The sequence below is a fragment of the Enterobacter sp. PP-008-ECC_S150 genome (assembly GCF_045257065.1).
GTDB classification, from domain to species: Bacteria; Pseudomonadota; Gammaproteobacteria; order Enterobacterales; family Enterobacteriaceae; genus Enterobacter; species Enterobacter chengduensis.
In genome coordinates this window covers 345,859-431,039 of record NZ_JBJHHG010000001.1, presented here as the reverse complement: position 1 = coordinate 431,039, position 85,181 = coordinate 345,859, and the positions used below count along the sequence as shown (strand labels likewise).

Sequence of the window (85,181 nt, the reverse complement as noted above, 5' to 3'; positions counted from 1 at the left end):
TGGTGGGCGATGACGGGCTCGAACCGCCGACCCCCTCCGTGTAAAGGAGATGCTCTACCAACTGAGCTAATCGCCCAATCTCAATACTTATCTACACTGCGAGTCTACCGAAGTAGATGGTGGGTGATGACGGGCTCGAACCGCCGACCCCCTCCGTGTAAAGGAGATGCTCTACCAACTGAGCTAATCACCCCCGCTGTGTGGAGTCGCATTATAGGGAGAGTTGAAAATGAGTCAACGCATTTTCTAAAGTTTTTATTCGTTCGTCGTAAAATTAAACAAAACGATCGCGAAACGGGCTATGGAGCATGATTTCTAAACAAAAATCGCAAACTCGGCCATGATAAAGGGATCGACATTGAGGAATCCCCCCACAGTGATAGAATATTGCCCATCGTTTTTTCCCCAGGATTTGCCGATTGCCGGCATCTTTATAACGTAAGGCCATTTCATGAAAATCAAAACTCGCTTCGCGCCGAGCCCGACAGGCTATCTGCACGTCGGTGGTGCACGTACCGCTCTCTATTCCTGGCTTTTCGCACGCCACAACAAAGGTGAGTTCGTGCTGCGTATTGAAGACACCGATCTCGAGCGCTCCACCCCGGAAGCAATTGAAGCCATTATGGATGGGATGAACTGGCTGAATCTGGAATGGGATGAAGGCCCTTACTTCCAGACCAAACGCTTTGACCGCTATAACGCCGTCATTGATGAAATGCTGGTGGCGGGCAAGGCGTATAAATGCTACTGCTCGAAAGAGCGTCTGGACGCGCTGCGTGAAGCGCAGATGGCGAACGGTGAAAAACCGCGTTATGACGGCCGCTGCCGCCACGACCACAGCGAGCATGCAGCTGATGAGCCTTGCGTAGTGCGTTTTGCTAACCCGCAAGAGGGCTCGGTGATCTTTGACGACCAGATCCGCGGCCCAATTGAATTCAGCAACCAGGAGCTGGACGATCTGATCATCCGCCGCACCGACGGTTCCCCAACCTACAACTTCTGCGTGGTCGTTGACGACTGGGATATGGAAATTACCCACGTTGTTCGTGGTGAGGACCATATCAACAACACGCCGCGTCAGATTAACATCCTGAAGGCGCTGAACGCCCCTGTGCCTGTTTATGCCCACGTCTCCATGATCAACGGTGATGACGGGAAAAAACTCTCTAAGCGTCACGGTGCGGTAAGCGTGATGCAGTACCGCGACGACGGCTATCTGCCGGAAGCGCTGCTGAACTATCTGGTGCGTCTGGGCTGGGCCCACGGTGACCAGGAGATCTTCAGCCGCGAAGAGATGATCGAACTGTTCTCTCTGAGTTCTGTTAGTAAATCCGCGAGCGCATTTAATACCGACAAGCTGCTGTGGCTGAACCATCACTACATCAATACCATGCCGCCAGAATATGTGGCGACGTATCTGCAGTGGCACATTGAGCAGGCAAATATTGATACCCGCACGGGCCCAGAGCTGGCGGACCTGGTGAAACTGCTCGGCGAGCGCTGCAAAACGCTGAAAGAGATTGCCGAAAGCTGCCGCTACTTCTATGAAGAGTTTGACGCGTTCGACGCGGACGCCGCGAAGAAACACCTCCGCCCGGTTGCGCGTCAGCCGCTGGAAGTGGTGCGTGACAAGCTGGCCGCCCTTACCGAGTGGACCGCTGAGAATGTGCATCACGCCATTCAGGCGACGGCAGACGAACTGGAAGTCGGCATGGGTAAAGTCGGTATGCCGCTGCGCGTAGCGGTAACCGGTGCGGGACAGTCTCCGGCGCTGGATGTAACGGTTCACGCGATCGGCAAATCACGCAGCGTGGCGCGCATCAACAAGGCGCTGGACTTTATCGCTGAACGTGAAAGTCAGCAGTAATCACGTCTCAGATAAAGCAAACGGCAGGGTAACCTGCCGTTTTTTTATGCCTCTTCTTCCGCGATACCCAGACGCACAAGAAAACCGTGGATGCCTTCGCGTTTCAATAAGGTGTCCAGCCGCTTCTGCTCTGACGGAGTCATACTCTCCAGCGTCTCGATAATACCCGGAGACAGATTTGAAGAGGGGTTATTGTAGGATGACGTGGCCTCTGCGAGATGATAAACCGCCTGACGGTTGCGAACCGCCGGGAGGCTCATAATATGTTCCTTTACCCGCGCATCGACATGAATCAGCCGTGCACGACCACCTTTCACGCCGTTGAGTCCTTCTGTTTTCCACCCCTGCTGGCGTATCCAGCGATTAACCGTTTGTCTGGCAACGCCCAAACTCTCCGCCAGCTCTTCCGTGGTCATTTTGCTCCGTAATTTTTTCATATCAGTTCTGATCGCGAATCCCTAAACGTTGCAACAATCCGGTAATCCCTTCCCGCATTAACAGCGATGTCATCTGCTTCTGTTCTTCCGGCGTCATTTCATTGGCCAGCGTCAGGAGCAGGGCGTGAAGCGACCCGTCATGGCTGGTGCCTTCCGGCAGTTCGGACGTTTCGCTTGCGCGACGTGCGCTGCGAATAAAATCACGAACTTTTTCATTCACATGTACCAGGCGCGCTTTCCCGCCCTGGACGCCTGGTTTTGGTGACGTAATCCAACCCTCTTTGCGTACCCATTTATTGATGGTCTGTCGGCTATAGCCAGTGAGGAGGGCTAACTCTTCCGGCGTCATTCGTTCCTTGATCATGCAATTTCCTGAATATCAGTGGGGTTAATTAACGGCTCATTTTATAGCACCGTTTTACGTGAAAACGTGACAGGCTTAACTCCTGACTGCGAGCAGGCTCGCAAAGTGTTTCATTTGCATGATTTTTCGGCGATCGAACGGCGGTCGTTGATTTTGCCGTTGACACTCCGCAGCGGAATTCATATTATGCCGCCCGTCAACATGACAGCTTTACGATGGGGCTATAGCTCAGCTGGGAGAGCGCTTGCATGGCATGCAAGAGGTCAGCGGTTCGATCCCGCTTAGCTCCACCAAACTCTGAACCCAACAGAGTGCGGTCAGTAAAGTCACATGTGGGGCTATAGCTCAGCTGGGAGAGCGCTTGCATGGCATGCAAGAGGTCAGCGGTTCGATCCCGCTTAGCTCCACCAAAATTGTAAACCCTCGTCGAATGACGGGGGTTTTTTTTATCTGTATGTTACGCCTGCCACCGTATTTTGTTATCAAAAAGAAGGTATTCCCATACCTCACCTCAATCGACGTCAATAAACCAGTCTATAAATAGACTTGAACTTGATTCGTGCAATTAATAAACCTATTATCCATCCGGTCAATGATTCGAGCGGATAATATACCCATCAACTTAATGAATAGAAAAACGTACGATAATGTAAAGATATTTATAATTGCCCTGGCTCTTTGCCTGATTGCGGTACCTGTCTCCCGTTATCTTTCTCCCCGCGCAATTGTGAATGGTCACGACGTTTATTTAGCATGGTTACCTCTCAGCGTTATGCTGGCGATAATTCTGCTATTTGGGCGCCGGGCAATTCTTCCCATTGTGTTAGGTTTTACTATCACTAATTTATTTTATGTTAATTTAGCACCGCTACAATATTCAGTTTTACTGTTTTGTCAGACCTTTGCGCTGTTCGCGGCGTGCGGCCTGCTGCGCCTCATGCTGGGCAAGCGCTGGCGCTACAGCATCCCTAATAGGCACATCGGGCTACGGATATTCTGGCTCGGTTTTATCGTGCCGTTAGGTATTAAGCTGTCGATGTATTTGGCAGGCTATTTCTTTGATTTTCCGGTGACTATTTCAACCTTTTTCGGCGAAGGTACGGTAATTTATAACGTTGTGGATATACAAAGCCTGATATGTGCGGCGTTGATTTTTACCATGATGTTCTATTACCCATTAAGAATGATAATTAATCCTCGCTATGCCATCACCTTCTGGCGGCGGAGCGTGGCGCCCATTTTTACCCATAAAAATTCATTGTATATATCTGTTTGGCTGATGCTTTTAGGCTTCATTCTTGCCATTTTATGTGGGCCTTTTGAATCCCCCGTGATTGCGGGCTATTTAATGCCGCTGATTTTTATTCTTTTTACCCTGGCGATAAGCCGACTGACCTATGCGCTTATCTCTCTGCTTTGGGCAGTTTCTGCGCTTCTGCTGTTGACCTACAACTATAACTTCCTGAATGGGGTGGAATCGGGCCATTCGCTCTCCTTTATTCTCTCCGTGCTGATCTCTTTTGCCATCTGCCTGCTTTACATGTCGCGGATTTACCAGCGCAGCGAGTGGCTGAAGCGGGGCTGGCAGGGCAGGGCGCTGACCGATCCGCTGACCGGTTTGCCCAATATTCGTGCGCTGGAGGAGCATCTTGAGGTACATCCGGATGCCAAAGTCTGCATTCTGCGTATGGACAACCTGGAATTTTTGAGCCGCCACTATGGGATCCTGATGCGGGTCCATTGCAAACGAACGATCGCCTCGTCGCTTCAGCCACTTTTGCAGAAAGATGAGACGCTCTTCCAGCTACCGGGAAGCGAGCTGGTGCTGGTACTACTGGGCCCGGGCATCGCCGAACGCCTCCAGCACATGGTTGATCGGCTGAACAGCCGTAAGATTTTCTGGAACAACACCGGGCTGGACATTGAATTTGGTGCGTCCTGGGGAATGGTCGAAAACGGCGAAAAGCTGCACCACACGCTGGGGCAGCTGAGCTGGCTGGCAGAGCAGGCCTGCGGAGAGCACAACGTTCTCGCACTTACCAATAGCCTTGAGGCGGCATCAGGACAAACGACAGAGCGCGTCCTGATGCTGGCGCGGATTAAGCATGCCCTGGAGGCGGATCAATTCCATTTATACGCACAGCCCATCCAGAAGGCGGACGGGAGCGGGTATTACGAAATTCTGACGCGTATGGAGAGCGAGGGGGAGATCATTACTCCTGACCGCTTTATTCCGCTGATAGCGCAGTTTAACCTCAGCCACCGGTTTGATATGTGCGTTATGGAAAAATTACTGGTGTGGCTGCGCGAACACCCCGCAACGCAGGCCGGCGTTCGTTTCTCTGTCAATCTTATGCCGCTCACGCTGATGCAAAAAGAGGTGGGGACCGAGATTTGCGCGCTGTTTGAACGCTACGGCGTGGCGCCTCAGGCCGTCGTGATTGAGATTACCGAGGAGCAGGCCTTCTCAAATTCAGGCTGCAGCATCCACAATATTCAGCAGCTGCGGGATTATGGTTTCCGGATTGCTATTGATGATTTTGGTACTGGCTACGCTAACTATGAGCGCCTCAGACGCCTGCAGGCAGACATCATTAAGATTGACGGCTGCTTCGTGAAAGACATCTGTACCGATGATATGGATGCGATGATCGTGCAGTCCATGTGTAATCTGGCGAAGACGAAATCGCTGTGCGTCGTCGCGGAATACGTAGAAACACCGGCCCAGCGGGAGATGCTGCTCCGCTTCGGCGTGGATTACCTGCAGGGCTATCTGATAGGCAAACCCCAACCGCTGGAAGAATTACGGGCATAAAAAAACCGGGAGCAGGCTCCCGGTTTTTGTTTAACGCTAAACGTTACAGAACCAGTGCCGCGATGGAAGCAGACAGGACGCTTACCAGCGTAGAGCCGTAAACCAGCTTCAGGCCGAAGCGAGAAACCACGTTACCCTGCTCTTCGTTCAGGCCTTTAATCGCCCCCGCGATAATCCCGATGGACGAGAAGTTCGCAAAGGAGACCAGGAACACGGACAGAATGCCTTCCGCGCGCGGAGAAAGGGTGCTGGCAATTTTCTGCAGATCCATCATCGCAACGAATTCGTTAGAAACCAGTTTGGTTGCCATAATACTGCCCACCTGAAGCGCTTCGTGAGCCGGCACGCCCATCACCCATGCAACCGGGTAGAAGATGTAGCCCAGAATGCCCTGGAAGGAGATACCCAGCACCGCGGCGAACAGGGCGTTCAGCGCAGAAATCAGCGCAATGAAGCCGATCAGCATGGCGGCAACAATAACCGCTACCTTGAAACCGGCCAGAATGTATTCACCCAGCATTTCAAAGAAGCTCTGGCCTTCGTGCAGGTTTGACATCTGGATGTTCTCTTCGCTGGCGTCAACGCGGTACGGGTTGATCAGCGACAGCACGATAAAGGTGCTGAACATGTTCAGAACCAGCGCGGCAACCACATACTTCGGCTCCAGCATGGTCATATACGCGCCCACGATAGACATGGAAACGGTAGACATCGCGGTTGCCGCCATGGTGTACATGCGGTTACGGGACATTTTGCCGAGAATATCTTTATACGCGATGAAGTTCTCAGACTGACCGAGGATCAGGGAACTGACGGCGTTGAAAGATTCCAGCTTACCCATGCCGTTCACTTTCGATAACAGGAAACCAATTCCACGAATAACGAACGGCAGAACGCGGATGTGCTGCAGAATACCGATCAGCGCGGAGATGAAGACGATAGGGCACAGAACCTTCAGGAAGAAGAACGCCAGGCCTTCGTCGTTCATTTTACCGAAGACAAAGTTGGTCCCTTCGTTGGCGAATCCGAGCAGTTTTTCGAACATTTCGGAGAAGCCTTTCACGAAGCCGAGGCCTACGTTGGAGTTCAGGAAGAACCACGCAAGTAAAACTTCAATGACCAGCAGCTGGACAACATAACGGATACGAATTTTTTTGCGGTCTGTGCTGACCAGCAATGCAAGTGCAGTAACGACAACAAGTGCCAGGACAAAATGAAGGACGCGGTCCATATTTGCTCCAAATATGAGGCAGGTTTAATTTTCGTGCACATTCTATGTAACAAGCGAAAAGAAAACGAGATCGAGGACACACTATAGTTACATCCTGTGACGAGTCTCAAAAATAGTGATCCACAATACATTTTTGTTATGTTAGGTAAATGAGTGAAAAGTTAAGTTTGTGTGCTAATCTTCACAAAAGCGCGCGCGATTTCAGTTTCTGTTAGATCGCCCCACTTACCCGCCCGTCTATCGTTCAAAGCTATCAGAGAAATCACTGCAAACATCATAAATGATCTTGATAATCATTCTCATTTTGATAGCATTAAACATAGCAAAGGCTATATTTCAGAGGCAGAAATGACAAACAGTCGCGTAGAGGGTAGCAGTGGCAGAGCCGCGCGCAAGTTGCGGTTCGCATTAATGGGACCTGCGTTCATCGCTGCCATTGGCTATATCGATCCCGGTAACTTTGCGACCAATATTCAGGCCGGGGCCAGCTTCGGCTATAAGCTGCTGTGGGTGGTCGTCTGGGCGAACCTGATGGCGATGCTGATTCAGATGCTTTCTGCGAAGCTGGGGATTGCCACGGGTAAAAACCTGGCGGAGCAAATTCGCGACCATTATCCGCGTCCGGCCGTCTGGCTCTACTGGGTTCAGGCGGAAATCATCGCCATGGCCACCGATCTCGCTGAGTTTATCGGCGCCGCGATCGGATTTAAGCTGATTCTGGGCGTGTCGCTGCTGCAGGGGGCGGTACTGACCGGGATTGCTACGTTCCTTATCCTGATGCTGCAGCGTCGGGGTCAAAAGCCGCTGGAGAAGGTCATCGGCGGCCTGCTGCTGTTTGTCGCGGCGGCCTATATCGTCGAGCTGGTTTTCTCCCAGCCGAACCTGGCGCAGCTCGGTAAAGGAATGGTGATCCCAAGCCTGCCAACCTCTGAAGCGGTGTTCCTGGCCGCCGGGGTGCTGGGGGCGACCATCATGCCGCATGTGATTTACCTCCACTCCTCTCTCACTCAGCATCTCCACGGCGGGACGCGTAAAGAGCGTTACTCCGCCACCAAGTGGGATGTGGCGATCGCCATGACCATCGCGGGATTTGTGAATCTGGCGATGATGGCGACGGCAGCTGCGGCTTTCCACTTTAACGGGCATACCGGTATTGCCGATCTCGACCAGGCGTATCTCACGCTGGAGCCGCTGCTGAGCCATGCGGCAGCCACGATATTTGGCCTCAGCCTGGTGGCTGCCGGTCTCTCTTCTACGGTGGTGGGGACGCTGGCAGGCCAGGTGGTGATGCAGGGATTTGTCCGGTTCCATATTCCGCTGTGGGTGCGTCGCTCTGTCACCATGCTGCCGTCAATTGTTGTGATTCTGATGGGGCTCGACCCAACGCGAATTCTGGTGATGAGCCAGGTGCTGCTGAGTTTTGGCATCGCGCTGGCGCTGGTGCCGCTGCTGATCTTTACCAGCAATAAAAGCCTGATGGGCGAGCTGGTGAACTCAACCCTGGTGAAACGGGCCGGGTGGGCCATCGTGGTGGTGGTCGTGGCGCTGAACCTGTGGCTGCTGATTGGCACCGCGTTGGGGCTTTAAAAGAAAAAGGAGCCGTGAGGCTCCTTTTTTCTGTTAGTCATCATGACCGTGGTGGCCATGTCCGTGACCTCTGCCGCGACCCCAGCCGCCTCGGCGGTCGTCACGGTCGTTCCAGCCTTCACGGTAGCCGCGCTCGTACGCTTTGTCTTTGTACCATCCACGGTGTCTGCCGTTATCATGCTTCCACCAGCGATCGCCGCGCCACTCGTAGTGACGATGCCAGTAGTCACGGTCGCGCCAGTAGCCGCCGTCCCAGTATCTGCCGTAGTCGTCACGATCGCCAATTTGTAATTTTACTGATGGCAACAGGGTGATTTCGCCCGCAGTGGCGATCAGCGGGGCTGATGAAGCCAGTAATACCGCTGCAAGAATCAGTGACCTGAACATACTCTTTCTCCTTCACGATCGGGGCCTTTGTGGGGCCTGTTAACGCAATATTACGAGTTGGTAAAGGCTCGTATCATCGCCTCAACTCCGAATTCCTGAATGAGAGCACTTTTTGCTAAAAGTGTTTTATTTTGAGCTGCCCAGAATCTCTTCTATACGGTCCAGTTCTTCCGCAGAGAAATGGCGGTTTTCCAGCATGCCCACGGCGTCATCAATCTGTGCCGCTTTACTTGCCCCAATCAGCACCGACGTCACGTTCTCATGGCGTAATACCCAGGCCAGCGCCATCTGCGACAGCTTCTGGCCGCGCGCTTCCGCCATGGCGTTCAGCTTTCTTACCTTCTCCAGCTTTTCTTCGGTGATCTGGTCAGGGTTAAGGAATTGACTGCCGCTTGCCGCGCGGGAGTCTGCGGGAATGCCGTTCAGATAGCGGTTGGTCAGTTGCCCGCCGGCCAGCGGCGAGAAGGGAATGCAGCCAACCCCTTTTTCCTGCAACACCTCCAGCAGCCCCGCTTCCGGCGCACGTTCAAAGAGGGAGTACTTCGGCTGGTGGATAAGGCAGGGCGTACCGAGGTCGTTAAGGATATCAATCGCCTGGCGGGCCAGAACAGCCGGGTAGTTGGATAACCCGACGTACAGCGCTTTCCCCTGGCGCACCACATGGTCAAGCGCTTTCATGGTTTCCAGCAGCGGCGTATGCGGGTCTGGACGGTGATGATAAAAGATATCCACATACTCCAGCCCCATACGCTTCAGGCTTTGATCGAGGCTTGCCAGCAGATATTTGCGTGACCCCCAGTCGCCGTACGGGCCCTCCCACATGGTATAACCCGCTTTGGTCGAGACGATCAGCTCATCGCGCCAGGGCAGGAAATCCTCCTGCAAAATACGGCCAAAATTACGTTCGGCGGATCCCGGAGGCGGGCCATAGTTGTTGGCAAGGTCGAAATGCGTAATCCCCAGATCGAACGCGCGCTGTAAAAGTTGACGGCTGTTTTCGATAAGCGTGGTGTCGCCAAAATTATGCCACAGCCCAAGCGAGATGGCAGGTAACCTGAGCCCGCTTTGCCCGCAGCGGCGATACTCCATTGTCGTGTAACGATTTTTGTCCGGCTGGTAACCCATTCTCATGACCTCTGGCGCTGAAGAAAAATTCGGTGTATGCGTTTACATTAGCGTGAAAAAAAGCAGCATAGCGCAGCCTTTTTTGTAAAGCATTCTTTCCATGCCCTTCTTGTCGCCAATTCTGGACAGCCATCACGCTTATTTAATACTCAAGGTGAGGTCAAACATTAGAAGGATACCTGTTCATGCGTACCCCATACTGCGTCGCCGATTACCTGCTGGACCGCCTAAGAGATTGTGGAACCGATCATCTTTTTGGCGTGCCGGGCGACTATAACCTGCAGTTTCTCGACCATGTGATAGACAGCCCGGATATCTGTTGGGTGGGCTGTGCCAACGAGTTAAATGCTTCTTATGCCGCGGACGGATATGCCCGATGCAAGGGCTTCGCCGCGCTGCTGACGACATTTGGCGTAGGAGAGTTAAGCGCGATGAACGGCATTGCGGGCAGCTATGCCGAGCACGTTCCGGTACTGCATATTGTGGGCGCGCCGGGTACGGCGGCACAGCAACGAGGGGAGCTGCTGCACCATACGCTGGGAGACGGTGAGTTTCGTCATTTCTACCATATGAGCGAGCCGGTCACCGTTGCACAGGCGATCCTGACCGAGCAAAACGCCTGCTATGAGATTGACCGGGTATTAACAACTATGCTCCGGGAGCGTCGCCCCGGCTATCTGATGCTCCCCGCCGACGTGGCGAAAAAGGCCGCCACCCCGCCTGTAAACGCTCTCACGCTCAGGCACGCCCATGCCGACACCGCCTGCCTGAAGGCGTTCCGGGATGCCGCAGAGGGCAAGCTGGCCATGAGTAAGCGAACTGCGCTGCTGGCCGATTTCCTTGTCCTTCGCCATGGCCTTAAGCATGCCCTACAGAAATGGGTCAAGGAGGTGCCGATGGCGCACGCCACCATGCTGATGGGCAAAGGCATATTTGACGAACGTCACGCCGGTTTTTACGGCACCTACAGCGGTTCGGCGAGCGCCAGCGCGGTAAAAGAGGCGATTGAAGGGGCAGATACGGTCTTATGCATCGGCACGCGATTTACCGATACCCTGACGGCAGGTTTCACCCATAAGCTCACCCCGGCGCAAACGTTAGAGGTCCAGCCTCATGCCTCACGCGTTGGTGACGTCTGGTTTACCGGCATCCCCATGCTTCAGGCGATTGAAACGCTGGTGGAGCTGTCTAAACAGCACGTGCACGGTACGCCGTTGCCGTCCCCTCAGGGTGCGATGGCCTATCCGCAGCCGGATGGCTCGCTGACGCAGGAGAATTTCTGGAAAACGCTGCAGACGTTTATCCGCCCGGGGGACATTATTCTTGCGGATCAGGGCACCTCGGCCTTCGGCGCGATCGACCTGCGTCTTCCGGCTGACGTGAATTTTATCGTCCAGCCCCTGTGGGGATCGATCGGCTACACGCTGGCGGCGGCGTTTGGCGCGCAAACCGCCTGCCCGAACCGGCGCGTGATTGTTTTGACGGGGGATGGCGCGGCGCAGCTCACCATCCAGGAGCTTGGCTCGATGCTGCGGGATAAACAGCGCCCCATCATTCTGGTCCTTAACAACGAAGGGTACACGGTGGAAAGGGCGATCCACGGGCCGGAGCAGCGGTATAACGACATCGCGCTGTGGAACTGGACGCAAATCCCGCAGGCTCTTAGCCTTGATCCTCAGGCCCAGTGCTGGCGGGTCAGTGAAGCGGAGCAGCTGGCGGACGTGCTTGAAAAAGTGGCGCACCACGAGCGGCTTTCGCTGATCGAGGTCATGCTGCCGAAATCCGACATCCCGCCGCTGCTGGGCGCGCTCACCAAAGCGCTGGAAGCGCGCAATAACGCCTGATTATTTGTCGTTTCGCCAGGCCATCATCATCGGTTTGCCCGCCAGCAGGAGCCAGGCGGGCAACATCACGATGCAAAGTAACGGGATGAGGGTGGTATCCGGAACCACTACGGCGGCCATAAACAGGCTGAGCCACGCGTCGCGCGTGACCACCAGTACCAGCCCGAGAATCGAGCAGGAGACGGTAATTGCCGCCGGAACCGCATCGACATGCTCGTGCAGCATCAGGCCCAGCGCCACGCCGACAAACACCGCCGGGAAGATGCGCCCACCGCGGAACCCGCAGGCTGCCGCCACCACCAGCGCGGCCAGCTTAATTACGGCAAACAGCAGATAGTCAGAGACGCTGAACACCTGGCTGAAGGCCAGCTGCTGCATCTCGTCCAGACCTTTGAACAGCGTCACCGTCCCGCCGATCGCTCCTAAAATGCCGAGGGTCAAACCGCCGACCCCCAAAATCAGCACCGGGTGCCTGAGTTTATGCACCAGCCGGTGCAGGCGTGGAAGGCACCATACCGCCACCATTCCCAGCGCGATGGCGATGGCGACCACGACGGCGCCGCTGAATATATCCGCAATCTGCATCTGGCCGTAGTGGGGGAGCGAGAGTGAAAAATGAGGATGAAAAAACAGGCTGGTCGTCAACGCCCCAGCGGCTGCGGCCATCAGCGGCGCAAAGAGTTTATCCCACAGCGGGACGTCATTATTGCTGCTGAGCGTCTGAGAGAAGATCAGTGCCGCCGCAACGGGCGTGCCGAAAAGCGCCCCGATGGTGCCTGCGGAGGCTAGAATGGTCCAGTCCAGCGCGCTGACCCGCGGCAAAATGCGCGAACCGAGGAAAACCGCCAGGCCAATATTCACCGCCATAATCGGATGCTCGGGCCCCAGACTAACGCCGCCGGCCAGGCCCAGAATCAACGCGATGATAAGCCCTGGCAGTGCCGAGGGGGCAACCGGGGCGCCAATCAGCGGTTCCTGTGCCGGATCGGGGCCAGCATGGCCGGGACTGAAACGGATCGCCAGGCCCACCGCAATCCCGGTCAGCGTCAGCATCATAACAATCCAGGCAGGCGAGTCAGCGGTGGCGCCCAGTCTGGCCGGTAGCGCTGTCCATAACAGGCTTTGTAGCACCGACGCGACTTTCATCACGACGATAAGCGCCAGGCTTGAGGCCACGCCAATGATGAGCGCCGGAATCGCCAGCAACAGCATGGTTCTGGCTCGCGGGTGGAGCATGATGATTTCCTTGTACAAAACGGTATTACGTTACTTTGCACATTAAGCTTTATGGCAATAGTGCAAAAGGTGCTGAAACGGTAAAGTTATTCTGTGACGAAGATCGATAATCCATGGGCATTCACCTTCCGGTCGTTGTTGTTATCACGCCTTGAATTTACAGTGTCCCAAAGATTTATTCTGACTTTAGCGGAGCAGTAGAAGAATGACAAAGTATGCTTTGGTAGGCGATGTGGGCGGCACGAACGCGCGCCTCGCACTATGCGATGTAAATAGCGGTGAAATTTCCCGGGCGAAAACCTACTCCGGGCTGGATTATCCGAGCCTTGAGGCCGTTGTCCGCGTCTATCTGGACGAGCATCAGGTCAGCGTCGAAGATGGCTGCATCGCCATTGCCTGCCCGATAACCGGCGACTGGGTCGCCATGACCAACCATACCTGGGCATTCTCCATCGCCGAGATGAAAAAAAACCTCGGCTTTGCGCATCTCGAAATCATCAACGACTTCACCGCGGTGTCCATGGCGATCCCGATGCTGAAGCCGGAGCATCTGATCCAGTTTGGCGGCGGTGAGCCGGTCGAGGGCAAGCCGATTGCGGTTTACGGGGCCGGCACCGGTCTGGGCGTTTCGCATCTGGTGCATGTCGCGCAGCGCTGGGTGAGCCTGCCGGGCGAGGGCGGCCACGTTGACTTTGCGCCAAACAGCGAAGAAGAGGGCATTATCCTCGAAGAGTTACGCGCTGAGATCGGCCACGTCTCCGCCGAGCGCGTCCTTTCTGGTCCGGGGCTGGTGAACCTGTACCGGGCGATTGTGAAATCAGACGGTCGTCTGCCGGAAAATCTGCAGCCGAAAGACGTCACCGAACGTGCGCTGGCGGACAGCTGCATTGACTGCCGTCGTGCCCTGTCGCTGTTCTGCGTGATCATGGGACGCTTCGGCGGCAACCTGGCGCTGACGCTGGGCACCTTCGGCGGGGTCTATATTGCGGGCGGGATCGTGCCGCGCTTCCTCGACTTCTTTAAAGCCTCGGGCTTCCGCGGCGGGTTTGAAGATAAAGGGCGTTTCAGAAGCTACGTGCAGGACATCCCGGTGTATCTGATCGTGCATGACAACCCTGGCCTGCTGGGCTCGGGCGCCCATCTGCGCCAGGTTCTCGGTCAAATCCTCTGACGCCTGGCCCTCTCCCGCGGGAGAGGGCTTTTGCTTTACAGGTGCATCAGCTGACGGAACTCTTTCACTTTGCTGCGGCTCACCGGCACCTGAAAATCCAGATCCTTCAGACGCAAAATATAGGTGTTGTTAAACCACGGTTCGATCTCGCGGATCTTATTTAAATTCACGCAGAACGAGCGGTGGCAGCGGAAAAAGTGTGCCGTCGGCAGCTTGCTGCAAAACTCGGTGATGTTCATCGCCATCACGTAAGATTCCCGCCGCGTATAGACAAACGTCATCTTTTCATGGGCTTCGGCATAGTAGATATCATTAACCGGCGTCACGATGATGCGCTCATCCTTGACCAGATTAATGGTGTCGTTTTCCCGTACCGTTGGGCTGGCGCTGGCAGGGGCATTCTGCTGCTGCCATGCGGCCTCCAGCTTTTGCAGCATGCTGACAATCCGCGATTCCTGGTAAGGCTTAAGGATATAGTCAAACGCCTCCAGCTCGAAGGCCTCAACGGCGTGCTCTTTCCAGGCGGTAACGAAAACAATAAACGGCTTGTGGGCGAACTGATTGATGTTTTGCGCCAGCAGTACGCCATCCAGCGACGGGATATTAATATCCAGGAAAATGGCGTCGACCCGGTTATGCTGCAAAAACTTCAGCACGTCCAGACCGTCATCAAAGGTGCCCACAATCTCCATCTGGCTGTGGGTGTTGATAAGCCAGGTGAGCTCCTGCTGGGCCAGGAATTCATCTTCTACGATGATAACTTTCATGGGCTACTCCACCTGGGGCAACAGTGATGTTGGCGAATGAACGGGAGAGCGCTCGTTCGGGACATAAAAAGCAATTTCGGTGCCCGGTTCAAGACGCTGAATATGCAGTCCGTCGCCGTAAAGCAGCTTGACCCGATGATGCACGTTCAGCAGGCCGATTTTATTTCCCGGCATCTCGTTAGACTCCACGCGTTCAATGACGTTGGGATCAATTCCGTGGCCGGTATCGCGCACGGCAATACGCACGCGGTTGCCGCTTTCGGTAACGCTGATGGTGACAACGCCTTTGCCTTTACAGGGCTGAATACCATGAACAATCGCGTTTTCGACCAGCGGCTGAATGAGCAGGCTTGGGATCACGCAGTTAACCTCTTCATCAATATCGTAAATGACCGTGAGCTTGTCGCCAAAGCGCGCCTGCTCAATGGCGATGTAGTCCTTGATCTGATACAGCTCTTTTTTGATGTCGATCTGCTCGTCATCCTTCAGCTCGATGTTGTAGCGCAGATAGCGCGACAGGTTAAAAATGAGCTGGCGCGCGGTGTCCGGATTCAGCCGGATGGACGAGGAGATGGCGTTCAGGGCGTTAAACAGGAAATGGGGATTGATTTTGCTCTGCAGCGCGCGCAGCTCTGCCTTATTTGCCATCTCACGCAGCTGTTCTGCACGGGAAACCTCAAGCTGGGTGGAGATGATCTGCGACAGGCCAATCGCCATCTCCTGCAGGGAGGAGGTGATCTGATGCGCGTGACAGTAATAAATTTTCAGCGTGCCCGTCACGACGCCTTTCTCCCACAGCGGGATCACCAGCATGGAGTGGATTTCCGGCGTTCGGTGGGCTTCATCATTGTTCTTAATGATGATTTTACCGTAATTAATCGCCTGTCGGGTGGTCGGGCTAATGGTGTCATCGTTGTCGCGATAGTTGTGCTCGCCAACGCCAACGTAGGCCAGTACGCGATCGATATTGGTGATGGCGACGGCGTCTGCGTGGATGTCGTGGCGAATGATCTCGCAAACCTGACGCAGCGATTCCGCGTTAACGTGGCGAAAAAGCGGCAGCGTTTTGTTGGCGATGTCCAGCGCCAGCTTGGCCTGACGGGCGGCGCTGGCCTCTTTTTCCCCTTCAACGCTCTGCACCAGCAGCACGATAAAACCGATGCACACGCTGCCCAGGATCATCGGAATACCGATTTTCGAGACGATATCCAGCCCCAGGGCGGTGGTCGGCGCCCAGACGACGACCAGGATCATGGTCAGCGTTTCGCACGCCATGCCTGCGACGATCCCGGCGCGCCAGCGCTGTTTTTTCGGGATTTTGCGGCCGATCCAGCCGGAAAGCACACCGGCGATAATGCTGGTGATAAAGCACGGCACCGCCGTGACGCCACCGATATCAATAAGGTAGCGGTGCGTCCCGGCAATCAGGCCGGTGATAACGCCGACCCATGGGCCAAACAAAATCCCGCCGGACATGACGGCGATAATGCGCACGTTAACCAGCGAACCCTCTACCGGCACGCCGGACCAGGTGCTGAACAGGGCGAACAGCGAGAAGATGGCGGTAACGGCCAGCAGCTCCTTTGGGGAGTGGGCTGATTTGTGCAACAACTCGCGAAACAGGCGAATGCGAATAAGGAAGAACAGGCAAATCAGCATTAATGCCGCACGGTCAAAAACCGCCAGCAGCATAGTGAATATTTCGTGCACGAGGAAACCTGGGAAAACGGGAAAGAACCATGATAAAAAACCTGGCGCGTGATGACCAGCTATCCGTCAGGTTTATGAAATGAGGAAAAACCATAATTGTCAAAGGGGATTATCTGGCGACGACTGATGCGTCCCGATTTTTTCCTCGCGGCGCATCGTCAGGTAACTGGGTTGATATCACCTTGTTAAATAACGGATATCAGAACACCGCTCCCGAAACAGGGGCTTCCGCTTTTCCGGGCGGCAGGTTTCCGGTTTTCAGACGAGCGCTTTTTTTTCACTTCCCTCTCGACAGCATGATTTTTTTCAGGTTATTTTCTAAACATGCCACATCGGTGGCAGCGTCGCTCGGACGGTCCGGGCGCTAACGTTAATCTGAGGAATCTATGGCTGAATTCAGTCCTGAACGCCGTTTTACGCGTATCGATCGTCTCCCCCCTTACGTTTTTAATATCACTGCTGAACTGAAGATGGCTGCGCGTCGGCGCGGCGAAGACATTATCGATTTCAGCATGGGTAACCCAGACGGCCCCACGCCACCGCATATCGTTGAGAAGCTCTGTACGGTTGCCCAGCGCCCGGATACGCACGGCTACTCCACCTCTCGCGGTATTCCCAGGTTACGTCGCGCGATCTCGCGCTGGTATCAGGATCGCTATCAGGTAGATATCGATCCTGAAAGTGAAGCGATTGTCACCATCGGCTCGAAAGAGGGGCTGGCACACCTGATGCTCGCCACGCTGGATCATGGCGATACGGTGCTGGTGCCTAATCCAAGCTACCCGATCCACATCTACGGTGCGGTGATTGCCGGGGCGCAGGTCCGCTCCGTGCCGCTGGTGGAAGGCGTCGATTTCTTTAACGAGCTGGAACGTGCGATTCGCGAAAGCTATCCGAAACCCAAGATGATGATCCTCGGTTTCCCGTCGAACCCAACGGCGCAGTGCGTGGAGCTCGACTTCTTCGAGAAGGTCGTCGCCCTGGCCAAGCGTTATGACGTGCTGGTGGTTCACGATTTAGCCTATGCTGACATCGTCTACGACGGCTGGAAAGCCCCGTCCATTATGCAGGTCCCGGGCGCGCGTGACGTGGCGGTCGAGTTCTTTACCCTGTCGAAAAGCTACAACATGGCGGGCTGGCGTATTGGCTTTATGGTGGGTAACAAAACGCTGGTGAGTGCACTGGCGCGCATTAAGAGTTATCACGACTACGGTACCTTCACGCCGCTGCAGGTCGCGGCTATCGCTGCCCTGGAAGGCGATCAGCAGTGCGTTCACGAAATTGCCGCGCAGTATAAGCGTCGCCGCGACGTGCTGGTAAAAGGGCTGCATGAGGCGGGCTGGATGGTGGAAATGCCGAAAGCGTCCATGTACGTCTGGGCGAAAATTCCGGAGCCGTACGCGGCGATGGGATCGCTGGAGTTTGCCAAGAAGCTGTTGCAGGATGCGAAGGTATGCGTATCGCCGGGCATTGGCTTTGGTGATTATGGCGACACCCATGTGCGGTTTGCCCTGATTGAAAACAGCGACCGTATTCGTCAGGCGGTCAGGGGCATCAAGAGTATGTTCCGCGCCGACGGGCTCCTCTCCTCGAAAAGCGTGGCTGACAATCCCGCGTCGTCATGACATAAAAAAAGGAGCCATCGGCTCCTTTTTTTGACTGCATGTTCTTCACTAGATCATCAGGGCAAAGGTTCCGGCCCAGACTAAAACAATCACCGAAATGCCCATAAAGAAATATTTCACGTTTCATCGCTCCGCGTATCTTGTGGTACGCATTTAAAAACAGAGTCCACCTGATTATAGAGAACTGGAATCCGGTCAAAACGGAAATGAGAATTTTCCCGTTACGCCTTTAACACCAGCTCAGAATTCTGTGCTTTCCTGTTGCCAGACGGCGCTAATGTACGCCTAAAAATGAGGGGTGACAAGAGGGATTTTTTTAAATAATTTCCGTCACTTACGAGTGTCGTGGAACGGCGACAGTTTAATTTCGCATCGCAATAAATTCACTTTGGGCGACGCAATGAAAGCGAGTTTCTCAATGGCTTGTCAGGTGATTGAAAAGGTTAGTTTCTTAGCGAAACTAACCTTTATGAAGAGCTTACATATAGAGCGAGGCTTCGCCAAGAGGGCGGGTTTTGAATCGACGATGCATCCACAGATACTGCTCTGGCGCACGCATGATTTCCGTTTCGATGACCTTATTGATAAACGCCGCGGCTTCGCATTCGTTTTCCGGGTAGTTAGCCATCTCAGGGGAGATGTGCAGACGATAGCCTGATTTATCTGCTTTTCTCACCATCGTCACGGTCAGCATAGAGGCACCCGACAGACGTGAAATGACGAAGGTACCGTTCGTCGTCGCCACGTCTTTCACCGCAAAGAATGGCGCAAAGCTGCTGCCTTTACGTCCATAATCCTGATCGGGAGCAAACCAGACGGCCTCTCCTTTCTTGAGAGCACCGACCATACCGCGCAGGTTATTACGGCTGATCATCGCCTTATTAGAACGCATGCGGCCACGGGTCTGCACCCACTCCATGAGCGCGCTGTTGTGCGGTCTGTAGGTTGCCATCATTGGCTGGCAAAGCCCCATCACGCGGCCGCCCAGCTCCAGCGACATAAAGTGAACGCCGACAACCATCACGCCGCGTTTTTGCATCTGCGCGCGTTTAAGGTTATCCAGCCCTTCCACGTCAAACCACTTGCGGACACGCTCATCTGGCCAGAACCAGGCCATGCCGGTTTCAAGCAGCGCCATGCCGATAGACTTGAAGTTTTCAGCGATGAGTTTTTCGCGCTCTTCGGCATTGTACTGTGGAAAACACAGCTCGATATTTTTACGCGCGATGGATTCGCGACGTTTCAGGAAAACGCGGGAAACGCTGCCCAGTTTCGACCCCAGCAATCGCAGGACAGGGTACGGAAGTTGAACCAGCAGCCAGAGAACGCCAAGACCAAACCATGTAAACCAGTAACGTGGGTGTAAGAACGCACGTTGAAATTGGGATTGAGACAAGATAGTGAAACCTATGTGAAGCCTGTAAAGGTAGCGCAGAGTTTGCGATACGACGTGCCGATAAGACCGTTCTTCAAGGTGATGGTTGCAGGCTTTACCGAACTTTACGGCGTTGCCTGTCCACTGCTGATTTGGGTGGGCGGCGTAATGTAGCACCGTTATACGATATGTGCTATTGCTCGTTTTTGATTAAAAAAGCGGCGACTCTGGAGGTGTTTGATTTAACGGATTTTATCATCACTGGCTGTCAGTGCCTTCTCTCTGCATGGGCAGGGGAGGCAGGCCATCTTTTAATCAAGGCGTGAATAGGAAAAAGCAGGGTGTTAATTCCGAACTTATTCTCCACATTAAGAATGTTATTTATCGATTCTGAATTCGCGGATAGGAAAATTCCGTGTGAACATTCTTATGTTTTATTTTCGCCATCAATGGTTCGGCTTGTTATCATTATTTGCAGGTATCTTCTTTTCCTCATTCTGTAATGTTAAATCACAGTCCATTTATGATTTTTGGTTCCATTGTCTTGATGCAAATCAATATAAGATAATTTTTTCTGGGTCTAACTGCCTTTGATCATTTTTTCGATATAAATACTCGGTTTGCATACCAAAAGCAGTGTCTTTTCCTAAGGTGGCAGGGTAATTTGCCATAATCTTTTAGTGGAAAATTCTTAAGAAATTTCTTATCTCGGATAAAAGATCTGCGTATTTGATTTTATGTCGATCATTATTCTAATATTGCGCATGAAGAACGATACCGTGAAGTTGCCGTAGCAAATCAATGAGGGATGAAGAGATGGCTGACAGTTTTCAGAATGAAGTGCCCAAGGCACGTATTAACCTCAAGCTTGACCTGCATACGGGCGGGGCAAGCAAGAAAATGGAATTACCGCTGAAATTACTGGTTGCGGGTGATTTCAGCAATGGGCAGGACTCTGCGACAATATCTGAGCGCGAAAAGATTAGCATCACCAAAAATAATTTTGATAGCGTTCTTTCCGAATATTCCCCAAAAGTTAATCTGACTGTTAAAAATACGCTGTCTGACGATGGTGGTGAGGACAACATTCAGCTCACTTTCCAGAGCATGAAAGATTTCACGCCAGAGCAGGTAGCTGCCCAGATACCGCAGCTGAAAGCGATGCTGGCGATGCGCAACTTGCTTCGCGATCTTAAGGCTAACCTGTTGGATAACCAGACTTTCCGAAAAGAGCTGGAAAAAATCGTTCTGGACCAGTCGCTTAGTGCTGAACTGCGAAATGAGCTCTCAGCACTGGCACCAAAAAAACCTTAATCATCAGGCTGTTTTAACGGATTCATCAAGGAATGCTCATGTCTGTACAAAATAATATTACTGGCGGTGAAAGCGTGGTGCTGGAACGTCCCGCTGCGGGTGGGGTTTACGCCTCTCTTTTTGAGAAAATTAATCTGAGCCCTGTCTCCGAGCTGAGCGCGCTGGACATCTGGCAAGATGCTCAGGCGATGTCAGATGCGACCGCCGATGAGCGTCTGACTGCCGGTATGCAGGTCTTTCTGGAATGCCTGACCAAAGCCGGCTCAAAGGTCGAAAAACTGGATAAAAGCCTGATAGACCACCACATCGCTGAGCTCGATTACCAGATCAGCCGCCAGCTGGACGCGGTTATGCACCATGAAGAGTTTCAGGCGGTTGAAAGCCTGTGGCGCGGGGTGAAGTCGCTGGTTGATAAAACAGATTTTCGTCAGAACGTGAAAATTGAGCTGCTGAGTATGTCTAAAGAAGACCTGCGCCAGGACTTTGAAGACAGCCCGGAAATCGTCCAGAGCGGTCTGTATAAACACACCTACATTGATGAATATGACACCCCAGGCGGCGAGCCGATTGCGGCACTGATTTCCGCTTACGAGTTCGATGCTTCAGCGCAGGATGTCGCGCTGCTGCGCAACATCTCTAAAGTGTCTGCGGCTGCACACATGCCGTTTATTGGCTCGGCGGGTCCGAAATTCTTCCTGAAAGAATCTATGGAAGACGTTGCTGCGATTAAAGATATTGGTAACTATTTTGACCGCGCCGAGTACATCAAGTGGAAATCGTTCCGCGATACGGACGACGCTCGCTACATTGGTCTGGTGATGCCGCGCGTGCTGGGACGTTTACCGTATGGCCCGGATACCGTTCCGGTTCGCAGCTTCAACTATGTCGAAGAAGTCAAAGGCCCGGATCACGACAAATATCTGTGGACCAATGCATCGTTTGCTTTCGCCTCCAACATGGTGCGCAGCTTTATCAATAATGGCTGGTGCGTACAAATCCGTGGGCCGCAGGCCGGCGGTGCGGTGCAGGATCTGCCTATCCATCTGTATGACCTGGGGACCGGCAATCAGGTAAAAATCCCGAGCGAGGTGATGATCCCTGAAACGCGTGAATTCGAATTCGCAAATCTGGGCTTCATACCGTTGTCCTACTACAAAAACCGCGACTACGCCTGCTTCTTCTCGGCCAACTCCACTCAGAAACCGGCGCTCTATGACACCGCGGATGCAACGGCTAACAGCCGCATCAACGCGCGTCTGCCGTACATCTTCCTGCTGTCGCGTATCGCCCATTACCTGAAGCTGATTCAGCGCGAAAACATCGGTACTACCAAGGATCGCCGACTGCTTGAACTGGAGCTAAATACCTGGGTCCGCAGCCTGGTCACCGAAATGACCGATCCGGGAGACGAACTGCAGGCGTCTCACCCACTGCGTGATGCGAAAGTGGTCGTTGAAGATATTGAAGACAACCCGGGCTTCTTCCGCGTGAAGCTGTACGCGATCCCGCACTTCCAGGTTGAAGGCATGGACGTCAACCTGTCGCTGGTTTCCCAGATGCCGAAAGCGAAATCGTAAAACAGGCAGGAAGCTGATGAAAACGGAACAACCGTTATGGGGCAGGGGCATTATGGTCTCTCCCCAGCATTTTCAGCAACAGGTCGCGTATGCGGCCTGGTCTGCCGAATGTATTGCCCGGCTGGGGCTCTCCTGTCCCTGGGGAGTCATTGATGCTGTCTTTGAACCGGACGCCCTCAAGCTTGGACGTATTCAGGCGCGTCATCTGCACGTTCGTTTTCAGGACGGTACGCTGATTGACACTGACAACGCTGATTTGCTGCCACCGGTCCTGTCGCTTGAAAGCGAATCGCAGGCGGTGACGGTAGTGCTGGCACTCCCGCTGCTGCGGGCGAACGGCGGTAACTGCCTGAAGCCCGATGAAGTCGCTGAGCGTCCGGTGCGATATCGTCAGCACTGGCGAGATGTACGCAATACTTTTGGGGAGGATACCCGTCAGATTGCCGTGATGCATCCTGAACTGACGCTGCGTTTTGACTATCAGAACAACAGTGATTATCTGACGTGTCCGGTCGCCCGACTGCAGCAAGATTCGCAGGGTTCATGGCAAATAGATGAGACATTCCTCCCTCCTCTGCTGGCTATCCAGGGCAGCCGTTGGCTGGTTACCCAGTTGGAACAGCTGATGACCCAGTTGCGAACCCGCCTTTCCCGGCTTATGGCAATGCGTCGTGAAAGCAATGAACGCATGGCTGACTTCGCCGTGGCTGATGTGTCACTTTTTTGGCTGCTTAACGCGCTGAACAGTGCCGAGCCCGTGCTTGGCCAGTTCCAGCGTAACCTGCAAAGCCCGCCGGAACGCCTGTATCCGGAACTTTCTCGCCTGGCCGGAAGCCTGCTGACCTTCTCTCTGGAGCATCAGGTGAGTGCCATACCGGCCTGGCATCATGAGCAACTCAATGCGGTATTTCCGCCGATGTTTGATTTGCTTGGCGATCTGCTTGAAGCCAGCCTGCCGTCCCGCGTGGTTGCGCTGTCACTCGACTATGACCCACGGCTGCACTTCTGGCAGGCGCGTCTGCATGACCCCCGTCTGCGTGAAGGGGCCGATTACTACCTTTCCGTGCGTTCACCCATACCTGTTGCCCAACTGCAGGAACAGTTTCCACGCCAGTGTAAGGTGGGCAGTCCCGACCATGTGCGGGGGATCGTCAACTCGTCCCGTGTGGGCGTGCCGTTAATGCCGCTGCGCCATGTTCCTGCTGCCATTCCACTGCGCCTGGAAAATCAGTATTTCAGTCTCGATCTCTCTCATCCATTGGCGACAGAAATGCTCCAGAGCGGAACATGCATGTTTTACGTCCCGGGCATGCTTGGCGAGCCTGAACTTGAACTCTTTGCGGTACTGAGAACATGAATGAACGTAAACATGGCACTGCCGTGCCGGTGGATATTGATGCTTTACTGCAGGATACCTGGCTTCAGGTTATTAGCCTTCGTCATGGCCCGCAGTTTCAGGAAGGAGAAGGTCGGGTCCTGTGGGAGCGCTGTATCGCTGATGTGGAGCGCGTTCAGCGTGAGCTGAAAGCCAGTGAACTGGATGAGGCCAGCTGTGAACATATCCTCACTGCACAATGCGCCTTGCTTGATGAAGCGGTCAAAGGTCGCGGTGTGGAGGATGACGCCTGTGTGCAGTGGTACGACATACCGCTGCAAGGGCATTTTCTCGGCACGATGGATGCCGGTGACACGCTGTGCGATCGGATGCGCGATGTGCTGCGTGAGCCAGCACCAGACATTGCCGTCCTGACCTGCTTCCAGCGAGTGATGATGCTGGGTTTTATGGGGAACTTCCGCTCGCTAAACGATCCGGAGCGTCAGAAGCTCGTCACGGCGCTGAGTGAACGGGTCACTCCGTTCAGCTTTCCGCCGTCTCAGTCTGTGTTGGCCGAAAGCCGTGCCGGACGGGGAATGGGCGGGTGGCTGGAATCATGGCCCGTACGCATTGGGCTAAGCGTGATTATTCTTGCCGCGCTCTGGTGGGGGCTGGATCGCTGGCTCGATCAGATGGTGCAGAACCTGTTGCCGGGAGTCGTAAAATGAGTCTTGCACAACAGCGCGGGATTGCGCTGTGGGCTGCCCTGTTAAGTGCGGTGGTCTGCTTAGGGTTTCTGCCGGTATCCCGACTGGTTTCGGCGTTCGTGCTGCTGGCGATGCTCGGGCTTATCGTCGCGTTCTGGTATGTCGCCAGTCGTCGTGCGGAGCATGACATCTTCTTACATCTGGACGACCTTCCCGATGCAACTTACCGTCAACCCGTGGTGCTGGTTTGTGGCGATCTGGCGCTAACCTGGCCTCAGCCGTCACCGGTACTCACCGTCACGCAAGGGTGTTGGATCCGCGTTGAGGATCATCAGGATCTCGATCAGGTAGTCCGGCAGATCCTGTGGCTGCGACCTGACTGGGGCCGTCAGCTGTCGGTGATGGTCAGTGTTTGCCCGCAGAAGCATGTTGATAGCGAGGGGCTTACCAGCCGTCTGCTGGCCCTGCGCTGGCAGATCGGCCAACTGCGTAAGGAGACAGGTCATTCTGTGCCTTTGATTCTGAATGGTCAGGTTGGCAGCGCAATGGCGAATGACATGCTCTGGCAGGCGGCTATACCAGGCGAAGGGATGAGGGTCTGGCGTGAATCGAACGCACCTTGTTCGATCTCCGCGTGGGTGACCACCGGCGGTGCGCCTGTGATGCAGCAGCAGGTGCTGATGAATAGCTTGATGAACTGGTTCCATCACCACGTCCAGTCGGTATTTATGGATGAGGATCCTGATATGCCCGCCATTGCACCCGCAACGGTGTTATGGGGAATGGGGCCGATTCTTGCCGGGAGCCTGGCGTCATCGGCCTGGACGGCGTGGTTGTCGCGTCATACCGCCATTCAGCAGGTGACCGGCTGGCATCCAGTGGGCACGGACAGTACGGTGATTTCACCCTTCCCGGATTTTATCCTGCCGCAGCTACCGGAGGGATGCGGGCTCACGCCCCGAGCCCGCACCTGGCGCTGTGCCCTTGGCCTTTTCACCGTCGCGGCTATCGCCGCACTGCTCAGCAGCGGCTGGAACAATCGCCAACTCCTTCATCGCGTGAGCTTCGATATTGCCCGTTACGACAGCATTGCCATGGATAACTACGGCCCGAAGTCTGGCGCTGTTGCGGTCCTCCGCGAAGATGCGGCACTGCTGGATGACCTGGCGCGTAATGGCGTACCGGCCCGTCTGGGCCTGGGGCTTTATCAGGGAGAACGCCTGCGGATGCCGGTACTGGAAGCGATCCGCTCCTATGTGCCGGAGCCTCCAAAACCGCAGCTGAAACCCAAGCCGGCACCGAAAATTGTACGCCTCGACAGCATGTCGCTGTTCGATTCCGGCAAGTTCTTGCTGAAAGCCGGTTCTACCAAAATGCTGGTCAACTCCCTGGTGGGGGTTAAGGCCAAGCCGGGCTGGCTGATTGTCATGTCTGGTCACACCGATAACACCGGCAATCCGCAATTAAACCAGACGCTGTCTCTGAAACGTGCCGAAGCGGTACGCAACTGGATGCGAGATACCGGCGACGTGCCGGAAAGCTGTTTTGCGGTACAGGGCTATGGCGAGAGCCGTCCTGTCGCAACCAATGACACACCGGAAGGGCGAGCGCTCAACCGACGTGTCGAAATCAGTCTGGTACCGCAGGCGAACGCCTGTCAGATACCCGGCAAACACCCGGCGCCATCGCAGGATGATGGCGCATCACAATTAAATGGAGAGTAATTCCATGGCAATTCCTGTTTATCTTTGGCTGAAGGACGACGGCGGTGCGGACATTAAAGGGTCTGTAGACGTTCAGGACCGTGAAGGCAGCATCGAAGTGGTGGCTCAGGAGCATAACCTGTACATCCCGACCGATAACAACACCGGCAAGCTGACCGGCACCCGTATCCACACGCCGTTCCTGTTTACCAAGGAGATCGATTCCTCCAGCCCTTACCTGTACAAGGCGGTGACCACCGGTCAGACCCTGAAATCCGCTGAATTCAAGTGGTACAAAATCAACGACGCGGGTCAGGAAGTGGAGTACTTCAACACCAAACTGGAAAACGTGAAGGTCGTGAAGGTGAATCCTGAAATGTATGACATCAAGGATCCTTCTAAAGAGAAGCACAACCACCTCGAGCGCGTTGAACTGCGTTACGAAAAAATCACCTGGACCTACAAAGACGGCAACATCATTCATTCCGATTCCTGGAACGAACGCGCCACGGCGTAATCCTCATGCGGGCAGGTTTTTCCTGTCCGCAGTTTTTTGCTGAGTGCCTGAGATGCGGGTACTCAGCAAAGAAAAAAACAATCTGCCTGCCTGACCTTATGCGCTTTGGTGAACAGCGAGGGGCGGTAGCGTGCCCAGGAACCGACAAAGAGAGAATCTCATGGAAAATCCAGCCATCCTGTTACGTCGTCTGAACCCTTACTGTGCCCGAGCGATGGAAGGCGCAGCTTCGCTCTGTCAGACCCGTGCCCATGCCGAAATTCTGCCTGAGCACTGGCTGCTGAAGCTCTTGGAGCAGGGGGAAGGTGACCTGACGGTGCTGGCGCGTCGCTATGAATGGGATATGGATGGCATCTGGCAGGATTTGCTGGCCTGGCTGGATAAACAGCCGCGCTCGGTGCGCCAACGGCCCCAGCTCTCTGAGGACATCCAGACTCTGATGCAGCAGGCCTGGCTACTTGCCTCACTCAATGGCGAAGAGCACATTCGCAGCGTCCACCTGCTGATGGCCCTGGTGGAGAAGCCAAAACTGGCACGTTGTGATGGCCTTTGGCCGCTGTTAACGCTTGGTCAGAGCCAGCTTGAGCGCTTGCGGCCTTTGCTCGATGCACAGTCAGATGAACGTCCGGAAGTGCAGCAGGAAGCGGAACTGGCGCAAAGCCATGGTGGAGAAGTGGAGTTCGTTGGGCGTCCTGTGGGTACAGAAGTAAAAGAGGGTGAACTCAGCCCTGCGCTGCAGAACGCGCTGGATAAATTCACCCTTGATGTCACCGCCAAAGCGAAGGAAGGGAAGATCGATCCTGTGTTTGGCCGTGACACCGAAATCCGCCAGATGGTGGATATCCTCTCTCGTCGCCGCAAAAATAACCCGATTCTGGTCGGCGAGCCGGGTGTCGGCAAAACGGCACTGGTTGAGGGGCTGGCGCTGCGTATTGCCGAGGGCAACGTTCCTGAATCCCTCAAATCGGTGATCCTGCGCACCCTTGACCTCGGCCTGCTGCAGGCCGGTGCGGGCGTGAAAGGCGAGTTCGAACAGCGGCTGAAAAACGTCATTGATGCGGTGCAGCAGTCGCCTGTGCCGATTCTGCTGTTTATTGATGAAGCGCATACCATCATTGGCGCGGGCAACCAGGCGGGTGGAGCCGATGCAGCCAACCTGCTGAAACCGGCCCTCGCCCGGGGCGAACTGCGTACCATTGCGGCCACCACCTGGTCTGAATATAAACAGTATTTCGAACGTGATGCGGCGCTGGAGCGCCGTTTCCAGATGGTGAAGGTTGACGAGCCTGACGACGATACCGCCTGCCTGATGCTGCGTGGCCTGAAATCCCGCTACGCGGAGCACCACAATGTGCATATTACCGACGATGCGGTGCGCGCTGCCGTTACGCTTTCCCGTCGCTATCTGACGGGCCGCCAGTTGCCGGACAAGGCGGTTGACCTGCTCGACACCGCCGCAGCGCGCGTGCGCATGAGCCTCGACACCGTGCCGGAACAGCTGACCTGCATTCGCTCGCAGATTACCTCTCTTGAAATGGAAAAGCAGGCGCTGCTGGAAGATATTGCTGTCGGCAATCAGAACCATGGTCAACGCCTGACCGTCATTGAGCAGGAAGAGAACGATCTTATTGTTGCTCTCGACGAGCTTGAAACGCAGTACGGGCTGGAACTGAAACTCACCGAACAACTGCTGGAAAGCCGTCAGGACATCTCCCGTCAGAGCGAGACGCACGCGCTGCAGCAGGAACTGAACGGCATGCAGCACAGCAATCCGCTGCTCTCCGTGGATGTGGATGTACGCACCGTTGCCAACGTGATTGCGGACTGGACAGGCGTGCCGCTGTCATCGCTGATGAAAGATGAGCAGACCGAACTGCTGACCCTTGAAGATGAAATCCGTAAACGCGTGGTCGGGCAGGATGTGGCGCTCAAGGCCATCGCCCAGCGTCTGCGTGCAGCCAAAACAGGACTGACGTCAGAGAACGGACCGCAGGGCGTGTTCCTTCTGGTTGGCCCCAGCGGTGTGGGCAAAACCGAAACCGCGCTGGCGCTGGCGGACGTGATGTACGGTGGCGAAAAGTCGCTGATCACCATCAACCTCTCCGAGTACCAGGAGCCGCATACCGTTTCGCAGCTGAAAGGCTCTCCGCCGGGCTACGTGGGTTACGGCCAGGGCGGCATCCTCACTGAAGCGGTGCGCAAGCGTCCGTACAGCGTAGTACTGCTTGATGAAGTAGAAAAGGCGCACCGCGACGTGATGAACCTGTTCTATCAGGTATTTGACCGCGGATTCATGCGCGATGGCGAAGGGCGTGAAATCGACTTCCGCAATACCGTGATCCTGATGACCTCCAATCTCGGCAGCGATCGTCTGATGCAGCTGCTGGACGAACAGCCAGAATCTACCGAAGCAGACCTGCACGAACTGCTGCGCCCGATCTTACGGGATCACTTCCAGCCTGCGCTGCTTGCCCGCTTCCAGACCGTGATTTACCGCCCGCTGGCCGAAGCGGCCATGCGTACCATCGTGGAAATGAAACTCTCACAGGTCAGCAAGCGGTTGCATCGACACTACGGCCTGAGCACACATATTGATGAAAGCCTTTATAACGCGCTGACTTCAGCCTGCCTGCTGCCGGATACCGGTGCGCGTAACGTCGATAGCCTGCTTAATCAACAAATTCTGCCGGTGCTCAGTCAGCAACTGTTGACCCATATGGCCGCAAAACAGAAACCACAATCATTACGCTTTAGCTGGGGTGAGGAAGAGGGGATCGGGCTGGAATTTGATGTGAAACAGGGAGTGAACGCATGAGTAATAATCCTCCGTTAAGATTCAGCCATAACCACCATCTGCTGGCGGTAAAAGGCTGTGCGTCGGAACTTGACGTACTGGCCTTTGAGGGCGATGAGGCCTTAAGTAAACCGTTCAGCTACCGCATTGAGTTCACCAGCGGTGACCACGCCATCAGCAAAGAGATGATGCTGATGAAGCCCGGCTCGCTGACGCTGCAGGCTCCGGTTGACCAGGGGTACGGCATCAAAGTACAGCAGGCCGTGCGCACCCTTCAGGGCGTAGTGACCGGCTTTGAACGCCTCAGCACCTCCGCAGATGAAACCCATTATGCCCTGACGCTCCGGCCACGCCTGGCGCTGCTCGACCGTTCGCACCAGAACGCCATTTACCAGGACATGTCGGTTCCGCAAATTGTGGAAAAAATCCTGCGCGAGCGTCACAACATGCGCGGCCAGGATTTTCTGTTCTCGCTGTCAAAAGAGTACCCGCGCCGGGAGCAGGTGATGCAGTACGGCGAGGACGACCTGCACTTTATCACCCGCCTGCTGGGAGAGGTCGGTATCTGGTTCCGCTTCACCACCGACACGCGCCTCAACATTGACGTGGTGGAGTTTTACGACAGCCGGCAGGGGTACGAGAAAGGCCTGACGCTGCCGTCGGTACCGCCATCGGGCCAGCATTCAAAAGGCGTGGATTCGGTCTGGGGAATGGAATGCCATCACAACGTGGTGCAGAAGCAGGTCAGCACCCGGGACTACAACTACCGTCAGGCCACGCAGGACATGAACACCCGGGTGGATGCGACCCGCGGGGATGTCACCACGTACGGGGACGCCTATCACTGGGCGGATAACTACCTGACCCCGGGCAGCGCGCAAGACCGCAACCCGGCCCCGGAGTCCGGGGCGTTTTATGCCCGCCTTCGTCACGAACGCTACCTGAATGGCCAGACCCGGGCGCAGGGTATCACCAGCTGCCCGACGCTCTCTCCGGGTCAGGTGCTGAAAGTGACCGGCGGATACGAAGTGGCCGACGCGTTTGCGCAGGGCGTGGTCATCACGGCGATGCACAGCCATGCGTGCCGTGATGAAGACTTTGGCGTCAACTTCGGCGGCATCCCGGACAGCACCGATTTTGGTTTCCGCCCGGAGCCTGGCTCGCGCCCGGTGATGGCGGGCACCCTGCCGGCCCGCGTCACCAGTACCACCGAAAATGACACCTACGGGCATATCGATAAGGACGGCCGCTACCGCGTCAATATGCTGTTTGACCGTGACAGCTGGGAGAACGGGTTCGAGAGCCTGTGGGTGCGCCAGTCCCGCCCGTACGCAGGCGACACCTACGGCCTGCATCTGCCGCTGCTGGCGGGCACCGAAGTGGCGATTGGCTTTGAGGACGGTAACCCGGACCGGCCGTACATTGCCGGCGTGCTGCACGACTCGGCCCACGGCGACCACGTCACCATCCGCAACTACAAACGCAACGTGCTGCGCACCCCGGCGAACAACAAAATCCGCCTCGACGACGAGCGCGGCAAAGAGCACATCAAGGTCAGCACGGAGTACGGCGGCAAGAGCCAGCTGAACCTCGGCCACCTGGTCGACGGCGAGAAACAGCAGCGCGGCGAAGGCTTTGAGCTCAGGACGGACAGCTGGGGCGCCATCCGGGCGCAGAAAGGGATATTTATCAGCGCTGACGGGCAGGCCAGGGCGCAGGGTCAGGTACTGGAGATGCAGGCAGCGATGAGCCAGCTGGAGCAGGCGCGGTCACTGGCTGAAGCGTTACGCAGCGCGGCAGAAGCGGCGAGGGCTGAACTGGCAGATGTGCAGACGCAGAAGGCGCTGCTGTCAGAGGCGCTGACGGATTTAAGGAAAGCGGCGTTGCTGGTCTCGGCGCCGGAAGGGATAGCGCAGGTGACAGGAAAAAGCCTGCAGCAGTCGGCGGGAGAGAACATCATCAGCACCAGCGGCGGGCACACGGATTTCAGCGCACTGAAAAGATTCACCGTGGCGGCCGGGGAGCGGGTAAGTCTGTATGCGCAAAAGCTGGGCATCAAAATGTTTGCCGGGAAAGGGAAGGTGGAGATCCAGGCGCAGGGGAATGAGATGACGCTGGATGCGCTGAAGGATATCCGCATCAGCAGCAGTGAGGGAAAACTCATCATCAGCGCGAAGCAGGAGATAGTGCTGACGAGCGGCGGGGCATATATCCGGATAGCGGACGGAACGGTGGAGTGTGCGGCGCCGGACAAAATCATCGGGCGCGGGGCGGTGTGGCAGAAGTTTGGCGGACAGAGTTTTAGTCAGGCGGTCCAGAAGTGGGAGAGCAGCGACTTTGAAATGGGGCCGGAAGTGCTGTGGCCTTATTCTGAGACACCCGTAGCGGGTCAGAAAATCAGCCTGACGCACAGTGATGGTACCGTGCAGGAGTTAATGACTTCTGCGGACGGCCGTGGGGAGAAGCAAAACTTGGTGGATCCTGCATCAGTGCAGATAAACCTGAAGGATGAGGACTAACAGATGATTGAAGCCACTGAAAGCAATTGTGTTCTGCTGGGATACGACAAGTTTGGTCATCCCCTCTACAAGGCCATTGCCACGCCGAAAGACAAGGAGCAATGGCTCAAACTTTATAAGATGCCGGACAGAGTCATCCCGGTTGTGTTTTTACCGGGGGTGATGGGGAGCAATTTGATGAACCCAGATGATGGTAAACCCGTCTGGACCGTCAACGGTAATGCAAGCATGTTACCTTGGATTGGAAGGGGGCCAGCGAAAAGAAAAAAATTACTGGATCCCACCAAAACCGTGGTTGATCCCAGCGGGAAAATCGAGACCGAAAGTCCGGAAGAGCGGCTGTTATTTTCATCGCGCAAAGAGAGAGGCTGGGGAGAAGTGGGGGCGATGAGCTATGGCACTTTTCTCCCCTGGCTCCAGGAAGCGCTGAACGATAACCAGACAATGTTAAAAAACAAGACCAGCAAAAATGGCAGCCTCACTATGCGTGAGAGGCTGATGGATAAACCATTGGGGGCCGAAATTGGCGAGAGTAACCTGACCTCTGACGAAGTGGCGCTGAGCTATCAGTACCTCTTTCCGGTCCATGCGGTGGGCTATAACTGGCTGCAGTCGAATGTGGATTCAGCTAAAATATTGGCCAAGCGTATTGAAAAGATTATTGGCGATTACAAAGCCAGCGGACGCAAATGCGAAAAGGTGATCCTGGTAACCCATTCAATGGGGGGGCTGGTTGCCCGTTACTATTCGGAATTGTTGGATGGAGATTTCGGACAGAAAAATATCCTGGGTATTGTACACGGGGTGATGCCGGACCGCGGTGCCCCGATGGCCTATAAGCGGATGAAAGCGGGTGAGGCAGTGCCGGTTGGTTTAGTGATTGGCAGCAGTGGCGCTGAAATGACCCCTGTACTGGCGCAATCGCCGGGTCCTCTACAGCTCCTGCCAGGCTATGGATATGGTATGGGATGGTTTCATATTGAGGGCCTTAAGCAGCCTTTGCCCCAGACAAATCCGTATACGGAAATCTACACTCGAAGGTCGGTGTGGTGGGGGTTATGCGAGGAACGCTTTATTAATCCAGAGAATAAAGATATGGATAAAATTCAATTGGAGAAGGACTGGCAATCATATGTGGATAATATTGATAATAAAGTTAGAAAGTTTATAGAAGGACTTAATGGGCGCTACCATGAACATACCTATGCCTTTTATGGAAATGATGGGAAGAATTACCCCACTTATGCAGAACTACACTGGAAGGACGTAAGTGTAAAACATACCCCGGAAGCCTACCGTTCGCTGGTCAGCGAACAGGGGGAAATATTCTACCCGGCGGACAAGTTTAACCAGACCATTCGCTATGCAACGCTGGAAACACCGGACCAGGGGTATGTTAGCCGTAAATATGAATTATTACCTCCTGTGGAAGACGGTGACGGCACTGTACCGGTCAGAGCGGCAGTGATTAATTCTCCGAAGTTAAAGGCCCAGCTCGGTGTGGGCGTTGACCACGAGGGAGCGTACAAACCTGACAACACCATGGATGCGCGCTGGTTTACTCTTCGCTCAATTATAAAAATGGCACAGCAGGTAAAAAATACAGGGCTTGCTTACCATGAATAAGATAAAACAAAAAGCAATGATCCTGGTCGCTTTCATCGTAGCGGGATATGGGTTGTATCAGTATTTTCGCCCTTACAATCCATCACCGCAGACACTGACGTTATCACAGCAGGTAACCATGAACAAGATAAACGCTGAAATGAAACCTTATTGCGTCGGGCGCTATGTACTCGACTTACCATCATCCTTTACGGCTTATAATGACGCTGCACCGCTGGATGACAATAGCTGGGCGGCGGTGATTTCAAGGCCTGAGGATATTTATAAAACCTACCTGGCGACAAAGAAAATGTACCATCCAGCTTTTGTGCAGTTAATCGCATTACGTGAAAAGGCGCTACAAAACAGTAAAACCATAGATGCCCAGGATATGCCGTTTTTAAAAAAAGTCTGGCCGTTACCCACTGGTATGGATGGTGTGATTTTTGAACGGAATGAAAACGAGAGTGTTGCGGACGCAATGCGCATACTGGAAGGCTATTTATATACTAATAGCGTAGTTATTAAATTTCAGAAGCAAACCATTAATGATTCGAGCTCTATATATAATGAGCAACGAAGAGGGCGCCCAGCCAGAAACTATGTCGCAAATGATATCAGCCAGATGCAGTCGCTGATGGCGAGAATTAGCGGCAGGGATAATGACGTTATTCCAACAAAACCAGGTTCCTGTATCACCCATGCGTTTATTGCCACCGACCCGACGGCAAGGGAACAGGAGGATATTAACATAGGGCTCATTAGTGCTACTTTCAACAATATACGCGTTGCGCTTTCCACTGATAATTTTACGCGTGAAGAAAACACGGTGCTGGACAGAATGGGAGAAATAACAAGCAATATTTCCCGTTCACGGGGAGGCATAGAAAGAAAAGGGGCCTTTAGTGTTAACGGACTGCAGGCCCAGGAGTTTCTGGCAACGGGCTTGCAGGAAGACAACGATGAATCACGATATAATTTTGAAATGTATATTAATGAAATGACGGCCAGTTATAAGACTCCGGGTTTTATACTCACTCTTGATAATCAACGCATGCCGCCAACCTCCTACAGCAAGGAGGAAATTATTGCCTTCTGGGACACGATCAGCCGTAGCGTACGCGTGCGTCCCGGCGCGTTTTGACCAGCCGGAAAGGATCACGGATAAATAACAGGGAGGCTATACAATGGATAAAATAAAACGGAAAGTCATTATTTTTGTTGTTTTGTTCGCACTGGGATTCGGGTTATATCAGTATTTTCGCCCTTACAATCCATCACCGCAGACACTGACGTCATTAAAGCAGGTAGCCATGAACAAGATAAACGCTGAAATGAAACCTTACTGCGTCGGGCGCTATGTACTCGACTTACCATCGTCCTTCACGGCTTATAATGACTCTGCGCCGCTGGATAAAAATATCTGGGCTGCGGTGATTTCAAGACCCGAGGATACGTATAAAACCTACCTGGCGACAAAGAAAATGTACCATCCGGGTTTTAAGCAGTTAATCGCATTACGCGAAAAGGCTCTGCGAGAAACTAAAACTATTGACACTCAGCATATGCCTTTTTTAAAAAAAGTCTGGTCGTTGCCGGACGGTATGGATGGTGTGATTTTTGAACGGAATGATAATGGGGGTACTGCAGATTTTATTCGAACACTGGAAGGCTATTTATATACTAATGGCGTAGTTATTAAATTTCAGAAGCAAACCATTAATGATTCGAGCTCTATATATAATGAGCAACGAAGAGGTCGCCCAGCCAGAAACTATGTCGCAAATGATATCAGCCAGATGCAGTCGCTGATGGCGAGAATTAGTGGCAGGGATAATGACGTCATTCCGACGAAACCAGGTTCCTGTATCACCCATGCATTTATTGCCACCGACCCGACGGCAAGGGAACAGGAGGATATTAACATAGGGCTCATTAGTGCTACTTTCATCAATATACGCGTTGCGCTTTCCACTGATAATTTTACGCGTGAAGAAAACACGGTGCTGGACAGAATGGGAGAAATAACAAGCAATATTTCCCGTTCACGGGGAGGCATAGAAAGAAAAGGGGCCTTTAGTGTTAACGGACTGCAGGCCCAGGAGTTTCTGGCAACGGGCTTGCAGGAAGACAACGATGAATCACGATATAATTTTGAAATGTATATTAATGAAATGACGGCCAGTTATAAGACTCCGGGTTTTATACTCACTCTTGATAATCAACGCATGCCGCCAACCTCCTACAGCAAGGAGGAAATTATTGCCTTCTGGGACACGATCAGCCGTAGCGTACGCGTGCGTCCCGGCGCGTTTTGAGTATATATTTTCACACGGCGAAAATTAAAATTTTATCGATAATAATTAAGTGGGGCGCTGTATTGGTCGCAAGCCATTATATTGTCGTAAATTAATTTTTAAAAAGAGGATGATATGCCTGGAATTGTTTGCCTGGGTGATGATACCACCCATGGTGGAAAGGTTATTACCGCGTCGTCGACAATGTTTATCAATGGTATTCAGGTTGCCTTGGTCGGTGATTTGGTTTCATGTCCAGAACACGGAGTTAATCCGATAAAAGAAGGTGATCCCGGAGCGTCAGAAAATGGGGTGAACGTTGTTGTTAATAACTGCGCCTGTGCCTGTGGATGCAGAGTCATTAGTTCTCACATCGAAAATACTATTGAGTCTTAATATTATGTGGCCTATCCCCAAAGTACCCGAAAAAAGTACAATTGCCAGCTTGTCATACAAGCGATGGGGGATTGTTCTTATTTCTATTTTAATGGTTTGTTCTGTTTTTGGTTTTTCTTTGTGGGGAACGGAGGCATATACTAAAATAGTGTTTTTCCTGCTGCTTCCGGCATTTTTCATATGGTTATGTATTTTTGGCGCAGCGCTAAACCATTATGAGCAGTCAAGGAGCGCTCTTTCTGCCTGGAAAGAGGAAACTGATAGAACTAAGGCTTTATGGCAGCACTGGAGCCGACAGCAGTTGTCAGTGGTTGGTAATGTTATCCTTACTCCTGAGGTAAACGGGGCCGCGAGTTTTCTTGGACCTCTGTCTGATATTCCAGCATATCCAGATAAAGTCAGGCCGTTGTCACATTCCTGGGGCTCCCTTCGTGTTTTGTCTGATATGATCGACAAACAGCTTGAGCAACAGTATCCTGGTTATCGGAAATTTTTGCATACTATTTATGTATTGCAACCCTCTGATTGGGACAAAAAGAACGTATGTCAGACTATTCTGTCTCAATGGGATCTGCTTCCTGAAGTAAATTGTTCCGTTGAGTGTATTGGAAAATTCCACGATAACATTAATTTTGATGGTTTGATATTAGTTCTTAGTTTCCAATGCTGGTTGGCAGGTGTATCGAAACAATCCAGCGAAATGGTCTCTGCCCAGCTTTTATCATCCTCAACTTTTTCCAGACAACATGCTGTACCGGTACTTGCCGGATTAGGCCGTGTTATGCCAGTGGATAATGAGAATATTGAAAAAGATTTAGATATGCTTTTTGAATACAATCGAATTGACAAGCGTGATTTACGCCATGTCTGGCTTTCTGGTATTCCTGCTGATATTAATTCAAAACTGATTCAGTATGCCGATCGATGTGAGTGGAAACTTCCAGAGAAACATCCTTTTAATTTTATTGATTTTTCTTTTGGTCCCCCTGGTGAAATGGTATTCCCTGTTTCACTCGCATTGTTGGTTGACGCGGCTCAAAAAACTGAAGCTAACCAATTATTAATTATTCAGGCATCACCTCAGTCCAGACTGCTTTGTTTGATTACTCGGAAACTTTACTTATGACCCAGGAAAAGGAATTACAGTCAGCACGTTATGGATTTTGGGGCTATCTTGTTTTAATTGTTGGCCTTGCGGGTATAACTGCGTTTTTACTATTTATTAATCAAGATGCCTTGCTTAAATATGGACTGACATATCACCAAATTTGGTCGGTGTGGGGTGGTGTATTTGGTTTTTTATTCTTAGGCACTATTTGCTCTCCTTTTTATTGGCGTTGGAAGCAAAGAAAAAAACAACTCATTTATTTACCACCGGAACCCTCAAGTGCTGAAACTAAAACAACTCCTGATGTGAGCACAACCATCAGAGATTATACAGATTTAAAACAGCATCTTAATCTTCGATATGGCGTCCTTTGGCGACGCAAAGTCCACCTGCTGCTCGTCACTGGCAATGAAGCCGCTATAGAGCAATTGGTACCTGGCCTGCAGGAAAGCCAGTGGCTTGAAGGCAACCGCACCGTGCTGATTTACGGCGGGAACCTGGCATTAGAGCCTGGCCGGGAGAAATTTAGCGCGCTGCGTAAACTGCGTCGCGGTCGTCCTCTGGACGGAATAATTCGCGTCGTACCGCAGTCGCTTAATCTCACCCCTCAGATTAGCGACAACGATTTACGTGGGCTGGAAAAAATTAGCGAATTGCTCCGTTATTCCGCGCCGGTCTGGCTGTGGCAGCTGTGTGACAGCAAATGGTCGCAGGCAAAACGTATTGAACAGGCGGTAGGAGCCAGTTTCCCGCTGCGTGCCAAAGCTGACGATATTACCCGTCAGCTTGAGCTGATGCTGCCTGCATTGCGGATACAGGGTGTAAGTCAGGTCGCTGAGAACAACGGCCACGATTTCCTTCTGCGTCTTGGCCAGGACCTCAAAGACGGCGGTATCGTCCGCTGGACTCAACAACTGGTGCCATGGTTGGCTGCCTCCCAGCAGCGTGTTCCGCTGCGTGGTCTGATGTTCAGCCTGCCGGACAGTTCCCCTGTTCATACTACTGAGGGTACAGCCGACCTTGAGAAATATATCCCCGAATCACAACGTCATGCCCTTGCCCTGCCCGTAACCTGGCAGGGCATTGTGGATGACTGCATCCGTGTGCGTGGTCGCCGTGTCGGTATGGCCTGGGAGCAGACCCTGGCCTGGACACTGATGACCATTATTGGTGTTTGGGGAGCGGGTACACTGCTGTCGTTCACGTTCAACCGCATGCAGATAGTCTCTGTTGCCGAGCAGGCGCATGCGCTGGTAGAGCATCCTTCCGTCTCGGATTACCAGCTCACGGCTCTGCATACCCTGCGTAACGACGCAGGCCGCCTTTTGCACAATGTTCAGGAGGGGAGTCCGTGGTATCAGCGCTTTGGCCTTGACCATAACCAGCAGCTGCTCGACGCGTTGCTACCCTGGTACGGCGTGGCGAACAACCGCCTGATCCGCGACCCGGCAAATACCGCCCTGGCGCAGAAGCTCACGGCGCTGGTAGGCTCAGCGCCCGGCAGCGACCAGCGGGCACAGCTGGCGAAGCCGGGCTATGACCAGCTGAAAGCCTGGCTGATGATGGCGCGTCCGGATAAAGCCGACGGCGCGTATTACGCCCAGACGATGAAAAGCGTGCAGCCGACGCGAATGGGCATTTCAACCGGCCTGTGGCAAAGCCTGTCGCCGGATTTGTGGGCGTTTTACATCACCGAACTGCCAAAGCAGCCGCAGTGGAAAATCACGCCGGATGCGCAGCTGGTCAGCCAGAGCCGCCAGGTGCTGCTTCAGCAGATTGGCCGCCGCAATGCAGAAAGTACGCTGTATGAGAACATGCTCAAATCCGTGCGTCGTAACTTTGCCGATATCTCTCTGGAAGACATGACCAGCGGTACCGATGCGCGGCGACTGTTTACCACCGAGGAGGTGGTGCCGGGCATGTTCTCTCGTCAGGCATGGGAAGGTGGCATTCAGCAGGCCATTGAGAAGGCGGCCAGTTCACGTCGGGATGAAATTGACTGGGTACTCAGTGATTCACACAGGGCAGTATCAGCCGACCTGTCGCCGGAAGCGCTCAAAGCCCGTCTGACAGAGCGGTACTTTACCGACTTTGCAGGCAGCTGGCTGAGTTTCCTCAACAGTCTGCGGCTGAACCCGGCAAACAATATTGCCGATGTAACCGACCAGTTGACCCTGATGAGTGATGTCCGCCAGTCTCCGATGATTGCCCTGATGAATACCCTCGCCTGGCAGGGACAGACCGGCCAGCAGAGCGAAGGCCTGTCGGATTCCATCCTCAAATCGGCTAAAGACCTGGTAGGCGGAAAAGATAAACCTGCGATTGATCAGTCTGCGTCTGGCCCGCAGGGGCCGCTGGATGAAACCTTTGGCCCGCTGCTTCAGCTTCTGGGTAAAAACAAAGGCAGCAACGTGATGTCGGCTGACAACTCGCTGAGCCTGCAGACCTATTTGACGCGCATCACCCGCGTACGCCTGCGTCTGCAGCAGGTTGCAAGCGCCTCGGATCCGCAGGAGATGATGCAAACCCTGGCGCAGACCGTGTTCCAGGGCAAAAGCGTTGACCTGACTGACACTCAGCAATACGGCAGCCTGATTTCGGCAAGCCTTGGTGAAGAGTGGAGCGGATTTGGCAGCACGATGTTTGTACAGCCGCTGACTCAGGCCTGGGAGACAGTGCTTCAGCCGTCTGCCGCAAGCCTGAATGATAAATGGAGCCGTTCAGTCGTGGCGAACTGGCACACGGCATTTGACGGACGCTTCCCGTTTGCGGCGAGTAAAAGTGATGCTTCCTTGCCGATGCTGGCCGAGTTTATACGTAAGGACAGCGGGCGTATTGAACGCTTTCTGAACACGGAACTTAGCGGTGTGTTGCACAAAGAAGGCAGCCAGTGGGTGCCGGATAAGGTTAACAGTCAGGGATTAAACTTTAACCCGGCGTTCCTGCGGGCCATTAACCAGCTGACTCAGCTGTCGGACATTCTGTTTACCGATGGCAGTCAGGGCATCAGCTTCGAGCTGCAGGCGCGTCCTGTGCCGCAGGTGGTGGAGACACAGCTAACCATTGATGGACAAAAGCTGCACTACTTCAACCAGATGGCCGACTGGCAGTCCTTCCGCTGGCCGGGCGAGACCTACAAGCCGGGAACCATGGTGACCTGGACCACGGTTAACGCGGGGGCGCGCCTGTTCGGGGACTACAGCGGAACATGGGGCTTTATTCGCTGGCTGGATCAGGGGCAGCGCCAGCAGCTCGACCGCAGTCAGTGGATGATGAATTTCACCGCCCCGGATGGTCGCACCCTGCAATGGGTGCTGCGCTCACAACTTGGAAAAGGCCCGCTGGCGCTTTTGGAGCTGCGTGGTTTCACGCTGCCGGATCGCATATTCAGTGTTGACAGCGCGGCCACGGCTCAGGCGCTGATGGCTAACACCGCAGACAATGACATGGACGAAAGCCAATAATGGACACTCTGCAGAATCTGATTGCCGCCTGCCAGGCGGACGAAACCCAGCTGCGAAAGCAGGCTCAGGCACGCACGGAAAGCTGGCATCCCTGGCTTGCTCCATTAAATGAGACCAGCCCAACAGGAGAAGATCCCGGGTATGACGATGATTTCCAGCGTATAAGAGAGGAAGTGAATAAACTCTCCGGCATCGATACCGAACTGATTTGTACGCTTGCTGAAAAACTGCTGACGACGACCGCCAAAGATATCCGCATTGCCACCTATTACTGCTGGGCGCGATTGCATCAGGACGGAGAAACAGGCTTTGCCGAAGGGCTCGAGCTGGTGGCGGGATTGCTGCAGCGCTTCGGAACGCAACTTCATCCGCAGCGGGAGCGAAGCCGCAGGCCCGCGCTTGAGTGGCTTGCCGGTTCCCGTCTGCTTGACAGCCTGTCGCTTTGGCCAGAAGTGGCCCGCGACGCTGCCCTCCGCACGGCTGGCGCGCTGCTGCTCATTCATGACGCTCTGCAAACGGAGCCGGAAGCGTCACGACCCGAGCTGAATGCCCTGTACAGCGCGCTGGAATCCCGCCTGATAAAGGCGGGAGGCGTGGATGCCGTGGTGCCTCAGAATGCCGGTAATAATGCCCTGCGCCAGGCTTCGCACACGACGGAGTTTGACACTCCAACCATGAGCCGCATCACCTCCGGTCAGGATTTGCTGGCGCAGGCTCGCACTTTGGCCGGGTATCTGCGTGAGCAACCCGATGGCTGGCTTGCCGCTCACCGGCTGATGAAGAGCCTCAGGCATGACACGCTGAGCGCTATTCCGGCACCGGATGCCGCAGGGAAAACGCGTATCGAACCGCCGCGCGCTGACCAACGGGCGATGCTGAAACGCCTGTACCTCCAGCAGAGCTGGCTGGAGATACTTGAGCATGCCGACAGCACTTTCTCGCGTGGCGCCAATCACCTCTGGCTGGATCTGCAGTGGTATATCCATCAGGCGCTGGTGAAGCTGGGGCAGGATGTGCTGGCCGATATCATTACCGCCGACCTGAAAGGGCTGCTGAGCCGTCTTACAGGGCTTGAAACGCTGGCCTTTAATGACGGAACGCCGTTTGCGGATGAAGTGACGCTGAACTGGATAAACCAGAGCGTGCTGGACGATATGTCCGGCTGGCGCGATGAGCCGGCCAGCGCCGCCAGCGGGGAAATTAACGATATCCTCGCCCTCGAGCCGGAAGCGCTTGAGAAAGCGGACGCTGACGGTCTGGACGCTACGCTCCACTGGCTGCAGACCCGCCCGGGCACCGACTCCGCAAAAGACAAATGGCTGCTGCGCCTGCTGATGGCACGCATTGCCGAGCAGAAGGGCAAGAATGAACTGGCCCTGCATCTGCTGGGCGAGCTCGACAGTGCCGCACAGTCAATCACCCTCACGCAGTGGACACCGGCACTGCTGTTTGAGGTGAAATCACGTCGCCTCAGACTGCTGCGCATGAAAGCCACCCGCAGTGAAACCGATAAATCGCGGCTTCAGCCCGAGATGGATTTGCTTTTGTCCGGTCTGATTGCGCTCGATCCGGCAAGCAGCGCGGTGCTTTGTGGGTAACACGCTGGCTCACCTTTAAAACAAAATTATTCAGGTTTTTATGGACGATTTAACCCTGCGTTATTATGACGCCGAAATGCGCTACCTGCTGGAAGCCGGCGAAGAGTTTGCCCGCGCTCATCCCGAGCAGGCAGCAATGCTCAATCTCGATAAAGCGGGCGCGCGGGATCCGTACGTAGAGCGCCTGTTTGAAGGCTTTGCCTTCATGATGGGACGGCTGCGGGAAAAGCTTGATGACGATCTGCCTGAACTGACCGAAGGGCTGGTCAGCCTGCTATGGCCGCATTATCTGCGTACTATTCCGTCGATGTCAGTGGTGGAATTCACAGCTGACTGGCGCGAAATGAAAGAGCCGATGCGTATTGTCAAAGGCTTCGAGGTCAATTCGCGGCCCATCGGTGAGAAGGGTACGCGCTGCCGCTACACGACCACCAAAGAGATTACCCTTCAGCCGTTGTCGCTAGAGCACGCCCGCCTGTCGACCGATCCTGACGGGCGTTCGGTTATCAGCCTGCGCTTTAGCTGCAGCCCTCTTGCCGACTGGAGCCGTGTCGATCTTAGCCAGATCCCACTCTATTTCAACGCCGACGCCCCCCTTGCCTGCGCCATGCATGAAGCATTTACCATGAATGTTGCTCGCCTCTGGCTGCGGATGCCGGGCGATATGGACAGGAGACCGCTCGACGGGTATTTCACCGCGCTGGGATTTGGCGATGACGACGACCTGTGGCCGAAGGGCAGCAGCAGCTTTAGCGGCTATCAGCTGCTGCTGGAGTACTTCACGTTCCGCGAGAAGTTCATGTTCACCGGCCTGCGTGGTCTGGAAGGCGTGGTTTTTCCGGCTGAACTCCCCTGGTTTGAAATCGACGTGGTGCTGGCTGAACGCTGGGAGCATGACTTCAGCTTTACCGAAAAGCATCTTTGCCTGAATTGCGTGCCGGTGATTAACCTGTTTCCGCTGGAATCTGACCCGCTGACGCTCGACTCATTGCAGACCGAATACCTGCTGCGGCCGATGCGCGTGCAGGACGGTCATACTGAGATTTACGCAGTCGATTCAGTGATGTCCTCAAGCCAGCATACTTACGTGCCGTTTTCGAGCTTCCGCCACAAAGGCGGGATGATGCGCCATGAAGCGCCGGAATATTACTACCATACCCGCGTGCGCCGCGGCCCGTCGGGTCTGCACAATACCTGGCTTATTCTTGGCGGCGAAGCGTTTGATAACCACACGGTACCGGCAGACGAGAGCCTGTCCCTGACGCTCACCGGCACCAACGGTCAGCTGCCGCGCCGCGCGCTGCAAAGCACCGTGCTCGATACGGTGATGAAAACCACATCGACCAGCATCGCCGTGCGAAACCTGTGCGCGCCAACGCTGCCCTGTTATCCCCCGGCACAGGACCGTTTTCACTGGCGCGTGCTGAGCCACCTTGGCAGCGGGTTCCTGTCTATGATGGACAACGCCGACGTGCTGCGCGGCACCCTGGCACTTTACGAATGGACCGACAGCGAGATGAATCGCCGTCGCCTGGAGGCGATCGTGGAGGTGAAGCACAGCGAGATCGAGCGCTTCGAACAGGGTTATCTTGTTCGCGGCGTGCAGATTGAAGTCACGCTCGATAGTCACGGCTTTGCCGGGCGCGGCGACATCTGTCTGTTTGGCGAGATGCTGAGCCGTTTCTTTGCGCTCTACACCGATATCTATTTGTTTAACCGCCTGATTATTATTCTGCAACCGACCGGAGAACGCCTGGAATGGGAAGAGAAGCACAACCGGCGCATTCCCGGCTGACCCCGCGGCTGGAAGCCGAACTTCATCGCATCAACTTTTACCGTTTATGCCAGCTGCTGGAGAAGCGTAATCCGCACAAGCCGCTGATGGGGTCGACCAGCCATCCGGCAGACGATCCGGTACGCTTTGCACCGCATCCGGGGATGGGGTTCCCGGCCAGCGAACTGAAAGCGGTTGAATACGACGAGGATGAGAACGGCAAGCCGCCGGTTATTCGCACCACGTTTATGGGTATGTACGGCGTCGATTCGCCGTTACCAACGGCGTATCTGGATGACATTACGCAGCGACGGGAAGGGCATGAGGCGCTGCAGGGTTTTCTGGATATCTTCAGCCACCGCATCCTGACGCAGTTTTACCGCATCTGGCGTAAATACTCCTATCCCGCCACGTTTGAAGCGGGCGGCACCGACAGCATTTCACAGTCGCTGCTGGGCCTGGTGGGGCTCGGGATACCGGGTACGGCAAATCATATTGCCACGCCAGTATCCCGCTTTCTGGCGCTGCTGGGTGTTTTGCAGCAGCCGGGTAAAACCCAGGAAGGGATGCAGGCACTGGTGAGCCTGCTTGCCCCGGATACCCGCGTAAAGGTTAGCCCGTACTGCCTTCGACCGGTGGAGATCCGTCAGCCACTGGGTTTTTACGGTGATGACGATTTCTTGCTTGATGGCAATACGCCTCTGGGGGATGAAGCAATGGATGCCGGCAGCCAGCTGCTGGTCGCCCTCACGACGGATAACGAACAGGAAGCGCAGGGCTGGAAACCGGATGGTCTGCTGTATCAGGATTTTTTAGTGATGCTGCGGGTATATCTGGGATGGCGGTTTAAGGCCAGAATCACCCTGACTACCTCCGTTCGGCTGCTGACCGTTCCTCCATTGGGCGAAAATCCTTTCTGGCTGGGAATGAACGGCGTGCTGGGAGCAGAAGGTGACAGCCTTCCTGATGACGTCCCTGAGACATTTACCACAGAGCTGGGTGACTACCGTGGGCTGGAGCCCGCCAAACCACAACAAGGAAACCGACGTGTTACGTACAAGTTTAACTAAGACCACGCGCTGGCTGTTGCCTCTGATGGCACTGACTCTGACGGGCTGCGGAGTGACGCAAAGCGTCACCGATGGCACCCGGTCAGCGTTTAATGCCCTGTTTTATAAAAAAATTAAAGTACTGCATCTGGACTTCACCGCACGTGAGTCGCTGAACACCGATTCCCGGGAAAATCATTCGCTTTCTGAACCTGTAGTGATCCGGGTTTACCAGCTCAAAGACCGCAAAACCTTTGATAAGACGGTCTATCAGCAACTGCTTCAGGATGATGCCACCCTCCTGAAAGACGACCTGCTGGCGAGCCGTGATGTCGTGGTGAAGCCGGGCGGTGATGCAAATCTTGATATGCCCCTGGAGGAAGCGGCGCAGTTTGTTGCCGTGGTGGGGCTGTTTCGCCATCCGGATATGACCAACAATACCTGGAAGCAGGTAATCAACCGCAGCGAACTGGATCCGGATAAACCCCGCATTCTGGAGGCTGGCGATAACCACCTGACGCTGCAACCGCTTAAGGATGACTAATGCCACAGGGACATAACACGCCGTCGCTGTATGAAATTCTCACCGGCAATTTTACCGGAGGCCTTAATCTCAACCAGGTCAGCGAGGAGAACCAGGTCATTCTCTCGGTACTGGATAACATGCAGCGCGTTCTCAACTGTCGCGCCGGCACGCTGGCGCATCTGCCCGACTACGGACTGCCCGATATGACCAAAATCCTCCAGGGGATGCCGGGAACGGCCCATGAGCTGATGGGCACCCTGTCTGCCGTCCTGCTCAAATATGAGCCCCGCCTGAAAAGCATAGATGTGATTCTGCTGGAGCAGAACGTCCCCGGCGAGCTGCGCTATGCCATTGATGCCGAGCTCAAAGGGATCGGCCTCGTCCGCTACGGCACCGAGTTTATACCTGAGGGGAGGGTTCTCCTGCGGCATCTTAAGCAACAGCAGTATCTTGATACGACAACCCGTCTGTAAGGCCAGAGAACAGCATGTCAGCAAAATCACAGTTCCTCAAAAAACTCGAGGCCAGGCAGCCGGTTCCGGTTTCGTTTACCCGTAAAACTCAGGCCGATATCGCAGAATTCCGCCAGCGAATGGCGCAGCTTCAGGAGCAAATGGACGCATGGCTGACAGGTACCGGACTGAATATGGAGCCGTTTTCCGTCTCCGTCACGGACCTGCTGGTGGAGGGCGGGGCTTTTGACATTCCCGGTGTCGCCCTGCATTACGACGACCTGTCCATCACGTTTACGCCAGCATTTTTGTACGGGCAGGGCGTAACCGGATGTGTGGAAGCGATCTTCCATAATGAAGGGACCATGACGTCACTGGGGCGTTTATTTATGCGGTCAGGGACGACGAGCGGCTGGACCTTTACGCCGCCGGGGGCATTGCCCCGCTCCGGGCAGGCGTTTGATGAGAGCACGTTTTTCAGTCTGATCCTGGCGCTTCTTCCCTAGCTGCGGGTATTGCAGTCTCCGCTCTCTCTGAATATGCACCAAGCTAAGCCGCATAACCGACAATCTTAATCCGTTCTTTATACGCCAAATGGACAGCTGGCCATGAATAACATCACCCCGCGAAAAATCAAAACCGGCGGCGACCCGCGCACGCTGCCGGACTATGCCGCTCTGCGCGATGAACTGAGTAAGCTGACACACCCGGCTCGCCCTGATGTGAACTGGCAGTACGTCGAAAAACGCTGTCTCTCACTGTTTGAGCAGAACGGCGTGGAGCTACAGACGCTCTCCTGGTATACGCTGGCTCGAACGCAGCTGGCCGGGCTGCCCGGGCTCAATGAAGGGCTGGCGATACTGGAGGCGCTGATAGGCCATCAGTGGGGGACGCTGTGGCCGCAGCCGGTTCATGCCCGCATGGAAATCCTCAGCAGTCTGAGCCAGCGTCTGCAGCAACGGATGCGCTCGCTTCCGCTCCAGTACAGCGATCTTAGCCAGCTCTACCTGGCTGAGCAGCGCCTCACCGCGCTGGGGGAGGTGCTGCAGCGCCTTGAGTTAAAGCATCTGAGCCAGCTCGATACGTTGCGTACCCAGGTGCACAACAGCGCAGTCCGGCTGGAAAACAGCGATGGAGCAACAGCCCCAGCCAGCAGTCCGGTAGAGGAAAATATCGCCCTCAACGAAGCCGTAAAGTGGGTGTACGTCGCGCAGCCGGAACCCCGGGCGAATGTTGGGGTTCAGACGGCAATACCCGTTCAGGTCAATAGATGGACATTCTTCGTCGCCGGGATGTGTACCATGCTGGTGCTAAGCGCATCTGCACTGTGGGGCTGGCAGTATTTTCACCGTCCTGACCCGCTGCAGGCTCAGCTTGTAGCGTCCCTGTCACCCCTGCCAGCACCGCTGTCACCTGAACAGCTTAAAACGTTGCGGCAGCGCTCACCGCTACCGCAAACGGCGCTCGCGCAAACGCAGCAGCAGCTTGCCCTGTTGGACAAGCTGCCTCCTGACTGGAGCATTACCTACAGCCGAAAACTCACCGAGCAGGCGGAGATGCTGTGGCCGGAGCAGGCTAAGCCACTTGTAAAGCATTGGCAGCAACAGCGGAATGCCGCGGCACTACCCGCGGAACAACTGAACGGCTGGCATCAGGGAATGGCAACGCTGGAGACGCTGAGTAACCGCCTGAACGGCCTGGATGAACAGAAGGGGAAATACATGACCGTCAGCGAACTGAAGTCAGTCGTTTTTGCTGCCATGCAGTCATTCAACAAATCAGTACCGGCTGAAGAACAGCTTCGACGGCTGTCGCAGTCTCCCGCAGGAGATGCGCTTCCTGAAGCTAACAAGACTCAACTTGAACTGCATTTCAAACAGCTGGTAACGCGCTACGCCCAAATAAAACAGGAGGCTTCTGCTCAATGAGTTGTAGAGGCGAATTGGGGTAAAAAGAGAGGGAGGTCAAAGTGTCCCCTGCAGGAATCGAACCTGCAACTAGCCCTTAGGAGGGGCTCGTTATATCCATTTAACTAAGGGGACGAGGCGGCACGAGTATAGCGTTATTTGCACTTTGCGTTAAGCGCATCGCCGCCTGACTGCTCAAAGAGTCACCGTTCAGCCCGTTTTTTTGCTGATTTATCCTCATTTTGCTGCGCCTTAAGCTCAGCTTTGCGCTTGTTCGACATGTCGTTACGGATTTGGGCATGGCTTAACAGCGCGAAGATAAACGTCCCGCCGCAGATGTTTCCCGCCAGCGTCGGAAGGGCGAACGGCCAGAAAAAATCGCTCCAGTGAAGCGTACCGTTGAAGACCAGATAGAGGATTTCAACGGTACCGACCACAATATGGGTGGTGTCCGCCAGGGCAATCAGCCAGGTCATCAATATGATCACCACAATTTTGGCGCTCCCCGCCGAGGGAAACATCCAGACCATCGTGGCAATAATCCAGCCGGAGATGATGGCATTCGAGAACATCTCGACCGGCGTGTTTTTCATCACATCCATGCCAATTTTCACAAAGGCATCCCGGGTGGGTTCATCAAAGATCGGCATATATTCAAACGCCCATGCCGCGATGCCGGTGCCGATAATATTCCCCAGCAGGACTACGCTCCATAGCCGCATCAATAAGCCGAAATTGCCGAGGGTAGGGTTTTGCATCACCGGCAGGACGGCGGTCACCGTATTTTCGGTAAACAGCTGCTGGCGGGCCATGATGACAATAATAAAGCCGAAGGTATAGCCGAGGTTCTCCAGTAAAAATCCTCCGGGAACGCCTTCAAGCTGGACATGAAATATCCCTTTTGCCAGCAGAGATGCGCCCATTGATAGCCCCGCTGCGATGGCAGACCAGAAGAGGGCCATGGCATCGCGCTCCATCTCTTTTTCGCCATCCTGGCGTATATGCTCGTGGATGGCCATCGCGCGGGAGGGGAGGCGATCTTCATCAATTTCTATCTTCTCGCCGCGCGCTTTCTCCTCGCTTTCAATTTCAAGTTCCTCATTGCTCTCGCCAATTTTTTCTTCGCCTACGTCTTTCATATCTGCTCCCGGAGGTTGATCTTTCTGTTAAGCGTAGCGGCTTTTATCAGGATGCCTGTGGGGATGCTCTTAAATTGGCGGCAATGACAACAAAGGCGATACATCTCTTTCAAAGTCATTATAAAATTGGCAGCGAAACGAATTCCAAAAGCCAGGCTATGCTGAGATCAGAGTCACGGTGGTTACTGCCCGTAATTGTGCTCATAGACATCGGTAAACGTGCTGTTACAATCGCCTGCACGTTTACAGACGGAGCGCCAACGGCTCCGTTACGGATGGCAATCAACGATAGCCATACTGAACAGGGAGATATTTATGAAACTTCGGCTGTCGGCGCTTGCGCTTGGCGCAACGATGCTTGTGGGCTGCGCCAGCTCCGGTGAGCAAACGGGACGCTCCGATCCTTTCGAAGGATTTAACCGCTCCATGTATAACTTCAACTTCAACGTGCTGGACCCGTATGTGGTTCGTCCGGTGGCAGTTGCATGGCGCGATTATGTTCCACAACCCGCGCGTAACGGGTTAAGTAACTTTACCAGCAACCTCGAAGAGCCTGCGGTAATGGTGAACTACTTCCTGCAGGGTAACCCGTACCAGGGGATGGTGCACTTTACCCGCTTCTTCCTGAACTCCATTCTGGGGATGGGCGGCTTTATTGACGTCGCAGGCATGGCGAACCCGAAACTGCAGCGTGAACAGCCGCACCGGTTCGGCAGCACGATGGGGCATTACGGCGTTGGGTATGGTCCCTACATGCAGCTTCCGTTCTACGGCAGTTTCACCCTCCGTGATGACGGTGGCGATATGGTGGATACGCTGTATCCGGTTCTGTCGTGGCTGACCTGGCCGCTGTCGGTGGGTAAATGGACGGTGGAAGGGATTGAAACCCGCGCACAGCTGCTCGACTCTGATGGCCTGCTGCGCCAGTCTTCTGACCCGTACATTATGGTGCGTGAAGCGTACTTCCAGAATCATGACTTTATTGCCAACGGCGGTAAGCTGAAGCCGGAAGAGAATCCAAACGCGAAGGCGATCGAAAACGATCTCAAAGATATCGATTCACAGTAAATAAAAAAGGTGAGCAATGCTCACCTTTTTTGATTCAGGCGCGATTAGAACGCGTAGTTGAAGTTCATGCCGTACAGCCAGGCTTTACCTTCGGAAGAGAACTCATACGGGCCTTCCTTGAAGTTAACTTTTTGACCGTGCATATAAGAGATGCCCGCATCAACAGAGGCGTCTTTGTTGAATGCATAAGTTGCACCCGCGCTCAGCCAGAAGCGGTCCTGATCCGGAATCGAGATAGAGCGCTTGTCTGCGGGTACCGGGCTATCATCGAAGGCAATACCGGTACGGAACGTCCAGTTGTCATCCATATAGTAGGTGGTCCCCAGCGCGATGCGGTAAGCATCACGGAAGCTCTCATCTTTATAGAAGAGCGTGTCGCCGTTGCTGTTGGTCGCCTTAAGTTCCTGGAACTGGCTCCAGCTGGTGTAGGTCAGGCTATAGTGGATAGCCCACTGCGGCGCCACTTTGTTATAACCAGACAGTTCCCACATTTCTGGTAAGTGCAGGCTCAGAGAACCACCGGTGGTGCTGCCGTTGGTACCCATCGGCAGACCGAAGTTGCCGAGGATCTGGTTATAGGCAGAAGGCAGGCTGCTCTTGTAATCACCATCAAAGTCGATTTTTACTTCGGAACGGTAGGTAAAGCCGTAACGGTTGTTTTTATCGAGTTCATAAAGGATACCGGCGTTCCAGCCAAAGCCCCACTCATCGCCCTTCAGATAAGCGATCTGAGTGTCTGCCGGGATACCCGCAACTTGACGCGCCAGAGCTGGCGGCAGCGCACCTGAGCCAGCAACAACTTTGCCCAGATCGCCCGCGTAGCGTTCGATCTTCGCTTTTGCATACACAGCGTCAAAGCCAACGCCGAAGCTCCAGTGATTATCCAGACGGTAAGCACCGCTCAGGTTCAGGTTCAGGGTTTCAAGGTCGGTTTTGCCGCCAAACGCCCCAGCTGCATAGTCGTTATTGAACTCGGTTGCTAAACCGTAGTTAGAGGTCACGGATGCACCCCAGCCGAACTGTTCGTTGATCGGCGCCACGAAGTGCAGGTTTGGAACCCATGCCGTTGGGGCAATGTTATCCGATTTCAGATCGGCACCTGTCGGAGAACGGCCCGAGATATCAACGCCTGGATCGACAAAAATAGCACCGGCAGAGAAAGTCGGACGATCGAACATCATGATTAATGCTGGGTTACGACTCGCGTTGCCCGCATCATCCGCAATAGCGCCTTCCCCGGAATACGCACGGCCAAGGCCAGAGGAAGAAAATTCGTTTAACTGAAAGCCCGCTGACCAGGCGGAAGTGGAGACGAGTGCCACTGCGACTGCCAGCGCAGTCTTGTTGAACAGGGTTTTCTGGCTCATGACCATAACCTCATTGAGTTATTTTTATTCAATAATTGTTACATACCGTAACAGGAGCGCGAAGTGTAGGGTCTGAGGTATGACAGACAAATCAGACCAGTGGCCAGAGTATAGGTCTGACCAGCCTGAATGTTGCAAGTTTGTTTATTAATATTTTCAAACATGTTTCTTGAAACGAGATCTGGTTGGCAAAATTGTGACCAGCACGATTCATCCAAAAGGGTGGTTTTTGTTTTAGATCATTTTTTAGTGTGATATTGGTCACTTATCCGATTTTGCGCCATTAACGGCTGGAGAGAGCCTGCCCCGGGGCGTAAAATAGCAGCATCGTGTTTATCTCGCGCGTCGCGCGAATACAGAGGAAATTGAGCTATGAGTAAATGCAGTGCTGATGAAACCCCGGTTTGCTGCTGTATGGATGTTGGCACCATCATGGACAACACCGATTGCACCGCCTCTTACAGCCGTGTATTCAGCAACCGTGCCGAAGCGGAAGAGACCCTGACCGCGCTGAGCAAGCGTGCGCGTGATGTTGAATCCGATCCGTGCGAAATCAAGTCTACCTTTACCGAAGTGGAAGGCGGCGTGAAGCTGGACATCGATTTTGTCTTCGCCTGCGAAGCCGAAACGCTGATTTTCCAGCTGGGTCTGCGTTAATCCTTTTTGCCCGGCGGCTACGATCGTGTAGGCCGGGTAAGGCAACGCCGCCACCCGGCACAAATGCCTCTGCCTTGCAGGGGCATTTTCTTTTTCTTCTCTGTGTTTTAGCTCGCACTTTTTCGTTTCCCTGATTGGCTGAATGTAAAAAAATGGTTAAGACTATTATCAGGTCAGACCACTTTATGTTTGCATAAATTTTTTACAGGGGAGTGTTATGAGTCAGGCATTACCGCTTATTACCCGTCAGGGCGACCGCATTGCCATCGTCAGTGGATTGCGCACGCCCTTTGCGCGTCAGGCAACGGCGTTTCATGGCATACCGGCCGTCGACCTGGGGAAAATGGTAGTGGGGGAGATGCTGGCTCGCAGCGAAATTCCGCCGGAGGTCATCGAACAGCTGGTGTTCGGCCAGGTCGTACAGATGCCCGAAGCCCCCAATATTGCGCGAGAAATCGTCCTCGGAACCGGGATGAACGTGCATACCGACGCCTACAGCGTCAGCCGCGCCTGCGCAACCAGTTTCCAGGCCGTGGCTAACGTCGCCGAAAGCCTGATGGCGGGCACGATTCGCGCCGGGATTGCGGGTGGGGCAGACTCCTCTTCGGTGCTGCCGATTGGAGTGAGTAAAAAGCTGGCGCGCCTCCTGGTGGATGCCAACAAAGCACGTACGACGGGTCAGAAACTTAAACTCTTCTCGCGGTTACGCCTGCGCGACCTCATGCCCGTACCGCCTGCCGTCGCGGAATATTCCACCGGCCTGCGCATGGGCGATACCGCCGAACAGATGGCGAAAACCTACGGCATCACGCGTGAACAGCAGGACGCCCTGGCGCATCGTTCACATCAGCTGGCGGCAAAAGCCTGGTCGGAAGGCAAGCTGACCGACGAGGTCATGACCGCCTACATTCCGCCCTATCGCGAACCGCTCGCGGAGGACAACAATATTCGCGGCACCTCAACCCTGGCGGATTACGCCAAACTGCGCCCGGCGTTTGACCGCAAGCACGGTACGGTGACGGCGGCGAACAGTACGCCGCTGACGGACGGGGCCGCCGCCGTGATCCTGATGACCGAATCCCGCGCGAAGGAGCTGGGCATCACTCCCCTGGGCTATTTACGCAGCTATGCCTTCACCGCGATTGACGTCTGGCAGGACATGCTGTTAGGGCCAGCCTGGTCCACGCCGCTGGCGCTGGAGCGCGCGGGGCTGACGCTGGCCGATTTAACCCTGATTGATATGCACGAAGCGTTTGCCGCGCAGACCCTGGCAAACGTCCAGCTGCTTGCAAGCGAGCGTTTCGCGCGCGATGTGCTGGGCCGCGCCCATGCCACGGGCGAAGTGGATCAGAGTAAATTTAACGTGCTGGGCGGGTCTATCGCCTACGGACATCCGTTTGCCGCCACGGGCGCGCGCATGATCACGCAAACATTACATGAACTCCGTCGCCGCGGCGGCGGGTTTGGCCTTGTTACCGCCTGTGCGGCGGGTGGCCTCGGCGCAGCAATGGTTCTGGAGGCTGAATAATGGATATGCCCTCTGCATTTAATCTGACGGTTCGCCTCGACAACGTGGCTGTTATCACGATTGATGTGCCTGATGAAAAGATGAATACCCTGAAGGCCGAGTTTGGCGTTCAGGTGCGCGCGATGCTAAAGCAGATCCGCGATAACAAAGACATTCGTGGTCTGGTGTTTATTTCCGCCAAGCCGGACAACTTTATCGCCGGGGCCGATATCAATATGATCGCCCGGGCGCAAAGCGCGCTCGAGGCTGAAGAGCTGGCGCGTCAGGGACAGCAGGTGATGGCGGAGATCAACGGCCTGCCGATCCCGGTCATCGCGGCGATCCACGGTGCCTGCCTGGGCGGCGGGCTTGAGCTGGCGCTGGCCTGCCACAGTCGAATTTGTACTGACGATGCGAAAACCATTCTCGGCCTGCCGGAGGTGCAGCTGGGCCTGCTGCCAGGCTCCGGCGGAACGCAGCGGCTGCCGCGCCTGGTGGGCGTCAGCACCGCGCTGGAGATGATCTTAACCGGTAAACAGCTGCGCGCCCGTCAGGCGCTGAAAGCCGGTCTGGTCGATGACGTCGTGCCGCAGTCCATTTTGCTGGAAGCCGCCGTTGAGCTTGCGCTGAAAGGGCGTCAGGCGAAACGTCCTCTGCCGGTTCGCGAGCGCGTGCTGGCCGGCCCGCTGGGGAGAGCGTTCCTGTTCAACATGGTGGGCAAAAAGACCGAACAAAAAACCAAAGGCAACTACCCGGCGGCAAAGCGCATCCTGGAGGTCATTGAGACCGGGTTGGCCCAGGGAAGCAGCAGCGGCTATGCCGCGGAGGCCAAAGCCTTTGGCGAACTGGCGATGACGCCGCAGTCCCGGGCGCTGCGCAGCATCTTCTTCGCCAGCACGGACGTGAAAAAAGATCCTGGCAGCGAGGCAGAACCCGCACCGCTGCGCGCCATTGGCGTACTCGGTGGGGGGCTCATGGGCGGCGGTATCGCGTTTGTTACCGCCAGCAAAGGCAAACTGCCTGTACGCATCAAAGACATTAATCCTAAGGGAATCAATCACGCGCTGCAGTACAGCTGGCAGAACCTTGATCAAAAGGTTAAGCGCCGCCATATCAAGGCAAGCGAGCGTGATAAAACCCTGGCGATGATCTCCGGTACGACGGATTACAGCGGTTTTGCGCACCGCGACCTGGTGATTGAAGCCGTATTTGAAGATCTGGCGCTTAAGCAGCAGATGGTGGCAGACGTTGAGCAACATTGCGCCCCGCACACCATTTTTGCCTCCAATACCTCGTCATTACCGATTGGCGATATCGCGGCAAACGCCGCGCGTCCGGAGCAGGTGATTGGACTGCACTTCTTTAGCCCGGTCGAAAAAATGCCGCTGGTGGAGGTTATTCCCCACGCGACCACCAGCCCGCAAACCATCGCCACGGTGGTCAAGCTTGCGAAGAAGCAGGGCAAAACGCCGATCGTGGTCGCAGATAAAGCCGGCTTCTACGTTAACCGCATTCTGGCTCCCTATATTAATGAAGCCATGCGGCTGCTGACGGAAGGCGAGAAGATTGAGCACGTCGACGAGGCGCTGGTGAAGTTTGGTTTCCCCGTTGGCCCAATCCAACTTTTGGATGAGGTGGGAATAGACACCGGCACTAAAATTATACCTGTACTGGAGGCGGCTTATGGCGATCGTTTTAGCCCGCCTGCAAACATTGTTTCTGCAATTTTGAAGGACGATCGCAAAGGCAGAAAAAATGAACGCGGTTTCTATCTTTACGGCGCGAAAGGGCGTAAAAGCAAGAAACAGGTCGACCCTTCGGTTTATGGGCTTATTTCGACCAGCGGTCAGGGAAAACTGTCCGCCGTTCAGTGTGCTGAGCGCTGCGTGATGATGATGCTCAATGAAGCGGCGCGCTGCTTTGGTGAAAAGGTCATCGGGAGCGCGCGCGACGGCGACATCGGCGCGGTATTTGGCATTGGTTTTCCGCCGTTCCTTGGCGGCCCGTTCCGGTACATGGATACCCTCGGCGCGGGTGAAGTGGTTGCGATCCTGCAGCGTCTGGCGTCGCAATATGGTCCACGTTTTACACCGTGTGATGAATTATTGCAGATGGCGGAACGGGGCCAGACATTTTGGCCCGCAAGGGAAACTGTCCTCGTAAGCTGAGGTCAAAGAAGGGTAAATCCTGACGTGAATGGACCTGTTCTGGCGATTTTGTAAACAGAGATTGACTATACTTACGCCATTGAGGTAAAAAACAGCGTTTCATTCACCGAATGGATCAGGCACAATGCCCGGCCATCGGGTTTTCTACCTCATAGCATTTATCGCGGGTAGTTAACGCCGGTGATTCTGGTTAACAAAAGCGGTGCAATATGCAAGTTTTTATCATGCGTCACGGCGACGCGGCACTCGATGCCGCCAGTGACTCAGTACGTCCTTTGACCGTCTGTGGCTGCGACGAATCGCGTCTGATGGCGACCTGGCTTAATGGTCAAAAAGTGGACATCGAACGCGTTCTGGTGAGCCCGTTCCTGCGGGCAGAACAGACGCTGGACGTGGTAGGGGAGTGTATGAACCTGCCATCCAGCGTGGACGTTCTCCCTGAACTCACTCCCTGTGGCGATGTCGGCCTTGTCAGCGCTTACCTTCAGGCGCTGTGCAATGAAGGTGTCGCCTCCGCGCTGGTCATTTCCCACCTGCCACTGGTTGGCTATCTGGTATCTGAGCTGTGCCCGGGCGAGACCCCGCCGATGTTCACGACATCCGCCATTGCCAATGTTTCGCTCGACGAAACGGGTAAAGGTGTCTTCAACTGGCAAATGAGTCCGTGCAACCTGAAGATGGCTAAAGCAATCTGACGTGACGTGCGATAGGGCGGGAGGCAATCTGCTTCCCGCCATTCTGTCAGGGCAACTCTGGCGGCTGCCACTCTTCCACTTCAATCAACACCAGCAATGCGGCATCTCCGCCGTACTCTTTGGGTGCCTGATGAAACGCCATCACGTGGGGGTGCTGAGCCAGCCACAGCGGCGTCTGCTGCTTGAGGATATGTTTACCGTGGCCGTGCATCACGCAGGCGCAAAAAACATGCTCGCGGCGACAGGCGGCGATCAATGCCCCCAGCTCCTGTTTGGCCTGCATCTGCGTCAAACCGTGCAGATCGAGAAACAGCTCCGGCGAATAATCCCCGCGGCGTAATTTTTTCAGCTCAAAATGGCTGACGTCTTCGCGCACGTACTTCACCGCACCCTGCGTGTTGAGCAGCGGCTGAAATTCATCTGAAAAATAGTGGCTGTTATCCGCCTGCTCCTGCAGCAGCCGTTTGACCGGTACTTCAGTGATTTTTTTGCGCTGTGGGCGATGGACAATCGTGTCCTGCGCGATTTTACGCGTCCCGGTCATGAGCTGTCGGAAGAGTGCCTGATCCTCCTCGCTGAGCGATGTTTTCTTTTTCATTCGTCATTCTCATCTCGTATTTCCGATAGTGTACCCGACTAAACGCATTTTTTAACCTCAAGCGAGACGCGTCATTGCTGATTTATCGCCGTCTTCATGGCAAACTAGCCGCCGAAAATTATGCGAGCATGCCCTGGAGGAAAGAGTGGATAAAATATTTGTCGATGAAGCAGTAAACGAGCTGCATACCATACAGGACATGTTGCGCTGGTCGGTTAGCCGCTTCAGCGCCGCCAATATCTGGTACGGCCACGGTACCGACAACCCGTGGGATGAGGCGGTGCAGCTGGTGCTGCCGTCCCTCTATCTGCCGCTGGATATTCCGGAAGATATGCGCACCGCGCGCCTGACCTCCAGCGAAAAACACCGCATCGTTGAGCGCGTGATCCGCCGCGTCAACGAGCGTATCCCGGTCGCCTATCTGACCAACAAAGCCTGGTTCTGCGGCCACGAGTTTTATGTTGACGAACGCGTGCTGGTGCCGCGTTCGCCGATTGGTGAGCTGATCAACAACCGTTTTGAAGGACTGATTGGCCATCAGCCGCAGCACATTCTGGATATGTGCACCGGCAGCGGCTGTATCGCCATCGCCTGCGCCTACGCCTTCCCGGAAGCGGAAGTGGACGCCGTCGATATCTCCACCGACGCGCTGGCGGTCACCGAGCACAACATTGAAGAGCATGGCCTGATCCATCACGTCACGCCCATTCGCTCTGACCTGTTCCGCGACCTGCCGACGCTGCAGTACGATCTGATCGTCACCAACCCGCCGTACGTTGATGCGGAAGACATGTCGGATCTGCCGAACGAATACCGCCACGAGCCGGAGCTGGGTCTGGCATCCGGATCTGACGGCCTGAAGCTGACTCGCCGCATTCTGGCCTGCGCGCCGGATTATCTGACCGACGACGGCGTTCTGATTTGTGAAGTGGGCAACAGCATGGTACATCTGATAGAGCAGTACCCGGATGTGCCGTTCACCTGGCTTGAGTTCGACAACGGCGGTGACGGCGTCTTTATGCTGACCAAAGCGCAGCTGCTCGACGCGCGCGAACACTTCAGCATCTATAAAGATTAATCCAGCGGGCTTCGGCCCGTTTCACAACGCTCAAACACAAACAACAACATCGGAGCCGTGATGGCAGGAAACAGTATTGGACAGTTATTCCGCGTGACCACCTTTGGCGAGTCGCACGGGCTGGCGCTGGGCTGTATCGTTGATGGCGTACCGCCAGGCATCGAACTGACCGAAGCCGATTTACAGCACGACCTCGACCGTCGTCGCCCGGGCACCTCTCGCTACACCACGCAGCGTCGCGAGCCGGACCAGGTCAAAATTCTCTCCGGCGTCTTTGAAGGCCGCACCACCGGAACCAGCATTGGTCTGCTGATCGAAAACACCGATCAGCGCTCCCAGGACTACGGCGCTATCAAAGACGTCTTCCGTCCGGGCCACGCCGACTACACCTACGAACAAAAGTACGGCTTCCGCGACTATCGCGGCGGCGGACGTTCTTCCGCGCGTGAAACCGCGATGCGCGTGGCGGCTGGCGCTATTGCTAAGAAATACCTGCAGCAGAAATTTGGCATCGTCATTCGCGGCTGTCTGACCCAGATGGGCGACATTCCGCTGGCGATCAAAGACTGGGATCAGGTTGAGCAAAACCCGTTCTTCTGCGCCGATGCCGACAAGCTTGAGGCGCTGGACGAACTGATGCGCGGCCTGAAAAAAGAGGGCGACTCCATTGGGGCGAAAGTCACCGTGGTGGCGGACGGCGTCCCGGCTGGCTGGGGCGAGCCGGTGTTTGACCGTCTCGACGCCGACATTGCCCACGCGCTGATGAGCATCAACGCGGTGAAGGGCGTAGAGATTGGCGACGGCTTTGACGTAGTTGGGCTTCGCGGCAGCCAGAACCGAGACGAAATCACGAAGACGGGCTTCCAGAGCAACCACGCGGGCGGCATTCTGGGCGGGATCAGCAGCGGGCAGCAGATTATTGCCAACATCGCGCTGAAACCAACTTCAAGCATTACCGTGCCGGGCCACACGATTAACCGCGATGGCGAAGAAGTTGAGATGATCACCAAAGGACGTCACGATCCGTGCGTGGGGATCCGCGCGGTGCCGATCGCAGAAGCGATGCTGGCGATCGTGCTGATGGATCACTTCCTGCGCCAGCGCGCGCAGAATGCGGACGTGACGACCACCATTCCACGCTGGTAAACATGAAAAAAACCGCAATTGCTCTGCTGGCGCTGCTCGCCAGTGGAGCCAGTCTGGCCGCGACGCCATGGCAAAAAATCACCCACCCGGTCGCGGGAAGCGCGCAGTCTATCGGCGCCTTTTCGAACGGCTGTATCGTCGGCGCGCAGGAACTTCCGCTGCAGTCGGATACCTATCAGGTGATGCGTACCGACCAGCGCCGCTACTTCGGCCACCCTGATCTGGTGTTGTTCATCCAGCGACTGGGAAATCAGGTGCACAACCTGGGGCTGGGGACGATGCTGATTGGCGACATGGGTATGCCTGCCGGCGGGCGCTTCAACGGCGGGCACGCCAGCCACCAGACCGGGCTGGACGTCGATATCTTCCTGCAGCTGCCGAAGACGCGCTGGACCTCCGCCCAACTGCTCAAGCCGCAGGCGCTGGATCTGGTGGCGAGTGACGGCAAGCGCGTGGTGCCGTCCCTGTGGACGCGGGACATATCCAGCATGATCAAGCTGGCGGCAGAAGATAACGACGTCACGCGGATTTTCGTCAACCCGGCCATCAAGCAGCAGCTCTGCCTGGATGCCGGAACCGACCGCGACTGGCTGCGCAAGGTGCGCCCGTGGTTCCAGCATCGCGCGCATATGCACGTTCGCCTGCGCTGCCCGGCGAACAGCCTGGAGTGTGAAGATCAGCCGCTCCCGCCGCCAGGCGATGGCTGCGGAGCGGAACTGCAAAGCTGGTTTGAACCGGCAAAACCTGGAACCTCTAAGCCTGAGAAGAAGACACCGCCTCCGCTGCCGCCTTCCTGCCAGGCGCTACTGGATGAGCATGTACTTTAATGGATAATTTCGTCGATCTGTTTATGGTGTCACCGCTGCTGCTGGCGGTGCTGTTCTTTGTGGCGATGCTGGCCGGTTTTATTGATGCCCTTGCGGGCGGCGGCGGGTTATTAACCGTCCCCGCGCTGCTGGCGGCGGGCATGAGCCCGGCGCAGGCGCTGGCCACCAACAAGCTGCAGGCCTGCGGCGGCTCGCTCTCGGCGTCGCTCTATTTTATCCGCCGTAAGGTGGTGAGCCTGGCCGACCAGAAGCTGAACATCCTGATGACCTTTATCGGCTCCACGTCGGGCGCGCTGCTGGTCCAGCACGTGCAGTCCGATATTTTGCGCCAGATACTGCCGGTTCTGGTCATCTGCATCGGGCTTTACTTCCTGCTGATGCCAAAGCTCGGTGAGGAAGACCGGCAGCGTCGCCTGCACGGCCTGCCGTTTGCCCTGATTGCCGGGGGCTGCGTCGGTTTTTACGACGGTTTCTTCGGGCCGGGGGCCGGTTCATTTTACGCGCTGGCGTTTGTGACGCTGGCCGGGTTTAACCTTGCCAAATCCACCGCCCATGCCAAAGTGCTTAACGCGACCTCGAACCTCGGCGGCCTGCTGCTGTTTATCATTGGCGGCAAGGTCATCTGGGCAACCGGGTTTGTGATGATGGCGGGGCAGTTTCTGGGGGCGCGCGCGGGCTCGCGCCTGGTATTAAGCAAAGGACAAAAACTGATTCGACCGATGATCGTTATCGTCTCGGCCGTAATGAGCGCCAAACTTCTTTATGACAGCCATGGACAGGAGATCCTCACCTGGTTGGGGATGCACTAATGAACAGTACGCATAAATACGAACAGCTGATTGAGATTTTCGACGGCTGTTTTGCTGATGATTTTAATACCCGTCTGATTAAAGGCGACGACGAACCGATCTATCTTCCTGCTGATGCAGAGGTTCCGTATAACCGCATCGTCTTTGCCCACGGCTTTTACGCGAGCGGTTTGCACGAAATTTCTCACTGGTGCATCGCCGGAAAAGCGCGGCGCGAGCTGGTGGACTTTGGCTACTGGTACTGCCCGGACGGGCGTGATGCCGCAACGCAAGGGCAGTTTGAAGATGTGGAAGTGAAGCCGCAGGCGCTGGAATGGCTGTTCTGCGTCGCGGCGGGTTTCCCGTTCAACGTGAGCTGCGACAATCTCGAAGGCGACTTCGAGCCAGACCGTATCGTCTTCCAGCGCCGCGTGCATGCGCAGGTGATGGAATATCTTGAGAAGGGCATCCCGGAACGTCCGGCGCGCCTGATCGAGGCCTTACAGAATTATTACCACACGCCGGAAATCACGGCGGAATGCTTCCCGTGGCCGGAAGATCTTTAACAGAGGAAAGAAGATGATCGCAGAATTTGAAGCACGCATTCTGGCGTTAATTGATGACATGGTGGAACACGCCAGTGATGATGAGCTGTTCGCCAGCGGTTATCTGCGTGGTCACCTGACGCTCGCGGTAGCCGAGCTGGAAGCGGGTGACGATCACTCTGCCGACGCCGTTCACGATGAAGTCACCCGCAGCCTGGAGAAAGCCATTCTGGCCGGGGAACTCTCTCCGCGCGACCAGTCACTGGTGCTGGGCATGTGGGAAACCTTGTTTCAGAAAGCCAGCCTGACATCATAAGTTAGCATTCGGACTGGTAGGCCGGGCAAGCGCATGCGCCGCCCGGCGTGAAAACGGCTCTTCTGCCAGATGCCCGGTGGCGCTGCGCTTACCGGGCCTACGATTTCACCATTTTTCCCTTCAGCAGTTTCCGCACCCACAATCGATTCGGATTCAGCCCCGCAAGCGTAACCCTGTCCAGCGGAATCGGCTCGTGGCTCATTTGCGCAGCTAATACTTCTGCCAGCAGCGGCGCAGAGCACAGTCCGCGAGAGCCCAGCCCGCCCAGCATATACAGCTCCGGATAGACCGGCGCGCTTGCTGCTTTATCCCGGTTATCAGCAAGGTCCTGATACACCTCAAGCGTTGCCTCGTAGTCCGGCACGTTTCCCGCCATCGGGAGATGATCGCGGGTGGCGCAGCGCACGCCGCAGCGCGCGTCACCCGCGCTAACGTCAACCTCTTGTGCCCATGATGCATCCGGCAAGCAGTCAATCAGGCGCTGACGGTTTTGCGCCTGATCCTCCTCGCTGTAGCGCATCTCTGTCTCGCCGCGATGGTAGCTGGCTCCGATGCAGTGATGGCCGTTAGACGGGTTTTGCGGCGTCAGATAGCCGTCATAGCACAGCACCTGACGCAGCTGGCCGAGCTCCGGTGTGGAGGGAATATGGCTGACCTGGCCGCCAACCGGATAAACCGGCAACGTCGCTGTCTGGGTAAACTGGCTGATGTGATGCCCGTTTGCCAACACGACGCTGGCATGGCTCGCCTCCTTGCCATCGGCAAAACGTAGATTCCAGCGCTCGCTTCGGCTCAGCGATTCAACGGTGTGAGCATAATGCGCCGTCAGCCCGCGCGACTGCGCCAGGGCAATGACCGCCGCGGTCAGTTCAGCCGGGCACAGCCAGCCGCCGAGCGGATACTGAATGCCCCCACACCCGGTATCCACGCCAGCGGTGTCTTTCACCTCCTGCGCGCTTACCGCGCGGGCAATCTCTTCGGGCAGGCCCAGAGACAGCATCTGCGCGATTTTCTGCTGGCTTTTTTCATCCCAGCCGAGCTGAGTTACGCCGCACCAGTCATGGTCGAACGCGACAGGAAGAGAGTCATACAGGCGGCGGGCGAAGGTAAACGCCGCCGGGAAAAACCGGAACAGGGCCGGGTCGTGCGCGCTTAAAAGCGGGTAGAGCGCCCCCTGGCGGTTGCCGGACGCGCCGTTTGCTGGCGCATCGTCAGCGCAGTAGAGCGTGACCTGCCAGCCACGCTGGAGAAGGGCGAGCGAGAGCAGGGCGCTGGCGATGCCCCCACCGACGATTGCCACCTCGCGGGCTGCGCTGGCGCGGCGAGCAAACCACGGGGCCTGAGCGGGAACGTCCAGCGTCTGTTCCATCCTGCCGACCAGCATGTCGCGCTTGCGGCCAAAGCCCTTGGTCTTCTGCATGGTAAAGCCCGCTTCCTGCAAGCCTCGACGGACAAAGCCTGCCGAGGTGAAGGTGGCAAGCGTTGCGCCAGGGCGGGCCAGTCGCGCCATCGCGCTAAACAGATGCTGGCTCCACATGTCCGGATTCTTGGCGGGGGCGAAGCCGTCAAGGAACCACGCGTCCACCGTCTGATTCATCGAATCATCGAGCGTATCGGTCAGGTCGTTGATGTCGCCAAGCCATAAGTCCAGGGTCACGCGCCCGCCGTCCAGAATCAGGCGATGGCAGCCGCCGATGTGGGGCGGCCACTGCGCCTGAAGCTGCTCCGCCCAGGGCGCAAGCTCCGGCCAGCGCTGGTGGGCAAGCCGCAGATCGTGCGCGGTAAGCGGGAATTTTTCGAAACTGATGAAATGTAATCTTTGTAGCGTAGCCTCAGGGTGAGCAGCGTGGAACTGATTAAACGCCTGCCAGAGGGTTAAAAAATTCAGCCCGGTGCCGAATCCACTTTCCGCGACCACGAACAGGCTCCGCGGGTGCGCCGGGAAGCGGGTGCTGAGCTGGTTTCCGTCGAGGAAAACATAGCGAGTTTCTTCGAGTCCGTTATCATTAGAAAAATAGACGTCATCAAAATCTCGGGAAACAGGTGTACCCTCAGCGTTGAATTCGAGGTTGGCGGGTTGTATAGCGTTTTGTTTCACGTAAGTTACTCGTCTGACAGGCAGTGGCACGATCTTAACGATGTGAGTCCATCGGTGCAAATTTCCGCAGAAAATGTCTGATCGGACTTGTTCGGCGTACAAGTGTACGCTATTGTGCGACTCGAAACTTACTATAGTGCGACTTACAGAGGTATTGAATGAAACGTGCAGTGATTACTGGCCTGGGCATTGTTTCCAGCATCGGTAATAACCAGCAGGAAGTCCTGGCATCTCTGCGTGAAGGACGCTCCGGGATCACTTTCTCTGAAGAGTTTAAAGATTCAGGTATGCGCAGCCACGTATGGGGTAACGTCAAACTGGACACCACCGGTTTGATTGACCGCAAAGTGGTTCGTTTCATGAACGATGCCTCTATTTACGCTTATCTCTCCATGCAGGAAGCGATCAAAGATTCCGGCCTGAGTGAAGAGGTTTATCAGAACAACCCGCGCGTGGGTCTGATTGCCGGTTCCGGCGGCTCATCAAAAGCGCAGGTCTTCGGCGCTGACGCAATGCGTAGCCCGCGTGGTCTGAAAGCGGTAGGTCCGTACGTGGTCACCAAAGCCATGGGTTCTGCGGTTTCCGCGTGCCTGGCTACCCCATTCAAAATCCACGGTGTGAACTACTCCATCAGCTCCGCGTGTGCGACGTCCGCGCACTGCATCGGTAATGCTGTTGAGCAGATCCAGCTGGGTAAACAGGACATCGTATTTGCTGGCGGCGGCGAAGAGCTGGGCTGGGAAATGGCCTGTGAATTCGACGCGATGGGCGCACTGTCCACCAAGTACAACGAAACCCCGGATAAAGCCTCCCGTACCTATGATGCGCACCGCGACGGTTTCGTTATCGCGGGCGGTGGCGGTATGGTTGTGGTTGAAGAGCTGGAGCATGCCCTGGCACGTGGCGCGCACATTTACGCTGAGATCGTGGGCTACGGTGCAACGTCTGACGGCGCCGACATGGTTGCGCCATCCGGCGAAGGCGCGGTGCGCTGCATGAAGATGGCGATGCACGGCGTTGATACCCCAATCGACTACCTGAACTCCCACGGCACGTCTACTCCGGTAGGCGACGTGAAGGAGCTGGGTGCGATCCGTGAAGTCTTCGGCGAGAACAGCCCGGCAATCTCCGCGACCAAAGCCATGACCGGTCACTCTCTGGGTGCGGCTGGCGTGCAGGAAGCGATCTACTCTCTGCTGATGCTGGAAAACGGCTTTATCGCCCCAAGCATCAACATTGACGAGATGGACGAGCAGGCCGCTGGCCTGAACATCGTGACCAAACCAATGGACGCGACGCTGACCACCGTCATGTCAAACAGCTTCGGCTTCGGTGGCACCAACGCCACGCTGGTTATGCGTAAGCTGAAAGCATAAGCGTTTGAATGTATAGTAGAAGGGAGCCTGATGGCTCCCTTTTTTTATGCCTGAATTCGGAGTTATGCATGACGGCCGCAACCTCAGAAAAAAACGCCACGTCCGGGAACACCTCGCTGTTCCGCATCGCTTTTGCGGTATTTCTAACCTATATGACCGTTGGTCTGCCGCTGCCGGTGATCCCGCTGTTCGTCCATCAGGAACTGGGCTATGGCAACACCATGGTCGGCATTGCCGTGGGCATTCAGTTTTTAGCCACGGTATTAACCCGCGGTTACGCCGGACGGCTGGCGGACCAGCACGGCGCTAAGCGCTCGGCGTTACAGGGGATGTTTGCCTGTGGGCTGGCGGGCGGGGCGTGGCTGCTGGCGGCCCTTTTGCCGCTCGACGCCGCGTATAAATTTGCGCTGCTGGTGCTGGGCCGCTTAATCCTTGGCTTCGGTGAAAGCCAGCTGCTGACCGGCACCCTGACCTGGGGAATGGGGCTGGTGGGGCCTGCGCGCTCCGGCAAGGTGATGTCCTGGAACGGCATGGCCATCTACGGTGCGCTGGCCGCCGGTGCACCGCTTGGTTTGCTCATCAACAGCCAGTTTGGATTTGCGGCCCTGGCGGCAACGACCATGGTGCTGCCGCTGGTGGCGTGGGCGTTTAACGGCTCGGTGCGTAAGGTGCCCGCGCATAAAGGCGAGCGTCCTTCCCTCTGGAGCGTGGTCGGCCAAATCTGGCAGCCGGGCCTTGGCCTGGCGCTGCAGGGCGTGGGGTTTGCGGTCATTGGCACCTTCGTCTCGCTCTATTTCATGAGCCGCGGCTGGGCGATGGCCGGTTTTACGCTGACCGCGTTTGGCGGCGCGTTTGTGCTAATGCGCGTACTGTTCGGCTGGATGCCGGATCGCTTCGGCGGCGTGAAGGTGGCGGTGGCGTCCCTGATGATTGAGACCGTGGGCCTGCTGCTGCTGTGGCAAGCGCCGGTCGCCTCCGTTGCGCTGCTGGGCGCCGCGCTCACCGGCTGCGGCTGCTCGCTGATTTTCCCGGCGCTGGGCGTGGAAGTGGTGAAGCGCGTGGCCCCGCAGGTGCGCGGGACGGCGCTCGGCGGCTATGCGGCGTTTCAGGATATCTCGTACGGCGTCACCGGCCCGCTGGCCGGGCTGCTGGCGACGTCGTTTGGCTACCCGTCCGTCTTCCTGGCCGGTGCGGTTTCAGCGGTAGTGGGGATTGTGGTGACGCTGGTGGCGTTTCGCAAAACGTGAGACGTTGTTGCCGGGGCGGCTGCGCCTTGCCCGGCCTACGGTTCGAGCCGTTGTAGGCCCGGTAAGCGCAGCGCCACCGGGCAAATCCTCAGGCAACCAGCCAGAAAATCGCCAGCGCAACAAGCAGTGCAATAAACATCAGTCCCGGACGCGCAGAGAGCGTTCTGAACGTCTCCACGACCGGCGCAAACAGCGGGCTGTAGATCGGCTGAATATTTCTCACCTCCGGCACGCCGCCTTCGCGCTCGGCGCGGCGAACGAAGATCTGGTTAAGCAGATCCTGCACCTGGGCGGTGGTCAGCACCGTCTGCGGCGTGGCCTGCCAGTTTTGCTGGGCGTAATCCCGAATCACCTCGAACTCGTGCGGCTCAAGCGGCTGTTTCAGTGCGGCCTGCACGGTATGCAGGGTAGGGGCGCTCTGGGTGCTGAGCGTCTGGCGCGCCTGAAGCCAGGTCACCAGATGGGTAAACTGTTTGGCCGGGATCAGCTCGCCCGCCTTCACGCCGGACAGCTCCAGCATGGATTGCCAGATGAGCTTTGTCGGCTCGCCGGTAGCCGCGGCCAGCTTGGTCACCATCTGCTTGAGCGTGTTGTGCTCGGCGGGCAGCAGCGGGCGCTCGGTCGCCGGGCGCACCTGAGGCTGGGGAATCGACAGCTCGTTGTTCTGCAGCAGCGTCAGCACGGTTTTGAGCTGGTCTGGCGTCAGCTGGCCAAGGGCGGTCTGACCATACTGCTGGCGGATAAAATCACTCACCGCCTGACGGTTATTTCCCTGGCCCAGCAGCTCCGTCAGCTGAGAAACAATCTGGCGCGTGGTGTGGTTTTGCTGAGCGGTCGTAATACGCTGGTTCAGGTTTTGCTCGGCCGCAGGGAAATGGCGCGACTGCAGCGGTGCGTCGTTCTTCACGCCTAAATCATGCTTTACCCCGGCCCAGACTTCCGCATTTTGCTGGGAAGTCAGCGCAATCAGGCGCGTGATCAGTCGCTCCAGCACGGTGCGCTGTTGCGTGGATAGCGGCTGTTCACCGGCAACGTTTGGCGTGACGGGGCCTTCACCCGGAGGGCGTGGCGGCGTACCTGAAATGGGCTGCATCGTCAAAAATCCTTAAAGTCAAAACTCAGCGTAAACCTGGCAGACGTATATGCCTGGCGGCCAGATTATGGCACACTTGACAGGTTTTCTTCCTCTCAAACAGGTACTCAGACGTGAAAATCCTCGTTGATGAAAATATGCCTTACGCCCGCGAGCTGTTTAGCCGCCTGGGTAACGTTAAGGCTGTCCCTGGTCGCCCGATCCCGGTCAACGAACTGGATGATGCAGACGCGCTGATGGTGCGCTCGGTGACCAAAGTAAATGAGGCATTGCTCGCCGGTAAGGCGATTAAGTTCGTTGGTACCGCTACGGCAGGGACCGATCATGTGGACGATCGGTGGCTGGCGCAGGCCGGAATCGGTTTCTCCGCGGCGCCGGGCTGTAACGCGATTGCCGTCGTGGAATACGTTTTCTCCTCGCTGCTGATGCTGGCCGAGCGCGACGGTTTTGCGCTGAAAGACCGCACCGTGGGGATTGTTGGCGTGGGTAACGTCGGCGGTCGCCTGCAAAAGCGCCTTGAGGCGCTAGGGATCCGCACGCTGCTGTGCGATCCGCCGCGTAAAGACAACGGCGACGACGGGGATTTTCGCTCGCTGGATGAGCTGGTCGAACAGTGCGACGTGCTGACCTTCCACACGCCGCTGTTTAAAGAGGGGCCGTATAAGTCGCTGCATTTGGCTGACGAGGCGCTGATCCGCCGTCTGAAGGCTGGCACTATTCTGATAAATGCCTGCCGGGGGCCGGTGGTCGATAACGCCGCGCTGCTGAGGTGTCTGAACGAAGGGCAAGATCTCAGCGTGGTGCTGGACGTCTGGGAGCCGGAGCCGGATCTCAACGTTGAGCTGCTTAACAAGGTGGACGTAGCCACCGCCCATATCGCCGGTTATACCCTTGAAGGGAAAGCCCGCGGCACGACGCAGGTCTTCGAAGCCTACAGCGCTTTTATCGGCCATCCGCAGCAGGTCGCGCTGGATACCTTACTCCCCGCGCCTGAATTTGGCCGCATTACCCTGCACGGTCCGCTCGATCAGGCAACGCTGAAAAGGCTGGTGCATTTGGTGTATGATGTGCGCCGCGATGATGCGCTGCTGCGTAAAGTGGCGGGGATCCCGGGTGAATTTGATAAGCTGCGCAAGAACTATGTTGAGCGCCGCGAGTGGTCCTCCCTGTATGTGATGTGCGACGACGCCTCGGCGGCGACGCTGCTGCACAAGCTTGGGTTTAACGCCGTTCATCACCCGGCGCATTAATGTCTTCTTAATGCTCCCTGTTGGATACTCCGACAGGGACGCTTTTTTATTTCTGGAGTAAACCACCATGTCTGAAGGCTGGAACATTGCCATTTTAGGTGCCACCGGTGCCGTGGGCGAAGCCCTGCTCGAAACCCTTGCCGAGCGTCAGTTCCCGGTGGGCGATATCTATGCGCTGGCGCGTACCGATAGCGCGGGTGAGCATCTGCGTTTTAACAATAAATCCGTCATGGTTCAGGATGCAGCAGAATTTGACTGGACCCAGGCGCAGCTGGCGTTTTTCGCCGCGGGCGCTGAAGCCACTGCCGCGTACGTTGAAGAGGCGACCAACGCGGGCTGCCTGGTGATCGACCTGAGCGGCCTGTTCTCCATGGAGCCGGACGTGCCGCTGGTGGTGCCGGACGTGAACCCGTTCGTGCTGGCTGACTACCGCAACCGTAACGTCATTGCGGTACCGAACAGCCTGACCAGCCAGCTGCTGACCGCCCTGAAACCGCTGATCGACGACGGCGGCCTGTCGCGCATTACCGTCACCAGCCTGCTGTCCGCGTCTGCGAACGGCAAAAAGGCCGTCGACGCGCTGGCCGGGCAGAGCGCGAAGCTGCTGAACGGTATCCCGATTGATGAAGATGATTTCTTTGGCCGCCAGCTGGCGTTCAACATGCTGCCGCTGCTGCCGGATCGCGAGGGCTCCGTGCGCGAAGAGCGTCGTATCGTCGATGAAGTGCGTAAAATTCTGCAGGACGACGGGCTGATGATCTCCGCCAACGTCGTGCAGTCCCCGGTCTTCTACGGCCACGCGCAGATGGTCGGCTTTGAAGCGCTGCGTCCGCTGGCGGCGGAAGAGGCGCGCGATGCGTTTGGCCGCGGTGAGGACATTGTTCTTTCTGAAGAGACCGAGTTCCCGACCCAGGTCGGCGATGCCACCGGTAGCGCGCATCTTTCCGTTGGCTGCGTGCGTAACGACTACGGTATGCCTGAGCAGGTTCAGTTCTGGTGCGTTGCCGACAACGTTCGCTTCGGCGGCGCGCTGATGGCGGTCAAGATCGCTGAAAAACTGGTGCAGGAGTACCTGTACTGATGTCAGACGTGGAACAAAGGCCGGTCCATAGAATTGCCCTCGGCATTGAGTACGACGGCAGTAAATATTATGGCTGGCAGCGTCAGAATGAGGTGCGCAGCGTCCAGGAAAAGCTGGAGAAAGCGCTCTCTCAGGTGGCAAACGAGCCGATTAACGTCCTGTGCGCAGGCCGCACGGATGCAGGCGTTCACGGTACGGGTCAGGTGGTGCACTTTGAAACCACCGCCGTGCGCAAGGACGCCGCCTGGACGCTGGGTGTAAATGCGAATTTGCCTGGTGACATTGCGGTGCGCTGGGTGAAAGCTGTGCCGGATGATTTTCACGCGCGCTTCAGCGCCACGGCGCGCCGTTACCGCTACGTCATCTACAATCAGCGTCTGAGGCCAGCGGTGTTAAGCCAGGGCGTGACGCATTTTTATGAACCGCTCGACGCTGAACGCATGCATCGTGCGGCGCAGTGTCTGCTTGGTGAAAATGATTTTACGTCGTTTCGTGCGGTGCAGTGCCAGTCCCGCACGCCGTGGCGTAACGTCATGCACATTCACGTCAGCCGTTTTGGCGCGTATGTGGTGGTGGATATCAAAGCCAATGCCTTTGTACATCATATGGTTCGGAATATTGTGGGCAGCCTGATGGAAGTGGGTGCCGGACACCAGCCGGAGAGCTGGATTGCAGACCTGCTGGCAGCGAAGGACAGAACGCTTGCGGCAGCGACGGCGAAAGCGGAAGGGTTGTATCTGGTCTCGGTAGACTATCCGGATCGGTTTGACCTGCCGAAACCGCCAATGGGCCCGCTATTTTTAGCGGACTAAACAAAGGTGCAATTAGGGCTTAGACAATATGGACGTAATTCGTTTTTTAATTGATTTTATCCTGCATATTGATGTTCACCTGGCGGAGCTGGTCGCGCAGTATGGCGTCTGGGTTTACGCCATTCTGTTCCTCATCCTGTTCTGTGAAACCGGGCTGGTCGTTACCCCGTTCCTGCCGGGGGATTCACTGCTGTTCGTTGCCGGGGCGTTATCGGCGCTGCCCACTAACGATCTGAACGTGCATCTTATGGTGGTGCTGATGGTCATTGCCGCGATCGTCGGTGATGCGGTCAACTATACGATTGGCCGGGTATTCGGTGAGCGGCTTTTCAGCAATCCTGATTCGAAAATTTTCCGTCGCAGCTATTTAGACAAAACTCATGCGTTTTATGAACGCCATGGCGGAAAGACCATTATCCTTGCGCGCTTTGTGCCTATTGTGCGTACGTTTGCACCGTTTGTGGCGGGAATGGGGCACATGTCCTATCGTCATTTTGCGATGTATAACGTCGTGGGGGCGCTGCTGTGGGTACTGCTGTTTACCTATGCCGGCTACCTGTTTGGCGATCTTCCGATCGTTCAGGAAAATCTTAAGTTACTGATTGTAGCGATTATTGTGCTTTCCGTACTGCCGGGCGTGATTGAAATCATTCGCCACAAGCGTGCGGCGGCTAAGCAAGCGAAGTAAATGCACGCTAGCGGTTCGACCACTTTTTTATCCAAAGTTTCGGGCTGTTATGTTTTAATGTGCAACATTCATGGTCTGTTGGAGGCAAAAATGGCATTATTCGCCTCTTATAGCAAAACTGGCATACGACCAGGTTCAGGCAGAAAGGTTATCAATGAGCTGGATTGAACGAATTAAAAGCAACATTACCCCAACGCGCAAAGCGAGCATTCCTGAAGGGGTATGGACGAAGTGTGATAGCTGCGGTCAGGTTCTGTATCGCGCAGAGCTGGAGCGCAACCTTGAGGTGTGTCCGAAGTGTGACCACCATATGCGTATGTCGGCGCGCAACCGCCTGCATAGCCTGCTGGACGAAGGTTCTCTGGTAGAGCTGGGCAGCGAGCTTGAGCCAAAAGACGTGCTGAAGTTCCGCGATTCCAAAAAATACAAAGATCGTCTGGCCTCTGCACAGAAAGAGACCGGCGAGAAAGACGCGCTGGTGGTCATGAAAGGCACCCTGCACGAGATGCCGGTTGTTGCCGCTGCGTTTGAGTTTGCCTTTATGGGCGGCTCGATGGGCTCCGTGGTCGGTGCGCGCTTCGTGCGTGCCGTTGAGCAGGCGCTGGAAGACAACTGCCCGCTGATCTGCTTCTCTGCCTCCGGCGGTGCGCGTATGCAGGAAGCGCTGATGTCGCTGATGCAGATGGCGAAAACCTCTGCAGCGCTGGCGAAGATGCAGGAGCGCGGTCTGCCGTACATCTCCGTGCTGACCGACCCAACCATGGGCGGCGTCTCCGCGAGCTTCGCGATGCTGGGCGACCTGAACATCGCTGAGCCAAAAGCGCTGATCGGCTTTGCCGGTCCTCGCGTTATCGAGCAGACCGTTCGTGAAAAGCTGCCGCCGGGCTTCCAGCGCAGTGAGTTCCTTATTGAGAAAGGCGCCATCGACATGATCGTCCGCCGTCCGGAAATGCGCCTCAAGCTGGCGAGCATCCTGGCGAAGCTGATGAATCTGCCCGCGCCGAACCCGGATGAGCCGCGCGAAGGCGTGGTGGTACCGGATCAGGAACCCGAGGCCTGATAACTGAAAAGGGCAGGGCCGGTTGGCGCTGCCCTTTTGCTTTCTAATCTGTTAATGACAACCGGGCATTATGGAAAATAAAAGCATTCCCCAAGCCACGTCGCCCCTGGCCGCGTGGCTTTCTTATCTGGAAAACCTGCACAGTAAAACCATCGATATGGGGCTTGAGCGCGTAAGCCAGGTTGCGGCGCGTCTTGATGTGCTCAAACCGGCGCCTTTCGTGTTCACCGTCGCGGGGACCAACGGTAAAGGCACGACCTGCCGGACGCTGGAATCCGTCCTGATGGCGGCAGGTTACCGGGTTGGCGTTTACAGCTCTCCACATCTCGTCCGCTACACCGAGCGGGTGCGCGTGCAGAACCGCGAGCTGCCGGAATCCGCGCATACGGCGTCGTTCGCGGAAATTGAAGCCGCGCGCGGTGAGATCTCATTAACCTATTTTGAATACGGCACCCTGTCGGCCCTGTGGCTGTTCAAGCAGGCTCAGCTGGATGTGGTGATCCTTGAAGTTGGTCTCGGCGGACGTCTTGATGCGACCAATATCGTGGATGCGGACGTGGCGGTGGTGACCAGCATCGCGCTGGATCATACCGACTGGCTGGGACCGGATCGTGAAAGCATTGGCCGCGAGAAGGCCGGCGTTTTCCGGGCAAACAAACCCGCCGTGGTGGGCGAGCCGGATATGCCGCACACCATCGCGGACGTGGCGAACGAGAAGGGCGCGCAGCTGCTGCGCCGCGGCGCTGACTGGCAGTATGAGGTTCAGGACAACGGCTGGCGCTTTAGCGATGCGCAGGGCGCGCTGGACAACCTGCCGCTGCCGCAGGTACCGCAGCCGAATGCCGCCACCGCGCTGGCGGCACTGCGCGCCAGCGGTCTCGTTGTTAGCGAGCAGGCGATCCGCGACGGCATTCAGAGTGCCATTCTGCCCGGGCGTTTTCAGATCGTCAGCGAGTCACCGCGCCTGATTCTCGATGTGGCGCATAACCCGCATGCGGCGGCGTATCTCGCGGGACGTCTCAAATCGTTACCAAAAACCGGGCGAGTGCTGGCGGTTATCGGTATGCTTCATGATAAAGATATCGGCGGGACGCTGGCCTGCATGGAGAGTGTGGTCGATAGCTGGTATTGTGCTCCTCTGGAGGGGCCGCGCGGCGCGACGGCCGAGCAGCTGATGGAACATCTCGGCAAAGGCGCAATCTATACTAGCGTGGCGCAGGCCTGGCATGCCGCGATGGCGGATGCTAAACCAGAAGATACCGTGCTGGTGTGTGGTTCATTCCACACGGTGGCACATGTCATGGAAGTAATGGACGCGGGGAGAACCGGTGGCGAGTAAGTTTCAGAACCGTTTAACAGGAACCATCGTGCTGGTCGCGCTCGGGGTGATCATTCTCCCGGGCCTGCTCGACGGGCAGAAAAAGCATTATCAGGATGAGTTTGCCGCGATTCCGCTGGTGCCGAAACCGGGTGACCGCGATGAGCCGGACATGCTGCCCGCGGCGACGCAGGCGCTGCCTGCTCAGCCACCGGAAGGGGCGGCGGAAGAGGTGCGCGCGGGCGATGCCGCCGCACCGTCGCTCGATCCGTCTCGCCTGGCGGCCGCGAGCAACAGCAACAGCGACATCGATCCTGTGCCGGTCGAGCAGCCTAAGCCGGTTGAAAAACCGAAGCCGGTTGAAAAGCCGCAGCCGAAACCGCAGCGGGATAAAGCCGCAGAGCAGCTGGCGGCCGCGTCAGAAACCCCACCGCCGGCTAAACAAGACGCGGCACCGACGGGCAAAGCCTACGTGGTGCAGCTCGGTGCCCTGAAAAACGCCGATAAGGTCAACGAGGTCGTGAGCAAACTGCGCAGTGCGGGATACCGTGTTTACACTTCACCTTCCACGCCGGTACAGGGTAAAATTACCCGTATCCTCGTGGGGCCAGAAGCATCTAAGGACAAGCTGAAAGGGTCGCTGGGTGAGCTGAAGCAGATCTCCGGCCTGAGCGGCGTGGTGATGGGCTACAGCGCGAACTGATAACATCTTACCCAACCCCGGAGTGGTTTGCTCCCTCTTCCCTGAGGGAGAGGGCCGGGGTGAGGGGGAGTAGACGTTCAAAGAAACGTCGAAAGGACCGGGGGCGTTGATTATTTTTTCAGCGCCTTTTTTATTTACGCGCGGGAAGGAAATCCCTACGCAAACGTTTTCTTTTTCTGTTAGAATTCGCCCCGAACTGGATGACAGGGCGTTAAATCGTGGGACATATATGGTCTGGATTGATTACGCCATCATTGCGGTGATTGGTTTTTCCTGTCTGGTTAGCCTGATCCGTGGCTTTGTTCGTGAAGCGTTATCGCTGGTGACCTGGGGTTGTGCTTTCTTTGTCGCCAGTCATTACTACACTTACCTGTCTGTCTGGTTCACGGGCTTTGAAGATGAACTGGTCCGAAATGGAATCGCTATCGCGGTGCTGTTTATCGCAACGCTGATTGTCGGCGCTATCGTGAATTTCGTGATAGGTCAGCTGGTCGAGAAAACCGGTCTGTCAGGAACGGACAGGGTGCTCGGGATCTGTTTCGGGGCATTACGAGGCGTGCTGATTGTGGCCGCGATCCTGTTCTTCCTGGATACCTTCACCGGGTTCTCCAAAAGCGAAGACTGGCAGAAATCGCAGCTCATTCCAGAGTTCAGCTTCATCATCAGATGGTTCTTTGACTATCTGCAAAGCTCGTCGAGTTTTTTGCCCAGGGCATAAGCCCTGAGATGTGGCTTAACGAGGAAAAGACGAATGTGCGGTATTGTCGGTATCGCCGGTTTCATGCCGGTAAACCAGTCGATTTATGACGCGTTAACGGTGCTTCAGCACCGTGGGCAGGATGCTGCGGGTATCATCACCATTGATGCAAACAACTGCTTCCGTTTACGCAAGGCGAATGGCCTGGTAAACGATGTGTTTGAAGCCCGCCATATGCAGCGTCTGCAAGGTAATATGGGGATCGGTCACGTTCGTTATCCTACTGCTGGCAGTTCCAGCGCCTCTGAGGCACAGCCTTTCTACGTCAACTCACCGTATGGCATCACCCTTGCTCATAACGGCAACCTGACCAACGCGCACGAGCTGCGTAAAAAGCTGTTCGAAGAGAAACGTCGCCACATTAACACCACCTCTGATTCTGAAATCCTGCTCAACGTGTTCGCCAGCGAGCTGGATAACTTCCGCCACTACCCGCTGGAAGCAGACAACATCTTTGCTGCGATTGCCGCGACCAACCGCCAGATCCGCGGCGCTTACGCCTGCGTCGCGATGATCATCGGTCACGGCATGGTCGCCTTCCGCGATCCAAACGGCATTCGTCCGCTGGTGCTCGGCAAACGCGATCTCGGCGATGGCCGTACCGAATATATGGTTGCCTCTGAGAGCGTGGCGCTGGATACCCTGGGCTTCGAATTCCTGCGCGACGTTGCGCCGGGCGAAGCGGTCTACATTACCGAGAAGGGCCAGCTGTTTACCCGCCAGTGTGCCGACAACCCGGTCAGCAACCCATGCCTGTTTGAATACGTTTACTTTGCTCGTCCGGATTCCTTCATCGACAAGATCTCCGTCTACAGCGCGCGCGTCAACATGGGCACGAAGCTGGGCGAGAAGATTGCCCGCGAGTGGGACGATCTCGACATCGACGTGGTGATTCCTATCCCGGAAACCTCCTGCGATATCGCGCTGGAGATCGCCCGCATACTGGACAAGCCGTACCGTCAGGGCTTCGTGAAGAACCGCTACGTTGGCCGCACCTTTATCATGCCGGGCCAGCATCTGCGTCGTAAGTCCGTGCGCCGCAAGCTGAACGCCAACCGCGCGGAATTCCGTGACAAGAACGTCCTGCTGGTGGATGACTCCATCGTTCGCGGCACCACCTCTGAGCAGATTATCGAGATGGCGCGCGAAGCGGGTGCGAAGAAAGTTTACCTGGCCTCTGCCGCGCCGGAAATTCGCTTCCCGAACGTATACGGTATCGATATGCCAACCGCCAACGAGCTGATCGCTCACGGGCGTGAAGTGGATGAAATTCGCCAGATCATCGGCGCTGACGGCCTGATTTTCCAGGACCTCAACGACCTGATTGACGCCGTGCGTGCCGAGAACCCGGAAATTCAGCAGTTTGAATGCTCCGTGTTCAACGGTATTTACGTGACCAAAGACGTTGACCAGCAGTACCTCGACTATCTTGATTCGCTGCGCAATGACGACGCCAAAGCCGTCCAGCTGCAGAACGATCTTGAAAGCTTAGAGATGCACAACGAAGGTTGATGCTCATGCAGGTGAGGGCGAATGCCCTCACTTGCAACTCCCCGCAAAATCCTGCACAGTCTGCCCTGAAATCAGTAAGGGCGAAAATCATGAAACGACTCATTGTTGGGCTCAGCGGCGCCAGCGGCGCCATTTACGGCGTACGTCTGCTACAGATTCTGCGGAACGTGGCGGACGTCGAGACCCATCTGGTGATGAGCCAGGCGGCGCGGCAGACCCTCTCTCTGGAAACCGATCTCTCCCTGCGCGATGTTCAGGCACTGGCTGACGTGGTTCACGATGCCCGCGATATCGCCGCCAGCATCTCCTCTGGCTCGTATAAAACCGCCGGCATGGTTATCCTGCCCTGTTCAATTAAAACGCTCTCCGGCATTGTGAACAGCTATACCGACACCCTGGTGACGCGCGCGGCGGATGTGGTGCTGAAGGAGCGGCGTCCTCTGGTGCTCTGCGTGCGGGAAACGCCGCTGCACCTGGGACATCTGCGCTTAATGACGCAGGCCGCCGAGCTGGGAGCGGTGATCATGCCGCCGGTGCCCGCGTTCTACCATCGCCCGCAAACGCTGGACGACGTGATTAACCAGACCGTTAACCGCGTGCTGGATCAGTTCGATATCGACCTGCCTGAAGATCTCTTCACCCGCTGGCAGGGAGCCTGATTCTGTGCACAAACAGCGTGCATAAAAAAAGACGTTGCCCTGTTTCAGGGCAATTATGCAACGGCGATCATATCCTCGACATTTAATTCGTTTTTTCCCTTTTTCTCTTTCCGGTTCGTTCGGCAGACCTGCTATCTTTCACCATTAAGGCAGTATCGCAACGTTTTATTAACATATTTAACGTCGAAGTTTTGACCCGACGGCAATGTGGCATAAGACCTGCAAGATGAAGCCTGCAACACAACACACAACACACAACACACAACACAATACATAATAAAATCACGGTACTTGAGGGTAAATGTATGAAGAAGACGGTTCTGGCTCTGTCTTTGCTCGTGGGGTTAAGTGCGGCAGCAGGTAGCTACGCAGCGCTTCCACAGACGGTTCGTATCGGTACAGACGCAACCTACGCGCCATTCTCTTCCAAGGATGCGAAAGGCGATTTCGTGGGGTTTGATATCGATCTGGGAAATGAAATGTGCAAGCGCATTGCGGTGAAATGCACATGGGTGGGCAGCGACTTTGACGCGTTAATCCCGTCGCTGAAAGCCAAGAAAATCGACGCCATTATCTCTTCTCTCTCCATCACCGAAAAACGCCAGCAGGAGATTGCCTTCTCTGACAAGCTCTACGCCGCGGATTCTCGCCTGATTGCGCCGAAAGGTTCTCCGATCAAGCCCACCATCGACTCGCTGAAGGGCAAGCATGTTGGCGTGCTTCAGGGCTCGACGCAGGAAGGCTATGCCAATGCTAACTGGCGCGAGAAGGGCGTCGACGTGGTGGCCTATCAGAACCAGGATCTGATTTACTCTGACCTGGCGGCAGGCCGTCTGGATGCGGCATTCCAGGATGAAGTCGCCGCGAGCGAAGGCTTCCTGAAGCAGCCTGCGGGCAAGGACTACGCGTTTGCGGGCCCGTCGGTGAAAGACAAAAAGTACTTTGGTGACGGCACCGGGATTGGCCTGCGCAAGGATGATACCGAGCTGAAAGCCGCCTTCGACAAAGCCTTTGCAGAGCTGCGTAAAGACGGTACTTACGACAAACTGGCGAAGAAATACTTCGACTTCAACGTATACGGTGAATAATGCCTGGCGGTGACGCACCGGCACGGTGCGTTACGGGAGCGGTTGAACCAATACGGTGCATGTATTGCACCGTATTGGAACGCTTTGTGCATACTTACGCATTTATAATGCAAAAATTCCCGCCTGAAGGGCATTAGTCTTTGCCTGACAGAGGGGATTAATGGCACATTAGCACCACCCCGTCGTCGTAAAAATCCCGTATGAAGACAGTTTGTTGAGGACAAAGATGAAAAAACTCGTATTGTCACTATCTCTGGTACTGGCTTTTTCCAGCGCCACCGCGGCATTCGCAGCCATTCCGCAGAAAATTCGCATCGGTACCGATCCAACCTATGCGCCGTTCGAATCGAAGAATTCAAAGGGTGAACTGGTCGGTTTTGACATCGATCTGGCCAATGAGCTGTGCAAACGCATCAAAGCACAGTGTACCTACGTTGAGAACCCGCTGGATGCGCTGATCCCATCCCTGAAAGCAAAAAAAATCGACGTAATCATGTCCTCCCTCTCCATCACCGAAAAACGCCAGCAGGAGATTGCCTTCACCGACAAGCTCTACGCGGCCGATTCGCGTCTGGTGGTAGCAAAATCGTCTGATATTCAGCCAACGCTGGAGTCGCTGAAGGGGAAACGCGTCGGCGTGCTGCAGGGCACTACCCAGGAAACCTACGGCAACGAACACTGGGCGCCGAAGGGGATTGAAATCGTCTCCTATCAGGGCCAGGAAAATATCTACGCTGACCTGACGGCGGGCCGTATTGATGCGGCATTCCAGGATGAAGTCGCGGCGAGCGAAGGCTTCCTGAAAACGCCGGTAGGTAAAGATTACAAGTTTGGCGGCCCGTCCATTAAGGACGTGAAGCTGTTCGGTGTGGGCACCGGTATGGGCCTGCGCAAAGAAGACAACGAGCTGCGCGAGGCGCTGAACAAAGCGTTTGCTGAAATGCGCGCTGACGGCACCTACGACAAGCTGGCGAAAAAGTACTTTGATTTTAACGTTTACGGCGGCTAATCGCTCCGTCAAATAACGTGCGGCCCCTCCCGTAGCGGGAGGGGATAAGACACGGTTCCACCACTCACGATACGACAGGGCTCGCGGTATGCTGTACGGATTTTCTGGCGTTATTTTACAGGGCGCGCTTGTCACCCTTGAGCTGGCTATCAGCTCCGTGGTGCTGGCGGTGCTGATAGGTCTGGCGGGCGCAGGGGCGAAGCTTTCGGCTAACAAACCGCTGGCGCTGATTTTTGAAGGCTACACCACGCTGATTCGCGGCGTTCCCGATCTGGTGCTGATGCTGCTTATCTTTTACGGTCTGCAGATTGCGCTGAACAGCATAACGGACGCGATGGGCATGGGACAAATTGATATCGACCCGATGGTGGCCGGTATTATTACCCTCGGTTTTATCTATGGTGCCTACTTCACCGAAACCTTCCGCGGCGCTTACATGGCCGTGCCGAAAGGCCACATTGAGGCGGCCACCGCATTTGGTTTTACCTCTTCACAAACGTTTCGTCGGATCATGTTTCCGGCCATGATGCGCTATGCGCTGCCGGGCATCGGCAATAACTGGCAGGTTATCCTCAAAGCGACGGCGCTGGTCTCGCTGCTCGGCCTGGAAGACGTCGTGAAAGCGACTCAGCTGGCGGGCAAGAGCACCTGGGAGCCGTTCTATTTTGCGGTGGTCTGCGGCGTGATCTATCTGGTCTTTACGACCGTCTCCAACGGCGTGCTGCTTCTGCTTGAGCGTCGCTACTCCGTGGGTGTGAAGAGGGCTGACCTGTGATTGAGATTATTCAGGAATACTGGAAATCGCTGCTGTGGACGGACGGCTACCGCTTTACCGGCGTGGCGATCACGCTCTGGCTGCTGATCTCCTCCGTGGTGATGGGCGGCATTCTGGCGGTGTTTCTCGCCATTGGCCGCGTCTCGAACAATAAATTTATTCAGTTCCCGATCTGGCTGTTCACCTACGTGTTTCGCGGTACGCCGCTGTACGTGCAGCTGCTGGTGTTTTACTCGGGGATGTACACGCTGGAGATCGTAAAAGGCACCGAGATGCTGAACGCGTTCTTCCGCAGCGGTCTCAACTGTACGGTGCTGGCCTTAACGCTCAACACCTGCGCCTATACCACCGAGATTTTCGCCGGGGCCATTCGTTCTGTCCCTTACGGCGAAATTGAAGCGGCGCGCGCGTACGGCTTTTCCTCCGTGAAGCTCTACCGCTGCATTATTCTGCCGTCGGCCCTGCGCATCGCGTTACCGGCATACAGTAACGAAGTGATTTTGATGCTGCACTCTACCGCGCTGGCCTTTACCGCGACGGTGCCGGATCTGCTCAAAATCGCGCGCGATATTAACTCCGCGACCTACCAGCCGTTTACCGCGTTTGGCATTGCGGCGGTGCTCTATTTAATTATCTCTTATGTTCTGATTAGCCTGTTCCGTAAGGCTGAAAAACGCTGGTTGCAGCATATAAAACCCTCTTCGACGCACTGAGAAAGATGATGGCTGAGAACAAATTAAACGTTATTGATTTGCACAAACGCTACGGCGAACATGAAGTGCTGAAAGGGGTGTCGCTGCAGGCGAATGCGGGCGACGTGATCAGTATCATCGGCTCATCCGGCTCGGGTAAAAGTACCTTCCTGCGCTGCATAAACTTCCTCGAAAAGCCGAGCGAAGGCTCGATTGTGGTGAGCGGGCAGAATATTAACCTGGTGCGTGACAAAGACGGCCAGCTGAAGGTGGCGGATAAGCATCAGCTGCGCCTGCTGCGCACGCGTCTGACGATGGTATTCCAGCACTTCAACCTATGGAGCCACATGACGGTGCTGGAGAACGTGATGGAGGCGCCGATTCAGGTGCTGGGTCTGAGCAAGCAGGAAGCCCGCGAGCGCGCGGTGAAATACCTGGCGAAAGTGGGTATCGACGAGCGCCAGCAGATAAAATACCCGGTGCATCTCTCCGGCGGTCAGCAGCAGCGTGTCTCCATCGCCCGCGCGCTGGCGATGGAACCCGAGGTGCTGTTGTTCGACGAGCCGACTTCCGCGCTCGACCCGGAACTCGTTGGCGAAGTGCTGCGCATTATGCAGAAGCTGGCCGAAGAGGGCAAAACGATGGTGGTGGTGACGCACGAGATGGGCTTCGCCCGTAACGTCTCGAATCACGTGATTTTCCTGCACCAGGGAAAAATTGAAGAGCAGGGGCACCCGGACGACGTTTTAGCGAATCCGCAAAGCCCGCGTTTGCAGCAGTTCCTTAAGGGATCGTTGAAGTAGACAGGCCGCGGTGCAGCCTAATCGCCCGGTGGCGCTTCGCTTACCGGGCCTACAAAAACCGTAGGCCGGGCAAACGCAGTGCCGCCCGGCATTCAGGCCGCACCGCGCTCCAGCCGATACACCCAGTCGTCGTAACGCACGCCGTCAATCTCATACGCCTTTTCAAGCACCTGCGTGCGCACAAACCCCGCTTTCTCCAGCACCCGCACCGAACCGCCGTTGTCCGCCAGCACGTACGCGCTAATCGCCTTCACGCCGGTCTGGTTGAACGCGTAATCACACACCGCGCGCAGCGCCTCGCTGGCGATACCTTTCCCCTGCGCGGCAGGCACCACCGTGTAGCCGATGTCGGCCTCTTCACGATTCTCAGGGCTGATTTGCAGGCCGATATCGCCAAGCGGCGTATTGTCCTCCAGAGAGCGGATCACAAAGACGTGCTCCGCCATCAATCGTGCGGCAAACACGCGTCGGGTCTCTTTTTCCGGCGCGATGGCGGCCATGTAGCGCATGATGCGGCGATCTTCGCGCAGCGAGCGGAAAAACGCCCAGTCAGCGGGTTCGAAAGGAGTGAGGTGAAGCCGGGGTGTGGTGAGAGTTGCCATTGTTACGCCATATTTTCGGAACATGGCCTGTCACTGTAGCATATTCAGCGCACCACATCCCCCAGCGCCTCTTCTAATTCATACCAGCGGAACGCAAAACCGGCCGCTTCCAGCCGTTTTGGCAGCGCCCGTTGCCCGCCTAATACCAGCACGGACGCTTCGCCCATCATCAGGCGAATCACCGTGGCGGGCACGCGTAATATCGCCGGGCGGTGCAGAGCACGTCCCAGCGCATGAACAAACTGTTCATTACGCACCGGATACGGCGCAACCATGTTAAACGGCCCGCGCAGATCGTTATCGAGCAGCCAGAGGATGCCGTTGACCATATCGTCGATATGGATCCACGCCAGATACTGACGGCCATTACCAATGGGGCCGCCGAGTCCCAGCTTAAACGGCGGAAGCATTTTGCCCAGAATGCCGCCTTTCGGCGCAAGCACCACACCGGTCCGCAGCAGGCAGACGCGGGTGCTATCGCTCTGGGCTCGACAGGCGATGCGCTCCCATTCGGCGCAGAGCTTATGGGTAAATTCGTTGTGGGGCGGCTCTTCCTCTGTCACCACCACCTCACCAAGATCGCCGTAATAGCCCACGGCTGACCCGGAAATCAGCACCGAAGGTGGGGTGTGGCTATTGCGGATCAGCTCGACCAGCTTTTCGGTGATGGTCCACCGACTGCTGCATAACAGCTGTTTTTGCTCTTCCGTCCAGCGCTTATCGGCGATGGGCTCACCCGCGAGGTTAATGACGGCGTCGAAACCGTCCAGATTTTGCTGCTCGGCAAGATTTTTCCAGATATCGACACCGGCCCCCAGCACCTGACGCGCTTTCTCCGGGCTGCGCGTGACCACGGTAACGTCGTGATGCAGAGCCTGCAGACGTGCAATAAGGTGGCGACCAATCAGGCCTGTACCGCCGGTCAGCAAAATCTTCATACAACCTCCAGGTTTATGCCTGGCGCCGCCAGCTTAGCGTCATGGAGACGGAATCGGCGTAGCGCAGGGCATGAAGTTTATCGATCTCTACTTCAGCATAAGTGACCCAGTGATGATCGCGTGCGATATCGAGCACATCCTGAGTTAATTTTTCCAGCAGAGAGAAGCGGTTATTCTCCACAAACTGGATAATGTTTTTGGTGATTGTGCGGTAGTTCAGCGCGTCGTTGATGTCTTCGCTGGCCCGCGCTTTGTCTGCGGGGTAGTGGATCACCACGTTAATGACAATATCCTGGCGGTTGGCGATCTCTTCCTCTTTGATACCGATGAAGGTACGCAGGCGTAAATTTTTTATACGAATAATAGCGTCTGGCTGTGACATTGCAGGTCTTCTCCGTGTCAGTATTTCCTGCTCATCATACATGAGAGGTTTGCAGGCACCCAGCCTCATAGGGGGCTAAATTTGCTGGATTTTTTGCATCGCCCGCTCGGTGGCCGGGCGAGTCCGGATGCGCTCAAACCAGTTGTTCACCGCCGGGTAAGAGGTTAAGTCAATCCGGTGTTTTTCATGCGTATTCACCCACGGCCAGCAGGCGATATCGGCAATGCTGTAGTGATCGCCTCCGAGCCACGGCGTCTTTTCCAGCCGACGGTTCAGAACGTCATAAAGCCGTTGAGTCTCTACCTGATAGTGCTCTATCGCGTAAGGAATAGGCTGCGGGGCGTAGGCGGTAAAGTGGTGATTTTGCCCCAGCATGGGGCCCAGCCCGCTCGCCTGCCAGAAGAGCCACTGCAGGGTATGGTGACGTTCGCGCAGTTCGCCGCTCAGCAGCTTGCCGGTTTTTTCCGCCAGGTAGAGCAAAATTTCACCGGATTCAAACAGGCTCAGCGGCCTGCCTCCGTCCGCCGGCTGGTTATCGATAATGGCCGGAATTTTATTATTCGGCGAGATAGCCAGAAAGAGAGGGCTGAACTGCTCGCCTTTGCTGATATCCACGCGAATGATCCTGTAATCCAGCTCGGCTTCTTCAAGAAAGAGGGTGATCTTATGGCCGTTTGGGGTAGGGGCATAATAAAGGTCGATCATTCTCAACTCCTGTCCATGCGAAGAGGGGTGCCATGAAAATGAGTATAGGTGGTTGTTGTAAATCGTGAGTTTTCATCAAGTGACAGCGCGGCAAAGAGATTATATGTTGAGTAAAAACCGATCAGCCGATGAGGATGTTATGAACCAGCCCGTAATCACGTTGTGGTCCGATGCGAATTTCTTTTCTCCGTATGTTATGAGCGTATACGTTGCGCTGGCCGAAAAGGGACTGACTTTTACGCTTAAAACCGTCGATCTTGACGGCGGTGAACACCTCAAACCGCAGTGGCAGGGCTACGACCTGACCCGACGCGTGCCGGTGCTGGAGGTTGATGGTTTTGCCCTGAGCGAATCGTCAGCGATTGATGAATATTTGGAAGATCGCTTTGCGCCGCCTGAGTGGGAGCGCATCTATCCCCACGATCTGCAAAAACGCGCCCGGGCGCGGCAGATCCAGGCGTGGCTGCGAAG

General features: G+C 55.7%; 76 protein-coding genes and 5 tRNA genes (1 of these 81 running past the window's edge). 59 read left to right on the top strand and 22 right to left on the bottom strand.

Annotated features, from left to right (window positions below):
- Nucleotides 1-76: transfer RNA gene (locus tag ACJBF3_RS01915), tRNA-Val, on the bottom strand.
- 41 nt (nt 77-117) lie between these two features.
- A tRNA-Val gene (locus ACJBF3_RS01910) sits at nt 118-193 on the bottom strand.
- 258 nt (nt 194-451) lie between these two features.
- Between ACJBF3_RS01910 and gltX the strand changes: the two genes are divergently transcribed.
- A complete protein-coding gene (gltX, locus tag ACJBF3_RS01905) occupies nt 452-1,867 on the top strand; it encodes a glutamate--tRNA ligase (protein WP_045332202.1) in 1,416 nt (471 codons plus the stop codon).
- Between the two features lie 44 nt (nt 1,868-1,911).
- Here the strand turns inward: gltX and ACJBF3_RS01900 are convergent, their stop codons facing one another.
- Nucleotides 1,912-2,304 carry a YfeC-like transcriptional regulator gene (locus tag ACJBF3_RS01900; protein WP_045332205.1) on the bottom strand — a complete coding sequence of 131 codons (393 nt, stop codon included), beginning with the start codon at nt 2,302-2,304 and terminating at the stop codon, nt 1,912-1,914.
- Between the two features lies 1 nt (nt 2,305).
- Nucleotides 2,306-2,668: a YfeC-like transcriptional regulator gene (locus ACJBF3_RS01895; protein ID WP_045332208.1), complete on the bottom strand. Its 363-nt coding sequence runs from the start codon at nt 2,666-2,668 to the stop codon at nt 2,306-2,308.
- Nucleotides 2,669-2,885: 217 nt separating this feature from the next.
- On the opposite strand from ACJBF3_RS01895, the gene ACJBF3_RS01890 reads away from it, so the two are divergent.
- The 3 genes from ACJBF3_RS01890 (at nt 2,886) to ACJBF3_RS01880 (ending at nt 5,483) form a co-directional block, all read left to right on the top strand.
- Nucleotides 2,886-2,961 (top strand) — tRNA-Ala (locus tag ACJBF3_RS01890).
- Between the two features lie 41 nt (nt 2,962-3,002).
- Nucleotides 3,003-3,078, top strand: a tRNA-Ala gene (locus tag ACJBF3_RS01885).
- Nucleotides 3,079-3,293: 215 nt separating this feature from the next.
- Entirely contained in the window at nt 3,294-5,483 is a 2,190-nt protein-coding gene (locus tag ACJBF3_RS01880; RefSeq protein WP_047716475.1) for an EAL domain-containing protein, read from the top strand.
- A gap of 43 nt (nt 5,484-5,526) precedes the next feature.
- Here the strand turns inward: ACJBF3_RS01880 and ACJBF3_RS01875 are convergent, their stop codons facing one another.
- Nucleotides 5,527-6,714, bottom strand: a complete 1,188-nt coding sequence (locus ACJBF3_RS01875; RefSeq protein ID WP_014884725.1) for a NupC/NupG family nucleoside CNT transporter — start codon at nt 6,712-6,714, stop codon at nt 5,527-5,529.
- 348 nt (nt 6,715-7,062) lie between these two features.
- Between ACJBF3_RS01875 and ACJBF3_RS01870 the strand changes: the two genes are divergently transcribed.
- Nucleotides 7,063-8,301, top strand: coding sequence for an Nramp family divalent metal transporter (locus tag ACJBF3_RS01870; protein WP_045331820.1), 1,239 nt, complete (start codon nt 7,063-7,065; stop codon nt 8,299-8,301).
- A gap of 33 nt (nt 8,302-8,334) precedes the next feature.
- On the opposite strand, the gene ACJBF3_RS01865 is transcribed toward ACJBF3_RS01870, so the two are convergent.
- Nucleotides 8,335-8,688, bottom strand: coding sequence for a DUF2502 domain-containing protein (locus ACJBF3_RS01865; RefSeq protein WP_045331822.1), 354 nt, complete (start codon nt 8,686-8,688; stop codon nt 8,335-8,337).
- A gap of 126 nt (nt 8,689-8,814) precedes the next feature.
- On the bottom strand, nt 8,815-9,813 hold the full coding sequence (mgrA, locus tag ACJBF3_RS01860) for an L-glyceraldehyde 3-phosphate reductase (RefSeq protein ID WP_045331825.1): 999 nt from the start codon (nt 9,811-9,813) through the stop codon (nt 8,815-8,817).
- A gap of 185 nt (nt 9,814-9,998) precedes the next feature.
- Here mgrA and ipdC point away from each other — a divergent pair, with 185 nt between their 5' ends.
- Nucleotides 9,999-11,657, top strand: a complete 1,659-nt coding sequence (gene ipdC / locus ACJBF3_RS01855; protein WP_406544652.1) for an indolepyruvate decarboxylase — start codon at nt 9,999-10,001, stop codon at nt 11,655-11,657.
- On the opposite strand, the gene ACJBF3_RS01850 is transcribed toward ipdC, so the two are convergent.
- Nucleotides 11,658-12,893 carry an ion channel protein gene (locus ACJBF3_RS01850; protein WP_045331830.1) on the bottom strand — a complete coding sequence of 412 codons (1,236 nt, stop codon included), beginning with the start codon at nt 12,891-12,893 and terminating at the stop codon, nt 11,658-11,660. It lies immediately after the preceding gene.
- A gap of 205 nt (nt 12,894-13,098) precedes the next feature.
- On the opposite strand from ACJBF3_RS01850, the gene glk reads away from it, so the two are divergent.
- On the top strand, nt 13,099-14,064 hold the full coding sequence (glk, locus tag ACJBF3_RS01845; protein ID WP_045331833.1) for a glucokinase: 966 nt from the start codon (nt 13,099-13,101) through the stop codon (nt 14,062-14,064).
- A 35-nt stretch (nt 14,065-14,099) separates the two neighbouring features.
- On the opposite strand, the gene ACJBF3_RS01840 is transcribed toward glk, so the two are convergent.
- Nucleotides 14,100-14,831, bottom strand: a complete 732-nt coding sequence (locus ACJBF3_RS01840) for a LytTR family DNA-binding domain-containing protein (protein ID WP_045331834.1) — start codon at nt 14,829-14,831, stop codon at nt 14,100-14,102.
- Between the two features lie 3 nt (nt 14,832-14,834).
- Complete coding sequence (locus tag ACJBF3_RS01835; protein WP_045331835.1) at nt 14,835-16,541, bottom strand: sensor histidine kinase; 1,707 nt, start codon at nt 16,539-16,541, stop codon at nt 14,835-14,837.
- A 386-nt stretch (nt 16,542-16,927) separates the two neighbouring features.
- On the opposite strand from ACJBF3_RS01835, the gene alaC reads away from it, so the two are divergent.
- Nucleotides 16,928-18,166 carry an alanine transaminase gene (gene alaC / locus ACJBF3_RS01830; protein ID WP_045331838.1) on the top strand — a complete coding sequence of 413 codons (1,239 nt, stop codon included), beginning with the start codon at nt 16,928-16,930 and terminating at the stop codon, nt 18,164-18,166.
- A gap of 48 nt (nt 18,167-18,214) precedes the next feature.
- Here alaC and ypdK read toward each other — a convergent pair whose 3' ends face one another.
- The gene (gene ypdK, locus ACJBF3_RS01825; RefSeq protein ID WP_099458937.1) at nt 18,215-18,286 is read right to left on the bottom strand and encodes a membrane protein YpdK; all 72 of its coding nucleotides are present in this window, start codon (nt 18,284-18,286) and stop codon (nt 18,215-18,217) included.
- Nucleotides 18,287-18,644: 358 nt separating this feature from the next.
- Nucleotides 18,645-19,565 carry a kdo(2)-lipid IV(A) palmitoleoyltransferase gene (lpxP, locus tag ACJBF3_RS01820; protein ID WP_088475383.1) on the bottom strand — a complete coding sequence of 307 codons (921 nt, stop codon included), beginning with the start codon at nt 19,563-19,565 and terminating at the stop codon, nt 18,645-18,647.
- A 12-nt stretch (nt 19,566-19,577) separates the two neighbouring features.
- On the opposite strand from lpxP, the gene ACJBF3_RS01815 reads away from it, so the two are divergent.
- The 22 genes from ACJBF3_RS01815 to ACJBF3_RS01710 all read left to right on the top strand — a co-directional run bounded on the left by ACJBF3_RS01815 (nt 19,578) and on the right by ACJBF3_RS01710 (nt 48,184).
- Nucleotides 19,578-19,715: a hypothetical protein gene (locus ACJBF3_RS01815; protein WP_162531748.1), complete on the top strand. Its 138-nt coding sequence runs from the start codon at nt 19,578-19,580 to the stop codon at nt 19,713-19,715.
- Between the two features lie 642 nt (nt 19,716-20,357).
- The gene (gene tssB / locus ACJBF3_RS01810) at nt 20,358-20,855 is read left to right on the top strand and encodes a type VI secretion system contractile sheath small subunit (RefSeq protein ID WP_045331840.1); all 498 of its coding nucleotides are present in this window, start codon (nt 20,358-20,360) and stop codon (nt 20,853-20,855) included.
- Between the two features lie 32 nt (nt 20,856-20,887).
- A complete protein-coding gene (tssC, locus tag ACJBF3_RS01805) occupies nt 20,888-22,432 on the top strand; it encodes a type VI secretion system contractile sheath large subunit (RefSeq protein ID WP_045331841.1) in 1,545 nt (514 codons plus the stop codon).
- A gap of 13 nt (nt 22,433-22,445) precedes the next feature.
- Nucleotides 22,446-23,789, top strand: coding sequence for a type VI secretion system baseplate subunit TssK (gene tssK, locus ACJBF3_RS01800; RefSeq protein WP_161799258.1), 1,344 nt, complete (start codon nt 22,446-22,448; stop codon nt 23,787-23,789).
- Nucleotides 23,786-24,475: a type VI secretion system protein TssL, short form gene (gene tssL, locus ACJBF3_RS01795; RefSeq protein ID WP_045331843.1), complete on the top strand. Its 690-nt coding sequence runs from the start codon at nt 23,786-23,788 to the stop codon at nt 24,473-24,475. Before tssK ends, tssL begins: the two co-directional genes overlap by 4 nt.
- Nucleotides 24,472-26,178: an OmpA family protein gene (locus ACJBF3_RS01790; RefSeq protein WP_045331844.1), complete on the top strand. Its 1,707-nt coding sequence runs from the start codon at nt 24,472-24,474 to the stop codon at nt 26,176-26,178. The genes tssL and ACJBF3_RS01790 overlap by 4 nt, the downstream gene beginning before the upstream one ends.
- Before the next feature lie 4 nt (nt 26,179-26,182).
- Nucleotides 26,183-26,674, top strand: a complete 492-nt coding sequence (gene hcp, locus ACJBF3_RS01785) for a type VI secretion system effector Hcp (RefSeq protein ID WP_023325816.1) — start codon at nt 26,183-26,185, stop codon at nt 26,672-26,674.
- A gap of 160 nt (nt 26,675-26,834) precedes the next feature.
- Entirely contained in the window at nt 26,835-29,489 is a 2,655-nt protein-coding gene (tssH, locus tag ACJBF3_RS01780; protein ID WP_045331845.1) for a type VI secretion system ATPase TssH, read from the top strand.
- Nucleotides 29,486-31,987, top strand: coding sequence for a type VI secretion system Vgr family protein (locus ACJBF3_RS01775; protein ID WP_406544646.1), 2,502 nt, complete (start codon nt 29,486-29,488; stop codon nt 31,985-31,987). Before tssH ends, ACJBF3_RS01775 begins: the two co-directional genes overlap by 4 nt.
- Nucleotides 31,988-31,990: 3 nt before the next feature.
- Nucleotides 31,991-33,613, top strand: coding sequence for a lipase family alpha/beta hydrolase (locus tag ACJBF3_RS01770; RefSeq protein WP_406544644.1), 1,623 nt, complete (start codon nt 31,991-31,993; stop codon nt 33,611-33,613).
- Nucleotides 33,606-34,736 (top strand): T6SS immunity protein Tli4 family protein, encoded by a 1,131-nt coding sequence (locus ACJBF3_RS01765; protein WP_045330906.1) that lies wholly within the window; start codon nt 33,606-33,608, stop codon nt 34,734-34,736. The genes ACJBF3_RS01770 and ACJBF3_RS01765 overlap by 8 nt, the downstream gene beginning before the upstream one ends.
- Nucleotides 34,737-34,779: 43 nt before the next feature.
- Nucleotides 34,780-35,910 (top strand): T6SS immunity protein Tli4 family protein, encoded by a 1,131-nt coding sequence (locus ACJBF3_RS01760; RefSeq protein WP_406544642.1) that lies wholly within the window; start codon nt 34,780-34,782, stop codon nt 35,908-35,910.
- A gap of 114 nt (nt 35,911-36,024) precedes the next feature.
- Nucleotides 36,025-36,285 carry a PAAR domain-containing protein gene (locus ACJBF3_RS01755; protein WP_072049990.1) on the top strand — a complete coding sequence of 87 codons (261 nt, stop codon included), beginning with the start codon at nt 36,025-36,027 and terminating at the stop codon, nt 36,283-36,285.
- Complete coding sequence (locus ACJBF3_RS01750; protein WP_227658494.1) at nt 36,275-37,411, top strand: hypothetical protein; 1,137 nt, start codon at nt 36,275-36,277, stop codon at nt 37,409-37,411. Before ACJBF3_RS01755 ends, ACJBF3_RS01750 begins: the two co-directional genes overlap by 11 nt.
- Nucleotides 37,408-40,857, top strand: a complete 3,450-nt coding sequence (locus ACJBF3_RS01745) for an ImcF-related family protein (protein WP_045330907.1) — start codon at nt 37,408-37,410, stop codon at nt 40,855-40,857. The genes ACJBF3_RS01750 and ACJBF3_RS01745 overlap by 4 nt, the downstream gene beginning before the upstream one ends.
- Entirely contained in the window at nt 40,857-42,455 is a 1,599-nt protein-coding gene (gene tssA / locus ACJBF3_RS01740) for a type VI secretion system protein TssA (RefSeq protein ID WP_045330910.1), read from the top strand. Before ACJBF3_RS01745 ends, tssA begins: the two co-directional genes overlap by 1 nt.
- A 40-nt stretch (nt 42,456-42,495) precedes the next feature.
- Nucleotides 42,496-44,250: a type VI secretion system baseplate subunit TssF gene (gene tssF / locus ACJBF3_RS01735; RefSeq protein WP_045330911.1), complete on the top strand. Its 1,755-nt coding sequence runs from the start codon at nt 42,496-42,498 to the stop codon at nt 44,248-44,250.
- Nucleotides 44,214-45,299 (top strand): type VI secretion system baseplate subunit TssG, encoded by a 1,086-nt coding sequence (gene tssG / locus ACJBF3_RS01730; RefSeq protein WP_045330913.1) that lies wholly within the window; start codon nt 44,214-44,216, stop codon nt 45,297-45,299. Before tssF ends, tssG begins: the two co-directional genes overlap by 37 nt.
- Entirely contained in the window at nt 45,277-45,822 is a 546-nt protein-coding gene (tssJ, locus tag ACJBF3_RS01725) for a type VI secretion system lipoprotein TssJ (protein ID WP_045330915.1), read from the top strand. The genes tssG and tssJ overlap by 23 nt, the downstream gene beginning before the upstream one ends.
- Nucleotides 45,822-46,277, top strand: coding sequence for a type VI secretion system baseplate subunit TssE (tssE, locus tag ACJBF3_RS01720; RefSeq protein ID WP_045330917.1), 456 nt, complete (start codon nt 45,822-45,824; stop codon nt 46,275-46,277). The genes tssJ and tssE overlap by 1 nt, the downstream gene beginning before the upstream one ends.
- Before the next feature lie 14 nt (nt 46,278-46,291).
- Nucleotides 46,292-46,762, top strand: coding sequence for a hypothetical protein (locus ACJBF3_RS01715; RefSeq protein WP_045330919.1), 471 nt, complete (start codon nt 46,292-46,294; stop codon nt 46,760-46,762).
- A gap of 102 nt (nt 46,763-46,864) precedes the next feature.
- Nucleotides 46,865-48,184 (top strand): VasL domain-containing protein, encoded by a 1,320-nt coding sequence (locus ACJBF3_RS01710; RefSeq protein WP_045330921.1) that lies wholly within the window; start codon nt 46,865-46,867, stop codon nt 48,182-48,184.
- Nucleotides 48,185-48,226: 42 nt separating this feature from the next.
- On the opposite strand, the gene ACJBF3_RS01705 is transcribed toward ACJBF3_RS01710, so the two are convergent.
- Nucleotides 48,227-48,298 (bottom strand) — tRNA-Arg (locus ACJBF3_RS01705).
- Between the two features lie 68 nt (nt 48,299-48,366).
- On the bottom strand, nt 48,367-49,302 hold the full coding sequence (locus tag ACJBF3_RS01700; RefSeq protein ID WP_045330947.1) for a formate/nitrite transporter family protein: 936 nt from the start codon (nt 49,300-49,302) through the stop codon (nt 48,367-48,369).
- A gap of 315 nt (nt 49,303-49,617) precedes the next feature.
- Between ACJBF3_RS01700 and mlaA the strand changes: the two genes are divergently transcribed.
- Nucleotides 49,618-50,370 carry a phospholipid-binding lipoprotein MlaA gene (gene mlaA / locus ACJBF3_RS01695; RefSeq protein ID WP_045330950.1) on the top strand — a complete coding sequence of 251 codons (753 nt, stop codon included), beginning with the start codon at nt 49,618-49,620 and terminating at the stop codon, nt 50,368-50,370.
- A 44-nt stretch (nt 50,371-50,414) separates the two neighbouring features.
- Here the strand turns inward: mlaA and fadL are convergent, their stop codons facing one another.
- Nucleotides 50,415-51,737 carry a long-chain fatty acid transporter FadL gene (fadL, locus tag ACJBF3_RS01690; RefSeq protein ID WP_045330953.1) on the bottom strand — a complete coding sequence of 441 codons (1,323 nt, stop codon included), beginning with the start codon at nt 51,735-51,737 and terminating at the stop codon, nt 50,415-50,417.
- A 372-nt stretch (nt 51,738-52,109) separates the two neighbouring features.
- On the opposite strand from fadL, the gene ACJBF3_RS01685 reads away from it, so the two are divergent.
- The 4 genes from ACJBF3_RS01685 to sixA all read left to right on the top strand — a co-directional run bounded on the left by ACJBF3_RS01685 (nt 52,110) and on the right by sixA (nt 56,764).
- Complete coding sequence (locus ACJBF3_RS01685) at nt 52,110-52,394, top strand: YfcZ/YiiS family protein (RefSeq protein ID WP_045330955.1); 285 nt, start codon at nt 52,110-52,112, stop codon at nt 52,392-52,394.
- 217 nt (nt 52,395-52,611) lie between these two features.
- A complete protein-coding gene (fadI, locus tag ACJBF3_RS01680; protein ID WP_045330956.1) occupies nt 52,612-53,922 on the top strand; it encodes an acetyl-CoA C-acyltransferase FadI in 1,311 nt (436 codons plus the stop codon).
- The gene (fadJ, locus tag ACJBF3_RS01675) at nt 53,922-56,069 is read left to right on the top strand and encodes a fatty acid oxidation complex subunit alpha FadJ (RefSeq protein WP_045330959.1); all 2,148 of its coding nucleotides are present in this window, start codon (nt 53,922-53,924) and stop codon (nt 56,067-56,069) included. Before fadI ends, fadJ begins: the two co-directional genes overlap by 1 nt.
- 209 nt (nt 56,070-56,278) lie before the next feature.
- Nucleotides 56,279-56,764, top strand: coding sequence for a phosphohistidine phosphatase SixA (gene sixA, locus ACJBF3_RS01670; protein WP_045330962.1), 486 nt, complete (start codon nt 56,279-56,281; stop codon nt 56,762-56,764).
- Nucleotides 56,765-56,810: 46 nt separating this feature from the next.
- On the opposite strand, the gene smrB is transcribed toward sixA, so the two are convergent.
- Nucleotides 56,811-57,362 carry an endonuclease SmrB gene (gene smrB, locus ACJBF3_RS01665; protein ID WP_045330963.1) on the bottom strand — a complete coding sequence of 184 codons (552 nt, stop codon included), beginning with the start codon at nt 57,360-57,362 and terminating at the stop codon, nt 56,811-56,813.
- Nucleotides 57,363-57,507: 145 nt separating this feature from the next.
- On the opposite strand from smrB, the gene prmB reads away from it, so the two are divergent.
- The 6 genes from prmB to ACJBF3_RS01635 are packed head-to-tail and all read left to right on the top strand — an operon-like array spanning nt 57,508 to nt 62,062.
- Entirely contained in the window at nt 57,508-58,440 is a 933-nt protein-coding gene (gene prmB, locus ACJBF3_RS01660) for a 50S ribosomal protein L3 N(5)-glutamine methyltransferase (RefSeq protein ID WP_045330965.1), read from the top strand.
- A gap of 60 nt (nt 58,441-58,500) precedes the next feature.
- On the top strand, nt 58,501-59,586 hold the full coding sequence (gene aroC / locus ACJBF3_RS01655; RefSeq protein ID WP_045330967.1) for a chorismate synthase: 1,086 nt from the start codon (nt 58,501-58,503) through the stop codon (nt 59,584-59,586).
- Between the two features lie 2 nt (nt 59,587-59,588).
- A complete protein-coding gene (gene mepA / locus ACJBF3_RS01650; protein ID WP_045330969.1) occupies nt 59,589-60,413 on the top strand; it encodes a penicillin-insensitive murein endopeptidase in 825 nt (274 codons plus the stop codon).
- The gene (locus tag ACJBF3_RS01645) at nt 60,413-61,222 is read left to right on the top strand and encodes a sulfite exporter TauE/SafE family protein (RefSeq protein WP_045330971.1); all 810 of its coding nucleotides are present in this window, start codon (nt 60,413-60,415) and stop codon (nt 61,220-61,222) included. The genes mepA and ACJBF3_RS01645 overlap by 1 nt, the downstream gene beginning before the upstream one ends.
- Nucleotides 61,222-61,767 (top strand): elongation factor P hydroxylase, encoded by a 546-nt coding sequence (locus ACJBF3_RS01640; protein ID WP_045330974.1) that lies wholly within the window; start codon nt 61,222-61,224, stop codon nt 61,765-61,767. The genes ACJBF3_RS01645 and ACJBF3_RS01640 overlap by 1 nt, the downstream gene beginning before the upstream one ends.
- A 13-nt stretch (nt 61,768-61,780) precedes the next feature.
- The gene (locus ACJBF3_RS01635; protein WP_045330976.1) at nt 61,781-62,062 is read left to right on the top strand and encodes a YfcL family protein; all 282 of its coding nucleotides are present in this window, start codon (nt 61,781-61,783) and stop codon (nt 62,060-62,062) included.
- Between the two features lie 97 nt (nt 62,063-62,159).
- Here the strand turns inward: ACJBF3_RS01635 and mnmC are convergent, their stop codons facing one another.
- Nucleotides 62,160-64,160 carry a bifunctional tRNA (5-methylaminomethyl-2-thiouridine)(34)-methyltransferase MnmD/FAD-dependent 5-carboxymethylaminomethyl-2-thiouridine(34) oxidoreductase MnmC gene (mnmC, locus tag ACJBF3_RS01630; protein ID WP_045330978.1) on the bottom strand — a complete coding sequence of 667 codons (2,001 nt, stop codon included), beginning with the start codon at nt 64,158-64,160 and terminating at the stop codon, nt 62,160-62,162.
- A gap of 158 nt (nt 64,161-64,318) precedes the next feature.
- Here mnmC and fabB point away from each other — a divergent pair, with 158 nt between their 5' ends.
- Nucleotides 64,319-65,536 carry a beta-ketoacyl-ACP synthase I gene (fabB, locus tag ACJBF3_RS01625; RefSeq protein WP_045330981.1) on the top strand — a complete coding sequence of 406 codons (1,218 nt, stop codon included), beginning with the start codon at nt 64,319-64,321 and terminating at the stop codon, nt 65,534-65,536.
- A 68-nt stretch (nt 65,537-65,604) separates the two neighbouring features.
- The gene (locus ACJBF3_RS01620) at nt 65,605-66,783 is read left to right on the top strand and encodes an MFS transporter (protein WP_045330983.1); all 1,179 of its coding nucleotides are present in this window, start codon (nt 65,605-65,607) and stop codon (nt 66,781-66,783) included.
- 88 nt (nt 66,784-66,871) lie between these two features.
- Here the strand turns inward: ACJBF3_RS01620 and flk are convergent, their stop codons facing one another.
- Nucleotides 66,872-67,876 carry a flagella biosynthesis regulator Flk gene (gene flk / locus ACJBF3_RS01615; protein ID WP_032642021.1) on the bottom strand — a complete coding sequence of 335 codons (1,005 nt, stop codon included), beginning with the start codon at nt 67,874-67,876 and terminating at the stop codon, nt 66,872-66,874.
- A 113-nt stretch (nt 67,877-67,989) separates the two neighbouring features.
- Between flk and pdxB the strand changes: the two genes are divergently transcribed.
- From pdxB to hisP, 15 genes are all read left to right on the top strand, one after another.
- The gene (gene pdxB, locus ACJBF3_RS01610) at nt 67,990-69,126 is read left to right on the top strand and encodes a 4-phosphoerythronate dehydrogenase PdxB (protein WP_045327880.1); all 1,137 of its coding nucleotides are present in this window, start codon (nt 67,990-67,992) and stop codon (nt 69,124-69,126) included.
- Between the two features lie 67 nt (nt 69,127-69,193).
- Nucleotides 69,194-70,207, top strand: coding sequence for an aspartate-semialdehyde dehydrogenase (locus ACJBF3_RS01605; RefSeq protein ID WP_045327883.1), 1,014 nt, complete (start codon nt 69,194-69,196; stop codon nt 70,205-70,207).
- Nucleotides 70,207-71,019 (top strand): tRNA pseudouridine(38-40) synthase TruA, encoded by an 813-nt coding sequence (gene truA, locus ACJBF3_RS01600; RefSeq protein ID WP_045327884.1) that lies wholly within the window; start codon nt 70,207-70,209, stop codon nt 71,017-71,019. Before ACJBF3_RS01605 ends, truA begins: the two co-directional genes overlap by 1 nt.
- A 28-nt stretch (nt 71,020-71,047) precedes the next feature.
- Nucleotides 71,048-71,707, top strand: coding sequence for a DedA family protein (locus ACJBF3_RS01595; protein ID WP_045327886.1), 660 nt, complete (start codon nt 71,048-71,050; stop codon nt 71,705-71,707).
- Nucleotides 71,708-71,861: 154 nt separating this feature from the next.
- A complete protein-coding gene (accD, locus tag ACJBF3_RS01590) occupies nt 71,862-72,767 on the top strand; it encodes an acetyl-CoA carboxylase, carboxyltransferase subunit beta (protein ID WP_045327889.1) in 906 nt (301 codons plus the stop codon).
- A 70-nt stretch (nt 72,768-72,837) separates the two neighbouring features.
- Nucleotides 72,838-74,106: a bifunctional tetrahydrofolate synthase/dihydrofolate synthase gene (folC, locus tag ACJBF3_RS01585; protein WP_045327890.1), complete on the top strand. Its 1,269-nt coding sequence runs from the start codon at nt 72,838-72,840 to the stop codon at nt 74,104-74,106.
- Complete coding sequence (dedD, locus tag ACJBF3_RS01580) at nt 74,096-74,788, top strand: cell division protein DedD (RefSeq protein ID WP_045327892.1); 693 nt, start codon at nt 74,096-74,098, stop codon at nt 74,786-74,788. The genes folC and dedD overlap by 11 nt, the downstream gene beginning before the upstream one ends.
- 229 nt (nt 74,789-75,017) lie before the next feature.
- On the top strand, nt 75,018-75,506 hold the full coding sequence (cvpA, locus tag ACJBF3_RS01575; protein WP_045327894.1) for a colicin V production protein: 489 nt from the start codon (nt 75,018-75,020) through the stop codon (nt 75,504-75,506).
- Between the two features lie 33 nt (nt 75,507-75,539).
- Entirely contained in the window at nt 75,540-77,057 is a 1,518-nt protein-coding gene (gene purF / locus ACJBF3_RS01570) for an amidophosphoribosyltransferase (RefSeq protein WP_021241570.1), read from the top strand.
- A gap of 89 nt (nt 77,058-77,146) precedes the next feature.
- A complete protein-coding gene (locus ACJBF3_RS01565; protein ID WP_045327895.1) occupies nt 77,147-77,716 on the top strand; it encodes a UbiX family flavin prenyltransferase in 570 nt (189 codons plus the stop codon).
- A gap of 305 nt (nt 77,717-78,021) precedes the next feature.
- Complete coding sequence (gene argT, locus ACJBF3_RS01560; protein WP_008502593.1) at nt 78,022-78,804, top strand: lysine/arginine/ornithine ABC transporter substrate-binding protein ArgT; 783 nt, start codon at nt 78,022-78,024, stop codon at nt 78,802-78,804.
- Nucleotides 78,805-79,030: 226 nt separating this feature from the next.
- The gene (gene hisJ, locus ACJBF3_RS01555) at nt 79,031-79,813 is read left to right on the top strand and encodes a histidine ABC transporter substrate-binding protein HisJ (RefSeq protein ID WP_008502592.1); all 783 of its coding nucleotides are present in this window, start codon (nt 79,031-79,033) and stop codon (nt 79,811-79,813) included.
- A gap of 88 nt (nt 79,814-79,901) precedes the next feature.
- Entirely contained in the window at nt 79,902-80,588 is a 687-nt protein-coding gene (locus ACJBF3_RS01550) for a histidine ABC transporter permease HisQ (protein WP_045327897.1), read from the top strand.
- Nucleotides 80,585-81,301: an ABC transporter permease gene (locus ACJBF3_RS01545; protein ID WP_008502590.1), complete on the top strand. Its 717-nt coding sequence runs from the start codon at nt 80,585-80,587 to the stop codon at nt 81,299-81,301. The genes ACJBF3_RS01550 and ACJBF3_RS01545 overlap by 4 nt, the downstream gene beginning before the upstream one ends.
- Before the next feature lie 8 nt (nt 81,302-81,309).
- On the top strand, nt 81,310-82,083 hold the full coding sequence (gene hisP / locus ACJBF3_RS01540; protein WP_045327899.1) for a histidine ABC transporter ATP-binding protein HisP: 774 nt from the start codon (nt 81,310-81,312) through the stop codon (nt 82,081-82,083).
- Between the two features lie 92 nt (nt 82,084-82,175).
- On the opposite strand, the gene ACJBF3_RS01535 is transcribed toward hisP, so the two are convergent.
- The 4 genes from ACJBF3_RS01535 to yfcG all read right to left on the bottom strand — a co-directional run bounded on the left by ACJBF3_RS01535 (nt 82,176) and on the right by yfcG (nt 84,710).
- A complete protein-coding gene (locus ACJBF3_RS01535) occupies nt 82,176-82,685 on the bottom strand; it encodes a GNAT family N-acetyltransferase (RefSeq protein WP_045327900.1) in 510 nt (169 codons plus the stop codon).
- 44 nt (nt 82,686-82,729) lie between these two features.
- Nucleotides 82,730-83,623: a TIGR01777 family oxidoreductase gene (locus ACJBF3_RS01530; protein ID WP_045327901.1), complete on the bottom strand. Its 894-nt coding sequence runs from the start codon at nt 83,621-83,623 to the stop codon at nt 82,730-82,732.
- A gap of 13 nt (nt 83,624-83,636) precedes the next feature.
- On the bottom strand, nt 83,637-84,005 hold the full coding sequence (gene folX, locus ACJBF3_RS01525; protein ID WP_045327902.1) for a dihydroneopterin triphosphate 2'-epimerase: 369 nt from the start codon (nt 84,003-84,005) through the stop codon (nt 83,637-83,639).
- 75 nt (nt 84,006-84,080) lie between these two features.
- Complete coding sequence (gene yfcG, locus ACJBF3_RS01520; RefSeq protein WP_047723518.1) at nt 84,081-84,710, bottom strand: GSH-dependent disulfide bond oxidoreductase; 630 nt, start codon at nt 84,708-84,710, stop codon at nt 84,081-84,083.
- Nucleotides 84,711-84,849: 139 nt separating this feature from the next.
- Between yfcG and yfcF the strand changes: the two genes are divergently transcribed.
- Nucleotides 84,850-85,181, top strand: the 5' portion of a protein-coding gene (yfcF, locus tag ACJBF3_RS01515) for a glutathione transferase (RefSeq protein ID WP_045327903.1). The gene runs 313 nt beyond the window's last position; 332 of the gene's 645 nt are visible here — the first part of the coding sequence; it begins with the start codon at nt 84,850-84,852; its stop codon lies beyond the right edge, outside the window.

What these genes read in the sequence shown, in the direction of transcription:
- gltX (WP_045332202.1), top strand. Translation starts at nt 452, where the DNA reads ATGAAAATCAAAACTCGCTTCGCGCCGAGCCCGACAGGCTATCTGCAC.
- ACJBF3_RS01900 (WP_045332205.1), bottom strand. Translation starts at nt 2,304, where the DNA reads ATGAAAAAATTACGGAGCAAAATGACCACGGAAGAGCTGGCGGAGAGT.
- ACJBF3_RS01895 (WP_045332208.1), bottom strand. Translation starts at nt 2,668, where the DNA reads ATGATCAAGGAACGAATGACGCCGGAAGAGTTAGCCCTCCTCACTGGC.
- ACJBF3_RS01880 (WP_047716475.1), top strand. Translation starts at nt 3,294, where the DNA reads ATGAATAGAAAAACGTACGATAATGTAAAGATATTTATAATTGCCCTG.
- ACJBF3_RS01875 (WP_014884725.1), bottom strand. Translation starts at nt 6,714, where the DNA reads ATGGACCGCGTCCTTCATTTTGTCCTGGCACTTGTTGTCGTTACTGCA.
- ACJBF3_RS01870 (WP_045331820.1), top strand. Translation starts at nt 7,063, where the DNA reads ATGACAAACAGTCGCGTAGAGGGTAGCAGTGGCAGAGCCGCGCGCAAG.
- ACJBF3_RS01865 (WP_045331822.1), bottom strand. Translation starts at nt 8,688, where the DNA reads ATGTTCAGGTCACTGATTCTTGCAGCGGTATTACTGGCTTCATCAGCC.
- mgrA (WP_045331825.1), bottom strand. Translation starts at nt 9,813, where the DNA reads ATGGGTTACCAGCCGGACAAAAATCGTTACACGACAATGGAGTATCGC.
- ipdC (WP_406544652.1), top strand. Translation starts at nt 9,999, where the DNA reads ATGCGTACCCCATACTGCGTCGCCGATTACCTGCTGGACCGCCTAAGA.
- ACJBF3_RS01850 (WP_045331830.1), bottom strand. Translation starts at nt 12,893, where the DNA reads ATGCTCCACCCGCGAGCCAGAACCATGCTGTTGCTGGCGATTCCGGCG.
- glk (WP_045331833.1), top strand. Translation starts at nt 13,099, where the DNA reads ATGACAAAGTATGCTTTGGTAGGCGATGTGGGCGGCACGAACGCGCGC.
- ACJBF3_RS01840 (WP_045331834.1), bottom strand. Translation starts at nt 14,831, where the DNA reads ATGAAAGTTATCATCGTAGAAGATGAATTCCTGGCCCAGCAGGAGCTC.
- alaC (WP_045331838.1), top strand. Translation starts at nt 16,928, where the DNA reads ATGGCTGAATTCAGTCCTGAACGCCGTTTTACGCGTATCGATCGTCTC.
- tssB (WP_045331840.1), top strand. Translation starts at nt 20,358, where the DNA reads ATGGCTGACAGTTTTCAGAATGAAGTGCCCAAGGCACGTATTAACCTC.
- tssC (WP_045331841.1), top strand. Translation starts at nt 20,888, where the DNA reads ATGCTCATGTCTGTACAAAATAATATTACTGGCGGTGAAAGCGTGGTG.
- tssL (WP_045331843.1), top strand. Translation starts at nt 23,786, where the DNA reads ATGAATGAACGTAAACATGGCACTGCCGTGCCGGTGGATATTGATGCT.
- ACJBF3_RS01790 (WP_045331844.1), top strand. Translation starts at nt 24,472, where the DNA reads ATGAGTCTTGCACAACAGCGCGGGATTGCGCTGTGGGCTGCCCTGTTA.
- hcp (WP_023325816.1), top strand. Translation starts at nt 26,183, where the DNA reads ATGGCAATTCCTGTTTATCTTTGGCTGAAGGACGACGGCGGTGCGGAC.
- tssH (WP_045331845.1), top strand. Translation starts at nt 26,835, where the DNA reads ATGGAAAATCCAGCCATCCTGTTACGTCGTCTGAACCCTTACTGTGCC.
- ACJBF3_RS01775 (WP_406544646.1), top strand. Translation starts at nt 29,486, where the DNA reads ATGAGTAATAATCCTCCGTTAAGATTCAGCCATAACCACCATCTGCTG.
- ACJBF3_RS01770 (WP_406544644.1), top strand. Translation starts at nt 31,991, where the DNA reads ATGATTGAAGCCACTGAAAGCAATTGTGTTCTGCTGGGATACGACAAG.
- ACJBF3_RS01765 (WP_045330906.1), top strand. Translation starts at nt 33,606, where the DNA reads ATGAATAAGATAAAACAAAAAGCAATGATCCTGGTCGCTTTCATCGTA.
- ACJBF3_RS01760 (WP_406544642.1), top strand. Translation starts at nt 34,780, where the DNA reads ATGGATAAAATAAAACGGAAAGTCATTATTTTTGTTGTTTTGTTCGCA.
- ACJBF3_RS01755 (WP_072049990.1), top strand. Translation starts at nt 36,025, where the DNA reads ATGCCTGGAATTGTTTGCCTGGGTGATGATACCACCCATGGTGGAAAG.
- ACJBF3_RS01745 (WP_045330907.1), top strand. Translation starts at nt 37,408, where the DNA reads ATGACCCAGGAAAAGGAATTACAGTCAGCACGTTATGGATTTTGGGGC.
- tssA (WP_045330910.1), top strand. Translation starts at nt 40,857, where the DNA reads ATGGACACTCTGCAGAATCTGATTGCCGCCTGCCAGGCGGACGAAACC.
- tssF (WP_045330911.1), top strand. Translation starts at nt 42,496, where the DNA reads ATGGACGATTTAACCCTGCGTTATTATGACGCCGAAATGCGCTACCTG.
- tssG (WP_045330913.1), top strand. Translation starts at nt 44,214, where the DNA reads ATGGGAAGAGAAGCACAACCGGCGCATTCCCGGCTGACCCCGCGGCTG.
- tssE (WP_045330917.1), top strand. Translation starts at nt 45,822, where the DNA reads ATGCCACAGGGACATAACACGCCGTCGCTGTATGAAATTCTCACCGGC.
- ACJBF3_RS01715 (WP_045330919.1), top strand. Translation starts at nt 46,292, where the DNA reads ATGTCAGCAAAATCACAGTTCCTCAAAAAACTCGAGGCCAGGCAGCCG.
- ACJBF3_RS01710 (WP_045330921.1), top strand. Translation starts at nt 46,865, where the DNA reads ATGAATAACATCACCCCGCGAAAAATCAAAACCGGCGGCGACCCGCGC.
- ACJBF3_RS01700 (WP_045330947.1), bottom strand. Translation starts at nt 49,302, where the DNA reads ATGAAAGACGTAGGCGAAGAAAAAATTGGCGAGAGCAATGAGGAACTT.
- mlaA (WP_045330950.1), top strand. Translation starts at nt 49,618, where the DNA reads ATGAAACTTCGGCTGTCGGCGCTTGCGCTTGGCGCAACGATGCTTGTG.
- fadL (WP_045330953.1), bottom strand. Translation starts at nt 51,737, where the DNA reads ATGAGCCAGAAAACCCTGTTCAACAAGACTGCGCTGGCAGTCGCAGTG.
- ACJBF3_RS01685 (WP_045330955.1), top strand. Translation starts at nt 52,110, where the DNA reads ATGAGTAAATGCAGTGCTGATGAAACCCCGGTTTGCTGCTGTATGGAT.
- fadI (WP_045330956.1), top strand. Translation starts at nt 52,612, where the DNA reads ATGAGTCAGGCATTACCGCTTATTACCCGTCAGGGCGACCGCATTGCC.
- fadJ (WP_045330959.1), top strand. Translation starts at nt 53,922, where the DNA reads ATGGATATGCCCTCTGCATTTAATCTGACGGTTCGCCTCGACAACGTG.
- sixA (WP_045330962.1), top strand. Translation starts at nt 56,279, where the DNA reads ATGCAAGTTTTTATCATGCGTCACGGCGACGCGGCACTCGATGCCGCC.
- smrB (WP_045330963.1), bottom strand. Translation starts at nt 57,362, where the DNA reads ATGAAAAAGAAAACATCGCTCAGCGAGGAGGATCAGGCACTCTTCCGA.
- aroC (WP_045330967.1), top strand. Translation starts at nt 58,501, where the DNA reads ATGGCAGGAAACAGTATTGGACAGTTATTCCGCGTGACCACCTTTGGC.
- mepA (WP_045330969.1), top strand. Translation starts at nt 59,589, where the DNA reads ATGAAAAAAACCGCAATTGCTCTGCTGGCGCTGCTCGCCAGTGGAGCC.
- ACJBF3_RS01645 (WP_045330971.1), top strand. Translation starts at nt 60,413, where the DNA reads ATGGATAATTTCGTCGATCTGTTTATGGTGTCACCGCTGCTGCTGGCG.
- ACJBF3_RS01640 (WP_045330974.1), top strand. Translation starts at nt 61,222, where the DNA reads ATGAACAGTACGCATAAATACGAACAGCTGATTGAGATTTTCGACGGC.
- ACJBF3_RS01635 (WP_045330976.1), top strand. Translation starts at nt 61,781, where the DNA reads ATGATCGCAGAATTTGAAGCACGCATTCTGGCGTTAATTGATGACATG.
- fabB (WP_045330981.1), top strand. Translation starts at nt 64,319, where the DNA reads ATGAAACGTGCAGTGATTACTGGCCTGGGCATTGTTTCCAGCATCGGT.
- ACJBF3_RS01620 (WP_045330983.1), top strand. Translation starts at nt 65,605, where the DNA reads ATGACGGCCGCAACCTCAGAAAAAAACGCCACGTCCGGGAACACCTCG.
- flk (WP_032642021.1), bottom strand. Translation starts at nt 67,876, where the DNA reads ATGCAGCCCATTTCAGGTACGCCGCCACGCCCTCCGGGTGAAGGCCCC.
- ACJBF3_RS01605 (WP_045327883.1), top strand. Translation starts at nt 69,194, where the DNA reads ATGTCTGAAGGCTGGAACATTGCCATTTTAGGTGCCACCGGTGCCGTG.
- truA (WP_045327884.1), top strand. Translation starts at nt 70,207, where the DNA reads ATGTCAGACGTGGAACAAAGGCCGGTCCATAGAATTGCCCTCGGCATT.
- ACJBF3_RS01595 (WP_045327886.1), top strand. Translation starts at nt 71,048, where the DNA reads ATGGACGTAATTCGTTTTTTAATTGATTTTATCCTGCATATTGATGTT.
- accD (WP_045327889.1), top strand. Translation starts at nt 71,862, where the DNA reads ATGAGCTGGATTGAACGAATTAAAAGCAACATTACCCCAACGCGCAAA.
- folC (WP_045327890.1), top strand. Translation starts at nt 72,838, where the DNA reads ATGGAAAATAAAAGCATTCCCCAAGCCACGTCGCCCCTGGCCGCGTGG.
- cvpA (WP_045327894.1), top strand. Translation starts at nt 75,018, where the DNA reads ATGGTCTGGATTGATTACGCCATCATTGCGGTGATTGGTTTTTCCTGT.
- purF (WP_021241570.1), top strand. Translation starts at nt 75,540, where the DNA reads ATGTGCGGTATTGTCGGTATCGCCGGTTTCATGCCGGTAAACCAGTCG.
- ACJBF3_RS01565 (WP_045327895.1), top strand. Translation starts at nt 77,147, where the DNA reads ATGAAACGACTCATTGTTGGGCTCAGCGGCGCCAGCGGCGCCATTTAC.
- argT (WP_008502593.1), top strand. Translation starts at nt 78,022, where the DNA reads ATGAAGAAGACGGTTCTGGCTCTGTCTTTGCTCGTGGGGTTAAGTGCG.
- hisJ (WP_008502592.1), top strand. Translation starts at nt 79,031, where the DNA reads ATGAAAAAACTCGTATTGTCACTATCTCTGGTACTGGCTTTTTCCAGC.
- ACJBF3_RS01550 (WP_045327897.1), top strand. Translation starts at nt 79,902, where the DNA reads ATGCTGTACGGATTTTCTGGCGTTATTTTACAGGGCGCGCTTGTCACC.
- hisP (WP_045327899.1), top strand. Translation starts at nt 81,310, where the DNA reads ATGGCTGAGAACAAATTAAACGTTATTGATTTGCACAAACGCTACGGC.
- ACJBF3_RS01535 (WP_045327900.1), bottom strand. Translation starts at nt 82,685, where the DNA reads ATGGCAACTCTCACCACACCCCGGCTTCACCTCACTCCTTTCGAACCC.
- ACJBF3_RS01530 (WP_045327901.1), bottom strand. Translation starts at nt 83,623, where the DNA reads ATGAAGATTTTGCTGACCGGCGGTACAGGCCTGATTGGTCGCCACCTT.
- folX (WP_045327902.1), bottom strand. Translation starts at nt 84,005, where the DNA reads ATGTCACAGCCAGACGCTATTATTCGTATAAAAAATTTACGCCTGCGT.
- yfcG (WP_047723518.1), bottom strand. Translation starts at nt 84,710, where the DNA reads ATGATCGACCTTTATTATGCCCCTACCCCAAACGGCCATAAGATCACC.